This is a genomic window from Acrocarpospora sp. B8E8 (assembly GCF_039871605.1).
GTDB lineage: Bacteria > Actinomycetota > Actinomycetes > Streptosporangiales > Streptosporangiaceae > Acrocarpospora > Acrocarpospora macrocephala.
Map to the genome: position 1 here is coordinate 113,622 of NZ_JBDPLV010000002.1, position 110,173 is coordinate 223,794.

At 70.1% G+C, this 110,173-nt stretch carries 114 protein-coding genes, 1 pseudogene and 1 riboswitch (1 of these 116 running past the window's edge); of the genes and pseudogenes, 53 read left to right on the forward strand and 62 right to left on the reverse strand.

The features are described 5' to 3' along the window. Positions 1 to 233: 233 nt before the first annotated feature. Positions 234 to 1,172, reverse strand: coding sequence for an SDR family oxidoreductase (locus ABGB08_RS03250; RefSeq protein ID WP_347586042.1), 939 nt, complete (start codon positions 1,170 to 1,172; stop codon positions 234 to 236). Between the two features lie 130 nt (positions 1,173 to 1,302). On the opposite strand from ABGB08_RS03250, the gene ABGB08_RS03255 reads away from it, so the two are divergent. Beyond that, entirely contained in the window at positions 1,303 to 1,908 is a 606-nt protein-coding gene (locus ABGB08_RS03255; RefSeq protein ID WP_347586044.1) for a TetR family transcriptional regulator, read from the forward strand. Positions 1,909 to 2,100: 192 nt separating this feature from the next. On the opposite strand, the gene ABGB08_RS03260 is transcribed toward ABGB08_RS03255, so the two are convergent. Genes ABGB08_RS03260 through ABGB08_RS03270 form a run of 3 tightly spaced genes read right to left on the reverse strand, consistent with a single transcriptional unit; the run spans position 2,101 to position 5,269 of the window. Beyond that, entirely contained in the window at positions 2,101 to 2,877 is a 777-nt protein-coding gene (locus ABGB08_RS03260; protein ID WP_347586046.1) for an ABC transporter permease, read from the reverse strand. Next, positions 2,874 to 4,352: an ABC transporter permease subunit gene (locus tag ABGB08_RS03265; protein ID WP_347586048.1), complete on the reverse strand. Its 1,479-nt coding sequence runs from the start codon at positions 4,350 to 4,352 to the stop codon at positions 2,874 to 2,876. Before ABGB08_RS03265 ends, ABGB08_RS03260 begins: the two co-directional genes overlap by 4 nt. Continuing rightward, entirely contained in the window at positions 4,349 to 5,269 is a 921-nt protein-coding gene (locus tag ABGB08_RS03270) for an ATP-binding cassette domain-containing protein (RefSeq protein ID WP_347586050.1), read from the reverse strand. Before ABGB08_RS03270 ends, ABGB08_RS03265 begins: the two co-directional genes overlap by 4 nt. A 119-nt stretch (positions 5,270 to 5,388) precedes the next feature. Between ABGB08_RS03270 and ABGB08_RS03275 the strand changes: the two genes are divergently transcribed. Beyond that, positions 5,389 to 6,561, forward strand: a complete 1,173-nt coding sequence (locus tag ABGB08_RS03275) for a sensor histidine kinase (RefSeq protein WP_347586052.1) — start codon at positions 5,389 to 5,391, stop codon at positions 6,559 to 6,561. After that, positions 6,558 to 7,244, forward strand: coding sequence for a response regulator transcription factor (locus ABGB08_RS03280; RefSeq protein WP_347586054.1), 687 nt, complete (start codon positions 6,558 to 6,560; stop codon positions 7,242 to 7,244). The genes ABGB08_RS03275 and ABGB08_RS03280 overlap by 4 nt, the downstream gene beginning before the upstream one ends. Positions 7,245 to 7,567: 323 nt before the next feature. On the opposite strand, the gene ABGB08_RS03285 is transcribed toward ABGB08_RS03280, so the two are convergent. Both ABGB08_RS03285 and ABGB08_RS03290 read right to left on the reverse strand, forming a co-directional pair. Continuing rightward, positions 7,568 to 9,016, reverse strand: coding sequence for a HAMP domain-containing sensor histidine kinase (locus ABGB08_RS03285; protein WP_347586056.1), 1,449 nt, complete (start codon positions 9,014 to 9,016; stop codon positions 7,568 to 7,570). Continuing rightward, positions 9,013 to 9,726: a response regulator transcription factor gene (locus ABGB08_RS03290; RefSeq protein ID WP_347586058.1), complete on the reverse strand. Its 714-nt coding sequence runs from the start codon at positions 9,724 to 9,726 to the stop codon at positions 9,013 to 9,015. Before ABGB08_RS03290 ends, ABGB08_RS03285 begins: the two co-directional genes overlap by 4 nt. A gap of 53 nt (positions 9,727 to 9,779) precedes the next feature. Here ABGB08_RS03290 and ABGB08_RS03295 point away from each other — a divergent pair, with 53 nt between their 5' ends. After that, positions 9,780 to 11,786, forward strand: a complete 2,007-nt coding sequence (locus tag ABGB08_RS03295) for a glycoside hydrolase (RefSeq protein WP_347586060.1) — start codon at positions 9,780 to 9,782, stop codon at positions 11,784 to 11,786. Positions 11,787 to 11,910: 124 nt separating this feature from the next. Here the strand turns inward: ABGB08_RS03295 and ABGB08_RS03300 are convergent, their stop codons facing one another. Further along, positions 11,911 to 12,924: a fibronectin type III domain-containing protein gene (locus ABGB08_RS03300; protein WP_347586062.1), complete on the reverse strand. Its 1,014-nt coding sequence runs from the start codon at positions 12,922 to 12,924 to the stop codon at positions 11,911 to 11,913. 309 nt (positions 12,925 to 13,233) lie between these two features. On the opposite strand from ABGB08_RS03300, the gene ABGB08_RS03305 reads away from it, so the two are divergent. Both ABGB08_RS03305 and ABGB08_RS03310 read left to right on the forward strand, forming a co-directional pair. Then, the gene (locus ABGB08_RS03305; protein ID WP_347586065.1) at positions 13,234 to 14,325 is read left to right on the forward strand and encodes a MerR family transcriptional regulator; all 1,092 of its coding nucleotides are present in this window, start codon (positions 13,234 to 13,236) and stop codon (positions 14,323 to 14,325) included. Between the two features lie 110 nt (positions 14,326 to 14,435). Then, on the forward strand, positions 14,436 to 15,740 hold the full coding sequence (locus tag ABGB08_RS03310) for an MFS transporter (RefSeq protein ID WP_347586067.1): 1,305 nt from the start codon (positions 14,436 to 14,438) through the stop codon (positions 15,738 to 15,740). Between the two features lie 10 nt (positions 15,741 to 15,750). Here the strand turns inward: ABGB08_RS03310 and ABGB08_RS03315 are convergent, their stop codons facing one another. Then, positions 15,751 to 16,680, reverse strand: coding sequence for a sulfite exporter TauE/SafE family protein (locus tag ABGB08_RS03315; RefSeq protein ID WP_347586069.1), 930 nt, complete (start codon positions 16,678 to 16,680; stop codon positions 15,751 to 15,753). A gap of 155 nt (positions 16,681 to 16,835) precedes the next feature. On the opposite strand from ABGB08_RS03315, the gene ABGB08_RS03320 reads away from it, so the two are divergent. Further along, the gene (locus ABGB08_RS03320; protein ID WP_155355905.1) at positions 16,836 to 17,240 is read left to right on the forward strand and encodes a VOC family protein; all 405 of its coding nucleotides are present in this window, start codon (positions 16,836 to 16,838) and stop codon (positions 17,238 to 17,240) included. Here the strand turns inward: ABGB08_RS03320 and ABGB08_RS03325 are convergent. The 4 genes from ABGB08_RS03325 to ABGB08_RS03340 all read right to left on the reverse strand — a co-directional run bounded on the left by ABGB08_RS03325 (position 17,233) and on the right by ABGB08_RS03340 (position 20,836). Further along, positions 17,233 to 18,234 carry an alpha/beta hydrolase gene (locus ABGB08_RS03325; protein WP_347586072.1) on the reverse strand — a complete coding sequence of 334 codons (1,002 nt, stop codon included), beginning with the start codon at positions 18,232 to 18,234 and terminating at the stop codon, positions 17,233 to 17,235. The two genes, ABGB08_RS03320 and ABGB08_RS03325, sit on opposite strands and share 8 nt — an antisense overlap. Positions 18,235 to 18,334: 100 nt before the next feature. Next, on the reverse strand, positions 18,335 to 20,179 hold the full coding sequence (locus ABGB08_RS03330) for a GAF domain-containing protein (protein ID WP_347586074.1): 1,845 nt from the start codon (positions 20,177 to 20,179) through the stop codon (positions 18,335 to 18,337). Position 20,180: 1 nt separating this feature from the next. Further along, complete coding sequence (locus tag ABGB08_RS03335) at positions 20,181 to 20,591, reverse strand: hypothetical protein (protein ID WP_347586076.1); 411 nt, start codon at positions 20,589 to 20,591, stop codon at positions 20,181 to 20,183. Continuing rightward, positions 20,591 to 20,836 (reverse strand): hypothetical protein, encoded by a 246-nt coding sequence (locus tag ABGB08_RS03340; RefSeq protein WP_347586078.1) that lies wholly within the window; start codon positions 20,834 to 20,836, stop codon positions 20,591 to 20,593. The genes ABGB08_RS03335 and ABGB08_RS03340 overlap by 1 nt, the downstream gene beginning before the upstream one ends. Before the next feature lie 742 nt (positions 20,837 to 21,578). On the opposite strand from ABGB08_RS03340, the gene ribB reads away from it, so the two are divergent. Both ribB and ABGB08_RS03350 read left to right on the forward strand, forming a co-directional pair. After that, positions 21,579 to 22,193 carry a 3,4-dihydroxy-2-butanone-4-phosphate synthase gene (gene ribB, locus ABGB08_RS03345; RefSeq protein ID WP_347586080.1) on the forward strand — a complete coding sequence of 205 codons (615 nt, stop codon included), beginning with the start codon at positions 21,579 to 21,581 and terminating at the stop codon, positions 22,191 to 22,193. Continuing rightward, on the forward strand, positions 22,190 to 22,852 hold the full coding sequence (locus tag ABGB08_RS03350) for an HAD family phosphatase (RefSeq protein ID WP_347586082.1): 663 nt from the start codon (positions 22,190 to 22,192) through the stop codon (positions 22,850 to 22,852). The genes ribB and ABGB08_RS03350 overlap by 4 nt, the downstream gene beginning before the upstream one ends. Positions 22,853 to 22,869: 17 nt before the next feature. Here ABGB08_RS03350 and ABGB08_RS03355 read toward each other — a convergent pair whose 3' ends face one another. The 3 genes from ABGB08_RS03355 to ABGB08_RS03365 form a co-directional block, all read right to left on the reverse strand. Then, positions 22,870 to 24,927, reverse strand: coding sequence for an AAA family ATPase (locus ABGB08_RS03355; RefSeq protein WP_347586084.1), 2,058 nt, complete (start codon positions 24,925 to 24,927; stop codon positions 22,870 to 22,872). Continuing rightward, complete coding sequence (locus tag ABGB08_RS03360) at positions 24,917 to 26,395, reverse strand: hypothetical protein (RefSeq protein WP_347586086.1); 1,479 nt, start codon at positions 26,393 to 26,395, stop codon at positions 24,917 to 24,919. Before ABGB08_RS03360 ends, ABGB08_RS03355 begins: the two co-directional genes overlap by 11 nt. Before the next feature lie 149 nt (positions 26,396 to 26,544). Continuing rightward, complete coding sequence (locus ABGB08_RS03365) at positions 26,545 to 27,120, reverse strand: hypothetical protein (protein ID WP_347586088.1); 576 nt, start codon at positions 27,118 to 27,120, stop codon at positions 26,545 to 26,547. Between the two features lie 273 nt (positions 27,121 to 27,393). Here ABGB08_RS03365 and ABGB08_RS03370 point away from each other — a divergent pair, with 273 nt between their 5' ends. Further along, positions 27,394 to 28,065 carry a response regulator transcription factor gene (locus tag ABGB08_RS03370; protein ID WP_347586091.1) on the forward strand — a complete coding sequence of 224 codons (672 nt, stop codon included), beginning with the start codon at positions 27,394 to 27,396 and terminating at the stop codon, positions 28,063 to 28,065. Here ABGB08_RS03370 and ABGB08_RS03375 read toward each other — a convergent pair. The 3 genes from ABGB08_RS03375 to ABGB08_RS03385 all read right to left on the reverse strand — a co-directional run bounded on the left by ABGB08_RS03375 (position 28,056) and on the right by ABGB08_RS03385 (position 29,626). Beyond that, entirely contained in the window at positions 28,056 to 28,625 is a 570-nt protein-coding gene (locus tag ABGB08_RS03375) for a dihydrofolate reductase family protein (RefSeq protein WP_347586093.1), read from the reverse strand. The two genes, ABGB08_RS03370 and ABGB08_RS03375, sit on opposite strands and share 10 nt — an antisense overlap. Positions 28,626 to 28,708: 83 nt before the next feature. Beyond that, on the reverse strand, positions 28,709 to 29,140 hold the full coding sequence (locus tag ABGB08_RS03380; RefSeq protein ID WP_347586095.1) for a hypothetical protein: 432 nt from the start codon (positions 29,138 to 29,140) through the stop codon (positions 28,709 to 28,711). A gap of 117 nt (positions 29,141 to 29,257) precedes the next feature. After that, positions 29,258 to 29,626 carry a VOC family protein gene (locus ABGB08_RS03385; RefSeq protein ID WP_155355915.1) on the reverse strand — a complete coding sequence of 123 codons (369 nt, stop codon included), beginning with the start codon at positions 29,624 to 29,626 and terminating at the stop codon, positions 29,258 to 29,260. Between the two features lie 105 nt (positions 29,627 to 29,731). Here ABGB08_RS03385 and ABGB08_RS03390 point away from each other — a divergent pair, with 105 nt between their 5' ends. Further along, a complete protein-coding gene (locus ABGB08_RS03390; RefSeq protein WP_347586097.1) occupies positions 29,732 to 30,097 on the forward strand; it encodes a YciI family protein in 366 nt (121 codons plus the stop codon). Continuing rightward, positions 30,094 to 31,353 carry a DUF6596 domain-containing protein gene (locus tag ABGB08_RS03395; protein ID WP_347586099.1) on the forward strand — a complete coding sequence of 420 codons (1,260 nt, stop codon included), beginning with the start codon at positions 30,094 to 30,096 and terminating at the stop codon, positions 31,351 to 31,353. Before ABGB08_RS03390 ends, ABGB08_RS03395 begins: the two co-directional genes overlap by 4 nt. Here the strand turns inward: ABGB08_RS03395 and ABGB08_RS03400 are convergent. After that, on the reverse strand, positions 31,343 to 32,083 hold the full coding sequence (locus ABGB08_RS03400; RefSeq protein WP_347586101.1) for a hypothetical protein: 741 nt from the start codon (positions 32,081 to 32,083) through the stop codon (positions 31,343 to 31,345). The genes ABGB08_RS03395 and ABGB08_RS03400 overlap by 11 nt on opposite strands. On the opposite strand from ABGB08_RS03400, the gene ABGB08_RS03405 reads away from it, so the two are divergent. The 3 genes from ABGB08_RS03405 (at position 32,066) to ABGB08_RS03415 (ending at position 33,616) form a co-directional block, all read left to right on the forward strand. Continuing rightward, positions 32,066 to 32,494 (forward strand): hypothetical protein, encoded by a 429-nt coding sequence (locus tag ABGB08_RS03405; RefSeq protein ID WP_347586103.1) that lies wholly within the window; start codon positions 32,066 to 32,068, stop codon positions 32,492 to 32,494. The genes ABGB08_RS03400 and ABGB08_RS03405 overlap by 18 nt on opposite strands. Before the next feature lie 20 nt (positions 32,495 to 32,514). Next, positions 32,515 to 32,895, forward strand: coding sequence for a hypothetical protein (locus ABGB08_RS03410; RefSeq protein WP_347586105.1), 381 nt, complete (start codon positions 32,515 to 32,517; stop codon positions 32,893 to 32,895). A 151-nt stretch (positions 32,896 to 33,046) separates the two neighbouring features. Then, on the forward strand, positions 33,047 to 33,616 hold the full coding sequence (locus tag ABGB08_RS03415) for a nitrilase-related carbon-nitrogen hydrolase (RefSeq protein WP_347586107.1): 570 nt from the start codon (positions 33,047 to 33,049) through the stop codon (positions 33,614 to 33,616). Between the two features lie 383 nt (positions 33,617 to 33,999). On the opposite strand, the gene ABGB08_RS03420 is transcribed toward ABGB08_RS03415, so the two are convergent. Continuing rightward, a complete protein-coding gene (locus ABGB08_RS03420; protein ID WP_347586109.1) occupies positions 34,000 to 35,193 on the reverse strand; it encodes an FAD-dependent monooxygenase in 1,194 nt (397 codons plus the stop codon). Positions 35,194 to 35,263: 70 nt separating this feature from the next. On the opposite strand from ABGB08_RS03420, the gene ABGB08_RS03425 reads away from it, so the two are divergent. Continuing rightward, the gene (locus tag ABGB08_RS03425; RefSeq protein WP_347586111.1) at positions 35,264 to 35,842 is read left to right on the forward strand and encodes a TetR/AcrR family transcriptional regulator; all 579 of its coding nucleotides are present in this window, start codon (positions 35,264 to 35,266) and stop codon (positions 35,840 to 35,842) included. Here the strand turns inward: ABGB08_RS03425 and ABGB08_RS03430 are convergent. After that, the gene (locus tag ABGB08_RS03430; RefSeq protein WP_347586113.1) at positions 35,826 to 36,593 is read right to left on the reverse strand and encodes a TetR/AcrR family transcriptional regulator; all 768 of its coding nucleotides are present in this window, start codon (positions 36,591 to 36,593) and stop codon (positions 35,826 to 35,828) included. The genes ABGB08_RS03425 and ABGB08_RS03430 overlap by 17 nt on opposite strands. Positions 36,594 to 36,650: 57 nt before the next feature. Here ABGB08_RS03430 and ABGB08_RS03435 point away from each other — a divergent pair, with 57 nt between their 5' ends. The 4 genes from ABGB08_RS03435 to ABGB08_RS03450 are packed head-to-tail and all read left to right on the forward strand — an operon-like array spanning position 36,651 to position 41,402. Next, the gene (locus tag ABGB08_RS03435) at positions 36,651 to 37,568 is read left to right on the forward strand and encodes an ATP-binding cassette domain-containing protein (protein WP_347586115.1); all 918 of its coding nucleotides are present in this window, start codon (positions 36,651 to 36,653) and stop codon (positions 37,566 to 37,568) included. Further along, entirely contained in the window at positions 37,565 to 38,347 is a 783-nt protein-coding gene (locus ABGB08_RS03440; RefSeq protein ID WP_347586117.1) for an ABC transporter permease, read from the forward strand. The genes ABGB08_RS03435 and ABGB08_RS03440 overlap by 4 nt, the downstream gene beginning before the upstream one ends. Positions 38,348 to 38,395: 48 nt before the next feature. Continuing rightward, the gene (locus tag ABGB08_RS03445; RefSeq protein ID WP_347586119.1) at positions 38,396 to 40,660 is read left to right on the forward strand and encodes a DEAD/DEAH box helicase; all 2,265 of its coding nucleotides are present in this window, start codon (positions 38,396 to 38,398) and stop codon (positions 40,658 to 40,660) included. 4 nt (positions 40,661 to 40,664) lie between these two features. Continuing rightward, on the forward strand, positions 40,665 to 41,402 hold the full coding sequence (locus ABGB08_RS03450) for an SRPBCC domain-containing protein (protein ID WP_347586121.1): 738 nt from the start codon (positions 40,665 to 40,667) through the stop codon (positions 41,400 to 41,402). 176 nt (positions 41,403 to 41,578) lie between these two features. Here the strand turns inward: ABGB08_RS03450 and ABGB08_RS03455 are convergent, their stop codons facing one another. The 5 genes from ABGB08_RS03455 to ABGB08_RS03475 form a co-directional block, all read right to left on the reverse strand. Continuing rightward, positions 41,579 to 42,241 (reverse strand): CHAP domain-containing protein, encoded by a 663-nt coding sequence (locus ABGB08_RS03455; RefSeq protein ID WP_347586123.1) that lies wholly within the window; start codon positions 42,239 to 42,241, stop codon positions 41,579 to 41,581. 35 nt (positions 42,242 to 42,276) lie between these two features. Then, positions 42,277 to 42,460, reverse strand: a riboswitch (cyclic di-AMP (ydaO/yuaA leader). Positions 42,461 to 42,597: 137 nt separating this feature from the next. Next, positions 42,598 to 42,741 carry a hypothetical protein gene (locus ABGB08_RS03460; RefSeq protein WP_347586125.1) on the reverse strand — a complete coding sequence of 48 codons (144 nt, stop codon included), beginning with the start codon at positions 42,739 to 42,741 and terminating at the stop codon, positions 42,598 to 42,600. Positions 42,742 to 42,991: 250 nt separating this feature from the next. Then, on the reverse strand, positions 42,992 to 43,417 hold the full coding sequence (locus ABGB08_RS03465) for a hypothetical protein (protein WP_347586127.1): 426 nt from the start codon (positions 43,415 to 43,417) through the stop codon (positions 42,992 to 42,994). 130 nt (positions 43,418 to 43,547) lie between these two features. Further along, positions 43,548 to 44,888 carry a serine hydrolase domain-containing protein gene (locus tag ABGB08_RS03470; RefSeq protein WP_347586129.1) on the reverse strand — a complete coding sequence of 447 codons (1,341 nt, stop codon included), beginning with the start codon at positions 44,886 to 44,888 and terminating at the stop codon, positions 43,548 to 43,550. 10 nt (positions 44,889 to 44,898) lie between these two features. Beyond that, a complete protein-coding gene (locus ABGB08_RS03475) occupies positions 44,899 to 46,449 on the reverse strand; it encodes a hypothetical protein (RefSeq protein ID WP_347586131.1) in 1,551 nt (516 codons plus the stop codon). 108 nt (positions 46,450 to 46,557) lie between these two features. On the opposite strand from ABGB08_RS03475, the gene ABGB08_RS03480 reads away from it, so the two are divergent. Both ABGB08_RS03480 and ABGB08_RS03485 read left to right on the forward strand, forming a co-directional pair. Beyond that, entirely contained in the window at positions 46,558 to 48,747 is a 2,190-nt protein-coding gene (locus ABGB08_RS03480) for an ATP-dependent RecD-like DNA helicase (protein WP_347586133.1), read from the forward strand. A gap of 172 nt (positions 48,748 to 48,919) precedes the next feature. Beyond that, positions 48,920 to 50,155, forward strand: coding sequence for an Ig-like domain-containing protein (locus tag ABGB08_RS03485; RefSeq protein WP_347586136.1), 1,236 nt, complete (start codon positions 48,920 to 48,922; stop codon positions 50,153 to 50,155). A 5-nt stretch (positions 50,156 to 50,160) separates the two neighbouring features. On the opposite strand, the gene ABGB08_RS03490 is transcribed toward ABGB08_RS03485, so the two are convergent. From ABGB08_RS03490 to ABGB08_RS03500, 3 genes are all read right to left on the reverse strand, one after another. Beyond that, positions 50,161 to 50,340: a hypothetical protein gene (locus ABGB08_RS03490; RefSeq protein WP_155342806.1), complete on the reverse strand. Its 180-nt coding sequence runs from the start codon at positions 50,338 to 50,340 to the stop codon at positions 50,161 to 50,163. A gap of 49 nt (positions 50,341 to 50,389) precedes the next feature. Further along, positions 50,390 to 51,373: a radical SAM protein gene (locus tag ABGB08_RS03495; protein ID WP_347586139.1), complete on the reverse strand. Its 984-nt coding sequence runs from the start codon at positions 51,371 to 51,373 to the stop codon at positions 50,390 to 50,392. A 148-nt stretch (positions 51,374 to 51,521) separates the two neighbouring features. Further along, positions 51,522 to 52,664, reverse strand: coding sequence for an NAD(P)/FAD-dependent oxidoreductase (locus ABGB08_RS03500; protein ID WP_347586141.1), 1,143 nt, complete (start codon positions 52,662 to 52,664; stop codon positions 51,522 to 51,524). Between the two features lie 77 nt (positions 52,665 to 52,741). On the opposite strand from ABGB08_RS03500, the gene ABGB08_RS03505 reads away from it, so the two are divergent. The 5 genes from ABGB08_RS03505 (at position 52,742) to ABGB08_RS03525 (ending at position 56,049) form a co-directional block, all read left to right on the forward strand. Further along, entirely contained in the window at positions 52,742 to 53,182 is a 441-nt protein-coding gene (locus tag ABGB08_RS03505) for a MarR family winged helix-turn-helix transcriptional regulator (protein WP_347586143.1), read from the forward strand. 54 nt (positions 53,183 to 53,236) lie between these two features. Then, a complete protein-coding gene (locus tag ABGB08_RS03510) occupies positions 53,237 to 53,899 on the forward strand; it encodes a HEAT repeat domain-containing protein (RefSeq protein ID WP_347586431.1) in 663 nt (220 codons plus the stop codon). Positions 53,900 to 53,905: 6 nt separating this feature from the next. After that, positions 53,906 to 54,910 (forward strand): HEAT repeat domain-containing protein, encoded by a 1,005-nt coding sequence (locus tag ABGB08_RS03515; protein ID WP_347586145.1) that lies wholly within the window; start codon positions 53,906 to 53,908, stop codon positions 54,908 to 54,910. A 126-nt stretch (positions 54,911 to 55,036) separates the two neighbouring features. Further along, on the forward strand, positions 55,037 to 55,360 hold the full coding sequence (locus tag ABGB08_RS03520; RefSeq protein WP_155355948.1) for a multidrug efflux SMR transporter: 324 nt from the start codon (positions 55,037 to 55,039) through the stop codon (positions 55,358 to 55,360). Next, the gene (locus tag ABGB08_RS03525; RefSeq protein ID WP_347586148.1) at positions 55,357 to 56,049 is read left to right on the forward strand and encodes a TetR family transcriptional regulator; all 693 of its coding nucleotides are present in this window, start codon (positions 55,357 to 55,359) and stop codon (positions 56,047 to 56,049) included. The genes ABGB08_RS03520 and ABGB08_RS03525 overlap by 4 nt, the downstream gene beginning before the upstream one ends. An 18-nt stretch (positions 56,050 to 56,067) precedes the next feature. Here the strand turns inward: ABGB08_RS03525 and ABGB08_RS03530 are convergent, their stop codons facing one another. After that, positions 56,068 to 56,292: a hypothetical protein gene (locus ABGB08_RS03530; RefSeq protein ID WP_347586150.1), complete on the reverse strand. Its 225-nt coding sequence runs from the start codon at positions 56,290 to 56,292 to the stop codon at positions 56,068 to 56,070. A gap of 101 nt (positions 56,293 to 56,393) precedes the next feature. Between ABGB08_RS03530 and ABGB08_RS03535 the strand changes: the two genes are divergently transcribed. From ABGB08_RS03535 to ABGB08_RS03560, 6 genes are all read left to right on the forward strand, one after another. Continuing rightward, positions 56,394 to 56,627, forward strand: coding sequence for a hypothetical protein (locus ABGB08_RS03535; RefSeq protein ID WP_347586152.1), 234 nt, complete (start codon positions 56,394 to 56,396; stop codon positions 56,625 to 56,627). Further along, the gene (locus ABGB08_RS03540; protein ID WP_347586154.1) at positions 56,624 to 57,106 is read left to right on the forward strand and encodes a Clp protease N-terminal domain-containing protein; all 483 of its coding nucleotides are present in this window, start codon (positions 56,624 to 56,626) and stop codon (positions 57,104 to 57,106) included. Before ABGB08_RS03535 ends, ABGB08_RS03540 begins: the two co-directional genes overlap by 4 nt. A 253-nt stretch (positions 57,107 to 57,359) precedes the next feature. Then, a complete protein-coding gene (locus ABGB08_RS03545; protein ID WP_347586156.1) occupies positions 57,360 to 58,262 on the forward strand; it encodes an ABC transporter ATP-binding protein in 903 nt (300 codons plus the stop codon). Continuing rightward, positions 58,259 to 59,104, forward strand: coding sequence for an ABC transporter permease (locus tag ABGB08_RS03550; protein WP_347586158.1), 846 nt, complete (start codon positions 58,259 to 58,261; stop codon positions 59,102 to 59,104). The genes ABGB08_RS03545 and ABGB08_RS03550 overlap by 4 nt, the downstream gene beginning before the upstream one ends. 177 nt (positions 59,105 to 59,281) lie before the next feature. Then, positions 59,282 to 59,731, forward strand: coding sequence for a hypothetical protein (locus tag ABGB08_RS03555; RefSeq protein ID WP_155355957.1), 450 nt, complete (start codon positions 59,282 to 59,284; stop codon positions 59,729 to 59,731). 92 nt (positions 59,732 to 59,823) lie between these two features. Then, positions 59,824 to 60,141 carry a DUF952 domain-containing protein gene (locus ABGB08_RS03560; RefSeq protein ID WP_347586161.1) on the forward strand — a complete coding sequence of 106 codons (318 nt, stop codon included), beginning with the start codon at positions 59,824 to 59,826 and terminating at the stop codon, positions 60,139 to 60,141. A 191-nt stretch (positions 60,142 to 60,332) separates the two neighbouring features. Here the strand turns inward: ABGB08_RS03560 and ABGB08_RS03565 are convergent, their stop codons facing one another. Further along, a complete protein-coding gene (locus ABGB08_RS03565; protein ID WP_347586163.1) occupies positions 60,333 to 61,073 on the reverse strand; it encodes a DUF2786 domain-containing protein in 741 nt (246 codons plus the stop codon). A gap of 81 nt (positions 61,074 to 61,154) precedes the next feature. On the opposite strand from ABGB08_RS03565, the gene ABGB08_RS03570 reads away from it, so the two are divergent. From ABGB08_RS03570 to ABGB08_RS03580, 3 genes are all read left to right on the forward strand, one after another. Beyond that, complete coding sequence (locus tag ABGB08_RS03570; protein WP_347586165.1) at positions 61,155 to 62,159, forward strand: phosphotransferase; 1,005 nt, start codon at positions 61,155 to 61,157, stop codon at positions 62,157 to 62,159. Positions 62,160 to 62,279: 120 nt separating this feature from the next. Then, positions 62,280 to 62,675, forward strand: a complete 396-nt coding sequence (locus ABGB08_RS03575; RefSeq protein WP_347586167.1) for a DUF3224 domain-containing protein — start codon at positions 62,280 to 62,282, stop codon at positions 62,673 to 62,675. Between the two features lie 120 nt (positions 62,676 to 62,795). After that, positions 62,796 to 63,122 (forward strand): hypothetical protein, encoded by a 327-nt coding sequence (locus ABGB08_RS03580; protein ID WP_347586169.1) that lies wholly within the window; start codon positions 62,796 to 62,798, stop codon positions 63,120 to 63,122. Between the two features lie 338 nt (positions 63,123 to 63,460). On the opposite strand, the gene ABGB08_RS03585 is transcribed toward ABGB08_RS03580, so the two are convergent. Continuing rightward, positions 63,461 to 63,676 carry a crosslink repair DNA glycosylase YcaQ family protein gene (locus tag ABGB08_RS03585; RefSeq protein ID WP_347586171.1) on the reverse strand — a complete coding sequence of 72 codons (216 nt, stop codon included), beginning with the start codon at positions 63,674 to 63,676 and terminating at the stop codon, positions 63,461 to 63,463. A gap of 69 nt (positions 63,677 to 63,745) precedes the next feature. On the opposite strand from ABGB08_RS03585, the gene ABGB08_RS03590 reads away from it, so the two are divergent. The 3 genes from ABGB08_RS03590 to ABGB08_RS03600 all read left to right on the forward strand — a co-directional run bounded on the left by ABGB08_RS03590 (position 63,746) and on the right by ABGB08_RS03600 (position 65,715). Continuing rightward, the gene (locus tag ABGB08_RS03590; protein WP_347586174.1) at positions 63,746 to 64,195 is read left to right on the forward strand and encodes a hypothetical protein; all 450 of its coding nucleotides are present in this window, start codon (positions 63,746 to 63,748) and stop codon (positions 64,193 to 64,195) included. A gap of 103 nt (positions 64,196 to 64,298) precedes the next feature. Next, positions 64,299 to 64,694: a hypothetical protein gene (locus tag ABGB08_RS03595; RefSeq protein WP_347586176.1), complete on the forward strand. Its 396-nt coding sequence runs from the start codon at positions 64,299 to 64,301 to the stop codon at positions 64,692 to 64,694. A gap of 592 nt (positions 64,695 to 65,286) precedes the next feature. After that, positions 65,287 to 65,715, forward strand: a complete 429-nt coding sequence (locus ABGB08_RS03600) for a hypothetical protein (RefSeq protein ID WP_347586178.1) — start codon at positions 65,287 to 65,289, stop codon at positions 65,713 to 65,715. A 536-nt stretch (positions 65,716 to 66,251) separates the two neighbouring features. Here ABGB08_RS03600 and ABGB08_RS03605 read toward each other — a convergent pair. The 8 genes from ABGB08_RS03605 to ABGB08_RS03640 form a co-directional block, all read right to left on the reverse strand. After that, positions 66,252 to 67,487, reverse strand: coding sequence for an iron-containing alcohol dehydrogenase (locus tag ABGB08_RS03605; RefSeq protein ID WP_347586180.1), 1,236 nt, complete (start codon positions 67,485 to 67,487; stop codon positions 66,252 to 66,254). A gap of 51 nt (positions 67,488 to 67,538) precedes the next feature. Beyond that, positions 67,539 to 67,979: an Ldh family oxidoreductase gene (locus ABGB08_RS03610; protein ID WP_347586183.1), complete on the reverse strand. Its 441-nt coding sequence runs from the start codon at positions 67,977 to 67,979 to the stop codon at positions 67,539 to 67,541. Then, the gene (locus tag ABGB08_RS03615) at positions 67,976 to 69,436 is read right to left on the reverse strand and encodes an NAD-dependent succinate-semialdehyde dehydrogenase (protein WP_347586433.1); all 1,461 of its coding nucleotides are present in this window, start codon (positions 69,434 to 69,436) and stop codon (positions 67,976 to 67,978) included. The genes ABGB08_RS03610 and ABGB08_RS03615 overlap by 4 nt, the downstream gene beginning before the upstream one ends. A 263-nt stretch (positions 69,437 to 69,699) precedes the next feature. Beyond that, positions 69,700 to 70,776 carry an ABC transporter ATP-binding protein gene (locus tag ABGB08_RS03620; protein ID WP_347586185.1) on the reverse strand — a complete coding sequence of 359 codons (1,077 nt, stop codon included), beginning with the start codon at positions 70,774 to 70,776 and terminating at the stop codon, positions 69,700 to 69,702. Beyond that, positions 70,776 to 71,843, reverse strand: coding sequence for an ATP-binding cassette domain-containing protein (locus ABGB08_RS03625; protein WP_347586187.1), 1,068 nt, complete (start codon positions 71,841 to 71,843; stop codon positions 70,776 to 70,778). The genes ABGB08_RS03620 and ABGB08_RS03625 overlap by 1 nt, the downstream gene beginning before the upstream one ends. Then, a complete protein-coding gene (locus tag ABGB08_RS03630) occupies positions 71,843 to 72,754 on the reverse strand; it encodes a carbohydrate ABC transporter permease (protein WP_347586189.1) in 912 nt (303 codons plus the stop codon). Before ABGB08_RS03630 ends, ABGB08_RS03625 begins: the two co-directional genes overlap by 1 nt. Continuing rightward, on the reverse strand, positions 72,754 to 73,620 hold the full coding sequence (locus tag ABGB08_RS03635) for a sugar ABC transporter permease (RefSeq protein ID WP_347586192.1): 867 nt from the start codon (positions 73,618 to 73,620) through the stop codon (positions 72,754 to 72,756). The genes ABGB08_RS03630 and ABGB08_RS03635 overlap by 1 nt, the downstream gene beginning before the upstream one ends. Positions 73,621 to 73,700: 80 nt before the next feature. Then, positions 73,701 to 75,071, reverse strand: a complete 1,371-nt coding sequence (locus ABGB08_RS03640) for an extracellular solute-binding protein (protein WP_347586195.1) — start codon at positions 75,069 to 75,071, stop codon at positions 73,701 to 73,703. A gap of 437 nt (positions 75,072 to 75,508) precedes the next feature. Here ABGB08_RS03640 and ABGB08_RS03645 point away from each other — a divergent pair, with 437 nt between their 5' ends. The 3 genes from ABGB08_RS03645 (at position 75,509) to ABGB08_RS03655 (ending at position 77,744) form a co-directional block, all read left to right on the forward strand. Further along, entirely contained in the window at positions 75,509 to 76,252 is a 744-nt protein-coding gene (locus tag ABGB08_RS03645; protein WP_347586197.1) for a GntR family transcriptional regulator, read from the forward strand. A gap of 81 nt (positions 76,253 to 76,333) precedes the next feature. Next, entirely contained in the window at positions 76,334 to 76,903 is a 570-nt protein-coding gene (locus tag ABGB08_RS03650; RefSeq protein WP_347586200.1) for a DJ-1/PfpI family protein, read from the forward strand. A 19-nt stretch (positions 76,904 to 76,922) separates the two neighbouring features. Further along, the gene (locus ABGB08_RS03655) at positions 76,923 to 77,744 is read left to right on the forward strand and encodes an alpha/beta hydrolase (protein ID WP_347586202.1); all 822 of its coding nucleotides are present in this window, start codon (positions 76,923 to 76,925) and stop codon (positions 77,742 to 77,744) included. Positions 77,745 to 78,090: 346 nt separating this feature from the next. On the opposite strand, the gene ABGB08_RS03660 is transcribed toward ABGB08_RS03655, so the two are convergent. The 4 genes from ABGB08_RS03660 to ABGB08_RS03675 form a co-directional block, all read right to left on the reverse strand. Next, entirely contained in the window at positions 78,091 to 81,405 is a 3,315-nt protein-coding gene (locus tag ABGB08_RS03660; RefSeq protein ID WP_347586204.1) for a PQQ-dependent sugar dehydrogenase, read from the reverse strand. Positions 81,406 to 81,513: 108 nt separating this feature from the next. Further along, on the reverse strand, positions 81,514 to 82,665 hold the full coding sequence (locus tag ABGB08_RS03665) for a TIM barrel protein (protein ID WP_347586206.1): 1,152 nt from the start codon (positions 82,663 to 82,665) through the stop codon (positions 81,514 to 81,516). A 706-nt stretch (positions 82,666 to 83,371) separates the two neighbouring features. After that, positions 83,372 to 83,500: a hypothetical protein gene (locus ABGB08_RS03670; protein ID WP_347586209.1), complete on the reverse strand. Its 129-nt coding sequence runs from the start codon at positions 83,498 to 83,500 to the stop codon at positions 83,372 to 83,374. Positions 83,501 to 83,882: 382 nt separating this feature from the next. Beyond that, positions 83,883 to 84,371 (reverse strand): cupin domain-containing protein, encoded by a 489-nt coding sequence (locus tag ABGB08_RS03675; protein ID WP_347586211.1) that lies wholly within the window; start codon positions 84,369 to 84,371, stop codon positions 83,883 to 83,885. A gap of 107 nt (positions 84,372 to 84,478) precedes the next feature. Here ABGB08_RS03675 and ABGB08_RS03680 point away from each other — a divergent pair, with 107 nt between their 5' ends. Further along, positions 84,479 to 85,579: a tyrosine-type recombinase/integrase gene (locus ABGB08_RS03680; RefSeq protein WP_347586213.1), complete on the forward strand. Its 1,101-nt coding sequence runs from the start codon at positions 84,479 to 84,481 to the stop codon at positions 85,577 to 85,579. A 160-nt stretch (positions 85,580 to 85,739) separates the two neighbouring features. Here the strand turns inward: ABGB08_RS03680 and ABGB08_RS03685 are convergent. Next, a pseudogene (locus ABGB08_RS03685) lies at positions 85,740 to 85,862 on the reverse strand (VOC family protein); the annotation flags it as partial. 41 nt (positions 85,863 to 85,903) lie between these two features. Continuing rightward, positions 85,904 to 86,878, reverse strand: coding sequence for a WYL domain-containing protein (locus ABGB08_RS03690; protein WP_347586215.1), 975 nt, complete (start codon positions 86,876 to 86,878; stop codon positions 85,904 to 85,906). A 135-nt stretch (positions 86,879 to 87,013) separates the two neighbouring features. On the opposite strand from ABGB08_RS03690, the gene ABGB08_RS03695 reads away from it, so the two are divergent. The 3 genes from ABGB08_RS03695 (at position 87,014) to ABGB08_RS03705 (ending at position 89,073) form a co-directional block, all read left to right on the forward strand. Beyond that, positions 87,014 to 87,409: a RidA family protein gene (locus tag ABGB08_RS03695; RefSeq protein WP_347586435.1), complete on the forward strand. Its 396-nt coding sequence runs from the start codon at positions 87,014 to 87,016 to the stop codon at positions 87,407 to 87,409. A gap of 77 nt (positions 87,410 to 87,486) precedes the next feature. Further along, positions 87,487 to 87,963: a DUF488 domain-containing protein gene (locus ABGB08_RS03700; RefSeq protein ID WP_347586217.1), complete on the forward strand. Its 477-nt coding sequence runs from the start codon at positions 87,487 to 87,489 to the stop codon at positions 87,961 to 87,963. Between the two features lie 390 nt (positions 87,964 to 88,353). Further along, complete coding sequence (locus ABGB08_RS03705) at positions 88,354 to 89,073, forward strand: HAD family hydrolase (protein ID WP_347586219.1); 720 nt, start codon at positions 88,354 to 88,356, stop codon at positions 89,071 to 89,073. Here ABGB08_RS03705 and ABGB08_RS03710 read toward each other — a convergent pair. From ABGB08_RS03710 to ABGB08_RS03735, 6 genes are all read right to left on the reverse strand, one after another. Then, on the reverse strand, positions 89,036 to 89,746 hold the full coding sequence (locus ABGB08_RS03710) for a hypothetical protein (RefSeq protein WP_347586221.1): 711 nt from the start codon (positions 89,744 to 89,746) through the stop codon (positions 89,036 to 89,038). The genes ABGB08_RS03705 and ABGB08_RS03710 overlap by 38 nt on opposite strands. Further along, entirely contained in the window at positions 89,743 to 90,609 is an 867-nt protein-coding gene (locus tag ABGB08_RS03715; protein WP_347586223.1) for an ABC transporter ATP-binding protein, read from the reverse strand. Before ABGB08_RS03715 ends, ABGB08_RS03710 begins: the two co-directional genes overlap by 4 nt. Continuing rightward, the gene (locus ABGB08_RS03720; RefSeq protein ID WP_155350479.1) at positions 90,606 to 90,965 is read right to left on the reverse strand and encodes a GntR family transcriptional regulator; all 360 of its coding nucleotides are present in this window, start codon (positions 90,963 to 90,965) and stop codon (positions 90,606 to 90,608) included. The genes ABGB08_RS03715 and ABGB08_RS03720 overlap by 4 nt, the downstream gene beginning before the upstream one ends. 67 nt (positions 90,966 to 91,032) lie before the next feature. Then, on the reverse strand, positions 91,033 to 92,061 hold the full coding sequence (locus ABGB08_RS03725) for a DUF4037 domain-containing protein (RefSeq protein WP_218041190.1): 1,029 nt from the start codon (positions 92,059 to 92,061) through the stop codon (positions 91,033 to 91,035). 59 nt (positions 92,062 to 92,120) lie between these two features. Further along, the gene (gene purB, locus ABGB08_RS03730) at positions 92,121 to 93,542 is read right to left on the reverse strand and encodes an adenylosuccinate lyase (protein ID WP_347586226.1); all 1,422 of its coding nucleotides are present in this window, start codon (positions 93,540 to 93,542) and stop codon (positions 92,121 to 92,123) included. Positions 93,543 to 93,712: 170 nt separating this feature from the next. Then, positions 93,713 to 96,922: an efflux RND transporter permease subunit gene (locus ABGB08_RS03735; protein WP_347586228.1), complete on the reverse strand. Its 3,210-nt coding sequence runs from the start codon at positions 96,920 to 96,922 to the stop codon at positions 93,713 to 93,715. 120 nt (positions 96,923 to 97,042) lie between these two features. Between ABGB08_RS03735 and ABGB08_RS03740 the strand changes: the two genes are divergently transcribed. Next, on the forward strand, positions 97,043 to 97,600 hold the full coding sequence (locus tag ABGB08_RS03740; protein ID WP_347586230.1) for a MarR family transcriptional regulator: 558 nt from the start codon (positions 97,043 to 97,045) through the stop codon (positions 97,598 to 97,600). A gap of 16 nt (positions 97,601 to 97,616) precedes the next feature. On the opposite strand, the gene ABGB08_RS03745 is transcribed toward ABGB08_RS03740, so the two are convergent. From ABGB08_RS03745 to ABGB08_RS03760, 4 genes are all read right to left on the reverse strand, one after another. Then, positions 97,617 to 98,036: a hypothetical protein gene (locus ABGB08_RS03745; protein WP_347586233.1), complete on the reverse strand. Its 420-nt coding sequence runs from the start codon at positions 98,034 to 98,036 to the stop codon at positions 97,617 to 97,619. Then, the gene (locus tag ABGB08_RS03750; protein WP_347586235.1) at positions 98,029 to 98,298 is read right to left on the reverse strand and encodes a type II toxin-antitoxin system ParD family antitoxin; all 270 of its coding nucleotides are present in this window, start codon (positions 98,296 to 98,298) and stop codon (positions 98,029 to 98,031) included. Before ABGB08_RS03750 ends, ABGB08_RS03745 begins: the two co-directional genes overlap by 8 nt. Before the next feature lie 280 nt (positions 98,299 to 98,578). Further along, entirely contained in the window at positions 98,579 to 99,406 is an 828-nt protein-coding gene (locus ABGB08_RS03755) for a PHP domain-containing protein (RefSeq protein ID WP_347586237.1), read from the reverse strand. A 166-nt stretch (positions 99,407 to 99,572) separates the two neighbouring features. Beyond that, entirely contained in the window at positions 99,573 to 99,857 is a 285-nt protein-coding gene (locus tag ABGB08_RS03760; protein WP_347586239.1) for a sodium-independent anion transporter, read from the reverse strand. A gap of 109 nt (positions 99,858 to 99,966) precedes the next feature. Here ABGB08_RS03760 and ABGB08_RS03765 point away from each other — a divergent pair, with 109 nt between their 5' ends. Then, entirely contained in the window at positions 99,967 to 100,296 is a 330-nt protein-coding gene (locus ABGB08_RS03765; protein WP_347586241.1) for a thioredoxin family protein, read from the forward strand. A 78-nt stretch (positions 100,297 to 100,374) separates the two neighbouring features. Here the strand turns inward: ABGB08_RS03765 and ABGB08_RS03770 are convergent, their stop codons facing one another. Both ABGB08_RS03770 and ABGB08_RS03775 read right to left on the reverse strand, forming a co-directional pair. Further along, positions 100,375 to 101,604, reverse strand: coding sequence for a hypothetical protein (locus ABGB08_RS03770; RefSeq protein WP_347586243.1), 1,230 nt, complete (start codon positions 101,602 to 101,604; stop codon positions 100,375 to 100,377). Beyond that, positions 101,601 to 103,289, reverse strand: coding sequence for an NAD(P)/FAD-dependent oxidoreductase (locus ABGB08_RS03775; protein ID WP_347586245.1), 1,689 nt, complete (start codon positions 103,287 to 103,289; stop codon positions 101,601 to 101,603). Before ABGB08_RS03775 ends, ABGB08_RS03770 begins: the two co-directional genes overlap by 4 nt. Positions 103,290 to 103,511: 222 nt before the next feature. On the opposite strand from ABGB08_RS03775, the gene ABGB08_RS03780 reads away from it, so the two are divergent. Next, a complete protein-coding gene (locus ABGB08_RS03780; protein WP_347586247.1) occupies positions 103,512 to 103,742 on the forward strand; it encodes a hypothetical protein in 231 nt (76 codons plus the stop codon). Here ABGB08_RS03780 and ABGB08_RS03785 read toward each other — a convergent pair. Then, the gene (locus tag ABGB08_RS03785; protein WP_347586249.1) at positions 103,739 to 104,548 is read right to left on the reverse strand and encodes a hypothetical protein; all 810 of its coding nucleotides are present in this window, start codon (positions 104,546 to 104,548) and stop codon (positions 103,739 to 103,741) included. The genes ABGB08_RS03780 and ABGB08_RS03785 overlap by 4 nt on opposite strands. A gap of 725 nt (positions 104,549 to 105,273) precedes the next feature. On the opposite strand from ABGB08_RS03785, the gene ABGB08_RS03790 reads away from it, so the two are divergent. Further along, positions 105,274 to 105,492 carry a hypothetical protein gene (locus ABGB08_RS03790; protein ID WP_347586251.1) on the forward strand — a complete coding sequence of 73 codons (219 nt, stop codon included), beginning with the start codon at positions 105,274 to 105,276 and terminating at the stop codon, positions 105,490 to 105,492. Here the strand turns inward: ABGB08_RS03790 and ABGB08_RS03795 are convergent. Next, positions 105,465 to 105,659, reverse strand: coding sequence for a hypothetical protein (locus tag ABGB08_RS03795; protein ID WP_347586253.1), 195 nt, complete (start codon positions 105,657 to 105,659; stop codon positions 105,465 to 105,467). The two genes, ABGB08_RS03790 and ABGB08_RS03795, sit on opposite strands and share 28 nt — an antisense overlap. Before the next feature lie 589 nt (positions 105,660 to 106,248). On the opposite strand from ABGB08_RS03795, the gene ABGB08_RS03800 reads away from it, so the two are divergent. The 3 genes from ABGB08_RS03800 to ABGB08_RS03810 all read left to right on the forward strand — a co-directional run bounded on the left by ABGB08_RS03800 (position 106,249) and on the right by ABGB08_RS03810 (position 108,347). Further along, positions 106,249 to 106,761, forward strand: a complete 513-nt coding sequence (locus ABGB08_RS03800; protein WP_347586256.1) for a hypothetical protein — start codon at positions 106,249 to 106,251, stop codon at positions 106,759 to 106,761. 1 nt (position 106,762) lies between these two features. Further along, on the forward strand, positions 106,763 to 107,506 hold the full coding sequence (locus ABGB08_RS03805; protein WP_347586258.1) for a sigma-70 family RNA polymerase sigma factor: 744 nt from the start codon (positions 106,763 to 106,765) through the stop codon (positions 107,504 to 107,506). Between the two features lie 67 nt (positions 107,507 to 107,573). Beyond that, positions 107,574 to 108,347, forward strand: a complete 774-nt coding sequence (locus ABGB08_RS03810) for an SDR family oxidoreductase (RefSeq protein ID WP_347586260.1) — start codon at positions 107,574 to 107,576, stop codon at positions 108,345 to 108,347. 661 nt (positions 108,348 to 109,008) lie between these two features. Here ABGB08_RS03810 and ABGB08_RS03815 read toward each other — a convergent pair. Together ABGB08_RS03815 and ABGB08_RS03820 are read right to left on the reverse strand one after the other, a co-directional pair. Next, positions 109,009 to 109,479, reverse strand: a complete 471-nt coding sequence (locus tag ABGB08_RS03815; RefSeq protein WP_347586262.1) for a pyridoxamine 5'-phosphate oxidase family protein — start codon at positions 109,477 to 109,479, stop codon at positions 109,009 to 109,011. 114 nt (positions 109,480 to 109,593) lie between these two features. Further along, positions 109,594 to 110,173: the 3' portion of a UPF0236 family protein gene (locus ABGB08_RS03820; RefSeq protein ID WP_347586438.1), read on the reverse strand. It continues 56 nt past the right edge of the window; 580 of the gene's 636 nt are visible here — the last part of the coding sequence; its start codon lies off the right edge, out of view; it ends in the stop codon at positions 109,594 to 109,596.

Consider the following 110,173-nt stretch of genomic DNA (forward strand, 5'->3'; position numbering starts at 1 on the left):
ATCAGGCCCGCCACAGCCGAGCCGATGATCAGGGCTCCCCGGCCGCCCAGGCGATCGTGGGAAGCCCCGCCGAGCTGATCGAGGCGGCCGCGGCAAGGGTGAGCGGGGCGTTCTTGAGATCGGCCGCCGACAGTGTCAGCCCGAGCCCGAGGACTTTGATCGGGGTGAAGCGGGGCCCTGATTGCCGAGCGCGGTCCGCCGCTCGGCCGTGTCCGCCTGCTGGGTGGCTACAGCTAGGCGGGCCGGTCGGTACGGAAGTAGTGGCCCTTCTCCAGGTCCTCGACCAGGCTCGGCTGGGTCGGTTGCCAGCCCAGCAGTTCGCGGGTCAGTTCGCTGGAGGCGGGGCTGTCGATGGCGAGGAAACCCGACAGCCAGGTGAAGTGCTCGGCCGCCTCGTCGGGGGAGACGGAGCGGGTCCGCAGGTTGAGGTGGCGGCCGATGACCTCGGCGATCGAGCGGATCGGCACGCCCTGGTCGGCGGTCGCGTGCAGGACCGATCCGGCCGGGGCGCTCTCCAGGGCGAGCCGGAACAGGTGTGCGGCGTCGATACGGTGCGCGGCCGGCCAGCGTTGGGAGCCGTCGCCGACGTAGCCGGAGACGCCCTTGTCGCGGGCGATGCCGACCAGAGCCGCCATGAACCCGGGGTCGCACTCGCCGTGCACGGTCGGCGGGAGCCGTACGACGGACGAGCGGATGTTGCGGTCGGCGAGGGCGAGGGTCAGGTGTGCGGTGCCCATCCGGGTCTGCGGGCCGCCGGTCAGGTGTGCGGGCAACGCGTCGGGCGTGCGGCCGTCCTCTTCGGTGGTCACCCGGCCCGGGGTGAGTCCGACCAGCCCGGATGCGAGCACGAACGGTCGGGCGGAACCGGCGAGGGCCTCCCCGAATGTCTCGACGGCGCGGCGGTCCGCGTCGGCGGCGCTCTGGAAGCCTCCCTGGAAGGCGATCTCGTGCTTGAACGCGAGGTGGATCACCCCGTCCGACGCGACGGCCGCGTCGCGCAGGACGTCGAGGTCGTCGAGCGTGCCGTGGACCACCTCGGTCCCGGCCTTGGTGAGGGCGGCGGCCGAGGCGCCCGAGCGGGCGAGCCCGACGACCTGGTGACCCGCGCCAATGAGTTCGGGTATGAGTGCGGAGCCGATCCATCCGGATGCCCCGGTGACGAAAACGCGCATGAGTAAGCCTCCAGCGTGGGCCGATCGTCCTCGCGCCGCGGGTGGGCGCCGGGCGACCGAACGATGTCAGTCACTGTCATCACACCGTAGCAGCTGATGTCAGTCACTGTCATCAGGTAGGATTCCGGACATGGGTCGATGGGAGCCGAACGCGCGCGGCCGGCTCGAACGGGCGGCACTGGAGCTCTACCTCGAGCGCGGCTTCGAACGGACCTCGGTGGCGGAGATCGCCGAACGGGCGGGGCTGACGGAGCGGACGTTCTTCCGGCACTACACGGACAAGCGCGAAGTGCTGTTCGCGGGTTCGAGGGCGCTGCAGGAGCTTCTCGTGGACACAGTCGCCCGTGTTCCCGAGCCCGCCACCCCGATGGAAGCCGTGGCGGCGGCCCTCGGGGCTGCCGCGGCCGTGCTGCAGGAACGCCAGGAGCATGCCCGCCGGCGCCAGGCCGTCATCGCTGCCAACGCCGAGCTGCAGGAACGCGAGCTGATCAAACTCGCCTCGCTGTCGGCCGCGCTCGCCGACGCGTTGCGGCAGCGCGGTGTCGACGACGCCTCCGCGAGCCTTGCCGCGGAGGCGGGCATCGCCGTCTTCAAGATCGCGTTCCGGCGTTGGACCGAACAGGCCGGGCAGAAGGACGACCTGGCGGTGGATCAGCGACCGGCTGGGCAGAAGGACTTGTCTCAGTTCATCGGAGAGTCGTTCGCAGGGCTCAAGGCGGTGACCGCGGGCACCTGACTCGCGATGTCCGGCCGGCTCGAATTCCGGGAGACCAAGCAACTCCACACCGGAGACGTTTGACCAGGACGGAGTCCCGGTGATTATTCGGCACGCCGATTTCCCTGACGGAGCGCGACGATGTCGCCGCCGACACGCTGCAGGAAGGCCGCACCCTCCACGGCCACCTCGAAGCCGATCATGCGGAGCTGATCAGACGTCGCGGAGGCGTACCAGGAGGCCTCCGGCCAGGAGCGCGGCCGCGGCCCAGGCGGCGAGGACGCCGAGTCCTGGCCACGGGCCGATCGGCAGAAGGTCCAGGTTCATGCTGGACTGGATGGCCAGCCCGGCGTTGGTTGGGGAGATCCGGAAGAGCAGCCGTTGCCAATCCGGGTCGGAGACCAGGTGGATGAGGATCGGGAAGAGGTAGAACAGGCCGAGCACGACGCCCATGGCCGCCGCCGAGTCACGGACGATCGCGGCGACTCCGAGGCAGAGCACGGCGATCAGGGTGAGGTAGAGAACCGAGCCCGCCGCCGCGCGGAGAACCAGGCCGTCGGTGAGGGACAGCAGCGGGTAGCCGTGCGCGGGCGTGAAGCCCCGGCCGGGCAGGATGAGCCGCCCGGCCAGCACCGACCCGAGCACGCCGGCGATGGCCGCGACCAGGGTCGGACCGGCGAGGACGGCCGCCTTGGCGCCGAGGACGGTGAACCTGCGGGGCATCGCTGTGAACGTCGTGCGGATCAGGCCGGTGGTGTGCTCGCCGGTGATCGCCAGCACGGCGAGGACCGCGACGACCACCTGGCTCAGCTGCACGCCGGTGAGAGCGAGCTTGACGACGTCGTGATTGCAGCGCGCCGAGGCGCAGGTGGTGGCGGCACCGGCCGCGGCGCCCAGGGCGACGGTCAGGACCGGGATCGCCAGCAGCACCCAGCCGGTGCCCGCGAGCGTGCGCAGTTTCGTCCACTCGGCGTGGATTTCGCGCTTCACGCGTCCCTCCGGCGGAGCAGGAGGACGGCCAGGCCGAGAGCCAGCAGGGCATAGGCGCAGAGCACCGCGAAACCAGCCCAGGGCGCCAGCGGATAGTAGCCCATCTGCGGCACATAATGCCCTTCGACCTGGAAATATTCGGGAATGCTCTGCTGGATCGCGAACGCGGCGGCCGGGGTCACCCGCAGCAGCCACTGCGACAACTCCGCCGGCAGAACGGACGCGGTCGTCAGGACGTGCGGGACGACGATCACCGCGATGGCCGTGATGACGGCCACCGCGCTGCGCCGGATCAACGCGCCAATGGCGAGCGCCAGCACGGCGGCGACGGCCAGCAGCGCGGCGGTCCCGACCACGACGCGCAGTTCGGTGGAGGTGCTCACCGGCAGGAGCTGATTGCCGTTCGCGCGGAGAATGCCGCTGCACAGGGGAACCGCGATGACCGCGGCGATCAGGCCGACGACGAACGTGACCACGCCGATCACCAGAGACTTGGCGACGAGCACGCGCCCCCGGCGCGGGCTGGCCAGCAGGGTGGTGCGGATCAGCCCGCGCCGGTACTCGGCCGTGATGAACATCACCGCCACCACGATCACCACGATCAGCCCCGTGTACGCCCCCGAAAGGGTGCGCTCGACGATCGCCCCCTCGATCCCGTACGGCCCGACATCGCCGGATCCGGACACGGTGAACGTGCCGCCGGACTCGCGGAAGGTGCCCTGGGAGAGCGCGGGCGCGCCGTCCTGGCCGCCGAGGTCGTCGTAGGTCCACGGGTTCCCGGCCAGGCTGACGTGGTCGAAGACGGCGGTGGCCTGGGTGAGCCGGCACTTCCCGATGGTTCCGCCGAGGTCGCCTTGCGTCACGGTCAGATCACACGGGGAGGCGACGAAGAGCCCCACCAGGGCATTCTTCTGCAACCCGGTCAGGCGGACCGTGCTGACCGTGGTCCAGTGGGTGCCGTCGGCCGACTCGGCGCCGGTGATCGTGTCGCCGGAGCGGGTCAGCCGCAGCCAGCGCGCCTCCCGGGAACCGGCCACGTCGTGCTCGTAGTTGTGCTGCATCCGCGCCCCATGACCGCCGGTGAGCATCATCGCCGCGTACGCGGACCCCGGCCGGACGCTTTCCTTGATCATGATTCCGGCCTTCGCCCACGGCACCACGCCGGGCACGATCTTGTCGTGATCCGGCGGCGGATAGGTGATGATCCCGGTCAGCGACGCCACCCGGGCGGTGACGCTGCCGTCGCCGTCCAGCGGCTGGTGCGCGAAGGAGAACCGGTCGTTCACCGCCAGCCCCTCGGGGCCGACCGGCAGGGCCGGGCAGACATCGCCCTCAGGACCCGAGCAGGAACTGTGACTGCCGGACGCCGTGAACACCCCGAGCAGCACGGTGATCAGCGCCGCCAGCGCCATCCCGAGCACCCAGCCGCGCACCGTCCTGAACTTGGTCCACTCCCCGCGCAGCAGGCCCGTCATCGCGCACCGTCCGCGCGGAACTCGACCGCGTCCCTGGTCAGCTCCATATACGCCTCCTCCAGCGTGGCCCGATGCCCGGCCACCTCCGAGAACGGCACCCCGTGCTCGGTCAGCAGCCCCACCACACGCTCGGCCGCCAGCCCGGCGACGGTGAGCGTGTCACGATCGGTGACGGCGACGGTGGCCCCCGCGTCCGCCAGCACCGTCATCGCCTCCGGCCGCGCCGTGGTCCGTAACCTCACCCGGTCGCCGGACGCGGCCGCGATCAACTCCGCCACGCTCGCGTCCGCGACCACCCGGCCCCGGCCGACCACCACGACATGTCCGGCCGTGTCCTGAAGCTCGCTCATCAGATGGCTGGACACCAGCACGGCACGGCCCTCGGCGGCCAGCGACCGCAGGAACCCGCGCATCCACACGATCCCCTCCGGATCGAGGCCGTTGAACGGCTCGTCGAGCATGAGCACCGACGGGTCGCCGAGCAAGGCGGCCGCCACGCCGAGCCGCTGCCGCATGCCCAGCGAGTAACCGCCCGCCTTCCGCCGCGCCGCGGATCCCAGCCCGACCAGCTCGACCACGGCGTCGACCCGGCCCGCGGTCAGGCCCTGGGAGTGGGCCAGCCAGAGCAGATGATTGCGCCCGGTCCGGCTCGGCTGCAGCGCGGCGGCGTCCAGCAGCGTCCCGACCTGGCTCAACGGCCTCCGCAGCGTGCGATACGGCTGCCCGCCGATCAACGCGTGGCCCTCGTCGGCCGCGTCCAGACCGAGGATCACCCGCATCGTGGTGGACTTCCCCGCGCCGTTCGGCCCGACGAAGCCGGTGACGTGCCCCGGCGTCACGGTGAACGTCATCCCGTCCAGGGCCAGGACCGGGCCGAACCGCTTGCGCAGCCCGCTGACCTCGATGTTCGCTTCCATGCCAGGCAGACTAGGCAACGCCGTACGGTGCGGTCGTCACGCGGCGGAGCCATCTTCGCCGGCCGGCCATCCCACGCGCGGGGGATGCCAGCGGCTCCCGGACCAGGGACAATGCTGGGGTGGACCGAACGTACGACCCGCGGATCGTCATGGTCGGGGCGCCTCTGGTGCTGCTGGCGGTGATCGAGTCCATCGCGCATGCCCGGGGTCCGGCCGGTCCGGACCTCGCGTTCGTGCTGTTCGCCGTGGCGACCACGCTGCCGCTGGTGCTGCTGTGGACGCAGCCGTTCGCGGCGGCCCTGGTCGTGTCCGCGGCGGCGGTCCTGTCGGTCACCGGTTTCCAGGCCTTGACGGTGGCGGGGATGGGCGCGCAGCTGGTGGCCGGCTACCGGCTCGGGCGCACCGGCTCGCCCTGGGCGGCGTTGCCGCTGGCCGCGCCGTTCCCGATCCTGGCGCTGGCGGGCGTGGAGGCGCGGACGATCACGATGGTGCTGGCCTGCCTGGCCCCGGCGGCGGCGCTGGCCGGGATCGCCCGGCGGGCCCACGATGACGCGGCGGCGAACACGGCGGCCCGGCAGGTGATCGCCGATTCGCTGCTGGAGCACACCGCGCGGGGTGAACGCGCGCGCATCGCCCGCGAGCTGCACGACGTGGTCGCGCACCATATCTCCATGGTGGCCGTGCAGGCGGAGAACGCCCGGCTGGCCACCCCCGGCATGCCGCCCGCCGGGGCCGAACGGCTGTCCGCGATCGGGGACACGGCCCGGGCGGCGCTGACCGAGATGCGGCGGCTGCTCGGCGTCCTGCGCGAGGACACGACGGCGGGGGAGCGGCCCCGTCCGGAGCTGACTCCTCAGCCGGGGCTGCGCCTGCACGAGGTCAACGACCTGCTGGACGAGGCCAGGGACGCGTCCGGGACGGGCACCCGGCTCATCCTGCGCGGGTCACCGGTCACGCTCGACCCGGGCGTCGAGCTCGCGGCGTACCGGATCATTCAGGAAGCGCTCACCAACGCGCGGCGGCACGCGCCCGGCGCGGCCGTCGACGTGGAGCTGCACTACGCGGGAGACGCGCTGCGGCTGTTCGTCCGCGACAACGGCCCCGGCCCCGCCATCAGCCACGGTCACGAAGACGATCGCGAAGGCAGCCGCGGAGACGGTCACGAAGGCGGTCATGGCCTGGCTGGGATGCGGGAACGGGCCACGGCCGTCGGTGGCGACCTGCGCACCGGGCATGCCGCCGGCGGCGGCTTCCTGGTCGAGGCCAGCCTGCCCGGAGAGGCGGCCGGATGAGCGTGATCCGGGTCGTGGTCGTCGACGATCACCAGGTGGTCAGGACAGGGTTCGCCGGGCTGCTGGACACCCAGCCGGACTTCCAGGTCGTCGGCACCGCCGGGGACGGCGCCGAAGCCATCCGTGTCTGCCGCGAAACCGCGCCGGACGTCGTGCTGATGGACATCCGCATGCCCGGCATGAACGGCATCGAGGCGACCAGGCAGCTCACCGGCCCGCGCGTTCTCATCCTCACCACCTTCGATCTCGACGAGTATGTCTACGACGCGCTCCGCGCCGGAGCCAGCGGTTTCCTGCTCAAGGACGTCACCGCCGAGCACCTCTTCGACGCCGTCCGCGTCATCGCCGACGGCCAGGCCCTCCTGGCCCCCGCCATCACCCGCCGCCTCATCACCGAGTTCGCCCACCTCACCCCGAAATCCGCGAAATCCTCAAAGTCCTCGAAATCCCTGAAACCGTCCACTCCCAGCACCCTCACCCCCCGCGAGACGCAGGTCCTGCGCCTCGTCGCGGAGGGCCTTTCCAACCAGGAGATCGCCGCCCGCCTCATCGTCACCGAGGAAACCGTGAAAACCCATGTCAGCCGCGTCCTCGCCAAACTCGGCCTACGCGACAGAACCCAGGCGGTCATCGCCGCGTATGAGACCGGCTTGGTCGTCCCTGGCGCGCAGGATCCGGGGTAGGCCGCCGGGAGTCGAGATCTCGCCGCTCGCCTTTGTACGGTCTGCGGCGCGGTTGAGGGTGGCGGTCAGTTCGGTGATGCGCTCGGTCGTGGCCGAACGCCTGCCACAGCGGCGCGGCCTGATCGGGCGTGGTGCTCCCGCGGGCGCACCTGCGGCACACCGGGTCCAGGCCATCGACGAGGATCACGCGGAACGCCTCCCCGCACATGAACGCGCAAGAAGCCGTGGATGCCGCGGTTCCAGACCACCAGCGGTTTGATCCCACCAGCAGATGGCTCCAGGAATCTTGCTGATTCCTGAGTGCCGGCGGAGCGGGGTGAGGCTCAGTCGTCCGTGTCGCCGAGCGGGTCGGCCGTGGGGAACACGACGCGGACGAGAGTGCCGCCGCCGTGCGCGTTCTCGACCGTGACCTGGGCGCTGTGGGCGGTGGTGACCTGCTTGACGATGGCCAGGCCGAGGCCGGATCCCGGCCGTGAGCGGGCGGCGTCGGCGCGGAAGAAGCGGTCGAACACGTGGGGCAGCGCGTCGGCCGGGATCCCGGGGCCGTGGTCGCGCACGGACAGCTCCCGGCCGGTGAGCCGGACGTGCACGGTCGATCCCGCCGGGCTGAACTTGGCCGCGTTGTCGACCAGGTTGGTGACCGCCCGGGCCAGCTGCCGCTGGACGCCTGGCAGGACGGTCGGCGTGAGGTCCGCGTGGAAGGTGACGGCCGGCCAGTTCCGGCGGGCGGCGCGCAGGCAGTGTTCCACCAGCGAGTCCAGACGCACGTCCTCGGTGTCCTCCCGCGCGGCGGCGTCGGGGTCGTCGCCGCGGGCCAGCTCGAGCAGGTCGGTGACCAGCCCGGTCAACTCGCCGGCCTGCACGCGCAGGACCTCCAGGGTGGCCGCCTGCCGCGCCGGGGAGAGCCGGTCGGCGCGGCCGAGCAGGTCGATGCTGGTGCGCAGGGAGGTGAGCGGCGTGCGCAGCTCGTGCGAGGCGTCGGCGACCAGGCGGCGCTGGGCGTCCAGCGACTGCTGCCTGGCGTCCAGCGCCCCCTGCAGCGCGGCGAGCATCGTGTTGAAGCTGCCGGCGAGCCGCCCCAGCTCGTCGCGGCGGTTGACGCGGATCCGCCGCCGCGGGTCCTGGGTCGCGGCGACCTGCTCGGCGGCGGCGGTGAGGGCGGCCACGGGCGTGAGCCCCGCGCGGGCCACGGCGAACCCAGCGGCCGCGGCCATCGTGACGCCGACCGCCGCGGCCACGCCGAGGGCGATCCCGATACGGTGCAGGCTCGTGTCCACGCGGTCGGAGCGTACGGCGACCTGGACGGCGGCGCCCTCGTCCAGCGGGGCGGTGAGCAACCGGGCGGCATGGCCGTCCAGCACGATGTCGCTGTAGTAGGCGGCCAGGGTGCCAGCCGCCACGGCGCGGGTCCGCTCGGAGACCGGCAGCCCCGGCTCGGACCCGTCGCGAGGGGTGGCGGTCCCGTCCGCTAGGACCGTCTGGACGCAGGCGGGCGCCGCCAGCACCGTGCACGGCCCGGCGGGGCTCCACGCCTCGGGCTGCGCGGCATGCAGCCGCTGCGCGCGGCGGGCTTCACGGGTCAGCTCGAGGTCGATGGCGCGGTGCAGCTCGTGGTCGACCACGAGGTAGGCGGTCGCGGCCATGCCCGCCAGGCCGACGCCGACGACGACGGCGCTGACGAGCGCGATCCGCAGCCTTAGCGGCGGGGGGTGCCGCGCCGGGATAAGGCGACATGCCAGTGCCCGCAAGCGTCGTGTCGGGGTCTCGGTCATGGCGACTCCAGGCGGTAGCCGATGCCGCGCACGGTGTGCAGGAGCCGCGGCTCGTCGGCGGCTTCCAGCTTGCGGCGCAGGTAGCGCACGTAGACCGCCAGCGAGTTGGACGCCGGCCCGAAGTCGTACCCCCACACCCGGTCCATGAGCACCTCGCTGGGGATCGTCTGCCCGGCGTTGCGCAGCATGACCTCCAGGAGCGCGAACTCAGTGCGGGTGAGCTGGATGACCCGCTCGCCGCGGCGGACGTGGTAGCCGGCGGTGTCCACCACGAGGTCGGCGCACCTGAGTATGGCCGGGTCCGGCGGGTAAGCGCGCCGCAGCAGCGCCCGTGTCCTGGCCAGCAGCTCGCCGAGGTCGAACGGCTTGACGAGGTAGTCGTCGGCTCCGGCGTCCAGCCCGGCGACCCGGTCGGCGACCGCGTCGCGGGCGGTGAGCATCAGGATCGGCGTCCTGTCCCCGCCGGTCCTGAGCCTGCGGCAGACGGTGAGACCGTCCACGAAGGGCATCAGCACGTCGAGGACGATGACGTCCGGCCGCCAGCCGGGGACCTCGGTCAGCGCCTCGCCCCCGCCGCCGCAGGCGCGCACGGTGTAGCCCTCGCTCTCCAGGCCGCGCGCAACCGACTCCCGCACCCAGGAGTCGTCCTCGACCACCAGCACCCGCGCGCCGCCGCTCTCGCCCTCCGCGCCTTTCACGCTTGCGGACATCTGTCGCCGGTCATCTCATCTCGCTTTCATCCGTCATCCATAGCTTGCCGCGCATGATCAGAATTCGAGCAGCAAGTATCTGGCAGATCCTGCCCCTGGTCGGCCTGGTCCTGGCGGCCGGAGCCTGTACCGGGGCCACTCCCGGGCCCGCCGCGGCACGGGTGTGCGCCGAGACCGCCGCCCCCGCATCCGCGGGCGCGGCCCGGATGGACGGCGGTGACCTGGTGCTGCCGCTGGCCGGCGGCAAGGCGGTCGTCCAGGTCTCCTCGCTGGCGGTCACCGGCCGCCTGACCGGCGGCGGCGCGCTCGCCATGTCCGCCCCCGCGACGGCGCGACTCGGGCCGCCCGGCCCGGTCACCCTCGCTGGTGGTACGGCGAGCTGGTCCTACCCGGAGCATCAGCTGAAGGTCACCGTCAGGAGCGACCGCGGTCGGCTGGTGGTCACCATCCGCGCCGCGCGGGACGGCTCGCTGACCTGGCCGGTGTCTGGGCTGGACCCGGCCGCCACCGCCATCCAGCTCCCGCGGGGGGAGGGGCTGTCGCTCCCGGTGGATGACCCCTGGTGGAACACGAAGGGGCTGGAGGTCGCGGGCTCGGAGTCCGCGCTGACCGGTGGGCTGACGATGCCGTTCTGGGGGCACACCGCCGGCGACCGCGGCGTCAGCTACCTGGTTCCCGACGGCATCGGCACCACCCTGCGGCTGGTGTCGGACGACGGCCGGCTGCACGCCGAGGCCGAGCACGCCTTCTCCGCCCGCGGCGGCACCCGCACGTACACCGTCAGCTTCGCGCTCACCGGCTGCTCGCCGGTCGCCGCCGCACTGGACTACCGGCGCTGGCTGGCCGAGCACGGGCAGCTGGGGTCGCTGCGGGAGAAGATCGCCGCCAATCCCGCGACCGGTCGGCTGCTCGGCGCCTTCCACGCCTACCTGTGGGGCTCGGCACGCGGCGCGGACGCGGTGGCGGAGCTGCGGCGGCTTGAGATCAGCCGTATGTGGCTGGGGTACGCCACCGACGAGCCGATGACCGCGCAGGCGGTCGCCGCGGCCAAGGAGGCCGGCTATCTCGTCAGCCCCTACGACTCGTGGGACAACGCCCAGGACCCGCGCGGCGCCGACACGCGGACCTCGGTATGGCCTGGCCGGATGTACCCGGACGCCTGCATCCGCACCAAGAAGGGGCAGATCCTGCCGGGCTTCCAGGACCGCGGCTGCTACCTCAGCTCCGCGGCGCTGGCCGCGTCCGAGCCCCGGCACGGTTACCTGGCCGGCCGCGTGGACGAGATGACCCGCAACGGCGCCGACAGTTACTTCCTGGATGTGGACGCCGCCGGTGAGTTCTTCGACGACCACAGCGCCGAGCACCCGATGACCAAGGCGCAGGACCGGGACAACCGGCTGGCGCGGATGCGGTACGTGTCGGCCGAGCGCCGGCTGGTGCTGGGCTCGGAGACCGCGGGGAGCTGGGCGAACACGGTGCTGGCCTACAGCCACGGGTCCTCGACCCCAGCGGCCGACCAGCTGTGGCCGCTGGAACGGGATCGTGAGCGGTGGGGCGTGTGGTGGCCGCCTGCGGCGCCCAAGCACTTCTTCCAGCCCGTCCGCCTGCCCGCCGACCTGGCCAAGGCCATGTTCGACCCGGCTTACCGGGTGCCGCTGTACGAGACCGTGCTGCACGACTCGGTGATCAGCCTGGACCGGTGGGAGCTGTCCTACTACAAGCTGCCCGACCAGCAGGTGGACAGGGCGCTGCTGGCGGTGCTGTACAACACGCCGCTCAACTTCGTCTTCGGCCCCGGCACGCTGGGAGAGCACGGCGCGGAGATCGCTGAGCTGCAGCGGTTCTTCGCGCCGCTGCACCAGTCCGCCGGTGCCGAGCCGATGACCGCCTTCCGCTGGGTGACCGCCGACCACCAGGTGCAGCAGACCCGCTTCGGCGACGGGACGCTGACCGTCACCGCGAACTTCGGCGACCAGGAGTACCAGGGTCTCCCGGGCGGCTGCGCCGACGCCCGCCTCCGCGGCGACAGCACTCCCCGCCGGCTGTGTCTGCCACTCTGATCTGGTCATTCGATCGACAACGATCCGATCGTACGGCAGGCACGAGGGAGGGCCGATCATGGCGATCGGCCCTCCCTCAACTGCCGTTGACGTCACCGCGCGGGATACGTGAACACCTTCCTGCTTATCCGCAGTAGCTGATGCCCCACTGGATGTTGTCGGTAATCGCGTTACTCGGCGCCGACGCGTTCCCCGCGGCGTCGACCGCCACGATGGTGACGGTGTTAGGCCCGAAGATCTCCGTGTAAATGATGATTCTGCCCGAGAGGCCCTTGAAGACATCGCTGATGGTGCCGTTGATCCGGATCTCGTACTCCACGGCCGTGGCCGGGGTGACGTCGTCAGTCGCGGCCGTATAGTTCACGAGCAGTTCCTCAGGGCACACACTGGTGCCGAGGCCCCCGGCCTGGGTCAGGGTGGGAGTCGTGGGCGCCACGGTGTCGTTGGCGGCATCGGTGGTCACCGTGACCGGGGCGCTCGCCGCCGACACGTTGCCGCCGCTGTCCACGGCGCGTACGGACAGGTTGTAGGTGGTTCCAGGCTCAAGTTGCCGGACCCATGCCTTGGACACGGTGGTGACCGGGCTTCCGGCCGGCCTGGTGTCGAAGACGTTCGGGCTCGGCGCCCCGTTGACCAGAACCTGGTACTTGATCGGTCCGAAGTCGTCGGTCGAGTTCGTCCAGGTCAGCAGGACCTTGGACGCGGTAACGCCGTCGACGGGGAATCCGTGGACGTTGTTGGCCAGGGCGAGGCCGGAGGGAGCGGAGGGGGCGACGACGTCGGGCTGAGTGGTGACGTTAAGGATGCTGCTCGGCCCGGACACGCGGATGCCGTCCGAGGCATAGACGCGGAAGGCGTACGTTGTCCCTGGGTGTAACCCGTTGATAGTCGTTGATGTGGTCGGATGGTTGACGAGCACGACGGTGTCGAGTCCTGGAGCCCATACCGAATAGGAGACGACTCTGACATTGTCGGTGGAGGGGCTCCAAGTCAGCGTCACCCCGGTTTGCGTCACTTGGGTCGCGCGTAGATTGCCTGGAATGGACGGTGGCTTAGTGTCGGGTGCGGCGACCGCCGGGCTCGTGGCCAGCAGGATCAAACCTGCGGCGACCGCGAGGGACTTCAGGGCTGTGCGCATAAATCCGCCTCTCTCATCATGTCCGCGTATGTGTTACTTCTGCCAGCCCGTTACGGATTCGCCCTCTCGTAACAGATTGGTAACACCACCACAGGGCACCTGATACACGCCTGAACCCTCCGTTGCGGCGCTCCTCCCGTTCCTTGGTGGGCATGATCTGGGACAGTCGGCCGCGTGGCGGGATAGATGGCCTGGTCGTTCCTGGTGTGCGGGGTTCGAGATAGTTCGGGGTGATGTATGGACCTTGCCCTTGGGTGAAGGCGCAGCATCGTGGTGCCGGTTCTTCCGACCGGTGCGAGGAGGGGTGGTGTGGGGCTGCTGACGATCGGGGCGTTCGCCCGGGCCGCGCGGTTGTCGCCGAAGGCGCTACGGCTGTATGACGAGCTGGGACTGCTCCCACCGGCCGCGGTGGACGGGGAGTCGGGGTATCGCTTTTACGATCCGGCCCAGCTGGAGCGAGCCCGGCTGATCGCGTGGCTGCGGCGGCTGGGCATGCCGCTGGCCCGCATCCGCCAGGTGTGCGAGCTCGAGCCCGAGGCCGCGGCCGAGCAGGTCGCCGCCTATCGGGCGCAGATCGTGGCGGAAACCGCCGCGCGCGAACAGCTGGCCACCTTCCTCGTCGACTACCTGTCAGGACGGGGAAGCGCCGTGGACAACACCGAAACCATGATCGGAATCCGGTACGCGGCCCGATCGGATGCGGGGCCGGTCCGCACGAGCAACGAGGACGCCGCCTACGCGGGCGCCCGCCTGCTCGCGGTGGCCGACGGAACGCGCGGTCCCGGCGGGAATCTCGCCAGCGCGGCCGCCATCGACGCGCTCAAACCGCTGGAGGCGCTGGAGACCCTGAACTCGACGGCCATGCCCGCCGGTGACCTGCTCGGCGCGCTCGCCGACGCCGTCAACCAGGCGGACAAGGTCATCCAGGTCATCGCCGAGGCAACACCCACGGGTGAGGCGGTCACGACGCTGACCGCGATGTTGTGGTCGGGCTCCCGGCTCGCGCTGGTGCACATCGGCGACACCCGGGCATACCTGGTGCGCGACGGTGAGCTCTTCCAGATCACCCACGATCACACCTACGTGCAGTCGCTGGTCGACGACGGCCGCCTCAGCCCGGCGGAGGCCGCCTCGCATCCGCAACGTTCGCTGCTGGTCCGCGCGCTCACCGGCACCGGCGGGCCGCAACCCGACCTGTCCGTGCACACGGCCGAACCCGGCGACCGCTACCTGCTGTGCTCAGACGGGCTGTCCACTGTCGTCGCGACCGAGTCCCTGCGGCGTGTGCTGACCGGCACGACGGACCCCGAGCAGGTCCTCGACGAGCTGGTCGGACTGGCCTACGCCGCGGGTGCGCCGGACAACATCGCCTGCGTGGTAGCCGACGTGGTGACCCTCTGACATCGCGCAGCAGCGCGAACCACATCCTGATCTGGACGTCGCGGCCGATGCGCTGACCCGACTCCAGATCGTGGCGGCGAGACCTGCCTGCGAGAAAACATGGTGCCCCAGTGACCTACACAGTGGACCGGCGTCCCCTGGAGATCCCTGCCTTCCGGCGGTTGTGGGCCGCTTCGGTGGTCGGCGCGGTCGGCGGCTCGTTCAGCGTTGTCGCGGTGCCGACCCAGCTGTTCACGATGACCGGCTCATCCGCGACCGTCGGTGCGGCGGCCGCGGTGTCGTTCGGTGCCCTGGCCGTCGCCTCCTTATGGGGCGGGGCCCTCGCCGACATGGTGGACCGCAGGCGGCTGCTCCTAGCCGCGCACGGCGGTCTCGCCCTGACCTACCTGGCGCTGTGGGCTCAGACGGCATGGGGCGGACGCTCGGTCCCCGTCCTGCTGGCGCTGGTGGCATGCCAGGGCCTGACCTTCGGGGCGATCATGGTGACGATGGGTGCCGCGGTGCCCCGGGTCGTACCCACCGACCTGCTGACCGCGGCCAACAGCCTGAGTTCGCTCGTCAGGTACGGCGGATCGATCGTGGGCCCGCTCCTGGCGGGAGTACTGATTCCGGTCGCCGGGCTCGGCACGCTCTACCTGTTCGACGCCGTGGCATTGCTGGCCGTGCTGTGGGCGGTCGCCAAGCTGCCGCCGATCCCACCGAAACCCCGCCCGGCCACGACATCGACCGGCCAGCGCCCGCCTGTGCTCGGCCGCCCGGCCACGGCGCCGGGGGACCGGCGTCCGTCCACGTTCGGGCACGTGCTGGCCGGATTCCGCTACCTGCTCACCAGCCGGGTTCTGGTCGCCGTGCTGGCGGTGGACCTGGCCGCGATGGTCTTCGGGATGCCCATCGCGCTCCTCCCCGAACTGGCGGAACGCACCTACGGCGGCCCGGCCGGAGGAGGTGTCGAGCTGGGCCTGCTCTACGCCGCGTACCCAGCCGGGGTCTTCGCGGCCGGGCTGATGTCGGGAACGTTCACGCGCGCCCGCCGTCACGGCGCCCTGATGGCGTCCGCCGCCGCCGTCTGGGGCGGGACCGTCGTGGTCCTCGGCCTCGCGCCGCACCTGTGGCTCGCGCTCGCGGCGCTGACGCTCGGCGGCGCGGTCAACTTCGTGCTCAGCACCTTCCGCAACGCCATCTCCCAGGCGTACACCGACGACGCCCTGCGCGGCCGGATCCAAGGCTCCCTCACCGTCGTGCTCCAGGGCGGCCCGCAACTCGCCCACCTGCTGCACGGGGCCGCCGCCTCGGCATTCGGCCCCCAGCTGACGATCTGCGCCGGCGGCCTGCTCACCGTGACGACCGTCACCGCGATCGTACGGCTGTCGCCTCACCTGTGGCACTACACCGCCGACGACGCGCATGGCCGTTGAGATGCGGAAGTTAGGCGCGAGCGGTTTCCTCTTCCGGGGCAGGGCCCAGGAGTTCGGCGTCGGCCGCCTCGATGGCCTTCTCGCGGTGGTGCTCGCGGGCCGAGTAGGCGACCGCCGCCGCCCACAGCGCCGCGATGGTGACGTACGCCACGGTCTGGACGCCGCCGGGCGCGTCCACCCATTCACCGCGCAGCAGCGTACGCACGTTGGTCAGGACAATAACGCCGCCCACCGCCGAGCCGAGGATGCGCGGTGGGATGTGGCGGACCAGCCAGGCCGCGATCGGGGCGGCGATCACGCCGCCGAGCAGGAGCACGCCGACCCAGGCGAAGTCGATGTTCTCCGAGCCGAGGCCGGCCAGGAAGCCGGCGCTGGCCGCGATGGCGACCAGGAACTCGCTGGCGTCGATGGAGCCGATCACCTTGCGCGGCGGGATCCGGCCGCTGGCCAGGATGGCGGGCGTGCCGACCGGGCCCCAGCCACCGCCGCCGGTCGCGTCCACGAAACCCGCCACCAGGCCGAGCGGGGCCAGGAACCGTTTGCGCAGCGGCTTGCCCAGGTTGCCGCGGGGCAGGCCGTACGCGGTGAAGCGGATCAGGACGTAAAGCCCCAGGGACAGCAGGATGATCGACATGATCGGGGCGGCGAACTCGGTGGACAGGCTGGACAGGAAGGTGGCCCCGGCGAAGGCGCCGAGCGCGCCCGGAACGCCGATCTTGCCGACGACCTTCCAGTCGATGTTGCCGAACCGCCAGTGCGCCAGGCCCGAGGCGAGCGTGGTGCCGATCTCGGCCAGGTGCACGGTGGCCGAGGTGGCCGCCGCGCCGGTGCCCGCGGCGAGCAGGAGCGTGGTCGAGGTGACGCCGTAGGCCATGCCGAGGCTGCCGTCGACGAGTTGAGCGGCGAAGCCGACCAGCCCGAGCAGGATGAGCGACCGCACCGCATCACCTTTCCAATAATTCCTACTTTCCCGATGGTAATTATTGTTTACAGGCCCATATGCCCGTCAAGGCCCGTCTCAAATTCGCGTGTTGCGGAGCCGAACTGTCGGTGACGGAGCGTAGCGTGCCATGCAGACACCGAGAGGAGCAGGACATGCTGCGGGGGCTCGCCACGATCAGTTTCTTTACCGACGACATGCCGGCGGCGGTCGACTGGTATGCCGAACTCCTGGGCCTGGAGCCGTGGTTCACCCGGCCGGGCCCCGATGGGCGGCCCGCCTACGTGGAGTTCCGGATCGGCGACCATCAGCAGGAACTGGGCCTCATCGACCGCCGCTACTCACCGCACGGCCAGCTCAGCGGCCCGGGCGGCGCGGTCGCCTACTGGCACGTGGACAATCTGGACGCCGCCTGCGAGCGGCTGCTGGCCATGGGCGCCAAGGAACACGAACCCAGGACCGAACGGCACCAGGGGTTCGTGACCGCGTCGTTCGTCGACCCGTTCGGCAACATCCTGGGCGTCATGATCAATCCGCACTACCTGGACATGCTCAGGTGAGGTGGGCGCCGAGCGCGGCGAGGAACTCGGCCGGCTTCTCCAGGTGCGGGCTGTGGCCGCAGTCGTCCAGGACGACCTCGCGGTAGTTGCCGTAGGCGGTGAGGGCGGCCCTGGTCTGGGTGATCATCGGCTGGCCGGGCGTGCCGGGGGAGCCGGGGATGACGCCGAGCACGCCCAGGTGGGCCAGGTCGAACAGCGAGGTGTCGGAGACGATCACGTCGTCGGCGCCGCGGATCCACAGGATGGGCGGCTTGGGGTCGATCTCGGCGAGATCCAGGCGGAAGTGGGTGGGCGCGAGGCAGTTCAGGACGCCGCGCGTGCCGGGGGCCAGGCCTGGCCACGCGGTGGAGGTGGCGGCGTCGCCCGGGTAGTGGCCCTCGCCGACCCGCGTGGTCAGCATCGAGTCGACGTAGAAGTCCTCGTCCTCGATGACCGTGCCCGGCTTGACGTAGGCGGTGCGGAAGACGTTGCGGGGAGCCAGCGGGGACTCGTCCGACCGGTCGCCCTCGGCCAGCAGCTTGACGAAGTCGGGGTTGGCGCCGCCCGCGCCGGACCCGGTCCCGTCGGCGTGGGTCAGCGCGCCGTCCGCTCCCTCGGTGCCGCCGAACCCGTACGGCGAGACGGGATTGACCAGCGTCACACTCGCCACCACCCCCGGCCGATCCCGCAGCGCCTGCAGGACGACCCCGCCCCCCATGCTCCAGCCGACCAGGTGCACCCGGTCCAGCGCCAGCGCGTCGATCAGCGCCAGCACGTCGTCGGAGTAGTCCCGCAACCCCCGGGTGGCGTCGACCGGCTCGGGATCGGTCTCCCCGAATCCACGCAGATCCACCGCTAGCGGCCGGTGCGTGCCGGCCAGCGCGCGCAGCGCGTCCCGCCAGAAGGCGCTCGAGGACACGTTGCCGTGCACGAACAGCACGGCCTCACCCTCCGCTCCGGGCACGGTCAGGACGTTCTGGGTCAGGCGGGACGTGGCGATCCGCTCGTTTTTCATGCCACCGGCTCCTTTGTCGCGTGGGTTGGCTCACCGTACGCAGCGGACCGCCGCCGCGACTATGGCGATTCGGTACATACCTCACGCACCTGCCATGGGGTCAGGGGCCATCCCGCAGGCGGTGCAGGCGCAGCGCCAGCTGGATCTCCAGGGCGCGCTCCGGCTCCTGCCAGCCGGCGCCCAGCAGCTGGCCGATCCGGTCCAGGCGCTGGGTGACGGTGTTGACGTGGATGTGCAACGTCTCGGCCGTACGGGACAGGGAGCCGCCGGAGCCGAAGTAGGCGGCCAGGGTCGCGCGCAGCTGGGTGCCGCGGCGGGCGTCGTAGTCGACGACCGGGCCGATCGTGCCGGCCAGGAACGCGGGCACGTCGCGGCCCTCGCCGATGAGCAGGCCGACGAAGCCCAGTTCGGCCGCGCTGGCGCCGTCCCCGCCCCGGCCCAGCGCCCGTAGCGCGTCCGCGCACCGCTGGGCTTCCTGGTACGCCTCCGACAGCGGCCCGCCGAGCACCGCCGCCGCTCCCGCGGTGGCCGGATGGCCGAGCGAGGCGGTCAGCTCGGCGGCGGCGCGGCGCGCCAGGACGCCGGGTTTGTCGCCCGGCAGCAGCAGGATGACCTCGTGCCCGCGGGCGGCGGCCAGCCCGTGGGCGAGCGCCGCCTGCGCCGAGGCCCAGAACGCGGCGCGTTCCCGCTGGCCGTCGTGGCGGGCGACGACCAGGACGTGCGGTTCGTCCAGGTGCACGCCGAGGCGGCGGGCCCGGTCGTGCAGCCCGTCGAGTTCTGGCCGGAAGACGAGGTCGTCCAGCAGCTCGCCGCGTACCCGGCCTTCGGCGTCGGCGACGCTGCGGCGGAACAGCAGCAGCAGCGCGGTGACCTGCGCGGCCCGTTCCAGGATGCGCTGGTCGGTGTCGGTCGGCCGGGCCGCGGTGCGCAGCACCAGCGTGCACAGCGGGGCCGCGCCCACGTCCACCGAGGCCACGAACACCTCGCCGCGCCGGACCGTCCGGCCGAGCGCGCGGGACGAGCGCGCCGCCTCCGACACGCCCGCGTCCAGGTCGGCCGCGTCCCCCACCAGCGGCCGCCCCTCCTCGTCGAGCACGGTCAGCCGCCCGCCCAGCACCTCGGTGACGACCGCCGCCACATCCTCCACGCCGCCGCCGCGCAGCACCAGGCCGGTCATCCGGTCGTGCGCGGCCGCGGCCCGCTCGATCGCGTCGCTGTGCGCCCGGATGAGCGTGTTGGCCTCGCTCAGCTCGGTCAGCGCGGCCCGCGTCTCCTCCAGCAGCCGCGCCGTGTCGATCGCCACCGCCGCGTGCGCGGCCAGCGAGGACAGCAGCGCGACCTCTTCGGGCGCGAACGGCCGCGCGCTCCGGTTGGCCGCGAACAGCACCCCGATGACCTGCGCCCCCAGCCGCAGCGGCACCCCGAGAATGGCGACGAGCCCCTCCTCGTGCACCGCGTCGTCGATGGTGACGGTGTGCCGGAACCGCTCGTCGGCGAAATAGTCCGCCGTGTTGTACGGCACGCCCGACTGCGCCACCAGCCCGCCGAGCCCCGCCCCCATCGCCAGCCGCAACCCGCGGAACCGCGCGGCCGAGGACCCGTCGGTCACCCGCATGAACGTGTCCCCCCGCTCGGGGTCGTTCAGCGTCATGTACGCGACGTCGGTGCCCAGCAGCTGCCGGGCCCGCCGCACGATCGCCGCCAGCACCGCGTCCAGATCCCGCAACCCCGCGAGGTCCCCCGCCGTGTCGAACAGCGCCGACAGCTCCGCCTCCCGCTTGGCCCGCCGCCGCAACATGCCCCGCACCCGCAGGGCCGCGACCTTGTCCCGCTCCAGCCGCTCCAGCGTCTCCGCCCCGGCCCCCTCGGCCCGCGCCCGCAGCACCGGCCCCTCGAACTCGACGGCCGAGGCTTCCCGTACGAGCAGCTCCAGGAACACGTCCATGTCAGGCGCTTCGGCGAGCCACGGGCGGGTTGGTACGGATCTGCTGGATGCGCTGCTTCGTCAACCCAAGCAGCTCGCCGATATCAGCGTCGGACAGCCCGAGCCCGGCGAGCTGGTCCACGCGCGCCTTGGCCGTCCTGCTGTAATCCTCGGCGATCGCCGCCGCTTCCCGCTGCAGCCGCGCGAACGCCCGCAGATCCTCCTCGGTGAGACCCGGCAGGGTGTAATGGAAGACCGGAACGGGCAGCTGATCGCGATCACCGAACAGGAAGGGCAACCCTTCGGCGATGTCCGCCTGGAGCTCCTTGAGGGAGTGCGCGGACATGCCGCCCGCCACCCCGGACAGCACGGCCAGCCACAAACTGCCCGTTTTAGAAACATGAACATCAACATGCGGCTCGTGGGTCGTCATCAGTCCTCCAGCCAGTCTTCGCCGAACAAGGGCGCCAGACCGCGTTCGAGGGCTTCCACCAGAGATGGCGTCTCGCCCGGATAAAGTGGCACGGCGGCACGGGCTGCGACACGGCCCTGAGCGTCCCACAACAGCAGGAATCGCTGGCGTTTGGTCGATTCGGCCCAGTCACAGCGCAGCCCATGGGCACGGGCCAGCCCGACAATCCGATCCCGGATGGCCGCGTAGTCGTCTCGTTCCACCACACCCGGCAAGCTATATCTCTTGCCTCACACCGGCAACACCACTTGTCGATTCGGCATCGACCGGCGGCGGAATCACGATCGTGGACGACATCCGCAGTCTGGACCGTTAACGGGCTACCCCGAAGCCTGACATCGCATCCCAAGGGACGGCTGACCATAGTTTGACCGGCGCTGCCCAGGTCCGGTTGACGAGAGCCCAGTCCGGGTTGTCCCCGCTAAGCGTGATCGTGGCGAGCAAGTCACAGCCCCAGATGCCGTGTTCGCAGTCAGGGTCAGCTTCGATCACCGACTCTGCGATGAAGGCAACACCCACATGGACCTCGAGCGTCAGCCAATCGGCGACAGCTTGGCCTGCGGAACACCGCCACCTCATCGACATTTGGACCCAGCCATTCACCTAACAACGGATCGCCAGAGGTGAGCAACTCATCAAGCAGACGCTCCAGCGAGACCTGGGCGACCTCCTCACCTGCCCTGCCGAAGAAGCTAAGCCGATAAGCCACCGAGAAAGCACCTCTGGTCGGTCGTCATCATCGGTCGAGCCGGTGGGCTACCAACGCTCCAGATCCCCATCCGGTTGATCCGCGCCGCAGCTCATGTGCGTGCTATCAGCCGATTATCACGTAAGTCTCCGGGAAATCAGCGGTCATGGGTTATCTCTCCCGGTGTGTCGTGACCTGCCGTACGGGTGGGGGCTGGCGTAGTTCTATAACTACTGTGCGTTAACGCTTCGGGGGTTCTCATGCTCGACACCGTGGCCGCCGCGATCGAAGAGATCGCCGCGGGGCGTCCCGTTCTGGTCATCGACGATGAGGACCGGGAGAACGAGGGGGATCTGATCGCAGCCGGGTCGCTGATGACGCCGGTGCTGATGGCGTTCCTGATCCGGCATAGCGGTGGCATCGTGTGCGCGGCCATGGAGGGGCCCGACCTGGACCGGCTGCATCTGCCGCCCATGGTCGCCCTCAACGAGGACCCCCGGGTCGGCGCGTTCACCGTCTCGGTGGACGCCGCCGACGGCACCACCGGCATCTCGGCGGCCAGCCGCGCCAACACCCTGCGCCTGCTGGCCGACCCGGGCACCGGCCCGCGCCAGCTGCAGCGCCCCGGCCACGTCTTCCCGCTCCGCGCCGACGAGGGCGGCCTCGCCGCCCGCCAGGGCCACACCGAAGCCGGCATCGAGCTGGTACGGCTGGCCGGGCTGCCTCCCGTGGCCGCGCTCACCGAGGTGTTCAACCCGGACGGCACCCTGGCCCGCCTGCCCGAGCTGCGGGTCTTCGCCGACGAGCACGGCCTGGCGCTGATCTCGATCGAGCAGTTGATGGCCCACCGCGCGGCCGTCCCAGCCGGGGTGTGACCCAGGTGCGCGCCGTCGTCTTCGACCTCGACGACACCCTGGTCGCCAGCGGCCACGTCTGGGACCGGATCTGGCGCGACTACCTCGCCCGCAACGGCGGCCGGGACGGCGACGTCGGCGCCCTGGTCGGCAGCGGCGACTGGGCCGCCGTCCTGGCCGACGCCTGCGGCACCGACCCCGCCCAGGTGCACGCCGAATGCACCGAGGCCGCCCTCGCCGCCCTGAACGAGGGCAGGATCGCCCTGCTGGAGGGCGCCTACCAGCTCCTCACCGCCGCCGCCCTGTGGGTCCCGGTGGCGGTGGCCTCGGCGGCGCCGCACCGCTACGTGCACGCCGCCGTCACCGCCCTCGGCCTCACCGGCCATGTCACGGCCGTCATCGCCGACGAGGACGTGCTGGCCTCCAAACCGGAACCCGACGCCTACTTGCTGGCCGCCGAACTCCTCGGCCTGCCTCCGGCCGAATGCCTGGCGGTCGAGGACTCCACCGCCGGCATCCGCGCCGCCCACGCCGCCGGCATGACGGTCCTGGCCATCCCCAACCGGCTCCGCCCGCCCACCCTCGGCACCCTCACCCTCGCCGCCCACCAGGCCGGTACGGCGACCGCCGCCATTCCCGTCCTCACCCGCATCATCGCCCACGGCGAAGTGAGCGTGTGACCCGATTCGACGTATCGTTATCGCGCGAGGGGAGGCAACTCGTCCAGCCAGGCGGTCCTGATCCGGCGCAGCGCCGCGTTGGCCTGGTGATCGGCGGTGCCGATGATGCTTGCCGCCCTGGCCAGCGCGGTGAAACCCTTGTCTGCCTCGATCCGCTTGATCCGCTCGGTGGTCAGATCCGCGGAGAACATGCCGAGAACGGTGTCGAGGAAGAGCAGCCGGTTGGCGATGGTGATGGCGATCCCGTCTCCGGGCGGCAGCGCGCCCGCCTGCTCGCCGAGCTCGCGCAGCGTGCCGTGCTTGGCTATCTCCTCGCCGGGAAAGAGGCCGAGCAGTTCGGGCGGCACGCTGCTGTCGCTGCAGTTGGCGATCCGGGCCAGCTCGCGTTCGACCAGCCGTTTGGCGGTGGTGGCCACTTCCTCCTCCGGGGGTCTCTTGGGGGACAGGATCGCCGCCCGGGCGATGCGTAGGAGGTCGCGGGGGATGCCGCCGGCCAGGGCGTTGAACAATCCGATGAACACCACGGGCACGTCGATGACCCGGGAGTCCAGCAGCAGGGCCGCATCTTCGTGACAGAGCGGCTCGACCCGGATCACCTCGTCGATCGCGCTGTCGAACACGTCGCGTCCGCCCACCGGGAGCAGGTCAGCGGCACGGAGAGCCTCGTCGGAGACCGACAGGACGAATAGGCAGCCGGGCACGTCGAAGATCACTTTGATTTCGTTGAGAAAATCCTGCGCCGCCGTCGGCGGCTGGATGCGGTCAAGCTCGTCGATGCCGATCACCAGCCGCTTGCCGATGGCCTGCCCGATCCCGGCCAGGAACTCCAGGAACCTCCTCAGCTCGTGCACGATCTCGGGGTAGGTGAGCGGCTGGCGCGCTCTGCTCCTGCCTCGCGTGAACGACAGGCCCACGACGGGGATGACCAGAGAGGCCTCCGCAGTGCGCGTCTGCAGGTGCCAGATCTGCCGCAGGTGCTGGTCGGCCTGCCTGCGCAGCTGTCTCGGCCCATCCTCCAGCACCCATTTGCACACCTCGGCGAACAGGTGCAGGGCGAAGTCGCGCCGCTCGTAGTGCGTCGGCGCGACCACCACCAGGCCCAGCCGCCCGGGATCCCGGCAGAAGGCCGTCAGGATCTCGGTCTTACCCACGCCGCGCGGCCCGGACAACGCCACACTCCCGTCGTGCATTCCCGCACTCACAGTGGCCAGAGCCCGCTCGGCCGGAGTCTCGACGTGCCCTTTGCCACGCGCTCGCCGCAGACTGTCGGTGCCATCCACCGACAGTTTCATGGAGTATGACCGGGCGGCCTCCTTCATCACCTCCTGGCGTAACCGCTGGGTGAGCAAGTCCTTCATTTTCTTCACCCACTCCTGCCGGGCGATCTGGGCCTGCTCGCGCTCCCTGGCCGCGGCTCGTGGCCTGGCCAGCGCCAGCCACCAGCACTTGACCGGGGCGGTGAACCACACTCCCCACACGCTTCCCGCCAGCAGAGCGCCGAGCGCTCCCCAGACGCCGATCGCCCCTATGGCCAGGTACCCGAGCCGAACCGTCGTGGCCAGCGCGATGACCGCCGCCGCGGCCACGTACGCCCCGGCCGGCGGGGAGCCGTCACCGGCCCCGCGCGGGGCCAGCAGCCAGGCCAGGAAGAAGATCCCGGTGGTGGAGATCAGCAGCAGGCCCAGTGCGGGAAGAGCCGCGAGGACCGCTTCCAGCGACAGCGGGCCGACATCGGGGTAAGAGCCGACGGGTCCCTGTCGTGCGATGGTCCAGCCGTGCAGGAGGAAGGTCAGCCCGGCGACCAGTAGGCAGGCGGTCAGGTCGGCGAGACGGAGAAGGCGGAGCTGCGGCCCATTCTTTGGCGTCCGGACCGCAGCCTGCCGGAATTGGTCGAACTGGCTGATCTGGTCCGCACGAAAACTGGCCGCCTTGCGCTTCAAGTTGTTCTCATTCGGCTGAACGCCTAGTCTTTCGGCTTCGCCCAGCATGGACTTCAGTGCCTCCGCGCGCGCCTCCTCGAAGACTTCGGCGGCGATGTCGGCGGTCCGCAGCCAGGCGAAGGGTTCACCTGCCACGGGCGGGGACCTCGTATTGTTCGAAACCCTTGGGGAACGTGGTCTTGGCCGTGCCGAGTTCGCGCAGCGGGATGATCCGTCCGGCCGCTCTTCTTCCGGCGTCGCTCGGGAAGACGAGCCTGCCGGACGCACCGCGCACCGGGTAGGCGAGCACCAGGTTGGGGAACTCGCCCGCCACCCCGGCGGCCTCGATCGGCTGGTCCTGAGGCACGCCCATGGCGGAGAGCCGGATCGCCATGGCGGCGGAGGCGAACGCGTCATGGTGGGCGATCGCAAGGCCGTCAGCCAGTCCTTGGGGGTCGTATCCAAGCCGCTTGTAGGCGTCGGTGAACGCCTCGAAATCCGGCGGCGCGTCGGCGGGGTCCGCCGCCCACCCGGGTGGGTCGGACGAGGAGGCGTAGAAGACCTTGATGTTGCCGCTCGCGAGCTCGCTTGAGCTGTCCCGGGCCGACTCGAACCCGGTGGCACTCGCGAGCACGGTCAGCGGGACCTTCTTGCACTCGCGGTCTTTCAGCGCTTCGGCGAAGAATCGGAAGTCCGCCACGCGACCGGCGTAGAACACGGTGTCCAGGGGCTTGTCGCGGGCATTCGCCGCATTGCAGATGTTGGTGACCACCTGCGCGTAAAGGTTGGGTTGGGCCGGTTGGTCGACCGTGCCGCCGGAGTACCACAAGTCAGAAAATTCGAGGTATGGGGCGAGCTCATTCTTGAACGCCTCGCCCAACGTCGAGGTGTACGGGTCCTTGTTCCGGTCGCGGACGATGATGCCGGAGCGCAGATCCTTGCGCGCGTCGAGGAAGTGCCGCAACGCTTTCGCGTACTGGATGTTGCTGGGCGACACGCTCCACAGGTTCGATCTTCCGGTCAGCGTGTCGGCCGAGGTGATCGCGCTGACCATCGGGATGCCCCGTTCGGCGAGCTTCTCGGCCATGGTCCCGGTGTTGGGCACGCTCGATCCCAGCCCCACCACCGCCACCACCGGATGCTCCGGCTCTGACGCCTCCATCACTTTGTCGACGAAGTCGTCGTCGGCCAACTGCCTGCTGCCCTGGTTGGCCAGGAGCAGCTGCAGTTGCACTCGCTTGGAGTCGCCGAAGATCGTGGATGTGTTCGCGCGGATCAGCGCGGTGTAGGTGCCTTCGAGCGCGTGCAGGATGTGCTCCAGCGGGATCGCCGAAGCCCGTCCCTTGGAGACGGTCAACGGCATCAGCAGGACGACCTTGACGTAGTGCGGCATATCCGCGTTCTGCGCGACCCGCTTGTTCTCCTCCTGGATCTTCCGCTGAAGGCGGTTGATCTTCTGCCTGACCTGGTCGTTCTCTTGGGGGTCCGGGTTGAACAGGTCGCCGCCGTCGGTGATGCCGACCAGTTCCTCGTGCGGCGAATCGGTCACCCACAACGGCCCGGACGACGAGACGATCTCCAGGACGATCAGGGACCCCGCCACCGCGACAGCGAGAAACGCCACCGCCAAAATCCTAATTCTCCGCATTTGCCCGCTTTCCCCGGGTCTGAGATGACGGGAGCCCATTGTGGCTTACGACCGGTGGTCGTGTCGGCCCTTTCCAACGATCCGGGGCCGGCCGCTTTGAATCAGCCGGGGAACGGACCCGGCGGCTACGTCGACCAGACCGTGACTCGCAGAAACTCCAGGAAAGGCATGGTGATCAGGAGCACGCACACCAAGATCTGTAAAGAGAAGCAGAGGATTATCGGCCTCATGCCTATCCCCGGTCCCGTGCCTCTTCTCGCCAGCGACCACAGCGCGATGAGGGTGACCACGGAGAATATCAATGGCGCGAGCGGAGCGGCCGCCAGCATCGCCACGTTTGCCCCGTCCTCCGACATCAGTCCGAAGGAAGGAGTGCGCATCGTGTTCCAGAGACCCTCTACTTGCAGGCCTTTCTCCCTGGCCAGCGGCACTACCGTGACGATGCAGGCATAGTACTGGGCGAGCATGAAGTAATAATATCCGCCAAGAAAGGAATAGAATATACTTGCCCCGATGAATATATGACTCGGTGGGGGCAGCCGGTGCGATCCCGTGGCTTGCCTCAGCTCATAAACGGCCGCGAATATAGCGAAAGTCGCCGTTAAGAAGAATCCGAGCAGATTCGAAACGAGCAACACCTCCAGGTGATTCGCGCGGCCCAGCAGAGGGGTTATCGGATCGAGCGGGGGAGTAGGAGACACCGGGAGCTCCCAATATTCGGGCAATGCGTCGCGTTGGGATGCGAACATATCACCACGAGATGTCATGAATAGCACCTACTACTATCCGGACGGCCAAATCTGGAGCTTCCGGACATTTCTAAACCAATAACGCTCTTCGGGGATCCTGCCAGGTGAACCCGGCCGGGGACGTTTCCCAGGGCAGAGCGGGCACCGGGTTCTCCAAAGGACCGCGTTAGCCGGTTCGTGAGGACAAGGTGGCTGGCGGGTGCTGGTGTGGCTACCGTGGCCCGCATGAGCGGACCGGTGGGCGTGCTGATCGTGGATGAGGATCCGCGGTCGCGGGCGGGGCTGCGGTTGGTGCTGGGGGCCGCGGCGGATCTGCGCGTGGTGGGGGAGGCGGGCGACGGGGCGCAGCTCGTGCCGATGGTGGAGCGTCATGATCCGGATGTGGTGCTGATGGACATCTGGATGTCGGCCTGGGATGGGCTGGCCGCGATCGTGGTGTTGCGGGAGCGGCCGGATCCGCCGGAGGTGATCGTGTTGAGCGCGGCCGACGCCGATGAGCGGGTGTTGCGGGCGCTGCGGGCGGGGGCGGCCGGGTTCCTGCGTAAGGACACCCCGGCGGCGGAGGTGGTGAGCGCGGTCCGCCGGGTGGCGCGGGGGCAGCCGGTGCTGTCCCCGGCGGTCGCCCGGCGGCTGGTCGCGCGGGTCTCCGACTCCGATCGTGATCGGCGGCGGGCGGTGGCCCGGGCCGGACTGGCCTCGCTGACCGCGCGGGAGCACGCGGTCGCGGTGGCCGTCGGTCAGGGGCGCGGCGACGAGGAGATCGGAGTGCTGCTGTTCTTGAGCGTGGCGCAGGTCGAGGCGTACGTGGCGAGCGTTCTGGCCCGGCTGGGGCTCAACAACCGGGTCCAGATCACGCTGCTGGTGCACGACGCGGGCCTGCTGGACGGTCAGGGCTGAGCGCGCTCGTAGCGGTGCAGCACGAGGGCGTCGTCCATCGTCCTGGTCTCCAGGAGCCGCAGCTTGAGGCGGTCCTTCACCCCGGCCAGCACCGGGGTGCCGCCGGTGAGCAGGACGGGGTGGACGACGATCAGGTACTCGTCGATGAGCCCGAGTTCGGTCAGGCTGGAGGCCAGGCCGGTGCCGCCGGTGAGCAGCAGGTTCTTGCCGGGCTCCCGCTTGAGCGCGGTGATCTTCTCGGCCAGGCCGGTCCCGTTGATCACGCGCGTGTCCCAGCCGGCCTCGGTCAGGGTGTTGGAGACGACGATCTTCGGGGTGCGGCGCCAGATCGGGGCGAAGGCGATGTTGTGCGGGTGGTCGGAGACGGTGTCGGCGGTCGGCCAGTGGCTCGCCATCACCTGGTAGACCAGCCGCCCGTAGAGGAAGGTGTCCACGTCCTGGGTCATGCTCATCGAGTACGCCGACAGCTCAGGACCCATGAGCGGCCAGTCGAAGGCGCCGCCGGGGCCCTCGAAGAATCCGTCGACGGAGGTGTGAACAAAGTAGATGATCTTCCGCATGGTGTGCTCCTTAGCCGTGGATGTTCGTCCCACCTGGGTCGGAGCCGTCACCGCCGTCTCTACATCCGGCCGGAAGAAATTTTTTAATCGCGGGTCATGATGGAGTCGTAGCCGCCTCCGCCCGGGTAGACCCAGGCGCCCGCCATCGTGTCGCCGTCGAACTCGCCTTTGAAGTAGGCGGGCGAGCCGGGTTCCCCGGCCCAGATCGTCAGGGTGTCGCCGTCGAGTTCGTACACGTAGTCGAAGGTGTTGCCCTGGTCGTCGTAGTAGCGCGACCTGATGTCCCGGCCGGGCTGCTCGGCGCCGAACGGGCACTCCCGGCCGATGATCTCCAGGCCGGTGACGGGCTGGCCGAACTGCTCCAGGCGCACGTCCTGGGCGAGGAAGAAGCCGCCCTCCAGCCACCGGTAGGTGACCGTGCCGGTCGCGCCGCCGGTCACCGTCCAGGTGCCGACCAGCCGGTCCAGGGCGCGCAGGGCGGCGTCGGGCGTGCGGGTCTCGTTGGAGTACGTCATGATCTGTCCCTTGTCTCGCGGTGTGCTTCACCCCACCGGCGCGAGACGGGGCCTAGCCGCCGCCAGACGCGGCCTAGCCGTGGCGGGCGCCGCTGATGGGCGCCCGCCACGGGTCGCCTAGTCCTCCTGCAGTACGGACAGGATGTTGCCGGCCGGGTCCTTGAACCAGGCGATGAGCGGGCCGCCCCGCCGGAAGACGCCGTCCTCGTCGACGCCTTCGTAGGTTTCGAAGGTGATGCCGCGCGCCCTCAGGTCCGCCATCGCGGATTCGATGTCCGGGACCGGGAAGTTGAGGATGGTGAACGTCGCGGGCGTGTGCTGATCGCCCTTCGGGTAGACGAGGGTGTCCCGGTCCCCGGCCAGGTGCAGGAACAGCAGGCCGTTGCGCTCGCTGACGTTGAGCCCGAGCGTCTCGCCGTAGAACTTCCTGGCCTCGGCGATGTCGTCCACGGAGAACCCGCTGAACGCCTTGGTGTTCTCGAACATGATGTTCCCTCCTGCTCTCGGTCTGTTTCTCGATGGAGACGTAGAAACCAACGAGCCGGTTTCGACATGGTGGGTGTGGAAATGCCGCTACCCAGGAAGACACCGATGAAATATCTGATCCTGATCTACACTAACCCGGCCACCCGCGAGGTCTGGGACGCTCTTCCCGAGGCCCAGCGCGAGGCCGGCTACCAGGCCCATCTGGCTTTCCGGGAGAGCCTGGCCGACTCCGGCGAGCTGATCGTGGCCGAGGCGCTGGCCGATCCGGCCACCGCGCGGCGGGTGACCGCGACCGGGGGCCGGACGAGCACCGCCGACGGCCCGTTCGCGGAGGCGAAGGAGCTGCTGGCCGGTTTCTACCTGATCGAATGCGAGAGCCTGGAGCGGGCGATCGAGCACGGCTCGCGGGTCCCGGAGGCGGAATTCGGCCTGGTCGAAGTACGCCCGATCCTGAACCTGCACGCGCGATGAGCCCATCGAGCCCATCGGAGAGCCTTTCGAGTGCTTCGTCCCGGTCTTCCGGCGTCGAAGGGCTGCTCCGCGCGCTCGCGCCGCAGGCGCTCGGCGCCCTTGTCCGCCGGTACGGCGGCTTCGACACCTGCGAGGACGCGGTCCAGGAGGCCCTGCTGGCGGCGGCCGTGCAGTGGCCGCGCGATGGAATCCCCGCCAATCCGAAAGGCTGGCTGATCACGGTCGCCTCCCGCCGCCGGATCGAGCTGTGGCGGGAGGACTCGGCCCGGCGCCGGCGCGAGGAGAGCGCCGCCGCGCTGACCCCGCCGGATCCCGATCCCGCGCCCGCCGCCGACGACACCCTCACCCTCCTGCTGCTGTGCTGCCATCCCTCGCTCACCCCGACCTCCCAGGTCGCCCTGACCCTGCGCGCCGTGGGCGGGCTGACCACCGGCGAGATCGCCCGCGCCCTGCTCGTGCCGGAAGCCACGGTCGGCCAGCGCATCAGCCGCGCCAAGCAGCGCATCAAAACCAGCGGCGCCGAATTCCGCCTGCCCCCCGAGGCCGAACGCACCGCCCGCCTCGACGCGGTCATGGAAGTGCTCTACCTGATCTTCAACGAGGGCTACACCGCCAGCTCGGGCCCCGACCTGAGCCGCGCCGACCTCACCGCCGAGGCCATCCGCCTCACCCGCCAGCTGCGCGACCTCCTCCCCGGCCACGGCGAGGCCGCCGGGCTGCTCGCCCTCATGCTGCTCACCGACGCCCGCCGCCCGGCCAGAACCCGCCCCGACGGCGCCTTGATCCCCCTGGCCGAGCAGGACCGCACCCGCTGGAACGCCGAAGCCATCGCCGAAGGCGTCGAACTGATCACCCGGACCCTCGCCACGGCCCCCATCGGCCCCTACCAGCTCCAGGCCGCGATCGCCGCCGTCCACGCCGAGGCGGCCCGAGCGCAGGACACCGACTGGCGCCAGATCCTCGGCCTGTACGACCTGCTGCACGCCCTGGCCCCCGGCCCCATGGTCACCCTCAACCGCATCGTCGCCACCGCCATGGTCCACGGCCCGCGCGAGGGCCTGGCCAGGCTGACCGAAGCCGAGTCCGACCCGGCCCTGTCCAGCCACCACCGCCTGGCCGCCGTCCGCGCCCACCTGCTGGAACTCGCCGGCGACCTGCCCGAGGCCCGGACCTGCTACCGCCTCGCCGCCCGCCGCACCCTGAGCCTGCCCGAACGGCGCTACCTCGAGTCCCGCGCCGGCCGCCTCACCCATTGATCCTTATCGCGGGTGCAGGTCCCGGGTCGTACCGGCAGGTGGTGCCCGTCCGCACGGTGCGGTCGAGGTGTTCGCCGAGGTCGGGCAGGACCTCGCCGATGCGGCGGATGGCGTCGCGGATCCGGGCGGTGACGGCCTTGCGGGCGCGTTCTGCGGCCGTGGCCGCGAGCGGGCGCGAGCCGCCGCCGGGGCGGGTGGCCCGGCGCAGCTCGGTCAGGAGTCGCTCGCGTTCGTCGGTGGCGCGTCGCGTGCGGCCCAGATCGGTGTTCGCCTGTGCGGTGGCGAGTTCGTCGTCGAGCTCGGCCAGCCGCCGCCGGTAGGCGGCGAGGGCGGTCCGGTCGAGGATCGGCTCGGGTCGATCCGCACCGGCCTGGTGGACCGGGTCGCCGCCGGCCAGGTCCAGCGCGGGCCGGTCGTCCCCGGGCCGGGCCAGCAGCGCCGCGAGGTCGTGCAGTCCCTTGAGGTCGCGGAGGTAGGCACTCTGCCCGCGGTAGGTCGCCTGCCACATGTCGCCGACGCGGCGAAGCCGCGGAGCGCCGGTGTCTTCTTCGTGCGCGGTGTGCTGGGGTGCGCCGTCGAGGGCCGCCAGGGCGCGTTGGGTCTCGGCCTGCCAGGCGTGGGCGCCGAGCCGGCGGTGCACCTCGAGCGCCCGGTCCAGCCACTGCCGGGCCGGTGCCGACTGGTCCAGGGCGGCGTAGAGGAGCCCGACCCGGTGGGCATGCGCGCCCATGAAGCAGACGAGGGCGCCGTTGACCGCGCAGCTGTCGGCGACCGGGAGCAGGTCGTCGAGGAGCCGCCGGCAGAGCGGGCGGTCGTCGAGCGCGATCGCGGCGGTGGCCAGCTCGCCGACGAAGACGGACCACAGGTAGGAGCGGTCGGTGCGCCAGTCCCGCAGCGCGAGGACGGTGTCGAGCTCGCGGCGGGCGATGTCGAGGTCGCCGGCGCGGGCATGGAACCCGGCGGCGACGGCGTGCGCGTGCGCGGGGGCGCCGATCCACCAGCGGTCAGCTCGACGGCGGCGGCGAAGTGGAAGGCCAGCTCGGCGGCGAACACCTGGCCACCCCGCTCGTGGCGGCGCAGTAACGCCGCGGCGACCCGCTGGTGCAGGTCGAGCCGCCGCGCGGGCGGCAAGGTGGTGTAGATGGTCTCCCGGTAAAGGTCGTGGGTGAACCGGCCGGGCCCGGCCTGGTCGGCCGGGGTGAGGATGCCCGCCCGGCTCGCCTCGGCGGCCAGCTCGACGATCCGGGTCGGGCCGGTCCCGGCCACGTCGGCGAGGACGTCGGGCAGGACGACGCTGCCGGCGACGGCCGCGGCCTCCAGCAGCTGCGCGCACTGGCCGGTCAGGCGGGCCAGGCGGCCGCCGATGACGTCCCGGACCGCTGCCGGAATCTCGGTGGCGGGGCCGCCGGCGGCGAGCAGGCGGCACAGCTCCCGGGTGTAGAAGGGGTGCCCGCCGCCGCGGCGGTTCACCAGCTCGGCCCACCGGTCCGCCACCGCCGCCCCGGCGACGGCCTGGATCAGGTCGGCGACCTCGCCCGGTGACATGCCGTGTAACGGCACGAGCTCGGCTGTGGTGGCCAGGTCGGCCAGCGCCGCGGCGACGTCCGCCGCCGGTTCCCGCGGCCGGTAGGCGCCTACCAGCAGCAGCGCGCCGGGATGGTGCTGGCCGGCCAGGAACCGCAGCAGGTCCACGGTGGACAGATCGGCCCAGTGCAGGTCGTCCAGGATCACCACCACCGGAGCGCCGGTGGCCGCACCGGCCAGCAGGCGGCCGGCCGCCTCGAACACGCGTACCCGCGCTGTTGTGTCGGCATCCGCCGCGGCGGGCGAGTCGGCGGCCAGTTCCGGCACGATCGCCACCAGTTCGGCGGAGGTGGTGGCGCCGAGCCCGGCGCGCTGCTCGAGCAGCGCGCGCAGCGCCTGCGTCCACGGCCACCACGACCAGATCCCCGCGGACTTCCCCCACCGCGACCGGGTCTGGCACGCGGAGCAGGAATGGGTCGAACCTGGTAACAGCATCATCATCGATCCCACCGGCAAGATCCTCGCCGGGCCCGCCCGGCACGAGGAGACCATCCTCTACGCCGACATCGACCTGGCCGCGGTCCACGCCGCCCGCCGGTACTTCGACCCGGTCGGCCACTACCACCGCCCCGACATCTTCCAGCTCGCCGTGGACACCAGCCCGCGCCCAGCAGTCGTCACCCGGCAGGGCATGATGTCCGCAAGTGAGCCGGCCGATCCGAAGCCCCCGCCGGCATGACCCTGGGGTGTCAGCCATCAGTTTCGCCGTGGGGGCCGAGCTCAGCGCTCGATTGCCTCCCTCAGCAGGGTTCTGGCGACATCGCGCGGGCACCGGTGACGATCCGGCTGCTGGGCCCGCCGGCCATCGAACGCGACGGCCTGCCGGTCCGTCCGCCGCGGGGCCGCAAGACCTGGGCGCTGCTCGGCTATCTGCTGCTGGCCGAGCGGCCGCCCAGCCGCAGACGGCTGGCCAGCCTCCACGGCGTTGCGGGAGGCGGCGGCCGTGGCTCCCCGGCGGGGCGCACGAGGCGGGATGCGGGTCCGCTGGCCGGATCAGTGGGGTCGGGGACTGGGCTGGGTGCGAACCAGGCCAGGTCGCGGACGGTTCTGCCCAGGCCATGTTCACTCGTAGGTTTTCAGCGTGATCGCGTTGGCGGCCCGCCGGATCGGCTCGATCGCCTTGGCCATCAGGCGTTTCCCGCCGGGCAGCCGGTTGATGAGCGACAGCATGGCCAGGGACGTCCGCACCTGTCCCCGGGTGCGCAGCACCATGCGCTTGATGTTGGCGGGGCCCAGCTTCTGGTTGGTCTCGGCGAAGGGCCGCATCTCCCGCTCGTACGCCACCAGCCCCGCCCGGAAGTCTTCCGCGGCGGCCAGTTCCCCAGCCAGCACGTACGCCCCGACCAGCGCCAGGCTGGTGCCCTGCCCCGAGGCGGGCGAGGCGCAGTAGGCGGCGTCCCCGATCAGGGTCACCCGCCCCCGCGACCAGCTGTCCATCCGTACCTGGCTGAGCGAGTCGAAGTAGAAGTCGCCCGCCTGGGCGAGCCCGGCCAGCAGCCGCGGCACCTCCCAGCCCTCCCCGGCGTACGCCTCGGCCAGCAGCGCCTCCTGCCGGGCCCGGTCGCGGTGGCCGTAGGAAAGCGGTGGCGAGGCGAACAGGAACATCGCCTTCGCGCCGTCGTCCCCGGCCGTGCTGTAGGTCAGCGCGGTACGGCCGGGCGCGACATAGGTCAGCTCCCACCGGTCCAGCCCCAGATGGTTGGGCACGCTGAAGATCGACACGTAGTAGCCCAGATCGTGCACGTACCCCGATTCGGGGCCGAAGGCCAGGGCGCGGGTGTGGGAGTGCAGGCCGTCCGCGCCGACGACCAGGTCGAAGTCGCGGACGGCGCCGCTTTCGAAGGTGACCTGGACGCCGTCGCCGCGCTGGATCAGGGCGGCGATGGAGTCGTCGAAGAGGTATTCCACGTCGTCCTTGGTCAGGTCGTACAGCAGGTGGTTGAGGTCGCCGCGCAGGATCTCGGCGTCGCCGCCGTGGCGGCCGCCGAAGGTGTCGCCGTCCATGGCGGCCACCTGGCGGCCGGTGGCGGTGACGATGGAGCCGCCGCGCACGTCGGTGCGGCGTTCCCGGATCGCGGGCAGCACGCCCATCCGGTCGGCGACATCGAGGGCGGCGCCGCGGATGTCGACCTTGTAGCCGCCGTCCCGGATCGCGGGGGCGCGTTCGACGACGGTGGGGGTCAGGCCGTGGCGGCGCAGCCAGTAGGCGAGCGTGGTCCCGGCGATGCTGGCGCCGGAGATGAGAACTGAGGTCATACCCAGGACGGTACACATGTCTTAGACATTTGTGCAAGACGATTGTCTGAGACGTGTGTAGGATGCGGTCATGGGAAACAAGGAAGACCTGCTGGCGGGCGCGAAACAGTGCCTGTTCGCGCAGGGGTACGCCCGCACCACCGCCCGCGACATCGCCACCGCCGCCGGGGTCAGCCTCGCCGCGATCGGCTACCACTACGGCACCAAGGACGCCCTGCTCAACGAGGCCCTCCGGCAGGCCATCGAGGAATGGGGCGACGATCTGGGCCGCACCCTGGTCGCGACGCTCCGCCCGGGGGCCTCCCCGGCGGAACGCTTCGAGGCGGCGTGGGCGGGCGTCATCGAGTCCTTCCACGCGCACCGGCCGCTGTGGGCGATCCAGTTCGAGGTGCTGGCCCGCATCGACGAGCTGCCCGGCATGCGCCAGACCTACACCGAGTCCAGCCGCCAGGCCCGCCTCGGCCTGGCCCAGATCTTCGGCGGCGCGGACGTCGCCGCGGACGAGGAGGCCGCGGTCCGGCTCGGCGCCTTCTACCAGGTGCTGCTCACCGGCATGGCCGCCCAGTGGATGGCCGACCCGGCCCAGGCCCCCTCCGGCCGCGACCTGCTCGACGGCCTGAGGTCCGCCGCTCTCAGCCTCGAAGGCTGACGACCAGCGCCTGGATGCCGTCCAGCACCCGGGCCAGGCCGAACTCGAAGGCGTGGCCGGGGTTGTAGGCCGCGCCGTGCTCCTGCCCGGCCGCCGTGCCGACGCGGGAGGCGATCGGGAACCGGGTCTGGTCGACCAGGGCGTTCAGCAGCGGCGCGTAGGTCTGCCACCACTGCTCGTCGGTCATCCCCGTCTCCTGGGGCGCCCGGGAGGCCTCCACCGCGCCGCGCGCGGCGCCGAGCACGTACCCGTACACGAGCGTGACGACCGAGTCCATCTCCAGGTCGGACAGGCCGATGCCCTCGACGGCGGCCAGCTCGAACTCGTATTTGGCCATCGCGTTCGGGCCGAGCGTCGGCCGGCCGGTGGCGACTTGCAGGAGCCACGGGTGGCGGTGGTAGAGCGCCCACTGCTCGCGCGCGATCGCCTCCAGCCGCTCCCGCCAGTCGCCGGCGGGCGCGGCCTGGTAGAGGTCGCCGTAGACGGTGTCGAGCATGACGTCGATCAGTTCGGCCTTGCCCGGCACGTACGTATAAAGCGACATCGTGCCCACGCCCAGGCGTTCGGCCACCCGGCGCATCGACAGCGCGGCCAGCCCGTCGGCGTCGCCCACCTCGATGGCGGCCCGCACGATCAGGTCCACGCTCAGCTCGGGCTTGCCCTTCCTGGACGCCCGGCCCTTGCCGGGGGTGCGCCAGAGCAGCGCCAGGCTCCGGGCGGGGTCGCCCTGGCCGCTGTATTCCGTCGTCATGGTGCAGGCCAGCCTACCCGTACACTTAACCGTATGCCGTACGGTACGCTGTACGGTATGATACGCGTCACCGGTCTGGCCAGACGCTTCGGCGCCACCCCAGCCCTGGACTCCCTCGACCTGCACGTCCCCGAAGGCCAGGTGCACGGCCTGCTCGGCCCCAACGGCGCCGGAAAGACCACTCTGGTCCGCATCCTCACCACCCTGCTGCGCCCCGGCGCCGGCCAGGCCCGCGTCGCCGGCTTCGACGTGGTACGGCAAGCCGCCGACGTGCGCCGCCACATCGGCCTGGTCGGCCAGCACGCCGCCGTCGACGAGCTGCTCACCGGCCGCCAGAACCTGGCCATGTTCGCCCGCCTCTCCCACCTGCCCCCGCGCGCCGCCACCGCCCGCGCCGACGAGCTGCTGGACCAGTTCGGCCTGGCCGAGGCCGGCCGCAAACCGGCCAAGGACTACTCCGGCGGCATGCGCCGCCGGCTGGACCTGGCCGCGGGCCTGATCCTCGCCCCGCCGGTGCTGTTCCTGGACGAGCCCACCACCGGCCTGGACCCGCGCGGCCGCGACCAGGTCTGGTCGGCCATCCGCGACCTGGCCGGGCGCGGTTCGACGATCCTGCTCACCACCCAGTACCTGGAGGAGGCCGACCGGCTCGCCGACAAGATCTCGATCATCGACGGCGGGCGGCTGGCGGCGGCCGGCACCCCGGCCGAGCTGAAGGCCACCATCGGCGGCGACCGGATCGAGGTCGTCGCCGCCTCGGCCGCCGACCTGCCCGCGGTGGCCGCGCTGCTCGGCCCGTACGCGCACATCGACGCCGACGCGCGGCGGGTGAGCGCGCCCGCGCCGGATCGGGTGGCGGCGCTGACCCGGGCCGTGCGCGGCCTGGAGGAGGCCGCCATCGCGGCCGAGGACATCGGCGTGCGCCGCCCCACCCTGGACGAGGTCTTCCTGCGACTGACGGAGAGAACAGCATGAGATGGGCTATCGCCGACGGCTGGACGATCACCCGCCGCGACCTCGCGCACTGGGCCAACCAGCCCGGCCAGATCCTCGCCGGGCTGCTGTTCCCGGTCATGATCGTGCTCATGTTCGGCTACCTGTTCGGCGGCGGCATGACCGTCCCGGGCGGCGGCGACTACCGCGAGTTCCTGATGCCGGGCATGTTCGCGCTCACCATGGTCTTCGGCCTGGAGACGACCTACGCCGCGGTCAGCGCCGACGCCGCCCGCGGCGTGACCGACCGGTTCCGGTCGCTGCCGATGGCCTCCTCGGCGGTGGTGACCGGCCGGGCCGCCGCCGACCTGCTCAACTCGGCGCTGGCGCTGGCCGTGCTGGTCGGCTGCGGCCTGGCGGTCGGCTGGCGGGCCGAGGCCGGGCCCGGCCGGGCGGCGCTGGCGCTCGGCCTGGTGCTGCTGCTGCGGTTCGCGCTGCTGTGGCTGGGCATCTGGCTCGGCCTGGTGGTCGGCAAGCCGGAGGCACTGGTGGCGGTGCAGATCCTGGTGTGGCCGGTCGGGTTCCTGTCCAGCGCGCTGGTCTCGCCCGCGACCATGCCCGGCTGGCTCGGCGCGATCGCCGAGTGGAACCCGCTGTCGGCGACCGCGGCCGCGGCCAGGGAGCTGTTCGGCAATCCGGGCTGGGGCGGCGACTCGTGGGCGGCCCAGCACGCGATCACCCTCGCCGTCGCCTGGCCGCTGCTGATCGTGGCGGTGTTCTTTCCGCTCTCGATCCGGGCTTTCCGGCGGCTGGGCGGCTGACCCCCCGGTAGCCTGTCGGACCACGGCGCGAGAGGGGAGTCCCGCAGCGTGGCACGAGACCCCGATCGGGTCGCCCTGGTCCGGGGCATGGCCGTCTTCGAACCCGCGGAGCCGCCCCGGGAGGGCCGGATCGCCTTCCACCCGCCGCCCGGCGCGCCGGGACCGGTGGTGCGGATGGCGGTGGCCGAGGCGATGCCGCTGCTCAGCCTGGCCCGCCGCGAGACCGGCGCGCACCCGTCGGCCGCCTTCTGGGGGGCGGCCGTGGTGGTGGCGCTGCAGATGGTGGCCCGCGGCCGGATCCTGCCCGCCGGGGACGGCTCCTGGCGGGCCGGGCCGCTGATCGGCCTGGACGTCGAACGCGTGGCGGAACTCGCCGCCACGCTCGACGGGCCGGACGGTGAAGGCCTGGTCCGGGCGTTCCTGGACGCGGTCGCCGACGGCATGCCCCGCACCGCCGCCGCCATGCACGCCACCCGCGCCCCCGCCCCGGTTTCAGGAGGGCGGGGGTCGGATCCCCGGCCCGCCACGGGGAAGCTGACCGTGCGCGCCGTCGTCGGGGCCGGCGAGCCGCCGCCCGGCGATCTGCGCGCGCTGCTGTCCGGCGGCGGCCTGCTGAGCTTCGACTGGCAGCTGGCCCTGGGCGGCGACCCGCTCACCGAAGCGGAGCTGGACCTGCTGGCCGAATCCGCCCGCCCGCTGGTACGGCTGCGCGACCAGTGGGTGCACCTGGACGCCGCCACCACCCGCAGGGTCCGCAACCGGTCGATGAAACCCCTCACCCCGATCGCCGCGCTGGCGCTGGCCCTGACCGGGACGGCCGACCTCGACGGCGAGCGGGTCGAGATCGCCGCCACCCCGTGGCTGGAGGCGCTGCGGCGGCGCATCGCCGACCCGGAGGCCGCCGCGCCGATCGGGCCGCCGCCCGGGCTCGCCGCGACCCTGCGCGACTACCAGCTGCGCGGCCTGCGCTGGCTGGCCGCCATGACCTCGCTCGGGCTCGGCGGCTGCCTGGCCGACGACATGGGCCTGGGCAAGACCGTCACCCTGATCGCCCTGCACCTGCACCGGGGCGGCGGTCCCGCCCTGGTGGTCTGCCCGGCCTCGCTGCTGGGCAACTGGGAACGCGAGATCCGCAGGTTCGCCCCCGGCGCGGCCGTGCGCCGCTACCACGGGCCCGCCCGCAGTCTGGATGGGGTGGTGGACGGGTTCGTGCTCACCACGTACCCGACGATGCGCCTGGACGCGGAGCGGCTGGCCGCGACCGCCTGGGACCTGGTGGCCGCCGACGAGGCCCAGCACGTAAAGAACCCCCGCTCCGGCGCGGCCCGCGCCCTGCGCGCCATCCCCGCCGGAGCCAGGGTGGCGCTGACCGGCACTCCCGTCGAGAACTCCCTCACCGAACTGTGGGCGATCCTCGACTGGACCACCCCCGGCCTGCTCGGCACCCTCGGCAGCTTCCGCGCCCGCTGGGTCCGCCCCATCGAATCCGAGAAGGACCCCGAGGCGGCGGCGCGGCTGGCCGCGCTGGTGCGGCCCTTCCTGCTGCGCCGCCGCAAGACCGACCCCGGCATCGTGCCCGAGCTGCCGCCCAAGACCGAGACCGACCAGCCGGTGCCGCTCACCCGCGAGCAGGCCGCCCTCTACGCCGCCGCCGTCCGCGAGGGCATGGCGCGGATCGCCGACGCCGACGGCATGGCCAGGCGCGGCCTGGTGGTGAAACTCCTGACCGGCCTCAAGCAGATCTGCAACCACCCCGCCCACTACCTGAAGGAGCCGCACGGCCGCCTGACCGGCCGCTCCGGCAAGCTCCAGCTCCTGGACGAGCTGCTGGACACCATCCTCGCCGAGGACGGCGCCGCCCTGATCTTCACCCAGTACGTCGCGATGGCCCGCCTGCTCGAACGCCACCTGGCGGCCCGCGGCGTGACCGCCCAGCTGCTGCACGGCGGCACCCCGGTCGCGCGCCGCGAGGACCTGGTCCGCCGTTTCCAGGACGGCGAGGTCCCGGTCTTCCTGCTGTCGCTGAAGGCCGCCGGGACCGGCCTGAACCTCACCCGGGCCGACCATGTCGTGCACTTCGACCGCTGGTGGAACCCGGCCGTGGAGGAGCAGGCCACCGACCGCGCCCACCGGATCGGGCAGACCCGCCCCGTCCAGGTGCACCGCCTCATCGCCGAAGGCACCGTCGAGGACCGCATCGCCGACCTGCTGCGCACCAAACGCGCCCTGGCCGACGCCGTGCTCGCCGCCGGGGAGGCCGCGCTGAGCGAGCTGCCCCTGGACGAGCTGGCCCGCCTGGTGGAACTACGCTGAAAATATGCCGCGAGAATTCGAGGTGCGCGAGGAGATCGCCCTGGACGCCACGCCCGAGCAGGTGTGGGCGGCGATCGCCACCGGTCCCGGGGTCGACTCCTGGTTCATGGGCCGCAACGAGATCGAACCCCGCGAAGGCGGCGCGGGCCGGCAGACCGTCCTGGGCGTCACCGGCGAGTCCACGGTCACCGCGTGGGAGCCCGGCGTGCGCTTCGCCACCCGGACGCAGGCGTCGCCGGAGGGCACGTTCATGGCGTTCGAATACCTGCTGGAGGGCCGGGACGGCGGCAGCACGCTCCTGCGGCTGGTCCACAGCGGCTTCCTGGACGAGGACTGGGAGTCCGAATACGAGGCGCTGCGCGTCGGCGACGGCATGTACCTGCGCAAGCTCGCCGCCTACCTGCGCTGCTTCCCCGGCCGCACCTCCGTCTACGACCTGTTCCTCGCCGGCTCCTCGGCCACCACCCGCGAGGACGCCTGGGCCCGCTTCGGCGCGGCCTTCGGCCTGGCCGGCTGGCCCGTCACGCCCGGCCGCCCCATGATCCTGTCCGTGCCCGGCCTCCCCGCCGAAACGGGGACCGTGCTGTTCGCCTCGTACGGATTCCTCGGCGCGGTCACCGCGAGCTCCCTCTACACCCTGGTCCACGGCCACCACGGCCTGATGGTCGCCCAGCAGCACTGCTTCACCGGCGAACCCGCGCGCGAGCGCGCCCAGGCGGCGTGGCAGGCCTGGCTCGGGTGAACGCGCCTTCGCTTGGGTGGCACGGCCCCGCGCGGACGGGGGGATTTCCGCGCGGGGCCAGGGGAAGCTGCCCGGCCGGTGGACGGCCGCCATACCGCTAGGGGGATGGGCCAGGTATGGCGCGTGTCCGCGGGCGCAGCGTTACCCGGTGGCCGGGCAGCCGGCTCTGATCGGTGTCAGGCGGGCAGCTGGTCGGCGTAGACGGGGTAGCCGTAGCCGACGACCTCGGCGGTGGGGCGGGTGCGGATCTCCACCTTGCCGTTGCCCGTGTTGCCCTCGACGGTCTTGATGGTGCCGTCGCCGTTGTCCTTGATGACGAAGCCGACGTGGTCGATGTTGTGGAGGTTCTTGCCGCCGCTCCAGCCGAAGAAGACGACCGCGCCGGGGGCCGGGCGGGTGCCCCAGCGCTTGTTCTGCTTGAACCAGCCGGCGTGGGAGACGGTGTAGGCGTCCCAGCCCATGGTGGGGCGGATGCCGAGCTGGTCGCCGACCCAGGAGACGAACATGTCGCACCAGGCCGCGTTGCGGTAGGCGTACACCGACCCGCCGTCGCGGGCGACGGTCTGCTGGGCGCGGGGGGAGTTCATGTACCACTGGTGGAACTTGGTGCCGCCGCCGTAGTAGTTCTCGCTGACGCCGACCTGGCTCTGCGCCAGGCGCAGCACCTGGTCGGAGCTGACCTTGGGCAGCTTCTGGGCGATCTTGAGCAGTGGGCTGGCGTCCGGGTGGAAGTCTGCCGCGTCCGCCGCGCGGGTGTCGGCGTGGGCCGTGCCCATGGCCGCGGTGCTTCCGGTCAGCGCCAGGCCGGCGAGGAGAGTGGTGGCCAGGGTGACGCGCACGTGAGAATTGGGGGCTCGCATGTGGGGTCTTGCTCCCTTGCTTCCATGCCGCCTACCGGGTTAGCTGACGGATTCGGGCGTGGAAGTCGCCCTACGGCCTGCGGGTACAGGCCGATTCACCCCGGGAGGGCTGGGATTTGGTGCTTTCGTGTCGGGAGAGTGATCCCGGCCCTCGATGGTTCCCCGGCTCCGCGTGAGCGGACTCGACGGTCGGGCCGTCCCAGGAGCGGAACGGCCGTTCGATTGTGTTGTGGGGCATCCTTGACCTGTTTGACGTCCCGGTGCCCCGGATTCCATCGAAGGTAGACGAATCACCCAAAAGGGTCAAATGCCGACAAGTGGGTACATGTGGGGAGTCATGGGATTTTGGGGCTGTTAACGCCCTCGGTACGGGCTCCGGCGACGGCCACCGCGGCGAAGGCGCGGACGACGGGATGTGGGATTTCCCCGGCCAATTCGGGCTGGAACAGGGAGAGCAGGAAGAACGGATGATCATCCATTTGGGCCACCCGGTCCGCACCCTGGGCGTGGCACCCGGTAAAGCGCAGACCGCGCTCTTCCAAGGTGGCTTGATGGGCCGGACTGGTCTCGCAGGCGCAGTTGCACCGGACCAGCGCGGGCCCCTCCGCCCATGATCGAGGGGATCGATCGCCGACCGGGGCGATCCGCGTGGTCCGAGAAGTCACGTGGGAAGTCTGTCCCGCCAGGCGGGTGGCGGGACAGGGGATTCACCGTCGAGACTAGCTCCGGTTACTTGGCTCGGATCTCGTCGAGGATCGTCTGCAACAGCTTGTTGGCCGCGATCTGATTACCCTCGACCCGATCGAGCCTCTCATCCATGGAGTCCAGGCGACCGTCCATGGAGTCCAGGCGACCGTCCATGGAGTCGAGCCGACCGTCGATCCGTCCGAAGTGCTCAGTGTGCTCCTTCTGCGTGACCTCGATCCGTCCGAGGCGATCGCTGTGTTGATTGAGCTTGTTGTTGACCTCGATGAAACTACCGGTATGCGTCCACTGGTTGTCGGTGACTCTCTTGAACTGAACGCCCACGTCATACTTGAACATCGACATCTGGTCGTAGACCTCGTCGAGCGTGTGGTGGGCGGCCACCGCAGACTTCTGGGCGTGCTCGGCGATACCACGGGTCTCAACCGCGGCAGGCTCCTTCTCGCGCATCTTCCGTACCTCCTCTTCGAGAACGGTCACACGGTCTTCAAGGGTGGGCACTTCGACCTCCTGCTTGGGGGGTTCCGACGGCCCCAAACCTATCGGCCGCTGCGCTCCGCAAGCGACCAAACACAAACGGTCATCGCCATCCTTCTGGGTCCACACCCCCAGGAATCGGGGCAGACTGATCGTAGGGTTCGCGGCTGAAGATGAACGTGTTGAGGGAAATATGCACACCCCCGGGATGATGTTCTACCCGCAGCGTCTCACCCGCGTAATACCCGTCCAGCCCGAGCCAGGTCCCGTCCGCCTGGGCGGCGAACCGGGACGCCCGCCCGACCGCCCCGAGCGGGGTCAGGGACAGGCCGCGCCGGGGGAGCAGGCGCAGCGCGTACGCGGTCGGCCCCCAGTACCAGGGCCCGGTCAGGGCGAGCAGGTCCGCGTCGGCGGCGGCCGGTTGCCATTCGGCGGGCAGCGGCGGCTCGTGCTCGGCCAGGATGTCCAGCAGGTCGAACAGCAGCCGCCCGCGCACGCCGGAAGTGGTGTTGGCCATGAACAGCACGCCCACCCCGTCGGCCGGGTCGGTCCACACCGTGGCCAGGAAGCCGGGCATCGACCCGGTGTGCCCGGCCAGCATCCGGCCCCCGTGGCGGGCCAGCTGCAGGCCCAGGCCGTACCCGCGTTCCCAGGAAGGGCCGTCCTCCACGGCGGCCGGCTCGCGCATCTCGACCAGGGTGCTCGCCCGCAGCACGCTCCCGCCGTCTCCGGCCAGGAAGGCCGCCCACCGGGCCAGGTCGGCGGCCCCGCTCCACAGCTGCCCGGCGGGGGCCATCCCGCCGGCGTCGTGCTCGGGTTCGGGCAGCAGCACGTCGGCCCACGGGTGCACGGCGAACCCCTGCGCGTGCGGCGGTTCGGCGCGCTCGGTCACCGCCCCCATCCCGAGCGGCTCCAGGATCTCCTCACGGACGGCTTGCGCCCACCCCATGCCGCGTTTGCGGGCCACCAGCTCGCCCAGCAGCCCGTACCCGACATTGGAGTAGTGGAAGCGCCGCCCGGGACGGTGGCGGGCGATCTCGGGCCCGAGATCGCCGAGCAGGCCGGCGGCGGGCGCGCCGGGGGTGCGCTCCCACCACTCGCCGGGCGGCTCGGCGGTCAGCCCGCCGGTGTGGGACAGCAGCTGCGCCAGGGTGAGGTCCCCGACCGGCGTGCCGGGAAGGTGCTTGTCCAGGGGGTCGAGCAGGTCCAGCTCGCCCTCGTCGCGCAGCCGCAGCACCAGCACCGCCACCATGCCCTTGGTGATCGACCCCAGCCGGTACCGCGTCTCGGGTGTCGGCGGCGCGCCGGAGACGCGGCCGCGCGCCCCGAACCACACGGTCTCGCCGCCCCGGACCAGGGCGGCGACCAGCGAGGGAACCCGGCACTCGGCCTGTTCCGCGGCCAGCCGGTGGAGCAGGGCGCGGCCCGTGCTTTCGAGAACCATGGGCGACAGGCTAGTCCTCCCGCACCGGGATCAGGTCAGGCCCCACGATGTGTCCCTGATGGGGTTCCGGCGCGGCCTGATCGTGCAGGAAATGACCCGCGTACCAGACGACCAGGTTGGCGCCGTCGATGTCCTCCCCGTCCAGGAATTTGTTGAGATGGGTCTTGCTGTCGGAGGGGCGGCCCATGTGGCCGCCGTCGTGCAGTTCGGTGGCGCGGTGGCGCAGGAACCAGGCGTCGGCGACGCCGTAGGAGTCGGAGCTGGAGTCGTGCTCGCCCGGCCAGATCTGGTAGCCGCGCCGGGTCTTCTTGTCCAGCACCTGCCAGCCCTTGATCGTGCCGTGCCGCCGCCGCGAGGTCTCCCGCGTGATGGGGACGCCGTCCAGGACGATGCCGCCGCCGTCCTGCAGCTGCTCGACGGTGTCGTTGGCGGCCCCGTCCAGGTCGAAGTCGAGCCGCCAGTACGCGTGGTGCTGGTGCCGGTTGCACGTCATCGGGTCCTTGGTGCCGGCGAAACCGAACCGGGGGCGGATGGTGCCGTCGTCGGCCAGCCGCCAGTCCGACACGTACCGGTACCAGCCGGCCTGCAGCTCGCTGACGATGCGCAGCTCCTCGCCGTCGTGGTGGAGCGCGACGCCCTGGAAGTCGCCGCGGTCGTCGTCGGGGCGTTCCAGGATGGTCTGAGGTGGCGCGGAGCACAGCCGCCAGCCCCATCCGGCCGGGTCCTCGCCGGTGGCCTTGAACACCGTCTCCTCGTTGGCCCAGTCGCGGAAGTTGGTCTCGCCGTCGCCGTACAGGACGTTCAGGACCGGCATGTGCGCCTGCCGCAGGACCAGTTTGCCCCGGTAGCGGACGTTCAGCAGTTCGACGCCGGCGCCGTCGGGGGCGGGCTGGGAGGCGCGCGGGCGCACCACCACCAGGGTCCATAACTCGACGCCGTCGCGGACCACGCGGACCCGCGCCTGGTCGGGGCCGCCCCGGTCGACGAGCGAGCCGACCCCTTCGGGCAGGTGCTTCTCGCAGTCGTCGTCGGTGTGGGCGGCCACGTCGGCCGGATGCCAGTCCACCTCGTGGGCGGCCAGGTCGACGGCGACGATCTGGTGGCGGGGCCCGCCCGCCGGGTTGTAGACGCCCAGGGTGGGCCGCCGTACCAGGCTCCCGTCGGGCCGTTCCCGATCGGCCAGCGGCGGCATCGGCTGGTAGACGACCACGTCCTCGCCGGAGGGGAAGCGCGGGTCGCCGCGTAAGATCTCCGCCGCGGCCGCGAGCTCGCCGGGCTGCGGGCGGGGCCGGACGGCGCTGGGCCGCACCTCGACCTCGTCGAGCCGGTCCAGGGTGCCGCGCAGCTCCACGGCGCGGTTGCCGACCGGGTCGAACACGTGCGCCCGGAAGGCCGCGCCGGGTCCCGGGTCGTGGCCGAGGGCCGCCGCGTCGCCGGCGATCAGTTCCTCGACCTGCTCCAGGTGCCCCCGCACCTGGGCGTGGCCGCGCGCCAGCTCGCGCACCTGCTCGGCCCGCAGCCCCGGCCGTCGTACCGGTTCGATGGTCACTTTCACGCTCATATCGGCTCCCCGTGGTTGGTGCCTCCGTCGTACACCGCCGCGCCCGCCCCCGCCAGCCGATCACGAAGAAACCGCTACGCTCGCAGCCACGACCAGAAGGGAGAAACGGTGGAGGGCGCCAGCCTCGACGCGGTGCTGGAACGCGTCACCTACGCCAACGAGGAGACCGGCTACACCATCGCCAGGGTCGCCACCGAACGTTCCGGCGCCGAGCTGCTCACCGTGGTCGGGCCGCTGCTCGGCGCGCAGCCGGGGGAGTCGCTGCGCCTGACCGGCCGCTGGATCTCCCACCCCCGCTACGGCCGCCAGTTCGAGGTGTGGTCCTACACCACCGTGCTGCCCGCCACCGTCCAGGGCATCCAGCGCTACCTCGGCTCCGGCCTGATCAAGGGCATCGGCCCGAAAATGGCCGAACGCATCGTCGGCCACTTCGGCGCCGACACCCTGCGCGTCATCGAGGAGGAACCCGCCCGCCTGGTCGAGGTCCCGGGCCTGGGCCCCAAACGCACCAAGATGATCGGCGCCGCCTGGGCGGAACAGAAGATCATCAAAGAGGTGATGATCTTCCTGCAGGGCGTCGGCGTCTCCACCTCCATCGCCGTGCGCATCTTCAAGCAGTACGGCGAGCAGTCCATCACCGTCGTCCGCGCCGAGCCCTACCGGCTGGCCGACGAGGTCTGGGGGATCGGCTTCAAGACCGCCGACACCATCGCCCAGGCCGTCGGCATCCCGCACGACAGCCCGCAGCGCGTCAAAGCCGGCCTGCGCTACACCCTCTCCCAGGCCGCCGACGACGGCCACTGCTTCCTGCCCGCCCCCAACCTCGTCGCCGACGCCGTCAAGATCCTCGACGTGCCCGCCGACCTGGTCGCCACCTGCCTGGAAGAGCTCGCGGCCGCCGAAGGCGTCGTCCGCGAGGACGTCCCCGCCGGGGACGGCACCGTCCCGGCCGTCTACCTGGTGCCCTTCCACCGCGCCGAGCAGTCCCTCACCGCCACCCTGCGCGGCCTGCTCACCACCTCGGGCGACCGCCTGCGCGCCTTCGCCGACGTCGACTGGCCGGCCGCCCTGGCCTGGCTCAAAACCCGCACCGGCGCCGACCTGGCCGCCGAGCAGGACCAGGCCGTACGGCTGGCGCTCACCGAGAAGGTCGCCGTCCTCACCGGCGGCCCCGGCTGCGGCAAGAGCTTCACCGTCCGCTCCATCGTCGAGCTCGCCCGCGCCAAACGCGCCAAGGTCATCCTGGCCGCCCCCACCGGCCGGGCCGCCAAACGCCTGTCCGAGCTGACCGGCCACGAGGCCACCACCGTGCACCGGCTGCTGCAGCTGCGCCCCGGCGGCGAGGCCACCTTCGACCGCGACAACCCCCTGGACGCCGACCTGGTCGTCGTCGACGAGGCCTCCATGCTCGACCTGCTGCTGGCCAACAAGCTCGCCAAGGCCGTCGCCCCCGGCGCGCACCTGCTGTTCGTCGGCGACGTCGACCAGCTCCCCTCCGTCGGCGCCGGCGAGGTCCTGCGCGACCTGCTCGCCGCCCCCGGCGTGCCCCGGGTGCGGCTCACCCAGATCTTCCGCCAGGCCGCCGAGTCCGGCGTCGTGGTCAACGCCCACCGCGTCAACAACGGCCAGTCCCCGCTGGTCCGCGAGTTCCGCGACTTCTTCCTGTTCCCCTGCGAGGAGCCGGAGGAGATCGCCGCGCTGACCGTGGACGTGGCCGCCCGCCGCATCCCCGCCAAGTTCGGCCTCAACCCGCGCCGCGACGTCCAGGTCCTGGCCCCCATGCACCGCGGCGCCGCCGGCGCGGGCGCCCTCAACCTGGCCCTGCAGGAAGCCCTCACCCCCGCCCGCGAGGGCATGCCGGAACGCCGTTACGGCGGCCGCGTCTTCCGGATCGGCGACAAGGTCACCCAGCTGCGCAACAACTACGACAAGGGCGCGGCCGGGGTCTTCAACGGCACCGTCGGCGTCGTCACCGGCATCACCCCCGAGGAGAACCGGCTCACCGTCCTGACCGACGAGGACGAGAGCGTGGACTACGCCTTCGACGAGCTCGACGAGCTGGCCCACGCCTACGCCGTCTCCATCCATCGTTCCCAGGGCAGCGAATATCCCGCCGTGGTCATCCCGCTGGCCACCAGCGCCTGGATGATGCTGCAGCGCAATCTCCTCTACACCGCCATCACCCGGGCCAAGCGCCTGGTCGTCATCGTCGGCTCGCGCCGCGCCCTCGGCCAGGCCGTACGCACCCGCGGCGCCGGCCGCCGCCACACCGGCCTCACCCACCGCCTGGATCTCTAACCGGACCGTCAAGCGGGAATCAAAACGGCGGGCGCGGACTTTACTCTTGAGGGCGCCGATTCCATCTGGTTTCGCTACCAAAATGTGAGCTAACTCTCCAGAAAGATGCGGACACATGCGGCCAGCCCTAATAGTGTCTTTGGGTGCACTTTGCCACCGTGGGGGAGAGGTTGTGCTGAACAGCAAGACGCGCGGCACCTGGCCGGTCGGCGCGATCGCCACGATCGCCGTAACGATGACGGTGCTGCTTTCGGCATGCACCAGCGGGTCCGGCGGCGGTCTGCTCGGCGGTGGCAGCGCACCTCAGGCGACCGAGAAGCCACCGATCCCCGCGCCGGCGATCACGATCGTCCCCGCCGAAGGCACCAACCGGGTCAGGCCCGACAAGAACGTCGTCGTCACCTCCGAAGGCGGCGCCCTGGAGGAAGTCCTCGTCGAATCGGACGGCGAACACGTCGAAGGCGAATTCGACGCCGACCGGACCAAGTGGACCTCCAACAAGCCGCTGCGGCCCTCCAGCACCTACACCGTGTCGGCCAAGGCCACCGGCGAAGGCGGCCCCACCACCGCGACCAGCGAGTTCACCACCCTCAAGCCCAAAGCCGAACTGGCCGTCGCCGACGTGACCCCCGGCATCAAGGGCGAGACCGTCGGCGTCGGCATGCCCATCATGGTCACCTTCAACCAGGCCGTCACCAACAAGGCCGCCGTCGAGGCCGCCCTCAAGGTCGACGCGCAGAAGCCGTCCGAGGGCGCCTGGCGGTGGATCAGCGACCGCCTGGTCATCTACCGGCCCGCCAAATACTGGCCCGCCCACCAGAAGGTCACCTTCAGCGCCGACCTCACCGGCATCCGCGGCGGCCCCGACATGTACGGCACCAAGTCCTTCACCCACACCATCAAGATCGGCGCCCGCCTGGTCAGCACGGTCAACACCAAGACCCACATGATGGTCGTCAAGAAGGACGGCAAGGTCGTCCAGACCATGAAGATCAGCGCCGGCAAGGCCACCACCCGCGAATACACCACCACCAGCGGCGTGCACCTGACCATGTCCAAGCACAACCCCGAGACCATGATCTCCCCGGGCAAGAAGGAAGGCGACCCCGGCTACTACAAGGAGATCGTCAACCACGCCGTCCGCATCTCCAACAGCGGCGAGTACGTGCACTCCGCCCCCTGGTCGGTCGGCTCCCAGGGCCGCGCCAACGTCAGTCACGGCTGCATCAACGCCTCCCCAACCCAGGCCAAGTGGTTCTACGACAACTTCCACCGCGGCGACGTGGTCACCGTCGTGGGCACCGACCGGGAACTGGAGTGGAACAACGGGTGGGGCTTCTGGCAGATGTCGTACGCCAAATGGAAGAGCGGCAGCGCCCTGAAGGACGAAGCGTCCTCGGAGTCCTGAGCGTTCTAGTGCACGCCCAGTTTCATCAGCAGGAACGCGCCGATGAACTTCACCACGACCAGGCCGATCACGATCAGGAAGACGATGAGGGCGGGCTTGTGCTCGAAGTGCTTGCCCTCCTTCAGCGGCGGCCGCTTGGCGACCCGCTCGGCGATGCGCTCCTCGATGGGCTTACGGTTGAACATGCTTTAACCGTACAGGGCGGGGCCCCCGGGTCCGCCACGAGCCCAGGGTTCACACCAGCGACAGCTGGCGGGCGGGGGAGCGGCGCCGCTTCCACCCGCGGGCGGAACGCCCGATCCCGTACGTCTCCGCCAGCACCGCCACCTGCGCCGCGATGCCCGCCCGATACTCCGGCGGCGCGGCGGGCGACTTGCCGTACAGGGCGGCGTAGCGGGGGACCAGGCCGGGCTGCTCGCGCTCCAGCCACGCCATGAACCACTCCCGCGCCCCCGGCGGCAGCCGCAGCACCACCGGCGTGACCGCCACCGCCCCGGCCTCGGCCGCCCGCCGGACCGTGGCCCGCAGATGGTCGGCCGAATCGGTGATCAACGGCAGGATCGGCGCCATCAGCACCTCGCACGGCACGCCGCCGTCGTTGAGCGCCGCGCACACCTCCAGCCGCCGCTGCGCCCCCGCCGCGCCCGGCTCCAGACCGCGCCGGATCTTCTCGTCCACGAAGCCGACCGACACCGCCGCCCGCGCCCGGGTGAGCTTGCCCGCCTCCCGCAGCTCCGGCGCGTCCCGCAGGATGAGCGGGCTCTTGGTCAGCACCGTGAACGGATTGCCCGCCTCGGCCAGCGCCCGGATGATCTGCGGCATCAGCCGGTAGGTCTCCTCCGCGGGCTGGTAGCAGTCCCCGGTCAAGCCCAAGGCCACCGGGTCGCCCTGCCAGCGTGGCGAGGCCAGCTCCCGGCGCAGCCGGTCGGCCAGATTCGTCTTCACCACGACCCGCGAGTCGAAATCGTCGCCCGCGTCCAGGCCGAGATAGCGGTGCCCGCGCCGGCCCGCGCAGTACCGGCATCCCGCCTGGCAGCCCCGGTAGGGGCTGGCCGCCCACCCGAACGGCAGTTCCGCCGCTGCGGGAACCCGCTCCAGCGCCACCTTCGCCGCCACCTCATAGCAGGTCAGACCGCCGAACTCCCGGGTCACCGCCTGCCGCTCGATCCGCGGCCGCTGTGGGCCCCCGTCCAGCAGGGGGAGAGCATCCCATGGCATAGAGATCAGTAGAACACGCATTCGACCGCGTCCGCCACCTGTTCCCGCAAACCCCGGGTGGAACGGGATGGAACGCCCCGCCCGCGGAGGCCGATCTTCGATTGGCCGAGCCCGACCCGACGGCCGCGTCCTGGGCACCGCTACGGCGTCACCGGCGCCGGGGAGCGAAGGGGTGGTCGCGGGAGGCGGCGACCGCCTCGAAGGCGTAGGCGAACATCTCTCGTTCGTACCGCGCCACCGCCGCGGCCAGGCCGCCGGGGCCTGCGGCCGTGATCTCGGCGGCCAGCAGGGCGGCGTCCTTCAACGCGATGTTCGCGCCCTCGCCGCGGCCCGGCGACATCGTGTGCGCGGCGTCGCCGAGCAGGGTCACGCCCGGGGCCCGCCACGGCGGGAATGGGAGCGCTGAGCGCAGGCGCACCGCGAACGTGGCCGCCACGTCGGCTTCCGCCACGACGCGGCGTACCGCCGGGTGCCAGCCGCCGACCATCTCGGCGGCCAGCCGGTGCAGTTCCTCGGGACGGGCGCCGGTGGGCGGTCCGTCCGGCCAGCCGTCGACCGTCCAGGCCAGATAGTCGGGAATGTCGGTCAGGCCGGGGCCCGCAGCGGGGGTGTGGCGGCGGCAGGTGGCCACCGACATCGCGCCCGCCGGGCCGGTGACCCGGTTGAAGCTGTCCAGCAGCACCTCGGGCAGCCAGGCGAGCAGGTCGGGGGTGATCGTGGTCCGGCCGTACACGAAACCGCCGAGATCCTCCAGTTCCGCGTGCGGCGCGATGATCCGCCGCACGGCCGAGCCGGTGCCGTCGGCGCCCACCAGGAGATCTCCGGTGGCGGTGGAGCCGTCGGCGAAGCGGGCCAGGACGCGGCCGTCGGCGGTGCGGTCGAAGGACTCGAAGGCGGCGCCGAAGCGCACGTCGCCGCCGAGGCCGGACAGCAGGATCTCGCGTAGGGTCAGCCGGTTGACGCCCAGGTGTTCCTCCGGCGGCAGCGCCGGGATGGGTTTGCCGAACCGGGGTGTCAGCCGCTCGTCGGTGAAGGTCATCGTGGTGGCCGGGCGGATTGAGGTGGCCAGGCACAGCGCGTACAGCTCGGGGGGAAGGCAGGAGCGCAGGGCCTGCACGCCCGCGGACTTGAGGGTGATCCGGTAGCCCTGCCCGCGGCAGGCGGAGGACGGGTCGGCTTCGAAGACGGTCACGCCGACACCGGCCCGGCGCAGGCCCTGAGCCAGGCACAGGCCGCCGATCCCGGCGCCGGCCACCAGTACGCGGGAGTCGACGTGGGGGGCATCGTTCATGGCCGCGAAGCTAGCACTTAGCTGTCGCGACAGCAAATGTCGGAGCAGTTAATTCGAGGGCAGCTACCATGACGACCATGGACGCCACCCCTGACCCCGCACCCCCGTTCGACCTCGTCCTCGCGGGCGGCGCCCAGCTCACGCAGGTCGCCCGCGACCTGCGCACCGCCCTCGACGACGACCTCGCCCCCTTCGACGTCACCTCCCAGCAGGCCGCCCTCCTCATGCACGCCGCCGGCAACACCCCCAACCGCCTCGCCGCCCTCCTCGGCACCGACACCGCCGGCATGACCCGCCTCCTGGACCGCCTCGAAGCCAAGAACCTCATCCGCCGCCGGCGCAACCCCGCCGACCGCCGCTCCATCGTCATCGAACTCACCGCGGCAGGCCGCGCCCTCCTCCCCAAGATCGCCCCCAGCTTCGGCCGCGCCAACACCCGCCTGCTCCGCGGCTTCACCACCACCGAGATCACCCAGCTCCTCACCATGCTCAGCCGCATGCGCGACAACCTCGCTTGACCTTGACACGGTGACAAGGTCTTCACTGTTGCCGAGGAGGTGGTCCCGATGGCCATGCCGAAACAGGACACGGATACGATTCGAGCTTTGCAGGGGCTGGAGGACAGCAGCTCGTCAGTACGGCTGCGGGCAGCGCTGGCGGTCGGCACGACCCCTGACCCGCGGTTCATCGGCAAGCTCATCGAACGATGCGCGATCGAGCCCGAATTCTATGTGCGCGACATGCTGACGTGGGCACTCACTCGCCACTCGGCGTCGATGACGGTCCCAGAGCTGCTCAAGGAAGTCCGCTCGGAGCGTGCGCAGGCACGAAGCCAGGCACTGCACACGCTGTCCAAGATCGGGGATCGGCAAGCGTGGCCGGCGATCACACGGGCGCTGCTGTCCGACGCCGACGACGAGGTGGCGCGGAGCGCTTGGCGGGCAGCGGTCGTGCTCGTGCCCGAAGGGGAAGAGCCCGAGTTGGCCGCGGCGTTGTCGACACAGCTCGGGCGCGGCGGACGGGAGATGCAGCTGAGCCTCAGCCGGGCGCTGATCGCGCTCGGCGAGGTGATCGTGCCGACGCTGCGCGCCGCGATGACGGATCTCGACCCAGGGGTGCGCGCGCACGCGATCGCCACGGAACGGCTGTTGCGCGACCCGGACGCCGCGTTCGGGTTCGCGATCGAGGAGGCGAAGCGCGTCGTGGCCCTCGGCAACACCGGCAAGGAGGAGTGATGGGCAGTGTTGATCGGTGAGGTGGCACGGCGGGCCGGGGTCAGCGCCCGCATGCTCAGGCATTACGACTCGCTCGGCCTGGTGCGGCCAACGGGTCGCAGCGATGCCGGCTATCGCGAGTACTCCAGCGAGGACATCCGGCGGATCTTCCATATCGAGAGCCTGCGGTCATTGGGACTGTCGCTGCGTGAAGTCAGGCGCGCGTTCGATGATCCCGACTTCACGCCCTCAGAGCTCGTCGAGGACCTCATCCGCCAGACGCGAGAACGCATCGCGGCGGAGACCGAGCTGCTCACGCGACTGCGCCGGATCGGTGCCGCGGAACCCGCAGGCTGGGAGGACGTCCTCCAGATCGTCGCGCTCCTCCAGGCGTTGGGGTCAAAGAGCGCCGGCAAGCGCCAGCGCGCGGCCTTGTCCTCGGTCGAAGAGGTTCCGGTGCCAGTGGAAGCACTGGTCGAGGCAGCGCTGAGCGAGACGGACCCGAACGTCGCCGGAGCCCTTCGATGGGCTTTGGCGCAATCGGGCGATGACGGATTGGCGCTGCTGGCGGAGGGCCTCGGCTCGCCAGCGGCCGAGGTGCGCAAACGTGCCGTCCAGTCCATCGCCGAGATTCCGAGCGGTGAGGCGACCGCGCTGCTGCGGGACGCCCTCGCGAGCCCCGACATCGTGGTCCGCAGGTATGCGGCTCTGGCGCTCGGGGCACGTGGAGTGGCCGACGCGGTCCCGACGCTCATCGATATGGTCGTCGAGGGGACGAATGACGTCGACGCGGCCGATGCGCTGAGCGCGCTGGCGAGTCCTCCCGCGTTGGCGGATCAGATCGCTGCCAGCCTCGTTGATCGCCTCGCCCACGGCACCGTTGAATCGTCTGCCCGTCGACGGCTGACCCAGGCGCTCGCGGACATCCCGGGAACCACAGCGTCACGAGCCCTCGCGGATCTGTCACATGACGAAGACCGCGCCGTCGCGCTTACCGCGGCATACATTCTCGGGATACGCGACGCACGATAACGGATCTTTCCTTGGATGCTGTGTGCCCTGGCAAGGGGGCCGTCTGCTCGTCATGGGGGCTTTAGCGATCGGCGCATCCGGACGGTCGGCTAAACTGGGACAAGCGTACCGTTTTGAGGAGATGTCATGGCGTGGATCCTGCTGGGCTGCGCGATCGTATCCGAGGTCCTGGCCACCACCGCGCTCAAACTCAGTGATGGATTCGCCCACAAGGGCTGGGCTGTGCTCGTTGTCATCGGCTACGTCGCCTCTTTCGTCCTGCTGTCGCAGGCGCTCAAGCTGCAGATGCCCGTCGGCGTCGCGTACGCGGTCTGGGCCGGCATCGGCACGGCCGCCGTCGCCGCGATCGGCACGCTGTTCCTCGACGAATCCATGAACCTCGCCAAAGCCGGTGGAATCCTGCTCATCATCGGCGGCGTCGTGCTCATCAACCTCACCGGATCCCATTGACCAGCCACCCACAACCCAGCCCTTTCCAGGCCGGGACCTCTCAGCCTGGCTCTTCTCAGGCTGGCCATGGGCGTTCCGTACCGGCGGGGGAGGGGCCCAGCGAGCCTGCCACCAGTGCCCGCCACGCGTCCGGAAAGGCCATTCAGAAGCGCGCCCAGGCACGGCGCGACGCTCTGCTGGACGCCGCCGTCGCCCTTCTGGAAGACGGAGGATTTCCCGCCGTCACCCATCGCGCGGTCGCCCACCAGGCCGGTGTTCCCCTCGCCGCCACCACCTACTACTTCGACTCCCGCGACCAGCTCGTCGCCCACGCCTTCACCCGGCTCGTCGAGTGTGAACTCGCCGCCACCGGCGCCATCCTCAGCGGTCCCGGCTCGCTCGTAGACCGGCTCACCGCCCTGGTCGGACAGGACCGGGCCCGCCAGCTCGGCCTGTGGGAGCTCTACGTCCACGCCGGGCGCGACCCCGTCCTCCAGGCCATCGCCCGCACCTGGACCGACGGCTGCGACGCCGCCCTCGCCACCGCCCTGCGCCGCGACCGCTACCCGCACAGCCCCGCCGACGTCCGCTTCCTGGCCACCCTGCTGTCCGGCCTCTGGATCGAAACCACCGTCGAAGCCCGCCCGGGAACAGCCGCCCACGACACCCTCACCCGAGCCCTCAACACCCTCCGCGCCACCAAGACCTAGCAGCAGAATTCGGCGATGTCAGTGGGCGGCTCCGAGCTCGATGAGCAGGACGCCGCCGATGACCAGGGCGATGCCGAGGCCTGTCGTCGCGGTGAGCGGGTCGCCGAAGGTGACCGTCGCCAGGACGTCGGTGGCGGCGGCCATCCAGTAGCCGTCGGCCAGGAGCCGCGCGGCCGTGAGCCTGCCCCTGGCCTGCCCCGGCAGATCGTCGGGCAGATCCAGCCACGGCTCGAAGTGGCGCACCCAGGCCGCGGTGAGGGCATCGCGATACAGGGCGTCGAAATCCGCTCTGGCTAAGCAATCTAGGTTGACTATTGCCTGATTAGTCAACTACGGTTGCTTACATGTCGGCGGAAGGCGTACCTGTTCCCCAGGACCCCAGCGATGCCCTGGCGGCGGTGGTGGCGCTGCGGCGCCTTGCCGATCAGTTGGAGGACGCTGCCGTGGAGCAGGCCATGCGGTCGGGTTGGAGCTGGCCGGAGGTCGCCGAAGCGCTCGGCGTCACCCGGCAGGCGGTCCACAAGAAGCACGCCAAGCGGCTCATCGCCGGGGGCGTCGCGCTGAGGAGACGACAGTGAGCGCAATCGATCACTACATCAACGCGGTCATCGTGCGGGGAACGGCCGAGGCGCAGGAGGACGGCTCCGCGGCGGTGGAGGCCCACCATCTCCTGCTGGCGATCGCCTCTCTTGAGGACACGGCCGCACACCGCGTCCTGACCTCGGCGAGCCTCGGCCGCCAGACCATCAGGGAGGCGCTGGGGCAGGAGTTCGAGCACAGCCTGAACGCGGTCGGGGTGTCCCTTGCCTCCTTCGACCTCCCGCGGCCCAGCCGCGATCCCAAGCACTCGCCGAAGGTCGGCCCCTCGGCCAGGCTGGCGCTCGAACGCGGCTTCGCCGCTGCCACCGGCAAGAAGGACCTGCGGCCCGCGCATCTGCTGCTCGGCGTCCTGGACACCGAGATCGGCACCGTACCCCGCGCGCTCGTCTTGGCCGGGGTCGACCGGGTGGGCCTGATGGCACGCGCCCGCGAGACGCTCGCCCGCGAGAGCTGGTAATCGTCCCACCGATTACATCCCGGCCGGCCACGGCCGCCCTGGCAGACATGCCGTCCGGTTTCTCCTCCTAAGCACGGCCAGACGACCTTTGAGCCGCCTGATTCTCCGTCGCTATCCCCATATGTCCCGGCCCTTGCCACGGCCGCCCACCCCGCGATGCGGTCCTGTCGGTTTCGGGCCGTGATGCGTCATGCCCTCGCGACAAGCATGCGTTCCGGCGCGAGGGCGTCCGCCCACAAAGAGAGGTCACTTCATGACGACGAGCGAGAAGGTCGTGCTCCACGTCGACGGGCTGCGCATGCGATACGGCTCGGTCGACGTCCTGCACGACGTCACATTCGAGGCCCGCACCGGCGAGGTGCTGGCCCTGCTGGGCCCGAACGGCGCGGGCAAGACGACCACGATCGAGATCCTGGAGGGCTTCCGCACCCGCTCGCAGGGCCGGGTCGAGGTACTCGGCGCCGACCCCGCGCACGGCGACGAGCGATGGCGGGCCCGGCTCGGGGTCGTCCTGCAGTCCTGGCGCGACCACGGCAAATGGCGCGTCCGCGAGTTCCTGGCCCACCTCGGCACCTACTACGCCGCTTACTCCACCCCCGAAATCCAGCGGCCCTGGGACCCCGACGAACTGCTCGAGGCGGTCGGCCTGACCGAGCACGCCGGCAAGAAGATCAGGACACTGTCGGGCGGGCAGCGGCGCAGGCTGGACGTGGCGATCGGCCTCGCGGGCCGGCCCGAGCTGCTGTTCCTCGACGAGCCGACCGCCGCCTTCGACCCGCAGGCCAGGCACGAGTTCCACGACCTCGTACGGGCCATGGCCGCCGCCGGCGAGACCACCATCCTGCTCACCACCCACGACCTGGACGAGGCCGAGAAGCTCGCCGACCGCATCCTGGTCCTGAACGGCGGACGGATCATCGCCGACGGCACCGCAGCCGAGCTGGCGCGGCGCATCACCGGCGAGGACGAGGTGCGCTGGCTGCGCGATGGACAGCGCTTCGTCGAGAAGACCGCCGACTCGACCACGTTCGCCCGCGACCTGTTCGCCCGCCACGGCGACGACATCCAGGAGCTCGAGGTCCACCGGGCCTCGCTGGAGCAGACCTACCTCGCCCTGGTCCGCCAGGCCGAATCGACCCCGGAGGTCACCCGATGAATCCCGCCACGATCGCGCTGCGCGCGGGCTGGTCCCGCGGCCTGATCGAGCTACGGCAGTCGTTCACCAACGGTGCCGAGCTGTTCTCGCACTTCCTGTGGCCCGGGCTGATGGTGGCCACCATGTTCTTCATCCGGGACACGTCGTTCGGATCCAGCGGCCTTCTGCTGGGCACCCTGGCCCTGCCGAGCATCCTCGGCATGAACGCCTCGATCGGCGTGATCAGCATGAGCCAGCAGCTCACCGCCGATCGCGAGGACGGCACTCTGCTGCGGGCCAAGGCGACCCCGCACGGGATGCCCGCCTACCTCATCGGCAAGGTGATCTCGATCTCCGGCGGCCTGCTGGCCGACCTGGTGATCTTCCTCGTGCCCGCCATGCTTCTCGTCGACGGCCTGGAGATCGGCCCCGGATCCTGGCCGACCCTGGCCTGGGTGCTGGCACTGGGCCTGGTCGCGACCCTGCCCATCGGCGCGGTCCTGGGCTCGGTCTTCACCAGCGCACGCGCCCAGGGACTGATCCAGCTGCCGTACCTCGCCCTGATCGGGATCTCCGGCATCTTCTACCCGATCACCGCGCTGCCCGAATGGCTGCAGGGGATCGCCCAGATCTTCCCGATCTACTGGATGGGCCTCGGCATGCGCTCGGCCCTCCTGCCGGACTCGGCGGTCGCCATCGAGATCGGCGAATCCTGGCGGCACCTGGAGACCGTCGGCGTACTGGGCACCTGGGCGGTGCTGGGCCTGCTCGTGGCACCGGTCGTACTGCGGCGGATGGCACGCGGCGAGTCGGGCTCCAGCGTGGCCGCGCGCCGCGAGCGCGCCATGCAGCGGATCGGATGACGTCAGGACCCTCACGCGCCGGCACGCGGCTTCATGCTCAGGACCGAACTTGGCTGGTTGTGGCGCGACCCCACCGAAATCGGGCGGTCCCGCGGGTCAGCATGCCCGAGCAGGGTCAGGGGCCGGTCAGGGACTTCCCCGATGCGACGAAAGCGAGCGGACAAACAGGCTGAAGGCATGAACGAACCCACACGACGCGAGGAGACATTACTGGCGGGTGCCGCGCTTCGCGGCGCTCCCTGGAAGACCGCGGCCGTGGCCGGGGGAGCCGTCACGACGACCAGCCTGCTGCTGGGACTGGCCATCGGGTCGGTCGACCTGAGCGGGGCGCTCTACGTGGGCATCACCTTGTTCTCGCTGATCTCGGGGATCGGGGCGATCTCCAAGCCGGACCGGGGGGACCAGGTCACCCAGCAGACCCGGCGCTGGTCACTCCAGCACCCGTGGCGCTTCGCGCTCTACCCGGCCGCCGGTTCGACCTTCCTGATGTACCCGGTGCAGCTCATCCTTGCCCGCGAAGGCGCCTTCGAGGCTGCCTGGGACGCGGCCTGGGGCGGCGCCATGATATATCTGATCACCGCACTACTCGCCCTCTCCATGCGCGGCCGCGCCTTGAAGGGCCACTAGACATAGAACATCCGCACCCAGATCTATGCCTGGTACGGCACGAGCAGCCCTCCGTCAATTCGCACCGCGGACCGCACGCTAAAGTCCACGCCATGATTCTCCACCTGGCCCTCGCCTCCGACTGGGCCCACGCTCAGACCAGCGGCCACTACCGTGTCTCCACCCTCGGCCGCACCCTCGAACAGGAAGGCTTCATCCACGCCTCCGCCGATCTCGCCCAAGCCCAAGGCGTCGCCGCCCGCTACTACACGACCGTCACCGAACCCCTGCTTCTCCTCCACATCCAGGAAGACCTCCTCGGCTGCCCCGTCAAACACGAAACCCCCACCGGCAGCGACGAAACCTTCCCGCACATCTACGGCCCCATCCCCGTCACCGCGGTCACCGCCGTCACCCCATTCCAGCCCTGACCACTCATTTCGATTACCGGCGAAGCAGAGGCCAGCACCGCCGCGCCTTCCCACGGAGCTGACGGGCCGACACCGGTTGCCTTCGGCCAACGGACGAGTCGCGGTCGACATGCACTTCGCAGAGGACACACATCGACGTAAATAGGTTGGGGGAGGAGCGCGGGGTTCGCCGGGCAGTCAGGATGCCCTGATCACGCGGTATCCGGACCGATCAACCCCGCCGGCCGCTGGGAACCCACGCGTGGGGCCTCCAAATCCGCTTGGTCGCCCGCGGCCCGCCCGTCCTCCCAGCCCGACCAATCCCGTAACCGCCGCCGCGCCCCACGCCGCACCCGCGGGAACATCTCCTCATACACCCGGCTCACCTGCGCCCGCCGATCCACCAGAACCAGCTCCGCCGACCGGCCGCCCGCCGTGCTCGCCGCGCTGTCGGCGGCCGCCCGGCGCTCCGCCTCACCCAGCCGTTCGCACACCCGATGCACGAACCCCGCCATCCAGCTCTTCCGGAAACTCACCGTCGCCAGCCCCTCCGGCACCCGCACTCGCAACACCCCCGACCCCATCTGCAGGCACAACGATGTGAACAGCAGCTCCACCACCGCCAGATCCGACCCGAACCCCACCACGCGCACCACCGACTCCCGCCCCGACCGCCAGTAGATCGCCCGGCACCGCAACGCCGCCGCCACCCCCGCCAGCAGCGCCCGCCGATCCGCCTGATACGGATTACCGACCGTGACCGTCAGCTGCCCCACTTCATCGGCCACCACCCCGGCGTCGGCCAGCATCGCCTGCTCGATCCCGTACGCGGCCATCACGGCATACGCCTTCTCCAGATACACCGCCGCCTCGGTCGGATCCGTGCCCGGATGCTCGGCCACCGCCAGCAGCTTCCGCACCAACTCCAGCTTCCGCTCCGGAATGCCAGTCACCCCGCACACCTCCTCCCGCCGACGACCATAGACTACGAACAGTGACTGACAATCCGCCCCCGCTGCCCTGGCCCCCCCGCCTTGTACGACACCCTCGGCACCCCCGCCAACCCCCAGCGGCTCGGCAGCAGCCCACGCTCCCGCGTCTGGCGCATCGAACTCCACGGCCAGCCCGCCATCGTCAAACAGATCATCGGCGGCCCCGAGCCCGGCCTCGACAACATGGACGCGGGGGAGCGGCACACCCGCGAGGCCACCGCCCTGCGCCTGGCGGCCCGCGCCCACCCCCCGGTCGCCCCGGCTCTGATCGCCAGCGATCCCGCCCACCGCCTCCTCGTCCTGGAACAGCTGCCCAACCGGCGCACCGGCGCCTGGCCCATCCGCTACGCCGAGACCCTGGCCCGCCTGCACGCCGTCACCACCCCGGCCGACACCGGCGCCCTTCCACCCTGGCACGGCCCCACCCCGGCCGACGCGGACGCCTTCCTCGCCCTGGCCGCCGCCCTCGGCATCGCCGTACGTGCCGACGCCGAAACCGAACTCGCCGATTTGCTCGACCGGCTCGACCCCACTGGCCACCACGATCTCATCCACGGCGACCCCTGCCCTGGCAACGACCGCCACACCCCGACGGGCACCCGCCTGCTCGACTTCGAAGCCGCCGCCCTGGGCAACGGCCTGGCCGAACTCGCCTACCTCCGCATCGGGCTGCCCACCTGCTGGAACGCCACCGCCCTGCCCGCTTCTCTCGTCGACGAAGCCGAAACCGCCTACCTGACCACACGCGGCCTGACCGGCGGCAGGAAAGCCCTGCTGGATGCCTGCGCCGGATGGCTCATCCGCGGCGACGCCCTCGTCGAACGCGCCCACCGCGGCCAGACCGACCACCTCGCCCGGCTCACCGGCGAAAACTGGCATTGGGGCGCCGTCTCCGCCCGTGATCGCCTCACCCACCGGCTCACCGTGGCCGCCGCCTTCGAACACATGCCCGCCTTCGCCCACCTCTGCCAGAAGATGCACCAGCACGCCACCACCCTCTGGCCGAACCTGCGCCCCCTCCCGTCCCGGCTGATCACCTGGGTGTGAGCGCCGCAGCGACGTACGGAAGAAACCGCGAACGGGACACCGTCACGGCTCCGGCCTTTGCGGGGGAGTAGGTCCCGATACCTGACAGGAAGTGGCAGTCACCTCTGCCACGCTGGGCCCATGCACGCAACCGGAAGCTTCGAGATCACCGCCTGGGAAACCCTCGCCACCGACGAGCGTGAGGGCGCCAGCATCGGCCGCAACCGCCTCACCAAAACCTTCCACGGGGACATCACCGGCACCAGCGTCACCGAACTACTCACGGTCGGGACCGCGTCCGGGCCCGCCGCGTACACCGGAATCGAGCACCTCGAAGGCGTCCTCAACGGCCGGAAAGGCACCTTCGTCCTGCGGCACAACGGCGGTGCCGACGGCGAACGGCCCTGGCTCACCTGGATCATCGTCGACACCTCCGGGACCGGAGAACTCACCGGCATCCACGGACAAGGCCAGATCGCCGTCGACGAGCAGGGCAAGCACACCTTCACCCTCGATTACCAGCTGCCCGGCACGTGACCGGGGGAGCGACCCCAATCCTTGATCAACAATCACCCAAACGGCGGCCCGCCGCCGGGCCTCCCGCCGCGATCGGAACAACGCTGACCACAGCAATCCCGATCAACGCGAAAGTTCACGATGAAACACACGCTCCTCGCCCTGTCGGTCGCCGTCTGCACCGCACTACCCGCCACCGCGCACGCCGCGGCCATCCCGCCGCCACCACCCATCCCGGCAGTGAAAGCGCCTCCGGCCATCTCCGCGATCCCCAAGCCCAAACCGCCGGTACCGCCGACATCGGTACCGCCCCCGCCCAAGCCGATCCTGCCCGCCGCCGACCAGGAGGAGCCCGACGCGCTCGCGATCCTCATCGCCGACGTCATCAGGGAACTCAGCGGAGCCGTCAAGGCCAAGATCGCCGAGAAACTCACCGAACTCAAAAACAAGCTCGTCCTCGTCCCATAACCAGCGCCCGCCGAGCACGCCCGGCTCCTCCCCGATCCGCACCCGCGGAACCGGGGGAGGAGCTCCTCCACTCGGAGGACCCGGCGGGTGGATCGGTTTCCGCGACCAACTCAGGCACCGGCGCCGGGCTGTTCCCGCGCCCGCGAGGCCAGGGGAGCAGACCCGGGCATCTCAGGGAGACCAGCCGCGACACCCATGAGACTTGCGTCGCACGACCGTGAATCTCCCCCCTAGGCTGTACGGACCAAATCGAGTGAGACAACCGGCAAACTGGACCAGATTCAGTGAGACAAAAGCGCGTTCTGGACCAGATGCATAAGAATCACACGGGCGGAGGGTCAGTAGGTGTCGAACTCGACGTCCACGGACGACGCACCTCGCAATGGCGCGACCTGTTCAGCCTCATCCCGTAGCGACTTCTTGTCCCGATCCGGCAGCGAGCCGAACGTCTTGATGGTGATGGTCAGCTTCCGGCCGCTCTTGCGTGGACGCCACGTGCCGGTGATTTTGCCGCGGACGACGCAGCCAACCTGGGAGCCCTGCCACCCCCACAAAAGGGTTGCTACTTGACATAATGTTCATTATCGAGCAACTGGTGAACGTGGAAATACTACGATCAAGGTATGTTTGGCATCGGAATCACCGAGCTCGTCGTCCTTCTCGTCGTCATCGTCGTGATCGTGATCATCGCCGGTGTCATCGTCCTTGCCGTCCGCGCCGGAGGCCGCCCCAGCGCCACCCTCGCATGGCGCACCCCCGGATTCCTCCCGCCCGTACCCGAACACATCCAAGGCCGCATCCGCGAACTCGCCGCCGAAGGCCGCAAAATTGACGCCATCCGCCTCCTCCGCCAGGAAACCGGCCTCCGCCTCAAGGAGGCCAAAACCATCACCGAAGCCATCGCCGCGGGCCGCTTCGTGCCCACCCCACCCGACCGTCCCGGCGCCGCCGACCTCGCCACCCGCGTCCTCGAACTCAAAGCCGCCGGCAACACCGAACAAGCCATCCATCTCGTACGCGGCGAAACCGGCATGAGCCACGAACAAGCCGAAGCCTTCGTCTCCCTCATCTGAACGCAGCCGGTCCGGCCTAACGCCACCCGCTCCCGCCGCTCGACCGGCATCGACCCCGACGACTCCCGCCGAGCCATCCCGAATGCAGAGGACCCGGCCCGCTATGACCAAGTACGTGATCGGTCCTGACGTGGCCCTTCGCCTGGCCCGCGACGAAGCGGTGATCCCCGACGAGCACCAGCTCCTGGCCCCGACACTCCTTCGCTCGCAGCTGCTCTCCCTGCTCTACCAAGCGGTACGCCACGGTGAGATGACCAAGAAGGACGCCGATCGCCAGCTCAATTACGTACGCGCGCTACGGATTCGGCTACTCGGAGACCGCGTCCTTCAGAACGTCGCCTGGAAGATCGCCGACGAGCTCGGATGGCCCGACACGCTCGACGCCGAGTACGTCGCACTGACCCGGCTCCAAGCCGACGCGCTCATCACCCTCGACGCGAAGCTCGCCCACGCCGTGAAGCACCTAGTGACGATCGCGCCCATCGAAGCGCTGTCCTGAAAGCTGCTCGTGTCCGCGCTGGCGGATATGCCCATCTCGTCGTAGTGGTACAAGGTGCGTACGGTGACCGCCGCGAACGCGGCCACCTGCCCCACCGAATAGCCCATCCCGGCCCTCTTCCCCCTTTTCGTTCCCTTCCAGGGTGCGGGCTCCCGTTACGTGAGGGTCAACTCGCTGCGCGAATAGGCACAAAACTAGCCATACCAGACAGAAGGTGAATTCTGTCTGGTATGGGACGAAAGCTGCTTCAAAGGAGGCTCGACGGCGCCTCCTTTGAAGCAGCTTTCGTCCCCGTCTCACCGAATCTGGCTCCAAGGCGCAAGTTGTCTCACTGCATCTTGTTCATCCGGCATAGACTCTGGTTTCATTACGCGACGTGACCACTATGTGACACCATGGGCGGTTCGTGGCGATTTGCCAGAGGCAACGGGCCGGTAAGCGTGGCGACCTTCGTCTGCTCCCGGAAAGGCGAGCACGGCATCGGCCACATCACCTCCTGCCAGGCGCTCTGTCGTAATCCTGGTTCTGCAAGTCGAAGGACCGCATTGGCCAGGACCTGTCGACCGCTCGCGAGCGTGGGCGAGCCGCTTGGATGCGGATCAGCCGCTCGTTTGAGGAATTGGGCGGCACCTACCGGTTCGCCTCGTATCACGCGGACTTCTACAACACTGTCAGGCGGCACAGCGCCAACGACGGCCTGTCGCCCATCACATTCAAACGTCATGATCGAGAAGAGGAAAGCCTCATCGGCCCTGCTGAGGACCGCTGTGGCAGAGGACCGTCTCCACGGTTTCAAGGAGACAGAGCTCTTACCGGTCCTCTCCCCCGCCGACGACGTCAGCAGGTTCGGATCTTACCCAGCGGCATGGCCCGGCGCTTCATCACGTCAAAGGTCCAGCGTGATCCGGATACGCCCTTCCGTTTCCGCCGCGCACCCACACCGCCGAGCCTGCCCGAAGCTGTTTGGATCAACGAGCCCGCACAGGAGGAAGAAAACTCCGATACAGAACAAGCAGCCTGATACGTCTCATTCGGTTTGACATCTGCCGTGACGGCCAGGAGGGAATCGCTCCCCCACCGACGAAGCGTGCAAAACGATCCTCGGTCGGGTTACCGCAGGCGAGGGCGTTAGATTCGTGATGGTGTTTGTAGGACAGAGCGATCAAGCAGTGCCGGCACCAGGGAGTCGTTCGGCGCAAGGAGAGTCCAGCGTGACTGAGGAATCGGTGACGGCAGTCACGCTGCCTGGCGGCCGGTGGAGTCGCCCGTGTCGGCATGTCCGTTCGCAGGCCCGCGACCGCTTCCTCCTGGTCGGGGCCGGGAGCAGATGCGATCACGATTCGGTTGTTCACTCGCGTTGATCTATCCGCAGTGGAATGATGACGTTATGTCACCGCGTGGAGCGAGGTGGGCCGGTGGGGTTGTGGCCGTGGCCGGCCTGGTGGGCGCGCAGCCGTGCGCCAGGCCTGGGAATGGGCGGCTCCCATCAAGGCGTAGCCGACAATTCCGATACCCAGGGTGGGGCAGGGAACTCGTCGTCATGTGAAAGGCCCGTCACTATCTCTGCTCCGGAGTCAGGACGTGTCGGGTCCGGTCCCCGATCCAGGCCGCTTCGAGGATCGCGGTCAGGCTGGCGGTGTCGGTCGGGCCTGGATGGTTCTGGATCAAGCGGGTGACGCCACTGGCCATCTGCGCGAAGCGCGGGAGGTCGGCGCGTGCCACGCCGATGTCCGCCAAGGTGGTAGGGATGCCGATGTCGGCAAGGAGCCCGTCGAGCCAGGTGAGGAACGTATCTGCGGCCTCGGCGTCCGAGGCGTCGGTCACGTCGAGCCCGCACACCCCGGCGAGGATGGCCAACCGGTCGCCGATGGCATCCCTGGCCGCGTCCATCGCGTAGGGCAGCAGCAGCCCGACGCCCAGGCCGTGCGGTGTGTGGGTGGCTGCGCCGATGGGGTACTGGAGGGCGTGCGGAGCCGCGTTGCCTGCGTGGGAAAATGCGAGCCCGGCTAGCATGGACCCATAGGACATGTCCGCGCGCGCGTCCTTGTCGCCTCCGTCCCTGACGACACGGGGCAAGCTGCGGGCGATCCGCTCCGCAGCCAGGAGCGCGTAGTGATCGGTGATCGAGTTGCGGCCGAGGAAGACCTGCTCCACCGGGTCGCGCGGTCCGTGGGCCCGGGGTCGCGCGGTGTAGCTCTCCACCGCGTGACAAAACGCGTCGATGCCGGAGTGGGCAGTGACGGTCGCAGGGCAGGTGTAGGTGAGCTCGGGGTCGACGATGGCGAAGTCGGGCACGATGTGGACGCTGGAGACCCCCACCTTCAGCTCGCGGTCCGGGTCGGTCAACACCGAGACGGGGGTGAGCTCGGAGCCGGTGCCTGACGTCGTCGGGACCGCGATGAGAGGAATCGTCGGCCCCGGCACCTTCGACTCGCCGTAGAAGTCGCGCGGCGTCCCACCGTGGCGCCGGATGACGCCGACGATTTTGGCGAGGTCGATCACCGTGCCGCCGCCGATGGCGAGGATTACGTCGGCGTCCACCTCTGCGGCGACCGAGACGGCCAGGGCGACATCGGCGAGTGGCACGTCCGGAGTCGCGTCGGCAAACACCCCGACGACTTCGACCTTCTCCCGCACGGCGGCCACGATCTCGGCCACGCCCGGCTGCCCCAGAAGAACCCGGTCGGTCACGATGAGGACTCGCGAGCCACACTCGGCCACCACTCGTGGGATGTTCTGCGCGACCCCTTCGCCCACTATCAGCTGGCGTGGTCCGCGGACGGTCTCAAGCATGTCAGTGCCTCTCTGGAACGTCGGCGGTGATTTGCTGGGCGGACGTCCAGGTCACCTGCGAGACCGGGACGGCGTGGGCAAGGTTGGCTGCCGGGTGGCGCAGGCGCGCGCGCCGGGCTCCCAGACTCGGTCGTGCCCGGGCGCCCTCGGGTCCATCGCGATGAAGACGTCGCCCTTGGTGGGCGGGTCAGTCGGGTCGAGGGTCCCGCGGACATCGTCGCCAAGGGCGGTACGAGTCAAGGTCGCGACCAGCACCTCGATCATGAGCCCGAGGGCGTAGCCTTTGGGACCGCCGAAGGGGCTGATCGCCCCATCCACCGCCGCGGCCGCGTCTGTGGCGCGCGCACCGGCGGAGTCGACGGCGTCCCCGGGTGCCAGCGGCTTCGTGCCGACCATGGCCCGGGTCCCGCCCCACGTGTGAAGGCCGGTCAGGTCATGTGTGCACAGGGCGCGGTGATCCTCGGCGGGCACCCGGAGCAGCGGGCCGGTCACGGTAGGTCGATCGCCGCGTAGGTGACGTCGAGGTACTCAAGGATGCCCTCGTGCGACCCCTCCTTGCCGATCCCGGACTGCTTCACGCCTCCGAACGGAGCTGACGGGTCCGAGATCAGACCACGGTTGATGCCGACCATCCCTGTCTCTAGCCCCTCGGTGAACCGGAGCGCCCGCTGGAGGTCACGGGTGAAGACGTATCCGACCAGGCCGTGCTCGGTGTCGTTGGCCTTCGCCATTACCTCGTCGTCGGACGTGAACGAGATGATCGGCGCCACCGGGCCGAAGATTTCCGCCTCCAGCATCCGCGCGTCTTCGGGCACGTCGACGAGGACCGTAGGCGGGTAGAAGTGACCCGGCCCATCCGGACGCTCGCCGCCCACCAAGACACGGGCGCCGCGATTGACCGCGTCGGCGACGAGCTCGTCGATCTTGGTGACCGAGGCCTCGTCGATCAACGCCCCGACGTCCACGCCGTCGTCGAGACCATGGCCCACCGAGAGCGCGCCCATCCGCTTGGCGAAGCGCGCCGTGAACTCCTCGCGCACCGGCTCCTCGACGTAGATTCGGTTGGCCGCGATGCAGGACTCCCCGATGTTGCGCATCTTGGCCACCATGGCACCGTCGAGCGCGACGTCCAGGTCCGCGTCGGCACACACGATCAAGGCCGCGTTGCCGCCCAGTTCCATGGAGGTGCGCAGCACGTTGTCCGCCGCCTGTCGTAGCAGCACGCGCCCGACCTCGGTCGACCCGGTGAACGAAAGCTTGCGGGTCCGACGGTCGGCTAGCAGTGCTGAGACCACCTCGCCGGCACGCTTGGTTGTCACGACGTTGACGACGCCCGGGGGAACGCCGACCTCCTCCATCATGCGGGCCAGGAACAGCATGGTGAGTGGCGTCTGGGCTGCTGGCTTGGTGATCGTCGTGCAGCCCGCCGCCAGCGCAGGAGCGATCTTGCGGGCACCCATGGCCAACGGAAAGTTCCAGGGCGTCACGAAGACGCACGGTCCGACCGGCTTCGGCACGGTGAGGATGCGATATCCACCAGCGGGAGCGGTGTTGTAGCGCCCCTCGACGCGCACCGCCTCCTCGGCGAACCAACGGAAGAACTCGGCGCCGTAGGCCACCTCTCCCCGAGCCTCGGCGAGCGGCTTGCCCATCTCGAGCGTTATCAGCCGGGCGACCTCCTCGGATCGCTCGGTCAGTGCCCGGTACGTCGCGGTCAACAACTCTGATCGTTTTCGCGGCGGGGTCGCCGCCCACTCCGCCATTGCCTTGCTCGCCACGTCCAGAGCGGCGAGCCCGTCAACGACATCGGCGTCCGCCACCTCGGCGATGGTCTTGCCGGTGGCCGGGTCCTCGACGGCAAAGGTGGCTCCGCTGGCGGCGTCGCGCCAGGCGCCGCCAATCCGGAGCCGCCGGTGCTCGGGGGCCAGGACGTTCATCGGGTCACTCATTGCGTCGCCTCCTGTGATGTTCTTGGTGATGTCCAGCGTGACCTCAGCGATCGCGCCACGCGCGTTGACGAACGGGTCGAACGTGGCCTTGGCCCTGGCTGCGGCCCGGGCTGCGGCCCTGGCTGCAGGGCGACGCCCCGCGCCACCGATCGCCTTCTCGGGCCATGGCTGCTTCAGCGTCGTCAGGCCGTGCTCACCGGTGACGGTCCGCCGAGGCTCGATTGCCACGTGCGGGCGCATGTTGACGTCGCCGCCCTGCGCGGTTACCTCCCGGCCTCGGACAGCGTCAGCCCGGTGCCCGCATCGAACAGGTGCGCACGGTCCAGGTCGACCGTGACAAGCAGCCGCTCGCCCGGCGTACCGGTGACGGTGGGTCGTGCCTTGACCTTGAGGATCTCCGTCCCCACTCGGACGTCGACCACCGTTCGGTCACCGAGCGGCTCAAGGCCGTAGAGCTCACCCGACAACGACGCGTTCCCACGCCGCTCGACGGACAGGTCCTCTGCGCGCAGGCCCAGCAGCAGCGGACGACCGTCCTCAGCCGTGGTCCAGCGGGGCCGCGGCAGCGTCCAGCCTTCCGCACCGACCAGACGATCTCCCTCGGCGTGGCAGGCGAGCAGGCTGATCGGCGGGCTCCCGACGAATCCCGCGACCCACTGGTTGGCTGGACGCTCGTACACCTCGGTCGGCGTTCCGACCTGTTGCACCTTCCCCTCCTTGAGGACCGCGACCTGGTCGGCCATGGACAGGGCCTCGACCTGGTCGTTGGTCACGTAGACGAAGGTTGCTCCGAGGCTCCGGTGGATGCGGGTGAGCTCGGTGCGCATCTCGACGCGGAGCTTGAGGTCGAGGTTCGTCAGCGGCTCGTCCATGAGAAACGCGCGCGGGCGACGGACCAGCGCCCGGGCCAGGGCGACACGCTGCATCTCACCGCCCGACAACTGCGCCGGACGACGCTGCAGCAGACGTTCGATGTGCAGCAGGCTCGACATCTGCTCGACGGCAGCGGCGATCTCGCTTGAAGAACAGCGGCGTGCCCGCAGCGGCGAAGCGATGTTCTCGTACACCGTGTGTCGCGGGTAGAGGGCGTAGTTCTGGAAGACCATGGCCAGGTCGCGTGCGGCCGGGGTGTCACCGGTCGCGTCCCTCCCGTCCAGATGCACCGACCCGGCGTCAAGCTTCTCAAGGCCGGCGATCGCTCGCAGGGTCGTCGTCTTGCCTGCCCCGGAGGGTCCGAGCACGACGAAGAACGATCCGTCCGGCACGTCCAGCGTCACCCCGTCCAGGGCCTGGACTTTACCGAAGGACTTGCACAGCCCGTGCACTGCCACGGTTCCCATCAGGCCACCAGCTCTTCCGTGCTCACGTCGTAGACCGCCGGGGGCCCGCCGGTGTGCCGCAGCCCGACCGGTGCGTCAGCGGCGAAACGGACAGTCGGTGGCATCCGAACCCGTACGTCGCGCTGGCCGCCGTGGTCAACCAAGTAGATGATTTCGTCGCCCAGCCACTCCGCCGAGACCACGCGGGCCGGGACCGAACCTTCCGCCCCTGGTTCTGTGACTTCCAGCGCCTCCGGCCGGACGCCTGCGACCAGGGGGCGGTCGCGCGGCAGGCCTGGCGGTGGCGTGAGGACCAGTCCGCCCTGACTGCGCAGCTTCCCGTCGGCCACCTCCACCTCAATCAGGTTGATCGGCGGGGAGCCGATGAATGCGGCGCAGAAAAGACTCGCCGGACGGTCGTAGACTTCCAGCGGCGTGCCGATCTGCTCGACGCGGCCCTTGTTGAGGATGGCGATTCTGTGACCGAGCGACATCGCCTCGACCTGGTCGTGGGTGACGTAGACCATCGTCGTCCCCAGCTCCCCCTGCAGGTGCTTGATCTCCGTGCGCATGTCCGCCCTCAGCTCCGCGTCCAGATTGGTGAGAGGTTCGTCCATGAGGAATGCGCGTGGTCGTCGGACCAGGGCGCGAGCAAGTGCGACGCGCTGCTGCTCCCCGCCGGACAGCCGGCGCGGTCGCCGGTCCAGGAGCGGGCCGAGCCGCATCAGCCGGGCGGCCTCGTCGACCCGCTCGCGCACCTCCGCCTTGGGCAGTCCCTCGGCCCGCAGTGGGAACGCCAGGTTGTCGCGGGTTCTCAGATGCGGGTAGAGAGCGTAGAACTGGAACACCATGGCGATGTCGCGCTCGGCGGGCGGCAGGTCGTTGACCAGCGTGTTGCCGATGCGGATGTCGCCCGTCGTCTGCCTCTCCAGGCCGGCTATGGCCCGCAGCGTGGTCGTCTTGCCGCAACCCGAAGGGCCGAGCATCACGAACAGCTCGCCGTCGCCGATGGACAGGTCCACGTGTTCAACGGCGACCGTCCCGTCCGGGTAGCGCTTGTGCAGGGAGGCCACCTCGATGCCCGCCATCAGCGTCGCACCGCCCCGAGCGTCACACCGGCGACGAGGTGCTTGCGCACCAGGTAGGCGAAGACGAGCACCGGTAGGGCGAACACTACGGAGGCGGCGGCGACGAGACCCCAGTCCACGGTGGTTCCACCGATGAGGCCGGCGATGGCGGGTGGGGCCGTCCGCACGGTGTCACTGGAGGTAAGGAAGATGGCGAACACGAACTCGTTCCACGAGAAGATGAGGGCGAAGACCGCCGTCGCGGCGATGCCGGGCACGAGCAGGGGAAGGGTGAATCGCCAGAACGCCTGCAAGCGGGTGTAGCCGTCGAGCATGGCGGCATCCTCGTACTCTGCGGGCACCTCGTCGACGAACCCCTTCATCATCCAGATCGTGAACGGGACGTTGAACGCGGCGTAGATGAGGATCAGGCCGAGCTTGGTGTCGATGAGTCCGACTTGGCGGTACATGAGGAAGATCGGGATCACGACTACCACGGGCGGCATGAAGCGGGTGGACAGGATGAAGAACAGTTGGTCCTTCTTGGCCTTCACGGCGAAGCGCGAGTAGGCCCAGGCCGCCGGGACCCCCAGCACGGTGGCCAGCGCCGTGGAGGCCCCGGCGACCACGACGGAGTTGAGGAACGCGACGGACAAGGTCGAGCGACCGCCGCCGGAGGCGACGAACACGTCCTTGAAATGATCCAGAGTGACCTTGAAGTCGAAGAACTTGGCCGGGATGGCGTAGACGTCCCGGTTCTCCTTGATGGACGTCTCGATCATCCACAGCACCGGAAAGAGCATCACGACGGCCAGCACGGTCAGCAGCGCGATCTCCAGCACGGAGCGGCCCCGGCCGCCGAAGCGGCGCGCGGGGGGCGTGTGATCCCGGACAGGACCTGCGGACACGGCCTCGTCGACGGAGACGGCCATCAGTCCTCCTTGAGCTTGTTCAAGTAGCGCAGGTAGAGCTGCGTGAGGACGATGACGACGAGGACCATGAGGATCCCGTACGCCGAGGCGGTTCCGGTGTTGAAGCCCAGGAACGCGACCTTGTAGACGTGGAACGACAACGTCTCGGTGGAGACCCCCGGACCTCCGCTGGTGAGGATGTAGACGAGGTCGAACAGCCGGAAGGCCTCGATGGCCCTGAACAACACAGCGATAAGGAGCAGCGGCCACACCAGCGGAAGAGTGATGGTGCGGAACCGGAACCACTCGGACGCCCGGTCGATCGAGGCGGCCTCGTACAAGTACTTGGGGACCGCGGTAAGGCCCGCAAGCGCGATGAGCATGATGAACGGCGTCCATTGCCAGGTGTCGACCACGATCAGGGAGATCAATGCCGTTCGCTGCCGGGTGAGCCACTCCACCTGCCCCAGGCCGAGCGAGCCGAGCATGCTGTTGATCACGCCGAATTGCGCGTCGAGCATAAATTTCCAGAACAGCCCGACCACGACCTGCGACAGCATCATCGGAACCAGGAACAGAGTGGTCAGCAGTCCTCGCCCGTGCGTGCGCCGTGAGATCAGGTAGGCGATGGCGAAACCGAGCACGGTCTGCAGGGCGACGGCGCCGACCACGTAGATCAACGTCGTCAAGGCCCTCAGGTGGACCTGCGGCGAAGTCAGGATGGCGGTGTAGTTCTCGAACCAGACGAAATGGGCCGACCCCCCGCGGGTGGCCGAGTAGTCGGTGAAAGACAGGTACAACGCCCACAGCAACGGGAACACCGACATTGCGAGCAACAGCAGCAGCGCGGGGGAGATGAAGGCCACGGCGAGCCCGCGGTCGCTCAACCGGCGGGACCGACCCGGTGCAGGCGGCGTCGCGGACGCCACCTGCCCGGGCTGGTCGGTCGTCAGAGGGACAGGGCCACTCACAGTCCGCCGCCGCCCTTGCGGCTGCCGGAGTCGAGTACGCCCTGCTGCTCCTTGGCGATGTCGTTGAGCGCATCCTTCGGCGTCTTCGCGCCGTTGAGAGCCGCGTTCACGTTGGTGTTCTCAATGTCGACGAGACGCGCGTACTCGGGCACGTTCCACATGTCCCGCATCCGCGAAACCGAGTCGGCGTACACCTGGTTGAACGGCCCGGCATTGAGGAACTCGGGCGACGCCAGGGCGTCCGTACGCGATGGCACGCCACCGGCCGCGGCCCACTTCTTCTGGATGTCAGCCTGCTCGAACCACTTCATGAAGTTCAGGGCCTCCGCCTGGTTCGCCTCGGGCGAGTAGGCCGACACGTGCATCCCCATGCCGCCGAGAGGCACCAGGTTCGTCTTCTGGCTCGGCAGGGTGGCAAAACCCAGCTTGCCGAGAATCTCCTCCCGCGTGGTGCCGAGCGTCGACTGCTTCGGGTCAAGCAGGCCGCCGCTCGCGGCGATCCAGTTGAACGCGATGCATGCCTTGCCCTGGGCGACCGCCGCGTTCACCTCGTCGATGAACCAGTTGCCGGAGCCCGCGGCGGTCAGCGGCTTCATCTTGTTGACCAGGACGTCCATCGCCTCCTGACCCGCAGTGTCGTTGATGACGCCGTCGATCTTGCGCGTCTTGGAGTCCCAGAGGTTGCCGCCGTAGACGCCGTTGACCGTGTTGTAGGTCACCGCCGCGGCGTCGGAGCCGTTGGCCTGGTGGAAAGCCAGCCCGCTGACGCCAGGGTTGTCCGCCTGGCACTTCGCGGCGACTGAGATCATCTCGTCCCACGTCTGCGGTGGCTTGTCGCCGATCAGGTCCTTGCGGTAGATCATCGTCCAGGTGTCGCCGAGCAGCGGCAGTCCGTACAGGCTGGCGTTTTCGTCGCGTTTGCCGGTTTCCGCCTGGGGGTACTGGCCGTAGGCCGCCAGGAGGTACGGGTTGTAGGCCTTGACGTCGATGTTCTGCTTGACGAAGTCGGTGATGTCGAGGATGTTGCCGTTCGTCACGGCCTCGCCGATGTGCTGCGAGTCCAGGATCGGGATGTCGAAGTCGGTCTTGTGCGCTGCGAACTGGGTGAACATCGCGTCGTGCCAGTTCGCGTTCGGCACGGTGTTGACCTTGATGGTCACGTTCGACCGCTCCTTGGTGTACTCCGCGTTCGCGAAGGCCTCCAGCGCGTGGGCGGGGGGCCAGTCGAACCAGATGAAGCTGAGGGTCAGCGGGTCCTTGGTGAGTTCCGGGATGGTCGCCGGTGCCTTGGGGGCGCTCGCGTCGTCCTGGCCGCCGCAAGCCGCCACGGTCGTGGCCACCAACATGACCGCCGTCGCCAGCCGCACCTTTCGACCGGGAACGGACAGTCGTCCTATTCGCTTTGGATACCGCATCTTCTTGCCTGCTTTCTGGGTGGGGACTTTTGTAGCCTTGCTGCGTGCTTCGCCGAGCAGTTGCTGGGTTCAGGCGTGTTGCCGGCTGTCGCAGGGGCTGACCCGCGGACCGGCGTCACGAGTACGCCGCGACGTAATGGGGCTTCAGGCAGTCGAGAAGTCCTTCGGTCCTTGTGCGGCCCGGTGGCGAATCGAGTAGGACGTCGAGCATGCTCATGGGAGCTCCAACTGATCGAAGCGGAGCGATGGCGGGCGGTTCCCCGATGGGTGAAGGATGGCTGGCATCCGTCACCTTTCCTATACGATCCGATTGGGGGCGTCAACATCCCGCAGCGTTGCAACCAATGTCAACAGGTTCCCGAAGACGCAAGAAAGGACCTCACGTCACGATGGACGACGAAGCGATGATCGCGCGGGGCCGTGGGGCCATGACGGGCGGAATGCCGCCGGGAAGATCTCGCGGCCGGCTTGCCGACGAGGTGTACGACACGCTGCTCGGACAGCTGATGTCGCTACGGATCGAGCCTGGCTCCCGCGTCACGATCGATGTCCTGGCGCGAGAGCTGGGGGTCTCGCAGACGCCGATCCGAGACGCTCTGAACCGCATGGAGGCCGAGGGCCTGGTCGTGCGTGTGCCCCATGCTGGCTATCGCATTCCCCCCCAAATCACCCGTGACCGATTCGAGGACATGCTTGAGGTCCGCCTGCTCCTCGAGCCGGCAGCGGCGCGCAGATCCGCCGAACGCGCATCCTCGAAGCAGGTGGCCGGTCTGCGACGACTGCTGGAGGAGATGGCGGAGCTGGAGGGGGGCAACGGGCTCATGGCCTATGGCGCCTTCGGGCTACGCGACGCCGCTTTTCACGATCTCGTCGCCCTGAGCGCGGAGAACCAGGTCATCCGCGAAGCGCTCGCTCGCCTGCACACGCACGTGCACCTGTTCCGGCTTCTCCACGACACCCAGGTCACTCACCTGGCCATGGCCGAGCACGAAGAAGTTCTGGCCGCGATCGCCGCGCGTGACCCCGACGCCGCCGCCTACGCCATGCGTCGGCACATCCTGCTGTCCGGCGAGCGGTTCCGACGATTGTTCGACGAGGCCAAGGGCGCGGACGGAATGGCGGTAGAGGCTTGACGGGCGGGCTGGGCCGAGGAATGCTGACTCAATCGGATCGGATTTGATCCAACTCACCGCCCCAAATGCAAGGAGAAGTAGGTGCCCAGAGCGCTGCTTCTGACCGGCGACGCCGCCGAGGAGCTCGACACCATGTATCCCTACTATCGCGTGCAGGAGGGCGGCTGGGACGTTGACGTCTCGTCACGGACGATGCGTGACATTCAGCTGGTCATCCACGAGTTCGACCCCAACTCCGACGCCTACGTGGAGAAGAACGGCCGAAAGTTGCCGGTCGACGTGCCCTGGGCCGAGGTCGACGTCGAGCGCTATGACGCCCTCATCATCCCTGGGGGACGTGCCCCCGAGTGGATCCGGGTCGACGCCGACGTCAGGCGCATCACCGAGCACTTCTTCGCGCGCGACCTCCCGATCGCGCTGGTGTGCCACGGCGCGCAGGTGCCGGCTGTGTACGGGCTGCTGAAGGGTCGAAAGACGGCGTGTTTCCCCCCCATCACCGGTGACATGGAGAACGCGGGCGCGACGGTCATCGACGCTCCCGACGTCGTGGACGGCAACCTCGTCTCCTGCCGGGGGTGGCCCGACATGCCGCAATTCGGCAGGGCGATGATGGAGCTCTTCTCGAAGTCCATCAAGTCCGCATCGGCATGAGCACACCTGGCCTGTCTCGGTGACGGCACTTCGGACCGTCACAGTCGACGGCTCCCCCGTCCACGTCCTGGAGAGCGGCACCGGGCCCGCGGTGCTGATGCTGCACGGCTCCGGACCCGGTACGACCGGATCTGGCGCCTGGGCAACGACGGCACAGGCGCTGGGCACGTCCTGGCACCTGGTGGCTCCTGACCAGGCGGGGTTCGGCCGTACACCAATCCCGGCGGGCTCCAGGGGCGGGCTCCGGCTGTGGACGGAGCAGGCCGCGGGCCTGATGGATGCTCTCGGTGCCGAGTACTACGCCGTGGTGGGCCACTCCATGGGCGGTGCCGTGGCGCTGGCGTTGGCGGCCGCGCGTCCCCAGCAGGTCACCCGTGTCGTGGCGGTCTCGACGATGGGCGCCCCCGGGGCGCCGCTGTCCGCCGAGCTCGACGCGGTCTGGGCCGCCCCCGCCGGCCCGCTCGGGGCACGAGACATGTTGAGTCGCCTCGTCCTCGACCAAGCGCTCGTGACCGAGTCGGCCGTCGCTGCCCGTGCAGCTGCGATGCGAGCGGGGGCGGCCGCATTCGCGTCGTTGTTCCCTCCACCTAGGGCACGTTGGGCCGACGAGCTCACCCTCTCGGCGCAAACGCTGGCAGGGGTCCGCGCGCCCGTGCTGCTCGTCCACGGCGCCGAGGACCGAGTCACCCCGCTCGGGACGGCAGCCCTGCCCCTGCTCGAACACCTGGCCGATGTCCGTCTGCACGTGCTCGGCCGATGCGGGCACGTGCCGGCGCTCGAGCACCCGCACGACTTCAGGCGACTCCTGTCGTGCTTCCTCGGCCGGGAACGAGGTCACTAATCGCTGCGACAGGTCCGCAGCCCGTGCTCAAGCAGATCAGCATGAAGCAGGCGTGATCCGCGCAGAAGCTGGCGCCCTCCCCGAAACCCGAGCCATGACGAGGCAGTGGCCGAGGTCATCGCTCGACATGGTCGCATCGACATCCTCGTGAACAACGCCGGACGTAGCGTCGGCGCTCTTCGCCCAATTCCGCAGCGGACGGGTCCAGGCGGCAGCTGGGCGTTGATCTCGCGACCACTCCCCTGGTTCGGAATACCATGATCATCCGTCTTCCCTGAATGAGCTGATATCCATCCGGAAAGGGTGGGGCGGGGAAGGGCCCTGGACGGCCCTCCCCCGCCGTCGGTTACAAGTTCAACTGCTCGATCAGCGCCTGGGCGTCTCTGGCCAGTGCCGCGCGCACCTCCGCGTTGTTGACGTAGTCGCGCTTGGACAGATCCTCGATGAACCGCACGAGCTCGTCCCTGGCCGCTCGCGGCTTGTTCTTGCTCAGGCTGTACTGGGCGTCCTCAAGATGATTGACCAGCCTCTTGGCTCCGTTCACGGTGATGTTTCCGCTGTCTCTGAAGCGGTTGACCAGCGTGGTGAGGTCGGCGTAGGACGTGGTGGTGGTGAAGGCCACCGACTGTGTGGTGGTCTTGCCCGCCTTGTCCTTGGCCGTGGCGGTCAAGGTGTGCGCGCCCAGCGGCAGCTTCCACAACGGCACCGCGGCGCCGGAGATGATCGGCTGGCCGTCGATGGCGAGCGTGACGGTGTCCACGCCTGACGTCGCGTCGGTCGCCGTCGCCACGGGGGTGATGGAGGCCGAGTCGCCGTAGGTGGTGTCGGCCACCCCGCTGACCGTCAGGACCGGGGCGGTCTTGTCGATTTTCACGGTGAGGGTGCCGACCGGCGAGATGTTGCCCGCGGTGTCGGTGGCCCGGTAGCTGACCTCGTGGGTGCCCTCCGCGCTCAGCGTCACCGGGTTGTTGGCGTTCAGCCAGGTGGTGCCGCCGTTGAGGGAGTACTGACGGCTGGCGACCGCGCCGTTGTCGGTCGCGTTCACCGTCACGGTGACGTTGTCGGTGTACCAGCCGTTGGCGCCGTTCGGCGTCGCCGGGTTGGTGGTGGCGGTCACGGTCGGCGGCGTCTTGTCGCCCACCCCGTTGCCCGAGAAGGTGAAGGAGTCCACCTCGACGCCACCGCCGGAGGTGACGAACAGCTTGCCGCTGCCTGTGGGGGCGCCGGCCAGCGAGGTGGTGACCGTCTGCCAGCCCGTGCCGGCGGGGATCGTGACGGTGGCGAACGGATCGGCGGTGGCGGAGTTCCAGCGCAGCGAGAGCGTGCCCGCGCCGGAGGCCTTGGTCTGGACCGAGTTCACGCCGATGAAATTGACCGGGTCGTACGCGATCGAGTCGCCCGGGTCGAGCGAGGTGATCTTGCCCTTGCCGGAGGCGCTGTCGTCGTCGGTGTCGGTGACGCCGGTGAGCTGGTCGGCGTGCTCGGCTTCCAGCAGCTTGGGGTTGAGGATGAGGCTGGCCTCGCCCAGCGCGCCGGGGATGCCGTTGGCGCCGTTGTCGCGGTACTGCACCACGACGACGCCGAAGATGTTCTCGGTCTCGCCGTGGTCGGTGGCGTTGGCCGGGGTCGGCCAGGTGCCCGAGCAGCCGGCGCCCAGCGTCTCCGGGTGGGCGTGGGTGTCGTGCCCGAGCCCGAAGGTCCACTGCACCCGCGAGCAGACCGGCGTGTTCCCGTCCTCCGCGTCGGTGACCGTGATCTGGTACGGAATCGCGTTGCCCCAGTCGAAGAACGCGCCGGTCGGTGGCGTGGTCACGGTCACCACGGGCGCGGTGTTGCCCACGGTGATCTCGATCGAGGTGAGCCCGGCCCGGCCGCCGGAGTCGGTGACGCGCAGCCGTGCGGTGTACTGGCCTTGGGTGGCGTAGGTGTGGCTGGTGGTGGCCCCGGTGGCGTCGAAGTCGCCGTCGCCGTCGAGGTCCCACTCGTAGGTGAGGGCGCCCGGCTCGGTGTCGGTCGACCCGGAGCCGTCGAACTGCACGGTCAGCGGCGGCGCGCTGGCCGAGGCCTTGTCGACCGTGATCCTCGCCTGCGGCGTCTTGTTGTCGGGGGAATAGTCGATCCGGTAGAGGCCGGCGTCGGGGTTGGCGCGGAAGAAGCCGTCGCCGTAGTCGAGCACGTAGAGGGAGCCGTCCGGGCCGAATTCGAGGTCCATCGGGCTGTCGGTGAGCGGCTGGGCGGCGGTGCGCAGCGCGCTGTTGGGCAGGAAGTGCTCCAGCTTGGTGACCGGCCCGTCCGGGTGCGTCACGGTGAACGCCGCGAGGTAGTCCTGCGAGAACTCGCCGAAGAACGCCTTGCTGTCCCAGTACTCGGGGAACTTCGACGTCGAGGGGTTGGCCGCGTCGTAGTGGTAGATCGGGCCACCCATCGGGCCCTGGCCGCCTGCGGCTTCGAAGTCGACCAGTCCGGCCCATTCCGCGGGCTGATGGGTGTTGTTGTCGCCGTAGTAGAGGTCAGCGGGGGTCGCGGGGGGCAGCTGTGCGAGCCCGGTGTTGTAGCGGGAGGTGTTCGTCGGCCCCGCCGCGCAGTCGAACCATTCGCGCGGCTGGGAGGTCGCGAAGTCCCAGTTGTTGTAGTTGAAGTTGTCGCCCGTGCAGTACGGCCAGCCGCTGTTCATGGGCTTGGTGATCGGGGTGATGTTCCACTCGACGTAGCCGAGCGGGCCGCGGGTGGGGCTGGCGGTTCCGGCGTCGGGCCCGTAGTCGCCCCACGAGACGGTGCCGGTCTGCGCGTCCACGTCCATCCGGAACGGGTTGCGCACGCCGGTGACGAAGACCTCCGGGCGGGTCTTCTCGGTGCCCGGCGGCCATAGGTTGCCTGCCGGGATCGTGTACGTCCCGTCCGACTGCACCTTGATGCGGAGGATCTTGCCGCGCAGGTCGTTGCTGTTGCCGGCGCCGCGGCGGTCGTCGAAGCCGGGGTTCATGCCGGGCGCGTCGTTGTTGGGCGCGTAGCCGCTGGCGCCCGGCGCGCTGGCGGGCGTGTTGTCGCCGGTGGCGAGGTAGAGGTTGCCGTCGGCGTCCCAGTCCATGTCGCCCGCGACGTGGCAGCACTGCCCGCGCTGTGTCTCGACCTTGATGATGACCTGCTCGGTGGCGAGGTCGAGGGCCGAACCGGTCCACTTGAACCGGGAGAGCTGGTTGTAGCCCTTCCACTGGTTCCAGTAGGTCTCGTCCTGGCCGGCCGGGAGCGAGTTGGGCGCCGAGCCGGTGGGGGTGGTCTCCGGGTAGGGCGCGGTCAGGGTGCGGGGGGCGTAGTAGACGTACACCCACTGGTTGGTCGCGAACTCCGGGTCGAGGGCGATCGTCTGGAGGCCGTCCTCGGAGTTGGCGTAGACCGGGATGGTGTTGATGACCGTCGTGACGCCGGTGGCGGGGTCGGTCAGCCGGATGTCGCCGTTGCGGGCGGTGTGCAGGACCCGGCGGTCCGGCAGCACGGCCAGGTCGATCGGCTCGCCGACGTTCTTGGTGAGGGTGATCTTCTCGTAGTTCGACCAGGTGGTCGCGGGTTCGGCGGCGGCGGCCGGGGCCGGCACCGCGAGCAGGCTTAACGGGAGCGCCAGAGCTGTCACCAGGACGGCCAGCGCTTTTTGGGTACGCTGCATGAAGGTACTTCTCCTAGGACGAGGAGTATCAGGACCGGACCGCCACGCCCGCCGGGGCAACGGCGGATGCGCATGGCGGTCCGGCATTAAAGGCGACTGGTGACGCGCTTACTCGTAGTAGCGGTCTTCCTTCATAGCTGCCCAGTTCTCGTAGCTCAGCCGGGCGTAATCCAGGGACTGCGCCGGGTTGGCGGTTCCGCCGGGGGCGTTGTCCTGCTCGTACATCGGGTGGTGCTTGTCCCGGATCTTGACCCGGTTGAAGAACTCCTTGTAGCCGATGTCACCCGTGCCGAGCGGCACCATGTCGTAGCCGTTGGAGGTGGCCGGGTTGAGCTTGCCGTCCTTGATGTGGAAGAGCGGGTAGCGCTTCTGGTTGTCGCGGACGAGCGAGAACGGATCGAAGATGTCGGTCTGGACTGATCCGTCCGGTGCGGTGAAGAGGGTGTGCTTGTACTGCGCGACGTGCGCCCAGAACAGGTCCATCTCCAGGAAGATGAGGTGCTTGTCGGTCTGGCTGAGGAAGTACTCCAGCTTCCGGATGCCGGAGGAGCGGGTCGGCCGGCCCAGCGTGTCCAGCGGGCCGCTGTCCAGCAGGAAGTTGTAGGCGGCGTCGTGGTTGTGGGTGTACAGCTTGAGCCCGGCCGCCTGGGCCAGCTGGCCGAGACCGTGCCACTTCTCGATGGCGAGGTCCCAGTCGGCCTTGAAGTTGCTGCCGGTCGGGTCGTTGCCGGTGCCGACGTGCTCCATGCCGATGATGTTGGCGATCTCCAGGGTTCGCTGGAACCGGTCCAGGTCGGCGGGGCTGAGCGGCCACGAGCCCGGGATGAAGCCGTGGTTGCCCTGGGCCTTGAGGCCGTATTCGTCCAGCCAGGTACGGAGTAACTGGGCGCCCTCGACGGTCTCGAGGTTGGCGCCGCCTTCGGAGTTGGCGTTCTGGGTGTAGCCGGCGAACTCGACCTGGGCGTACCCGATCGCGGAGAGCGCCTCGAACACCTTGCGGAAGCCGGACGGGAGCGGGCTGGTCAGCGGGTTGCGGCTGATGGCGTCACGGACGGTGTAGAGGATGATGCCCCGCTGGGACGCGGGCACCAGGGCGCTCCGCTCGTCGCGTACGGGAACGGGGTCTGCCTGGGCCGCGCCGGGGAGGGCGAGCGGGATGGCCGCTGCGGCGGCCATCCCGGTGGTGGCGGCCATGAACTGCCGTCGGTTGAGTCCGAGGCTACGGCGGAGCGAGTCTTCTCGGGCATGCGTGTCGCTCACGCTTACTCCCTTTCGATCGAGGGACGCGTGCGCCGATCACGTCACTGTGATTCGTGTCAAGCCCGCGAGCATGCCACCGCTGTTGAGCCGAGCGATCACATTGTTACTACGCGACCAGAACGGGGTCAATGGTTCCGTCACCCTTACCCGATCGGTACGCAGGGGAATATTCATGTCACTCTGGGTTAAATCCGCAGTACAACGTCACATAGGGCCGATTTTGGTCACGAATCGGCAGACTTCTGTTGACAAAAATCAAAAGTGGTATCTATTGTCACGAAATGTGTAGGACATGTGCGGTTACGCCAACAAAACATCCGATGTATCCGTGGTGAAGGAACGCACCTCGATCATGTCCCCGTCTTCTGGAAGGTTCGGTCCGGTCCCTTCCACCGTCGCGCCGAGACGGTGGGCTCGAGGGAATGCCACCCCGGCCCGACTTTTCCGGATGACCCGTCTCCGGTCCTCTCGCGTCCGGGCGCGGTGGGTTCCTCCATCGCGTCCGGACGCGGATACGACACGATCGCCGCTGGTTCCCGGTCAGGAGTCCGGATCGCGGTCCGGCCAGGCAACCCTTCGCTCGATTTCCCGAAGACAGTCCCTCCCCCGCTCACGACTGCCCGTTTTGTGGTGTTTCCGTCGGCCCCGAGGAGTGCCCGGTCAGCCCGAAGGCCATAGCCAGGTGCCGCATGAATCCTCCCCCGTTTCAGGCGTGGGCGAGCTGCTCGGCCGGCCGCGGCGCGATCGGCGTGAACGTGCCGAGCTGAACCGACTGCGGCAGACCCCCGGACACCCCCACGGGCGTGACGACGGCCGGCAGATCGAGGAAGTTCACCAGGATGACTCGGTGAAATCCTCCACGAACCGGCGCTGGCCGGAGCTACGTGGCCACGCCCATCTCGGAGATCGCCAAGGAGGCGGGCGTCGCCGTCCAGACCGTCTACAAGGTGTTCGGCACCAAGGACGCGATCCTGCTGGCCCTGCTGGACGTGTTCGAGGCCGAGGCCCGCGAGATCAGCAGCGTCTTCGACTTCGCCGCGCCCGCCGATCCGGCCGAGCAGCTGCGCCTGGTCGCCGCCTACCATCGCGCGCTGTTCGACCGGGGCCAGGACTCCTGGACGTGTTCCGCGCGGCCGCGCACGGCGAGCTCGCGGCCATGTGGGAGGAGGGCGGCCGCCGCCGCCAGGCGCTGTCCCAGCCCGGCGGCCTGGAACCGGTCAGATCCAGAAGGTGTCGTGGCGGAAGTAGAACTCGGTGAGTTCTTCCTCGCTGGGGCGGCCGATGGCGGCGAATTCGGCGAGGCCTTCGAAGTAGCCTTCGCGGGGGGCGCCGGGGGCGAAGTGCAGCAGCATGGAGGCGGGTGCGCCGGACTCGTTGCGGAAGCCGTGGATTCCGCCTTCGGGGACGTGGACGTAATCGCCAGGGCCGGTGTCGATCCAGCCGGTGCCGTCGAAGATGCGTACGGTGCCGGTGAGGACGTAGAAGGACTCGCTGATCGAGCGGTGAAAGTGCGGCGCGGGGCCGGTCGGATGGGGGCCCATCTCCCACCGGTAGAGGCCGAACTTGCCGTTGGTGGTGGCGCCGGTGGCGAGGTAGTGGGCGGCGCTGCCGGAGCCGTGGTCGATGTCGGGCCGCTGTCCGTCGGGGCGGTAGGTGGCGTTGATCTCGCCGCCGTCGCCGAGGTAAACCGGATCCGGATAGGTCACGACTCTCATCCCCCTTCGTGTCGATCTTCTCCATTGTGCCTGGACGCCCGCGGGCCGGGTGGCGGGCGGCCGGGAATTGTCGGTGGGGGTCGCTATCGTCTCGGGTCATGCGCCCGGGTGAAGTGAATCGGCTGACCGTTGAGGAGGCCGCGGACCGTTATGTGGAGCTGGTCCGCGCCAAGATGGTGACCGGCGCCCTGTCCGCGGGCACCGGCGAGGTGTACGCGCGGGATGTGGCCACATTCGTGCGGCTCTGCGGCCCGGGCAGGATCCTGGACGATCTGTCGGGCGAGGATGTGGACGCGATCCTGCTGGCCTTCGCCCGCAAACCCGACGAACGCCGGTCGGCCGCGGGCGCGGAGGCGGCGCAGAGCGCGTCGTCGCAGGCGAGGTTCCGGCGGTCGGTGTCGGCGATGTTCAAGCACGCGGCGCTGGCGGGCTGGGTGCAGCTGAATCCGATGCCGTCGGCGACGGTGGTGGCGCGCGAGCGGGGCGGGCTGCGTCCCGAACGGCGGGCCCTCACCAAGGAGCAGGCCGAGGGTCTGATCGGGGCGGCCCGCTCCCCCGCCGCGCCGGCCCGGCCGCGCCGCCGCGACCAGCGGACCGACCTGCGTGACGCGCTCATCGTGCTGCTCCTGACGACGCTGGGGCCGCGGGTGTCGGAGCTGGTGCGCGCCAACGTCGAGGACTTCTACACCAACGACGGCGTCCGCTACTGGCGCATCTTCGGCAAGGGCGGCCGGACCCGCGACGTGCCACTCCCCCGCGACGTCGCCGCCGCCCTCGCCGCCTACCTGCACGCGCGCCCGCCCGTCCCCGACAAGGCGCTGCTGCTGTCCTGGCGCGGGAAACGCCTGGCCAGGGGCGACGTCCAGGCGGTCATCGATCGCGTGCAGGAGCGGGTGGACCCCGACCGCCGCCGTACGGTCACCCCACACGGGCTCCGCCACACCACCGCCACCCACCTGCTGGCCGACGGCACCGACATGGACGCGGTCCGCCGCGTCCTGGGGCACAGCGACCTCAGCACCCTCGGCCGCTACCGCGACGAACTGCCAGGCGAACTGGAGGTCGCGATGCGCGCGCACCCGCTGCTCCGTCCCACCCGCCCAGGCTCGCCTGACGGCCTGCCGGGACGGCCGCCCACCGGTCCGGCCGATCTCGCGGGCCGGGAGGATGCGCCCGGCTCCCACCGCGACCAGGGCTGACGACACGCCGCTCCCCCGCGATCGCCTACCGGCGATCCACGCGCGGGCCGGAAAGATCCGTGGCCTCCCGGACGGCTCCCCACTCGGGTCGGCGCCACCAGGGAAAAGTAGCTCTGCGTGACAATGATGACGGTGTGTGATTTGCCGGTGGGGCCGATGCTCAGCTCAGGCGGGCTCGCAGAAAGCGGAATTCGTTGCCTTCGTGGTCGGCCAGGACGTGCCAGGGCTCCTCGCTGGTCTGGCCGATGTCGGCCGGGCGCGCCCCGAGCTTCAGGAATCGATCACCAGCTCGGAAATGCGACAAGCCATGATCGGCACCCTAACTCAGGGTGACGCTCCGTAGCGGGTGGCGATCGCGGTGGCGCGGTCGCGCAGGGAGTTGCGCAACCACTGCGGGGTCAGGGCTTCCGCGTTCGTGGTGAGCTGCCACAGCGCCCATTCGGCGTGTCTCGGATCTTGGAAGGTCACCTCCAGCCGCAGCCAGCCGTCTGAGTCGGCTTCTTCGGCGCGGACGGCCAGCGCGGTGCCCACCAGGTCCTCCCGCCGCGCCGGGTCCACCCGTACCAGCACGGTGACTTGGTCGCCGCCGGTCCGAAACCGCGTGCTGCGTTCCTGCCAGGCCCGGTCCAGATCGACCCGGTCTGGTCGCTGTGCGGGTTCGGCGAGTTCCTTGGCGGCCAAGACCCGGGACAGCCGGTAGGTGCGGTCCGCGCCAGACCTCGTGGCCAGCAAGTAGCCCCGGTCGCGTATGGTGACCAGGCCGATCGGGTCCACCGTGCGCCACTTCGGGGTCTGGTCCACAGCCGCGTAGTGGATGCGCAGCTTGTGTCCGGCGAACACCGCGCGCAGGACCTCGGCCGCCACGGTGTCAGGCACCTCCTCAGCGACCAGCCGACGCGAGAGGAGGTCGGTCTCCGGGTCGATGAGCAATCGCTCGGCCGCGCCGGCCGCGGTGTCCCGATAGCTTTCGGGTAGCGCGTCGACCACCTTGAGCATCGCCGAAGCGAGCGCCGAGCCGAGGCCGAATGCCTGCGCGCCGCGCCGCGATCCGGCGACCAGCAGGGCAAGGGCCTCGTCGTGGTTCAGTCCGGTGAGTTCGGTCCGGAAGCCCGGCAACAACGCGAAACCACCGTGCCGGCCGCGTTCGGCGTAGACCGGGACGCCAGCTGCCGACAGCGCCTCGATGTCGCGCAGCACGGTGCGGGTGGACACCTCCAGCTCGCGGGCCAGCGCGGCCGCGGACAGCCGACCGTGCTGCCGCAACAGCAGCACCAGCGAGACCAACCGGTCAGCGCGCATACGAAAACCCTACAGAAATACATGACACAGGATGTCGTGATTTGCCAGGAGGCTTATCACCACGACGAAAAGACGGTGGCTACCGAGCCGATGGACATACGCAATGCCGACGAATCGAATGGAGCTGATGTGGCAATGGAGCGAACGGCGGTCAACCCGTGGGCGTGGTCGGTGGAGATGGGGTACAACCAGGGTGAGATCGTCTCCGGGCACACCCGGACCCTCTACTGTGCCGGGCAGACCGCGATGAGCGGCGACGGCAAGCCCGAGCATGCCGGTGACATGGCGGCGCAGTTGGCGCTGAGCCTCGACAACCTGGAGGCCGTGCTCGGCGAGGCCGGCATGTCCCTCGCGAACCTCGTCCGGCTCAACGTCTACACCACCGACGTCGATCGGCTCTTCGAGCACTACGGCGTGCTGGCGTCGCGATTGGGCGCCGCCGGGGTGGCACCGTCCACCACGATGCTCGGGGTGGCACGGCTGGCGATCCCCGACCTGATGGTCGAGCTTGAGGGGACCGCCGTCGCGTGATGCGACCCCGCCGCCTCCGGCAGGGCTGCCGGAGGCGGCACGAGTAGGAGACAGGTGGGTGATTTCCGGTGCTCACGATGGTGACAATCGGCGTCTATGGCTTCGACGGCGAGTCCTTCCTGCAACGACTGCGGCACGCGGACGTTCGCCTGCTGCTCGACGTACGCCAGCGCCGCGGTGTCCGCGGACCCGAGTACGCCTGGGCGAACTCGCACCGGCTGCAGGCGGCCCTCGCCCATGCCCGGATCGCCTACGAGCACCATCCCGAGCTCGCCCCAACCACCGAGTTACGCCGGCTCCAGTACGCCGAGGATGACCGCCAAGGAGTCGGCAAGCGCTCGCGCCGCGAACTCGCTGCCGAGTACATCCGCCGCTACACCACCGAGATCCTCGACCGCGCCGACCTCGCACCGATCGTGTCGGAGCTGCCGAGCAGTGGGACCGCAGCGCTGCTCTGTGTCGAGCGCGACTCCGAGGCCTGCCACCGCTCGTTGATCGCCCAGCGGCTGACCGAGCGGCACCGTGTCACGATCGAGCACCTGCGCCCGTTGTGACGCGTGAATTCCTAGGGTCCGCGGCAGCGGTGATTGCCCGCCCCTGGTGACGCCGACCCGGGTGGGGAGCCCGGACGGCCGGTGGCCGGGCATAGCGGCTGATGTGGCTGTCTAGCGTGGGCGCAATACGAGGCTATAGCGATGGGAGCCGGCCGTCTGGGCCACGTGGTCGTTCCGATCGGGTGTGCGCACGGCGTCGAGGATGTACGGTTCTATGGGCTCCTCCACGAAAGCTATCCTGACTTCGCGTACAGTAGCTGGATTTGATCGCTCGAGTGAGTCTCCCCCGGGAAACCTGACCGCCGGCTCTGACCGGCCGGCAAACGGCGGGGTTTCCGGTTTCACATCGCGGAAACTCCCCTGTAACAGCAGTTACCCAGGATGGCAGACATGATCAGGGCCATCCTCTTCGACCTGGACGAGACCCTCTTCGACCACCGCACGGCCGTCGCCGCCGCGGTGACCTCGTGGACGGCGGAGCTCTCCCCCTGCCACCCGCTCCTCGCCGAAGGCCCCGCCCTGTGGCTGCGCCTGGAGGACAAGCACCTGCCCGCCTGGCACCAGGGCGAATGCTCCTTCGGCGAGCAGCGCCGCCGGCGCCTGCGCGACTACTGCGACCAGCTCGGCCTGCCCGTCCCCGCCGACCTCGACGAGGCCTACGGCCGGTTCCTGCTCCGCTACGAAGCCGCCTGGCAGGCCTTCCCCGACGCCTACCCCGTCATGGACGCCCTGTCCGGCACCGGGCTGACCCTCGGCGTGCTCACCAACGGCCAGCCCGTTCAGCAGGAGGCCAAACTCCGGCGGCTCGGCCTGCTCGACCGCCTCGACCCGGTCCTGACCCCCGACTTCCTCGGCGGCCACTTCAAACCCTCCCCCCGCTGCTACCTGGCCGCCGCCGCCAAACTCGGCCTCGACCCCCACCAGGTCGCCCTGGTCGGCGACAACCTCAACCTCGACGCCGTCGGCCCCACCCGGGTCGGCATGCACGGCATCTGGCTCGACCGGTACGGCACCAGCCCGCCCCCGCCCGGCATCCCCGCCATCCGCACCCTCACCGAGCTGCCCGCCCTGCTCACCCCTGCTGATTTCGCAGTGGCACATCACGGATGATCGGCCACGTCAGCGCCAGCCCGAGCAGGAACACCCCCAGCCCGACCCCCAGCGTCACCGGCAGGCCCGGCGGCAGATCCACATCGAAGCCGAACAGGCGGGTCGCGATGGGGATCCGCAGCTCGGTGCCGGTCGCCCCCGCGGCCACCAGCACCAGCGCCACCCCCACCGGGATCGTCAGCAGCCCGCCGCCCTGCCAGCGGTAGAAGCCCGCGCCGATCAGCGCGCCCGCCGCCGCCCACACCAGGTACTCGATCGTGTACTCGGTGAAGATCAGCGCGGCCTGGGAGGTGGACGCGAACAGATGGGGCCGGTTGAGCCCCTGCGGCCAGCCCGCCAGCGCGTGCAGGCCGTTCTCCAGCAGGTAACCGGCCGTCATCAGCGCCGCCACGCACGGCGCGAACAGCGCGATCGTGATCGCCGCCTGGCCGCCGAACTGGCGGCGCGTCTGCCCGTGCGCGATGTACATCGGCAGGTACTCGCGCACCAGCGTCACCCCGGTGAACAGCACATACCAGCGGGGCAGCTGGCCGGCCGGCTCCCACACGCTGCCGCTCACCTCGTTGAAGACGGAGATCCCCAGCGTGATCAGCGCGACCACGACGAGATAGCTCGCCCACAGCAGGGCGGCGAACAGCAGGTTGGCCGCGAGCAGCCGGGTCGGGAACCTCATCGGGGGCCTCCGGTCAGGTGGACGAACAGGTCCTGCATGGCGATCGGGCCCAGCTCCAGGCCCGCCGCCACGGCCTTACGCCGCCGCTCCTCGTCGAGCACGCCGTACACCATCGCCGATTTCGTCGCCCCCAGCTGGCGGCTGCCGAGCACGGTCAGCCCCGCCGTGAACGCGTCCACCGGCGCGGCCGCGCCGGTCACGGCGGTGCCGCGCGCCAGCAGCGCCTGCGCCTCCTCGTGCACCACCACCCGGCCCGCGTCGATGATCACGACCTCCTCGAACAGCGGGCTCACCTCCTCGATGAGATGGCTGGACATGATGATCGTCCGCGGCCGGGCCATGTAGTCAGCCAGCAGCACGTCGTAGAACGCCTGCCGGGACGGCGCGTCCATGCCCAGATACGACTCGTCGAACATGGTCAGCGGCGCCCGCCCGGCCAGCCCGATGATCACCCCCAGCGCCGACCGCTGCCCCTTGGACATGGTCTTCACCGTCATCTTGCGGGTCAGCGCGAACCGCTCCAGCAGGTGGTCGGCGAACTCGGCGTCCCAGTCGCGGCGCAGCCACTCGGCGAAGAACAGCGCGTCCTCGACCGTGCCGATGTCGGTGGTCTCCCCCGCGTCGCGGATCAGGCTGATCCGGGAGGTGACCGGCGCGTGCTCGAAGACCGGCGCCCCGTCCACCCGGACCACGCCCTCGGACTCGCGGCGGAAGCCCGCCAGCACCGACAGCAGGCTCGTCTTGCCCGACCCGTTGCGGCCCAGCAGGCCGTAGATCTTGTGCTCGCCCAGGGACAGGGTGATGCCGTCCAGCGCGGTCGTCTCGCCGTAACGCAGGACCAGATCCCGCACCTCGATCCTCATCGCGACCCCAGTTCGTTGATCCGGCCCACGACCTCGCCGAGCGGGATGCCGATCGCCTTGGCCTCGGCCACCATCGGATCCACCACCTCCGCGAAGAAACTCTCCCGGCGGGCGGCCCGCAGGCTCTCCCGGGCGTCCGGGCTGACGAACATGCCGATACCTCGCTTCTTGTACAGGACGCCTTCGTCCACGAGCTGCTGGAACGCCTTGGCCGCGGTGGCCGGATTGATCCGGTAGAAGGCCGCGTACTGGTTGGTGGACATGACCTGCTCGTCGCCCTTCAGCGTCTCGCTCAGCACATCGGCCTTGATGCGGTCGGCGATCTGCCGGTAGATCGGGCTCCGGTCATCGAACACGCTGGATCGCCCGCCTCATTGGTTCATTACTCTACTAATGAACCATAGAAGTTCTGCCGGACCGCCGTCAACGCACCGCAGCCGCCAGCGAACGCGCCCGATCCGAACGCGTCAGCGCGTCCGTGCTGTCCGCGAACTGATCCACCGTCCCCACCAGCGGCAACTCCCGCACCCGCGGATCCGACACCGCCCCCATCAGCGCCTCGGCGAACCGCATCCCCCCGATCACCCGGAACGGCCGCGCGAAGAACGGCCGCACCGACCCCTCCACCGGCTCCGCCAGCCCCAGCCGGTTCTGCACCGACGCCACCCGCCGGTACGCCACGCACAGATGCTCCTCCCGCGCCCGCCAATCCCCCGCCCGCAACGCCGCGCTCAGCGCCTCCCCCAGCTCCGCCGACCCGCTCAACCGTTTGAACGCGCTCCCCAGCCACTTCCCGTACGGCGGATACCTGCGCCGCATCAGCAGCGACAACCGCATCAGATCCCGCACCAGCCGACCCGCCGCCAGCAACGACCCCAGCTCATCCCCCACCTCGGCCGCCCGCCCCGGGAACGCCTCCTCCTGCGCGATCCGCACCCACTGACACGCCAGCACATACCGCCACACATCCGGCGGATACCAGCGCAACCCCGCCCGCGCCGCCGCCAGCTCCCCCAGGCCGTCATGAAAGACCTCACCCGAGGTCAGCTCCGCCAGGCGCTGCCACGGCGCCGACCGCCAATCCTCCACCGTGATCTCACCCCGCGGGTCGAAGCCCAGCTGGCAGCGCGCCCACGGCCCGAACTCCGCCACCTCCACGCCCGGCCGTACCGGATGACGATCGGAGCCGAACGCCGTCGGATAGCCGCCGAACTCCGCCGGAAGCCGGGACCACACCTGCTCCCGTACGCCCTCCACCATCCCCGGCGCCACGAACACCAGCACCCGGGGACCCCAATCATGATCAGCCGACCGGGCCGTGTCGAAACCCAGCACCTCCGAACCCGGCCCGATCAGCGCCGCCCCATGCGCCACCCCGCCCAGCAGCGGCCCCACAACCTCGCGATAGAACGCCCTCGACAGCTCAAGACCCGGAACGAAACTGGACATCATGCACCAACTGTGCCTCGTCCCCTTCGCCCGCTCACCTGGTTTTCCCCGGCGTCAACCGGTCAGAGAATCGCCGACGGCGTGTAAGCCGCCGCCTCCGGACGCGCCGCGACGACCGCCTCGACCCGGGCCACCACCGCCGCCACCTGCGCCTCGGCCGACCCCGTGAACGACAGCCGGTCAGCCAGCAACGCCTCCAGCGCCGCCCGGTCCAGCGGGAACCGCGGATCACCCGCCAGCCGGTCCAGGACGTCGTTGCCCGTACCGTCGACCCGCATCGCCAGCGCCGCCGCCACCGCGTGCTCCTTGATCAGCTCATGCGCCGACTCCCGGCCCAGACCCGCCCGCACCGCCGCCATCAACATCTTCGTCGTCGCCAGGAACGGCAGGTACCGGTCCAGCTCCGCCTCGATCACCGCAGGGAAAGCCCCGAAATCATCCAAGATCGTCAACATCGTCTCGACCAGGCCGTCGAACGCGAAGAACGCGTCCGGCAACGCCACCCGGCGCACCACCGAACACGACACATCCCCCTCGTTCCACTGATCCCCCGCCAGTTCCCCGGCCATCGACGCATACCCCCGCAGGACCACCATCAGGCCGTTCACCCGCTCGCTGGAGCGCGTGTTCATCTTGTGCGGCATCGCCGACGAACCGACCTGACCCTCCCGGAACCCCTCGGTCACCAGCTCATGCCCGGCCATCAACCGGATCGTCTTCGCCAGTGACGACGGCGCCGCCGCCAGCTGCACCAGCGCCGTCAGCACCTCATAGTCCAGCGAACGCGGATACACCTGGCCCACGCTCACGAACCGCTCCGCGAACCCCAGATGCGCCGCCACCCGATCCTCCAGCTCGGCCAGCCGATCCGCGCCCAGCAGATCCAGCATGTCCTGCGCCGTCCCGACCGGGCCCTTCACCCCGCGCAGCGGATAGCGGGCGATCAACTCCTCCAGCCGCGCGTACGCCACCAGCAGCTCATCGGCCGCCGACGCGAAACGTTTGCCCAGCGTCGTCGCCTGCGCCGCCACATTGTGCGAACGGCCCGCCATGACCACGCCCGCGTACCCGGCCGACAGCCGCCCCAGCCGGGCCAGCATCGCCACCATCCGGTCCCGCACCAGCAGCAGGCTGTCGCGGATCTGCAACTGCTCCACGTTCTCGGTCAGATCCCGCGACGTCATGCCCTTGTGCACCTGCTCGTGCCCCGCCAGCGCGCTGAACTCCTCGATCCGCGCCTTCACATCGTGCAGGGTCACCCGCTCCCGCGCCGCGATCGACGCCAGATCCACCTGATCGACGACCTTCTCGTACGCGGCGATCGCGTCGGCCGGCACCGCCACCCCGAGATCGGCCTGCGCCTTCAGCACGGCCACCCACAGGCGGCGCTCCAGCACCACCTTGTGTTCGGGAGACCACAACCGAGCCAGGTCGGCGGAGGCGTAACGAGCGGCCAGGACATTGGGAATACGCGGCTTGGTCACGTTGCCCCAGCCTATCGCCGCTCCCCGCGACTCGCATCGCCGCCTCGTCCTAGCTGAGGGTTTCGCTTGCTGGGCTGCGATTTTTCACCCAGCCACCTGCTTTACAAAGTAGATCAATAAGGCAGAACAGAAGGCCGCGCGACCGATGGTCACGCGGCCTTCTTCCCGGGTCAGCGGGAGGGGGTGAGCGCCTCCTCCTCGTACACCTTCACGTCCTCGATCTCATGCTTGCCGCCCGGCTTGCGCCGCAGCCGCTCCTTCGTCCGCTCGACCATCGTGTACAGGGTCGGCACCAGGACCAGCGTCAGCAACGTCGAGGAGACCAGACCGCCGATCACCACGATCGCCAGCGCCTGCGAGATGAACCCGCCCGACCCGGTCAGGCCGATCGCCATCGGCGTCAGCGCGCCGATGGTCGCCAGCGCGGTCATCAGGATCGGGCGAACCCGGCGGCGGCCGCCCTCCATGACCGCCTCGACCACGCCCAGGCCCTGCTCGCGGTACTGGTTGATCAGGTCGATCAGGACGATCGCGTTCGTCACCACGATGCCGATCAGCATCAGCATGCCGATCAGCGCGGGCACGCCGAGCGCGGTGTCGGTGGCCAGCAGCAGCCCGATCGCCCCGGTCGCGGCGAACGGGATCGACACCAGCAGAATCAGCGGTTGCACGAAGCTGCGGAACGTCGCCACCATGATCATGAAGACGATGGCGATCGCCAGCAGCATGGCCAGCCCGAGGTCGGCGAAGGCCTCCTCCTGGTCGGCGCTCGCCCCGCCGATCTGGTAGCTCACCCCGGCGGGCAGCGTGACGCCCTTCATCTTCTCCGTGACCGTCGCCGTGATCGCGCCCAGGTCGCTGGCCTCGGCGGTGCCCGAGACGGTCGCGGTGCGCTCGCCGTCCAGACGGCTGATCTGGGTCGGGCCGCCGGCCTTCTCGACCTCGGCCACCGTCGACAGCTTCACCGGCCCGGTGGCGGTGGGCAGCGTGAGGTCCCGCACCTCGGTCAGCGTCGCCGGGGCGTCACCCGTGCGCAGCACGATGTCGCTGGACCGGCCGTCCAGGTCGATCGACCCGACCGGCGCGCCCCGGAACGCCTGCGCCACCAGCTGGCCGATCCCGGCCTCGGTGAGGCCGTGGGACGCCGCCTTCTCCCGGTCGACGTGCACTTCGATCCGCTCGGCGGAATCCTCCAGGTTGGAGGCGACATCCCGCAGCCCGGGCGTGCCCGCCAGCGCGCCGGCCACCGTGGTCGCCGCGGTCTTCAGCTCGGCGTTGTCGGCGCCCTGCAGGATGACCTGCAGCTGGTCGGAGCTGAACCCGCCGCCGCCCCCGCCGATCACGACCTCGCCGGCGCCCAGCGCCGACAGCCGCTCCCGCAGCTTCTCCTCCAGCACCGGGGTGTCGACGTCGTCGGCCAGCGTCACCGAATACGACGCCCGGTCCGCGCTGCCGCCCGCGCCGCCCATGAACTGGCCGCCGCCGCCCACGTTCACCTGGTAGGAGGCGATCTCCGGCGTCGCCGCCAGGACGGCCTCCACCTTGGCGGCGGCCGCGTCGGTGGTCTCCAGGTTGGTGCCGACCGGCATGCGCTGGGTGATCTGGATGGTGTCCTGGCCGGAGGAGTCCAGGAAGTTCGTCCTCAGGTTGGGCACCAGCGCCATCGTCCCGGCGAACACCGCGAACCCGATCAGCAGCGTGATCCACCGCCGCCGGGTCGCGAACCGCAGCACCGGCAGGTACATGCGCTGCAGCGGCGAGCGCAGCTCCTTGCGCTCGGCCTCCTCCCGCACGGCCTGCGCCTGTTCCGGCGAGATCTTCGGCGCCTTCAGGAACCAGTAGGCCAGCACCGGGATCACCGTCAGCGACACCAGCAGCGAGGCCAGCAGCGCCACCGTGACCGTGATCGCGAACGGGCTGAACAACTGCCCGACCATGCCGCCCACGAACGCGATCGGCAGGAACACCGCCACCGTGGTCAGCGTCGAGGCCGTCACCGCCCCGGCGACCTCGCGCACCGAGGAGAGGATCGCCGACCGCTTCTCCTCGCCGTACCCGAGATGGCGCTTGATGTTCTCCAGGACCACGATCGAGTCGTCCACCACCCGGCCGACCGCGATCGTCAGCGCGCCCAGGGTCAGCAGGTTCAGCGAGTAGTCCCCTGCCCACAGGGCGATCAGCGCGATCACCACCGACAGCGGGATCGACACGGCGGTCACGATCGTCGACCGGATCGACAGCAGGAACACCAGGATGATCAGAACCGCGAACGTCAGGCCCAGCAGGCCCTCCGTGGTCAGGTCCTCGATCGAGCGCTCCACATACGGCGCCTGGTCGAACACCACGGTCAGCTCCGCGCTGTCGCCCAGATCCCGGACCAGCTGCGGCATCAGCGCCCGCACGTCATGCGAGATCTGCACCGCGTTGCCGTCCGGCGTCATCGTGATCGACACGCCCAGGCTCGGCTTGCCGTTGGTCCGCGTGAGCGTCGAGGCGTCCCCGTCCTTGACCTCGATGTCCGCGACCGAGCCCAGCGTGACCGGCTTGGGCGGCTTGGGCACCGCCACCGGCCGCGCCCCGGCCGCGCTTCCCGCCGCACCCGGCCGCGCCGGCTGCCCGCCGGCCGCCTGAGCCGGTACGGCGGGAGCCAGATACAGCCCCTTCAGATCCTCCACGCCCTCGATCCGGTCCCCGATCTGGACCGTGAGGTTCTTGCCCTCCTCGACCAGCGCCCCGGCCGGAATCGCGACACCGTTGGCGCGCAGCAGATCCGGGATCACCGCCGGGGACAGCCCCAGCCTGGCCAGCTCCTTGCTGTCCGGGGTGATCACAACCTGCTTCTCGCGGGCCCCGGTGACCTCGGCCTCCCGCACCCCCGCCACGCCCTGCACGGCCGGGACCATGATCCGCTCCAGCCGGTCCAGGGTGCCCTGCTGGTCACCGCCGTCGCTGACCGCGATGACCATGACCGGGATGTCGTCGGTGTTGCCCGCCAGCACCTGCGGATCCACGTTCGCCGGGAGCTGCGCCTCGATCCGGGAGATCGACTGCTGCATCTTGCCGATGGCCTCGTCGATGTCGGTGCCGAACTCGAAGGCGACCTGGATCTGGGCCATGCCCTCCCGGGACGTCGAGTTGATCTCGGTGACGCCCGCGACGCCCTGGAAGCTGTTCTCGACCGGCTTGGTCACCTGTTCCTCGACGATGTCGGGAGAGGCGCCCGGGTAGGCGGCGATGACGAACGCCCCCGGGAACTCCAGGGAGGGGAAAAGCTGTTGTTTCAGCGACGGGATGGCGAACGCGCCAAAAGCACTCAGCACCACCGCAATCATGATGACGAGACTGCGGTTGGCGAGGCTCAGCCTGGCCAGGGACGTCATGGGGGCGGGACTCCTCAGGATGACGCGGGAATGTTCGCCCAACCCTAACACTTCGCCTTGTACGAATATTTAACGTCGCCTGGCTTTCCTGATAACCTTCTCAGGTTGCGAGAGGTGAGCGTGAGCGACGAGACAGGCACGAGACCGGACCTGACCCCCGGTGACGACGTCAGCGGTTACGTCAACGACCCCGATGACTTCGGTCTTTCCGCAAAGGAAGCGGAAGAACGACGGTCACTGCTGGAGAGTCTCGGCGAGACCCAGCATGGCATGGGCCGCTTCCTGGCCCGGGACCGCTCCCTCCCCCTGTTGGCCTCCAATCTCACGATGCAGCAGCTCAAGGTCGTCATGTCCCTGTCGTTCCTCGGCTCGGCCTCCGGCCAGGACCTGGCCCGCGAGCTCGGCATCGGCCTGGGCACCGTCACCGGAATCGTCGACCGCGTCGTCGCCCAGGGCCTGGCCACCCGCCACGAGGACCCCGCCGACCGCCGCGTCCGCCGCGTCGAACTCACCCCCGTCGGCCGCGACCTCACCGCCCAGATCCTCGACGCCGGCAACGCCACCTGGCGCGACCTCCTGGCCCACCTCGACCTGACGACGCTGCGCGACCTCGACCGCGTCATGCGCCGCGTCCTGGACGTCCTGTCCACCCTCCACCCCGCCTGCCCCCGCGACTGACCCGGCGCCCGCCGGGTCACCCCTGCGGGTCCGCGACCTCCGCGACCGGTACGCCGTCAAGCTCGTAGCCTTTCCAGCGGGACGTGTCGAGCGTGAGGATCTGGCCTCGCCACCGCCGTGCCAGCATCACCGTGTGCGCGTCCGGCCAGCGCGCCTCCTCGCCCAGCCTGCCCAGGACCCGGCCGAGCTCCAGCGCGTCGTCGAAATCGGCCAGCGACCCGTACGAACCGTGTTCCAGGCGCGCGATCCCGCGCACCGCCGGCAGGAATCCGGATGGTTCACCCAGTTCGGCGGCCACCGACGACACCACCAGCGCGGGCACCACGACCCGGATTCGCTGGGACGTGAGTCCGAACAGCATCGTGATCAGATCCCCGTCCCCGCGGGCGACCTCGGACACCACCGAGGCGTCCAGGACGTAGGAGGCCTCAGACATCCACGGCCACCGACCCGCCGCCGCGCCGGTTCAGCAGGTGCGCCGTCATGCGCTCAACGCGCGCGCTTCGGGCCGGGTCGGCCCGGACGGCCTCCACCGCGGCCAAAACCGCCGCGTCGGCGGCCTGGTCCGCCTCAGCGCGGGTGGCCAGCGCCGCGTTGATCACCGCACTCACCGACTTGGCCCGGCCCGCGTCCACCTCCGCCTGCGCGTACGCGAACAGGTACTCGTCGATCGTCACCGACACCGCTCTCGTCGTCATGCGATAACTATACGATGATCACCTGATGGGGAACGGCGTACGCCCTGAGCGGCTTCTGGGCGGGCGGCAGCCATAGGCGGGCACGGCCCGCTCACCGGGACGCGACCCGTGTGCTCGTGTGAATGCCGGGGGCCTCCGGCGCACTGCGCAACGGAGCTCCATGAAGGAGATATGGCGTTCAAGGCCGGCCGACGACGAACGCTCCCGCGCCATGGCGCGTCCGGACACATCGATTCCTCCCAGGGCGGGGTGACGCCGGCGAACGACGCCGGGGCCGTACTCACGTGGATCGGCGCGTCCAGACGGCATGCGGATCACGATCGGGGCGGAAACCCTGAGCCTCGACCATGGCCGCGGCCTGGCTGAATCCGTGTCCCACCGCCATGGGCGCGTGGGCGTCGCTGCCGAAGGACACCGCCGAACCGCCCGCCTCGCGCCACCAGCCGACGACCCGCGGGTGGAGCGGCACCCTGGTGTTCACCTCCAAGACCCTGCCGCTACTCGCCAGCGCGCCGAGCACCTCCCGCAGTTCCGCCTCGAACAGGCTCGGCCGGTAGTGCCCCGACCAGTAGCGGATCGGGTAGTCGATGTGCGCCAGGACCGTGAACGGGCTGGCTGATTCCACCAGCGTGAGGACCTCGGCAAGGTACTCCCGATGGATCTCCTCCTGGGGCCGGGCATCGAAAAGGACATCGACCGGAAGGCCGCCTTCCAGGGCGTGCACCGAGCCGAGAACCCGATCGAAGTGACCGGCTGCCAGCAGGGCGTCAACCCGGCCGGGATGACGGTGAGGCTCGCTCAGCTCCACGCCGGACACAATGCGCAGAGCCGGAAACAGGTCCCGGCACCTTCGCACGGCCTCCAGATATCCCGCGACGTCGAGATCGGGCGCCTGAAGGGTTCCGTCCGGACGGAGCCACGGGCGGATGTGTTCCGGCAGTATTCCCGCCGTGCCCGCTGGAATCGTCCACCGCGTGAGATCCGCGTGTTCGGTGAAGGCGATCGAGGGCAGGCCAAGCTCGATCGCCTTCCGGCAGGACGCCTCCATCGAGCCGGTGACGGTATCCCATGACCATTCGATGTGGACATGCCCGTCGGGTGGCATCATCTTGTCTCCTCAGAGCGCGGCCCGGGCCATTCACGTTCGAACCGGCTGATCGCGGCAGCGATCGAGTCTAAACCGCGGGGTGGCACAGCTCCCCGGAACTCTTCCTACCCGGTCCGCCGGTCAGGCGGCGGCCTCGCGGGCAGCCCGGGAATGCCCGCCCCTGTTGTCAGTGGCCGGCGGCGAGCTGACCGGCCAGGGCGTCGTGCAGTCTGGCGCTGGGCTGGTTGAGGCCGACGATGGCGACCTTCTTGCCGCGGGCGGCGTATTTGGTTTCGACAGCGTCCAGGGCGGCGACGGAGGAGGCGTCCCAGATGTGGGCGTCGGACAGATCGATGATCACGTCGTCCGGGTCGCCGGCATAGTCGAATTGGCAGACTCGGTCGTTGCTGGAGGCGAGGCAGAACGGCTGCATAGGAGCGGCCAGGGGCGAGTTCGCCCAGATCAGCGCCACGACCGCGGCACGCGCATATCTCCAGCCTTGGGACCTTGACCTTCCAGCGTTCTGGAAGGTTTACCGTGATGGGGCAGGCACAACTCGCAGCTCGGAAGGAGGCCACGCGATGGAGTTGACGGTGGTGGCGGTGCCGGACTGCCCGAACTCGCCGGTGCTGGAGGAACGGCTGGCTCAGGCGCTGGCCGAGACCGGCGCCGCGGCAAGGGCCTCGATCACACACCGCACGGTGAGCGATGCTGAGCAGGCCGAGCGCTGGCAGATGCGCGGCTCGCCGACGCTGCCGGTCGATGGCCGCGACCCGTTCGCCGGCCCTGCGGTGCCGACCGGTCTGGCCTGCCGGATGTATCGCGACGAGAAGGGTCGCCTGGAGGGCGCGCCGTCGGTGGCGGCGCTGTGCCGGGTGCTGGGTCAGGTGCCGGACGGCGGCGCAAGGTAGGTGCGTCCTCGGCGTAACCGCCGACCAGGGCCAGCGCGAAACCGCGCGGCATGCTCGCGAACCCGGGTGTGCCGGCGTTCAGCCGCCCAACAGGAGCGGAACGGTGAGCGCGATCAGCACGGTGATCGTCCACAAGGCAGGCGCGGAGCCAAGGGTCTGCAGCCGCCCCTGCTCTGCCCGGTCCTCCTCAAGCCGGTTGCGGCTGATCCACCAAGGGCTCACCCGGCTCTCCAGCCGGTAGTAGACGATTCCCAGCGCCGCCCCGTAGGCCAGATGCCCGATGAGGGACGGGAACGCCGCGGCCATGGCGGGCGCGTTCCAGCCGGGAGGGGCGCCGAGCAGTAACGGGAGGAGCGTCAGCCCGCCCAGCATCCACCACAGGAATCCGTAGCTGACTCCCCAGCCGAGTGCCGAGGCGGGGTCGAAGGAGCGACCCTGAAACAGCAGGGCGTAGGAGATCCCGATGATCTGAGCGATGAGTAGATGGATGAGCAGCCCGACGCCGGTGGAGTCGCCGCCGACGAGGCGGGCGATGATCGGGAGCAGTCCGAGCGGGAGCATGATCAGTGTGAAGGCCAGCCCGCCCACCAGCCCGGCCAGAGCGCCGTGGCCCATCGCGCGCAGACTCCGTGGCCCCGCGCCCTCCTGGCGCAGCAGGCGGATGTTGTCGGTGAACAGAGCTCGGCGAAGGCCGCTCGTCCAGGTGACGGCGCCCAGGGCGGCCGCGCCGCCGAGCAGGTACGCGGGCAGGGCACCGGCGGCGGCCTTGGCGAAGGCCGGCGCCCAGCCGAGTTCCCCGTCGGCGATCAGCGGCCGCAGGGTCAGCTCGACCGCGAGCCAGGCCATGAACCCGTAGGCCACTCCGCGGATCATCGCGGGACCGAGGCCTTCCCGCCGGCGGATCCGGGGACCGGCGAGCAGGAGCGCCGCGAGGGCCAGCGCGGTCACCACGCCGTAGAGGAGATGGCCGACCAGGCTCGGGAACAGCGCCTGCGCCGAACCCAGATCCCAGGCCACCGGCCGCGCGAGCAGCAGCGGGAGAATGGTCAGCGGCCCGAGGAACCACCACAAGGCCCCGTAGACCAGCCCCCACAGCAGCGTCTGCCCGGCCCGCGGGTCCTGTCCGTTCATCAGCAGCCCGAACAAGGCTCCGATCACCGCGGCGATCACCATGTGCACGGCGAAGCCGGCCACGCTCGACTCCGCCCGGACGATCGAGCCCACCGTCTCCAGCATTCCGAGCCGTGCCATCGCCGCCCCGAACGCCACTCCTCCGGCCAGGCCGGCCAGCGCGCCCCGGGCGATCACATTCGCTCCTTGGCCGGCCGGGACATGGTGACCGTGATATCGCGGGGGAAGGCGAGATCGAGCAGCCAGTCGAACAGCACCCTGAGCCGTTTCTCCAGCCCGGGCAGCTTGGCCAGATAGATTCCGCGCCACAGCAGCCAGGCGGCCAGGCCGGAAAACCTGCGCCCCCGGATCTCGGCGCATGCCGTACGGTGGCCCAGCGCGACGAGCGTTCCCCGCGTCCGGAACCGGAACGGCGAGGCAGCGTGTCCGGCGGTCACGGCGGCGATGTTGTCGGCCACCGTGCGCCCTTCCCTGAGAGCGTGCTGGGCGGTCGGCGGCTGGGCGGAGCCGTCCTCGGCGGGGATCTGCGCGCAGTCGCCGACGGCCCACACTCCCTCCGCCCCGGCGACCTTGAGGCAGCCGTTGGTGACGACGGTCCCGCCCCGGCCCATCGCGATCGGCAGGCGCTGGACCAGCGGGCTGGGCCGGTTGCCCGCCGTCCACACCAAGGTCCGGGTGCCGATCACCGTGCCGTCCGCCAGCCGCACGGCCTGCGCGTCAGCCGACGCCACCCGCGTGCCGAGGCGGAACTCGACCCCTCGCGCCTGGAGCCGGTCCAGCGCGTAGGCGCCGAGCTCCGCCGACAACTCGGGCAGGATACGCATCCCCGGATGCGCGAGCACGAAGCGCGGCTCGCCGGGATCCAGCCCGGGATAGAAGTGCAGAACCCCGTGGACCAGGTCGAACAACTCCGCGACGGCCTCGGTCCCGGCGAACCCGCCCCCGGCGACGACGAAGGTGAGCAGCTCCGCCCTGTGGCCCTTGTCCGGCTCGGCGTCGGCCTGCTCCAGCAGCCCCAGAACGTGCTCGCGCAGCACGGTGGCGGCACCGAGGCTCTTGAGGGTGAAGGCGTGCTCGGCGACACCGGGAAGATCGAAGAAGTGCGGCACGGCGCCGACCGCGAGCACCAGGTGATCGTAGGGCAGCACCGCCCCCCGGGCAGTACGCACCAGCCGTTGCTCCAGGTCGACCGTCTCGGCACGGTCTTTGACGAAGCGGGTCCGCGGGCACGCGGCGCGCACCGGCACGCTGATGTGCTGCGCCTCCAGCGCACCCCCGGCGACTTCGGCCAGCATCGGCGTGAAGAGCAGGTAGTTGGAGTCGCTGAGGATCGTCACGTCGAACGGGCGGCCCCGCGCGGCGTGATCCTCCAGCCTCTGCGCCGCGGCCACACCGGCGAAGCCGCCGCCCACCACGACCACGCGCCTGCCCACCGGCTCCTGGACCGGCGCGGAGACGCGGACCAGAGCCGACAGCCCATACAGCAGCACCCCCATCAGCGCCCCATGGAGCGAGTCGGCTACCAGAGCACGGTAACCGTCCGCGGCGGCCCGGGCCGACCAGGTGGGCAGCCGGCCATGCAGCAGCGGCTCCACGGTCAGGGTCCACCCCACCCAGGCCAGCAGCCCGACCAGCAGCCCGGCCGCGATCATCGGGGCCGGACGGCGCTGCCTCGCGACGGCGCCCAGCGCCGCGCCGGTGACCGTGGCGTAGACGCCGAACATCAGCCACCCGGGTGCCATGGGCGCGGCCCGCATCATGCCCGAGTAGGCGGCGACGGGCCCGACGACCAGGCCTGCCAGCAGGCCGGAGGCCGCTCCCGCAGCGATCACTCCCCGACGGGATCGACCCAGTCCGTCCATGCGCGCTCCTCAGTGCGGCTCCCCGTAGAGCATCGCGGCCGGAGTGGCTCCGTGCCATTACGAAACGCGAACGTCCGCTCCGACGTCACCGTCCCCCAGGCGGCCAGCGCGGCGGCGCGCAGGCGCGGGTTGGGCTCGTGGCGCGCGGCGGACCAGATCAGAAGGCGGCATCGGCAAAGGAATCGGCGTAGTCCCCGAACGTAATCGAGCAGCGGTCGTGCTATGTCGGCCCCACCGTCCCGGCCCCTGCTCGGAGTCGTCAACGCGGGCACCGCCTTCGCCTGGGCGATCGAGCTCTACGACTCCTACGCCTGGTGGTTCCGCCTGGCCGGGCTCGCCGTACTCGTTGCGCTGGTGTGGTGGTCGCTGCGGCGCCGTCAGGCCTGCTCGATCGCCGGCCACAGCACCTGGGCACCTGGAGCTTTCGCGGTCGTGTCGCCGGATGTTCTCTAGAGTCTGCGCAGGCAGCTGGTGGACGGGTAGGAGAGCGAGCTGGTCAGGGTGTAGTCGGTCGCGGAGGGGCAGCGGTCCTTACCGCGGGCGGCGCCGAGGACCCTGGCCCAGGCCGTCTTGTCCGAGCAGGCGACCTGCGCGGGGGTGCGGACGCTGGTGCCGAGGCCGGGCAGGGACAGAGCCGCCGGCTTCTTCACGCAGGCGCCGGTCTCGGCCACGGGGCCGAGACGCACGGCGGCCGCTCCCGCGCCGTGGCAGATGACCGGCGTGGGGGCCGCACGCCTGGTCGCGGTGTCGCCGTCGCGGCACTGCGCCTTCTTCTTCGCGAAGCTTCTAATCTTGCCGGGGCCGTCGCGGTCGTAGCATTCGCGTTCGGTGGGCGGTGCCCTGCCGTCGTCGGGGGCGTAGATGCAGTCGCCGACCCGCAGGATGCCGCCGCCCTTGCCCGGATCACCGGCATGCGGCCCGGCCAGGTTGCGCAGGCAGGCCGTCTCACCGGTGGGCCTGTCCAGAAAGCCGTCGGTGTCGATGGGGCACTCGGTGCGCGCCGTCCGCTCGCCTCCGTCGACGATGTCGACGATCTTCGCTTCCGCGTACTGGGAGTCGCAGGTCACCGCCTGCTGCGGACCGAGCCCCAGGCCGCCCTCGTCGGTGATCCCGGTGTCCACGCACCCGTCCTTGACCCAGGCTGCCTCAGGAGCCGGGGAGTACGTGCCCTGCGGAACGCCGCCCTGGAGATCGCGCACGATGGGCGGCCGCGAGCCGGTGCCGATCTCGATACCGCAGCCGATCCGTCCCGTGAGCAAGCCGAAGACGCCTAAGACGAGGAGGATGCCACCCCCTATCCGGCGGCAGCCAGACCCCGACGACTCTCCCGGACCCGACGGCTGAGCCACTCTCCGGATTATGCCTTTCGCCGGGTTTCTGGGGAAGATCAGGCGAAAGCCGCGCTGCCCTGCTCACGCATGGCCGAGCACGGTACAGTCCCCGGATTCGGGAACGACTCTTCTCAGAGGTGTCTCCACGCCGCCTGGCGGCGCCCGTGCGGGTGCATCGGGCGCCGCAGGCCGTCAGGGCGAGTACGAACCGCGCCAAGATAAGGCAGCCGCGCGCGAGTTCGGCGAGGTGGCGTTCGATCGAGCCGGTTGGCCGGCGAGGTCCGCTCACAGGCCCGGGTCGGCGTCGGACCAGACGTGGCCGGAGCCGCCGACGCCAGGGCACGGCCCACGGCGGCGAGCCGCTCGAAGATCAACTGCTTCGGTCCCCATCCCGCCCAGCTGACGCCAGGGACGTCGCAATCGCTGTCCACCCGTACCTCACCAGCCCCCAACGGGACGGACGGCTTGCAGCACGCCGGTACCGAGCCCGATGACCGCCAGCGGGAACCGTGCGCCGCTGAATATTTCATGAGCACCGCGCGCTTTTTGGACGCCGTGCCAGGTCACGCCTCACCCGTTGGGCGTGGCCTATCTCCATGTCGCTCCCGATGCGATGGTGAGGGCGCCGGCTGGATTACTCCTCAGGAGGATCGATGCGCAAGGTTCGAGCCCTACTCGTCGCGGTGGCCCTGGCCAGTGGCCTGGTGATCTTCGCTACCGCCACGCCCGCCCAGGCGGAAACGCTCCGTAACGTCTACTTCACCCAGTCCTACTGCCTCTGGTACGGCGACTACGGTGTCCAGAACGGGCTCTGGACCTCGTTCCACTGTGACCTCACATACGGCTACTGGTTCCTCTGGAGCAATCCCTGATCGATGGGATTCCAGCCCGCGCCCCAGGTGACAGGGCGGCTGCCGCCGTCGACGCTGTCGCGACGCCGGGCGGGTAACGCGGCGGCCCGCCTGCCGGTTGGCGACGGTCCGGTCCAGTTGCAGGTCATCTTGTCCAGATCGCCGTAACCGGCGATGTCCTCGTGCATGCGGATCACGTTGCCCTCGGGGGCGCTGCCGTCGCCGCTCTTCCCGACGCGGAGATGGTGACATCATCGAAACACGGACATCGCCAGGCTGCCCGCCGCGGCGCTCCAGCAGGCCGCCCGCCTGCTGGGCGGCACCGACACCGCGGACGCGCGAATCCGCGAAGCGGCATGGATCGCGCGGTGCGTCGGCCGCGGCGAGGCCGCCCCGCTCACTCCGGACGACCTGGCCGCGCTGGCCCAGACCCTGCACCCGCGCGGATCCCTGATCTTCTCTTGCGGCAAGCCATCGACCACCGTATGGATCGTCCGGCACGGCCGCATCGAATCGCCGAACACCTGCCCGACCGCGGCGGAGATCTCGGGTTCTTCGAATGGGGCCAGCCGATCCAGCGACCGGCGCCTTCGACCCGGTGATGGACGGGCGGGGCCTCAGCTTCGCCGACGCGGAGAAGTGATGGTGTCAGCCCGCTGACATAGTGCGGGCGCCCCGGGTCGGGTTTGCGATGAGCTGGGACCAGGTGCAATCAGCGCCGCCTGTCACCCGTCCATACGGGGGACAGGGACAAACGAACTCTTCCTCAAGGAGCCGATGATGACTACTGAACCCCTCCCCGGCCGCCTCATCCGCGGCGCGGTAGGCGGTCTGGTCTCCGGCATGATCTTCGCCGGGGTCACCATGTGGTTCGCCTCCACCCAGCCGCCCGGCAAGGCCGAGATGCCGCTGCACATGATCGCCAGCATTGCGCAGGGCGGCAAGGAAGCGATCATGGCGGGTCAGACCAGCATCTGGGTCGGCCTGGTCGTGCACATGGTGCTGTCGATGGCCTTCGGTATCACCTTCGCGCTCATCGCGCCGATGCTGCGCACCAACGGCACCGCCGCACTGATCGGCACGGTGTTCGGCGCGCTGCTGTACGTGGTCAACTTCCTGGTGCTCTCGCCGCTGCTGTTCCCGGTCTTCCGCGACGCTAACCAGCCCTTCGAGCTGTTCGCCCACGTGGTGTTCGGCACCGTGCTGGCCTTCTTCTTCTACGGCTCCGGCGTCCGCCGTCAGGAGGGCTTCCTGGCCATCGGGCCGGGCGAGCGCGCCGCGGCCCGGTGAGATGAACCCGAGGCACGACCGGTTCCTCCAGGCCACCATGCCCGCGGCGGACCTGGTCTTCAACCTGGCCCGGCGGCTGACGCCCTCGGCGCCGGACGCCGAGGACCTGGTGCAGGAGACCTACGCGCGAGCGTGGGCGGCCTGGATCGACGGCCGCCGCCCGCGCAAGGCCGCCCCGTGGCTGGCCACCATCTGCCTCAACCTGGGCCGCGACCGGCTCCGCCGTACCGCGGCCCACGCCGAGACCACCTGGCAGGCCGGATTCGACCCGCCCGGCCCCGCCGACGTGGCGGAGGAGGCCGTCAACCGGTCCACCATCGAGACGGCCCTGCGGCGGCTGCCGCAGGAGCAGCGGATCGCGATCGTGCTGATGGATCTGTGCGGGTTCACCGCCGCCGAGTTGCTGAGGTCGGACGCCTTGCGGCTGACCGCCTGGCCCGCTCCCGCGAGCAAGAACATCGGCTCCTACGGCTGGCGCGGCACCGCCCAGCGCGATGTGGGCGGCCTGCCCGCCACCGTGTACAGCTATGCCGATCCCACCGGCCGCCACATCCTCGTCCTCTCCTCAACCAGGGAGTTTCCCCGGGCCGGCCAAGCCCGTGACCTCAACCCCGCGCCCAGCTGGATCGCGACCGTCAACGGGGCTTCCCTGCTGTGCGCGGACAAGAACGGGCTGTCCTGGCTGGCCGTCGCGGCCGACGACGCCACCGCACTCGCCGCAGGCCGGGCGTTCAGCCTGAGTTAGCGCACAAGGTCGCCGGGTCACGGGACGGGGTGCGAATCCGAAAGATGGGATGATACGGTAACCCGCCATGTCGTCCTATCTTTCGGACATGTTCTCGCTCGCGGGGCGGGTCGCCCTCGTCACCGGGGGAAGCTCCGGGATCGGATACGGGATCGCCGAAGCCCTCGGCCGGGCTGGAGCCGCCGTCGTTCTGGTGGCGCGCCGCGAGGAGCAGCTCGCCAGGGCCGCCGCCGCTCTCGCGAGCCATGGCGTCCGAGCCGCGACCATCAGCGCCGATCTCGGCGACCGTGCCGCGATCGCCCGCGTGACCGAGCACGCGGCGAGCTTCTTCGGCGAGGTCGACATCCTCGTCAACGACGCCGCCAACAACATCCGCCGCCCGATGGCCGAGCTCACCCTCGACGACTACGAGCAGACCATCGCCGTCAACCTCACCGCGCCCTACCTGCTCGGCCAGCACTTCGGCCCGCGCATGGCCGCCCGCGGCTGGGGCCGCATCATCAACATCGGCTCCCAGCAGTCCATCCGCGCCTTCGGCGACAGCGGCGCGTACGGCGTCGCCAAAGCCGGCATCTGCGGCCTGACCCGCTCCCAGGCCGAAGCCTGGACCCCGCACGGCGTCACCTGCAACACCCTCATCCCCGGCTTCGTCCTCACCCCGCTCACCGAACCCGCCCAGGCCATCCCCGGCCGCGTCGAAGTCCTCGCCGCCCGCACCATGACCGGCCGCAACGGCCTCCCCGCCGACTTCGCCGCCATCGCCATCCTCCTAGCCTCCCCCGCCTCCGCCTACCTCACCGGCCAAACCCTCTGCGTCGACGGCGGCTTCTCCGCCACCTGACCCACCCGAACACCCACCGCCTTCCATCCGCGCGCCAGGCAGACGTCTCCTCCCTGACCAGCGGTCACGCCCTACGCGGCCGTCGCAGCGCACGCCAGGTGACGGAGGAGGCCAGCGCGCCAAGGCTCGCCGACGATAAGGATCGGGCCGAGCAGGTGGACGTCGTGGTGGAACTGGTCACCTGACCCGGACCCGGCCCTCGCGTGGATGCCCGCCTCGCTTGAACGTCTTGCGTCCGGTTTTGGGGCCCGCACCCGGCGCCCGCGTGGATGCCGCGGCGGGGCAGCTCCCATCGACCGCCTGCCCCGTCACCGGACCGCTGGGGAAGATGGCCCGGCCAAGGACGGCCGATGGGAGGTCTTGGAACTCCTGGCAGATCGCCCGCTTCGCGGGAGCCCGCTGTCGCTCTCGGCGCCGGTGCGACGAGAGCGACAGCGACAGCGACGTCGATGGCACCGACGTCATCGGCGCCGCATGACAGCGAGTGATCCGGCAACACCGCGAGACCCGCGGAGCGAGCCTGGGATCGCCTGAGGCGATGCCTGCGACACCGCCGCCGGCACCCGAGACGGGGTTGAATCGGGACCGCGATTGCTTGCCCTGGCCGCTCAGATGTCCCCGGCCCCCGCAGACGACGGGGACATCTGAGCGGCCAGGGCGGCTATTTACGCCGGAGTTCGCGTAGACCGCGGCCCTCTGACCAGCTTTCGATGATCAGGTGGTCGCCTTCGACGTGGGTGTAGGCGACTTCCCGCACGTCCAGCCGGAACAGGTGGAAGTCACCGGGCGGTCCTCCGAAGGCCTCGAGCACCCCGGGGTCGGTGATCTCCACCGCAAGGCCGGACAGCTTGGCCTCCCCCGGCCAGGCGCTCGGATTGTCCGGATCCGGATCGACGGACGGGCTGTGCACCGCCACCCGCGGATCCCGCTTCAGATCTCGCGCCTTCATCGCGCCGAGCATCGACCCCACCCACACCTCGTCGTTCTTGAACTCCACCTCGGTGCCGCTGATGCGGGGCGAGCCGTCCTTGCGGAGGGTCGCCATCGTCTTGTGCTTGCCCGTCCCCATCGCCGCCAGCACGCGCCTGGCGAACTCGGGGACCTCCTTCTCGATCTCCTGCCACGAAGCCATGCCCTCATCGTGCCCGCCGCCACCGACAAAACCGCGTTACCCCAGCTTGAGGGGTGCACGATAAGAATGTAGGTAGTGATCTTGGTGAGCTGGGGTTCTGAGTGACGGTGTGATTCAGATGGCTCGCGGGCCTTGGGTGAGGCCGCTGTGGTCACTGTCGGTGGAGGGCCAGAGCTGGTCCCAGCGGCCGTCGCAGGGCTGGGCGGCGTGGGCGCAACGAAGCGTAATGATCGCGTTGGCGCCGTGGACGTTCCATCGCATCCCGGCGTGTTTGACGCGCTGGGCGATCACGCTTTTGCAGGCGGCTTCGACGGCGCCGGAGCCGACGAACAGGCCGAGGCTGCGGAATCGGGCGTATCGCATGCGGTGGGCGTTGGTTTCGAAGTAGCCGAGTTTCGTGTCGAGTTCGGCGGCTTTGATGCCGGTGAGCGGGTAGGTGCGGGCGGCTGTGAGGATCGCGTCGATGTCGCCGGCGTCGAGTTCGTCGCGGCGCTCGGCGAGCCAGCTGTCGCGGTCGCCTGTGATGAAGGCGAGGTGGTCGGCCAAGTCGGTGAGGTGTTCGCGGGCGTGGTAGAGGTCGACGATCTGGGTGGCGGCCGGGTAGAGGCGGTCGGCTTGGTTCCAGATCCATTTGGCGCCATCGCCTATGACGATGACCTGACGGATGTGGTCGCCGTGGCGGCGCAGGTATTCG

Coding starts and splice junctions, on each gene's coding strand:
- ABGB08_RS03250 (WP_347586042.1), bottom strand. CDS start 1,172: ATGCGCGTTTTCGTCACCGGGGCATCCGGATGGATCGGCTCCGCACTC.
- ABGB08_RS03255 (WP_347586044.1), top strand. CDS start 1,303: ATGGGTCGATGGGAGCCGAACGCGCGCGGCCGGCTCGAACGGGCGGCA.
- ABGB08_RS03265 (WP_347586048.1), bottom strand. CDS start 4,352: ATGACGGGCCTGCTGCGCGGGGAGTGGACCAAGTTCAGGACGGTGCGC.
- ABGB08_RS03270 (WP_347586050.1), bottom strand. CDS start 5,269: ATGGAAGCGAACATCGAGGTCAGCGGGCTGCGCAAGCGGTTCGGCCCG.
- ABGB08_RS03280 (WP_347586054.1), top strand. CDS start 6,558: ATGAGCGTGATCCGGGTCGTGGTCGTCGACGATCACCAGGTGGTCAGG.
- ABGB08_RS03285 (WP_347586056.1), bottom strand. CDS start 9,016: ATGACCGAGACCCCGACACGACGCTTGCGGGCACTGGCATGTCGCCTT.
- ABGB08_RS03290 (WP_347586058.1), bottom strand. CDS start 9,726: ATGTCCGCAAGCGTGAAAGGCGCGGAGGGCGAGAGCGGCGGCGCGCGG.
- ABGB08_RS03295 (WP_347586060.1), top strand. CDS start 9,780: ATGATCAGAATTCGAGCAGCAAGTATCTGGCAGATCCTGCCCCTGGTC.
- ABGB08_RS03300 (WP_347586062.1), bottom strand. CDS start 12,924: ATGCGCACAGCCCTGAAGTCCCTCGCGGTCGCCGCAGGTTTGATCCTG.
- ABGB08_RS03320 (WP_155355905.1), top strand. CDS start 16,836: ATGCTGCGGGGGCTCGCCACGATCAGTTTCTTTACCGACGACATGCCG.
- ABGB08_RS03325 (WP_347586072.1), bottom strand. CDS start 18,234: ATGAAAAACGAGCGGATCGCCACGTCCCGCCTGACCCAGAACGTCCTG.
- ABGB08_RS03330 (WP_347586074.1), bottom strand. CDS start 20,179: ATGGACGTGTTCCTGGAGCTGCTCGTACGGGAAGCCTCGGCCGTCGAG.
- ABGB08_RS03335 (WP_347586076.1), bottom strand. CDS start 20,591: ATGACGACCCACGAGCCGCATGTTGATGTTCATGTTTCTAAAACGGGC.
- ribB (WP_347586080.1), top strand. CDS start 21,579: ATGCTCGACACCGTGGCCGCCGCGATCGAAGAGATCGCCGCGGGGCGT.
- ABGB08_RS03370 (WP_347586091.1), top strand. CDS start 27,394: ATGAGCGGACCGGTGGGCGTGCTGATCGTGGATGAGGATCCGCGGTCG.
- ABGB08_RS03375 (WP_347586093.1), bottom strand. CDS start 28,625: ATGCGGAAGATCATCTACTTTGTTCACACCTCCGTCGACGGATTCTTC.
- ABGB08_RS03380 (WP_347586095.1), bottom strand. CDS start 29,140: ATGACGTACTCCAACGAGACCCGCACGCCCGACGCCGCCCTGCGCGCC.
- ABGB08_RS03385 (WP_155355915.1), bottom strand. CDS start 29,626: ATGTTCGAGAACACCAAGGCGTTCAGCGGGTTCTCCGTGGACGACATC.
- ABGB08_RS03390 (WP_347586097.1), top strand. CDS start 29,732: ATGAAATATCTGATCCTGATCTACACTAACCCGGCCACCCGCGAGGTC.
- ABGB08_RS03395 (WP_347586099.1), top strand. CDS start 30,094: ATGAGCCCATCGAGCCCATCGGAGAGCCTTTCGAGTGCTTCGTCCCGG.
- ABGB08_RS03400 (WP_347586101.1), bottom strand. CDS start 32,083: ATGGGCGCGCATGCCCACCGGGTCGGGCTCCTCTACGCCGCCCTGGAC.
- ABGB08_RS03420 (WP_347586109.1), bottom strand. CDS start 35,193: ATGACCTCAGTTCTCATCTCCGGCGCCAGCATCGCCGGGACCACGCTC.
- ABGB08_RS03425 (WP_347586111.1), top strand. CDS start 35,264: ATGGGAAACAAGGAAGACCTGCTGGCGGGCGCGAAACAGTGCCTGTTC.
- ABGB08_RS03430 (WP_347586113.1), bottom strand. CDS start 36,593: ATGACGACGGAATACAGCGGCCAGGGCGACCCCGCCCGGAGCCTGGCG.
- ABGB08_RS03435 (WP_347586115.1), top strand. CDS start 36,651: ATGATACGCGTCACCGGTCTGGCCAGACGCTTCGGCGCCACCCCAGCC.
- ABGB08_RS03440 (WP_347586117.1), top strand. CDS start 37,565: ATGAGATGGGCTATCGCCGACGGCTGGACGATCACCCGCCGCGACCTC.
- ABGB08_RS03450 (WP_347586121.1), top strand. CDS start 40,665: ATGCCGCGAGAATTCGAGGTGCGCGAGGAGATCGCCCTGGACGCCACG.
- ABGB08_RS03460 (WP_347586125.1), bottom strand. CDS start 42,741: ATGGATGATCATCCGTTCTTCCTGCTCTCCCTGTTCCAGCCCGAATTG.
- ABGB08_RS03465 (WP_347586127.1), bottom strand. CDS start 43,417: ATGCGCGAGAAGGAGCCTGCCGCGGTTGAGACCCGTGGTATCGCCGAG.
- ABGB08_RS03470 (WP_347586129.1), bottom strand. CDS start 44,888: ATGGTTCTCGAAAGCACGGGCCGCGCCCTGCTCCACCGGCTGGCCGCG.
- ABGB08_RS03475 (WP_347586131.1), bottom strand. CDS start 46,449: ATGAGCGTGAAAGTGACCATCGAACCGGTACGACGGCCGGGGCTGCGG.
- ABGB08_RS03490 (WP_155342806.1), bottom strand. CDS start 50,340: ATGTTCAACCGTAAGCCCATCGAGGAGCGCATCGCCGAGCGGGTCGCC.
- ABGB08_RS03495 (WP_347586139.1), bottom strand. CDS start 51,373: ATGCCATGGGATGCTCTCCCCCTGCTGGACGGGGGCCCACAGCGGCCG.
- ABGB08_RS03500 (WP_347586141.1), bottom strand. CDS start 52,664: ATGAACGATGCCCCCCACGTCGACTCCCGCGTACTGGTGGCCGGCGCC.
- ABGB08_RS03505 (WP_347586143.1), top strand. CDS start 52,742: ATGGACGCCACCCCTGACCCCGCACCCCCGTTCGACCTCGTCCTCGCG.
- ABGB08_RS03510 (WP_347586431.1), top strand. CDS start 53,237: ATGCCGAAACAGGACACGGATACGATTCGAGCTTTGCAGGGGCTGGAG.
- ABGB08_RS03520 (WP_155355948.1), top strand. CDS start 55,037: ATGGCGTGGATCCTGCTGGGCTGCGCGATCGTATCCGAGGTCCTGGCC.
- ABGB08_RS03535 (WP_347586152.1), top strand. CDS start 56,394: ATGTCGGCGGAAGGCGTACCTGTTCCCCAGGACCCCAGCGATGCCCTG.
- ABGB08_RS03545 (WP_347586156.1), top strand. CDS start 57,360: ATGACGACGAGCGAGAAGGTCGTGCTCCACGTCGACGGGCTGCGCATG.
- ABGB08_RS03550 (WP_347586158.1), top strand. CDS start 58,259: ATGAATCCCGCCACGATCGCGCTGCGCGCGGGCTGGTCCCGCGGCCTG.
- ABGB08_RS03555 (WP_155355957.1), top strand. CDS start 59,282: ATGAACGAACCCACACGACGCGAGGAGACATTACTGGCGGGTGCCGCG.
- ABGB08_RS03560 (WP_347586161.1), top strand. CDS start 59,824: ATGATTCTCCACCTGGCCCTCGCCTCCGACTGGGCCCACGCTCAGACC.
- ABGB08_RS03575 (WP_347586167.1), top strand. CDS start 62,280: ATGCACGCAACCGGAAGCTTCGAGATCACCGCCTGGGAAACCCTCGCC.
- ABGB08_RS03580 (WP_347586169.1), top strand. CDS start 62,796: ATGAAACACACGCTCCTCGCCCTGTCGGTCGCCGTCTGCACCGCACTA.
- ABGB08_RS03590 (WP_347586174.1), top strand. CDS start 63,746: ATGTTTGGCATCGGAATCACCGAGCTCGTCGTCCTTCTCGTCGTCATC.
- ABGB08_RS03595 (WP_347586176.1), top strand. CDS start 64,299: ATGACCAAGTACGTGATCGGTCCTGACGTGGCCCTTCGCCTGGCCCGC.
- ABGB08_RS03600 (WP_347586178.1), top strand. CDS start 65,287: ATGCGGATCAGCCGCTCGTTTGAGGAATTGGGCGGCACCTACCGGTTC.
- ABGB08_RS03605 (WP_347586180.1), bottom strand. CDS start 67,487: ATGCTTGAGACCGTCCGCGGACCACGCCAGCTGATAGTGGGCGAAGGG.
- ABGB08_RS03615 (WP_347586433.1), bottom strand. CDS start 69,436: ATGAGTGACCCGATGAACGTCCTGGCCCCCGAGCACCGGCGGCTCCGG.
- ABGB08_RS03620 (WP_347586185.1), bottom strand. CDS start 70,776: ATGGGAACCGTGGCAGTGCACGGGCTGTGCAAGTCCTTCGGTAAAGTC.
- ABGB08_RS03625 (WP_347586187.1), bottom strand. CDS start 71,843: ATGGCGGGCATCGAGGTGGCCTCCCTGCACAAGCGCTACCCGGACGGG.
- ABGB08_RS03630 (WP_347586189.1), bottom strand. CDS start 72,754: ATGGCCGTCTCCGTCGACGAGGCCGTGTCCGCAGGTCCTGTCCGGGAT.
- ABGB08_RS03645 (WP_347586197.1), top strand. CDS start 75,509: ATGGACGACGAAGCGATGATCGCGCGGGGCCGTGGGGCCATGACGGGC.
- ABGB08_RS03660 (WP_347586204.1), bottom strand. CDS start 81,405: ATGCAGCGTACCCAAAAAGCGCTGGCCGTCCTGGTGACAGCTCTGGCG.
- ABGB08_RS03680 (WP_347586213.1), top strand. CDS start 84,479: ATGCGCCCGGGTGAAGTGAATCGGCTGACCGTTGAGGAGGCCGCGGAC.
- ABGB08_RS03690 (WP_347586215.1), bottom strand. CDS start 86,878: ATGCGCGCTGACCGGTTGGTCTCGCTGGTGCTGCTGTTGCGGCAGCAC.
- ABGB08_RS03695 (WP_347586435.1), top strand. CDS start 87,014: ATGGAGCGAACGGCGGTCAACCCGTGGGCGTGGTCGGTGGAGATGGGG.
- ABGB08_RS03700 (WP_347586217.1), top strand. CDS start 87,487: ATGGTGACAATCGGCGTCTATGGCTTCGACGGCGAGTCCTTCCTGCAA.
- ABGB08_RS03705 (WP_347586219.1), top strand. CDS start 88,354: ATGATCAGGGCCATCCTCTTCGACCTGGACGAGACCCTCTTCGACCAC.
- ABGB08_RS03710 (WP_347586221.1), bottom strand. CDS start 89,746: ATGAGGTTCCCGACCCGGCTGCTCGCGGCCAACCTGCTGTTCGCCGCC.
- ABGB08_RS03715 (WP_347586223.1), bottom strand. CDS start 90,609: ATGAGGATCGAGGTGCGGGATCTGGTCCTGCGTTACGGCGAGACGACC.
- ABGB08_RS03725 (WP_218041190.1), bottom strand. CDS start 92,061: ATGATGTCCAGTTTCGTTCCGGGTCTTGAGCTGTCGAGGGCGTTCTAT.
- ABGB08_RS03735 (WP_347586228.1), bottom strand. CDS start 96,922: ATGACGTCCCTGGCCAGGCTGAGCCTCGCCAACCGCAGTCTCGTCATC.
- ABGB08_RS03745 (WP_347586233.1), bottom strand. CDS start 98,036: ATGTCTGAGGCCTCCTACGTCCTGGACGCCTCGGTGGTGTCCGAGGTC.
- ABGB08_RS03750 (WP_347586235.1), bottom strand. CDS start 98,298: ATGACGACGAGAGCGGTGTCGGTGACGATCGACGAGTACCTGTTCGCG.
- ABGB08_RS03755 (WP_347586237.1), bottom strand. CDS start 99,406: ATGATGCCACCCGACGGGCATGTCCACATCGAATGGTCATGGGATACC.
- ABGB08_RS03765 (WP_347586241.1), top strand. CDS start 99,967: ATGGAGTTGACGGTGGTGGCGGTGCCGGACTGCCCGAACTCGCCGGTG.
- ABGB08_RS03775 (WP_347586245.1), bottom strand. CDS start 103,289: ATGGACGGACTGGGTCGATCCCGTCGGGGAGTGATCGCTGCGGGAGCG.
- ABGB08_RS03780 (WP_347586247.1), top strand. CDS start 103,512: ATGTCGGCCCCACCGTCCCGGCCCCTGCTCGGAGTCGTCAACGCGGGC.
- ABGB08_RS03790 (WP_347586251.1), top strand. CDS start 105,274: ATGCGCAAGGTTCGAGCCCTACTCGTCGCGGTGGCCCTGGCCAGTGGC.
- ABGB08_RS03795 (WP_347586253.1), bottom strand. CDS start 105,659: ATGCACGAGGACATCGCCGGTTACGGCGATCTGGACAAGATGACCTGC.
- ABGB08_RS03800 (WP_347586256.1), top strand. CDS start 106,249: ATGATGACTACTGAACCCCTCCCCGGCCGCCTCATCCGCGGCGCGGTA.
- ABGB08_RS03805 (WP_347586258.1), top strand. CDS start 106,763: ATGAACCCGAGGCACGACCGGTTCCTCCAGGCCACCATGCCCGCGGCG.
- ABGB08_RS03810 (WP_347586260.1), top strand. CDS start 107,574: ATGTCGTCCTATCTTTCGGACATGTTCTCGCTCGCGGGGCGGGTCGCC.
- ABGB08_RS03815 (WP_347586262.1), bottom strand. CDS start 109,479: ATGGCTTCGTGGCAGGAGATCGAGAAGGAGGTCCCCGAGTTCGCCAGG.